Annotated in this window: 83 protein-coding genes, 3 tRNA genes and 1 riboswitch; of the genes, 62 read left to right on the top strand and 24 right to left on the bottom strand. The window is 32.8% G+C overall.

Translation table 11 applies throughout. The features are described from left to right. Nucleotides 1-48: 48 nt before the first annotated feature. The 23 genes from N4T77_RS16595 to N4T77_RS16485 all read left to right on the top strand — a co-directional run bounded on the left by N4T77_RS16595 (nt 49) and on the right by N4T77_RS16485 (nt 22,206). Nucleotides 49-123, top strand: a tRNA-Gly gene (locus N4T77_RS16595). Between the two features lie 7 nt (nt 124-130). Further along, nucleotides 131-204 (top strand) — tRNA-Gly (locus N4T77_RS16590). Nucleotides 205-282: 78 nt separating this feature from the next. Further along, nucleotides 283-359, top strand: a tRNA-Arg gene (locus tag N4T77_RS16585). Nucleotides 360-917: 558 nt separating this feature from the next. Beyond that, on the top strand, nt 918-2,132 hold the full coding sequence (gene ilvA, locus N4T77_RS16580; protein ID WP_261672964.1) for a threonine ammonia-lyase: 1,215 nt from the start codon (nt 918-920) through the stop codon (nt 2,130-2,132). Between the two features lie 208 nt (nt 2,133-2,340). Beyond that, complete coding sequence (locus N4T77_RS16575) at nt 2,341-3,600, top strand: double-cubane-cluster-containing anaerobic reductase (protein ID WP_261672963.1); 1,260 nt, start codon at nt 2,341-2,343, stop codon at nt 3,598-3,600. 90 nt (nt 3,601-3,690) lie between these two features. Next, nucleotides 3,691-3,945 (top strand): DUF3343 domain-containing protein, encoded by a 255-nt coding sequence (locus tag N4T77_RS16570; RefSeq protein ID WP_261672962.1) that lies wholly within the window; start codon nt 3,691-3,693, stop codon nt 3,943-3,945. Nucleotides 3,946-3,960: 15 nt separating this feature from the next. Beyond that, nucleotides 3,961-4,719, top strand: coding sequence for an acyl-CoA dehydratase activase (locus tag N4T77_RS16565; protein WP_261672961.1), 759 nt, complete (start codon nt 3,961-3,963; stop codon nt 4,717-4,719). Nucleotides 4,720-4,935: 216 nt separating this feature from the next. Next, the gene (pyrB, locus tag N4T77_RS16560) at nt 4,936-5,856 is read left to right on the top strand and encodes an aspartate carbamoyltransferase (RefSeq protein WP_261672960.1); all 921 of its coding nucleotides are present in this window, start codon (nt 4,936-4,938) and stop codon (nt 5,854-5,856) included. 21 nt (nt 5,857-5,877) lie between these two features. Further along, entirely contained in the window at nt 5,878-6,306 is a 429-nt protein-coding gene (locus N4T77_RS16555; RefSeq protein ID WP_261672959.1) for an aspartate carbamoyltransferase regulatory subunit, read from the top strand. 29 nt (nt 6,307-6,335) lie between these two features. Continuing rightward, a complete protein-coding gene (locus N4T77_RS16550; protein ID WP_261672958.1) occupies nt 6,336-7,520 on the top strand; it encodes a dihydroorotase in 1,185 nt (394 codons plus the stop codon). 47 nt (nt 7,521-7,567) lie between these two features. After that, nucleotides 7,568-8,437, top strand: a complete 870-nt coding sequence (gene pyrF / locus N4T77_RS16545) for an orotidine-5'-phosphate decarboxylase (protein ID WP_261672966.1) — start codon at nt 7,568-7,570, stop codon at nt 8,435-8,437. Nucleotides 8,438-8,471: 34 nt separating this feature from the next. After that, on the top strand, nt 8,472-9,218 hold the full coding sequence (locus N4T77_RS16540) for a dihydroorotate dehydrogenase electron transfer subunit (protein WP_261672957.1): 747 nt from the start codon (nt 8,472-8,474) through the stop codon (nt 9,216-9,218). Between the two features lie 71 nt (nt 9,219-9,289). Further along, nucleotides 9,290-10,186: a dihydroorotate dehydrogenase gene (locus tag N4T77_RS16535; protein ID WP_261672956.1), complete on the top strand. Its 897-nt coding sequence runs from the start codon at nt 9,290-9,292 to the stop codon at nt 10,184-10,186. An 80-nt stretch (nt 10,187-10,266) separates the two neighbouring features. Continuing rightward, nucleotides 10,267-10,848, top strand: a complete 582-nt coding sequence (pyrE, locus tag N4T77_RS16530) for an orotate phosphoribosyltransferase (RefSeq protein ID WP_261672955.1) — start codon at nt 10,267-10,269, stop codon at nt 10,846-10,848. Nucleotides 10,849-11,192: 344 nt separating this feature from the next. Beyond that, nucleotides 11,193-11,987 (top strand): hypothetical protein, encoded by a 795-nt coding sequence (locus N4T77_RS16525; protein WP_261672954.1) that lies wholly within the window; start codon nt 11,193-11,195, stop codon nt 11,985-11,987. A 33-nt stretch (nt 11,988-12,020) separates the two neighbouring features. Then, nucleotides 12,021-12,809 (top strand): sugar phosphate isomerase/epimerase, encoded by a 789-nt coding sequence (locus N4T77_RS16520; RefSeq protein ID WP_261672965.1) that lies wholly within the window; start codon nt 12,021-12,023, stop codon nt 12,807-12,809. A gap of 183 nt (nt 12,810-12,992) precedes the next feature. After that, nucleotides 12,993-14,285 carry a trigger factor gene (gene tig, locus N4T77_RS16515; protein ID WP_261672953.1) on the top strand — a complete coding sequence of 431 codons (1,293 nt, stop codon included), beginning with the start codon at nt 12,993-12,995 and terminating at the stop codon, nt 14,283-14,285. A gap of 151 nt (nt 14,286-14,436) precedes the next feature. Continuing rightward, nucleotides 14,437-15,021: an ATP-dependent Clp endopeptidase proteolytic subunit ClpP gene (gene clpP / locus N4T77_RS16510; protein WP_261672952.1), complete on the top strand. Its 585-nt coding sequence runs from the start codon at nt 14,437-14,439 to the stop codon at nt 15,019-15,021. A 19-nt stretch (nt 15,022-15,040) separates the two neighbouring features. After that, the gene (clpX, locus tag N4T77_RS16505; RefSeq protein ID WP_261672951.1) at nt 15,041-16,330 is read left to right on the top strand and encodes an ATP-dependent Clp protease ATP-binding subunit ClpX; all 1,290 of its coding nucleotides are present in this window, start codon (nt 15,041-15,043) and stop codon (nt 16,328-16,330) included. Nucleotides 16,331-16,512: 182 nt separating this feature from the next. Further along, the gene (lonB, locus tag N4T77_RS16500; RefSeq protein WP_261672950.1) at nt 16,513-18,192 is read left to right on the top strand and encodes an ATP-dependent protease LonB; all 1,680 of its coding nucleotides are present in this window, start codon (nt 16,513-16,515) and stop codon (nt 18,190-18,192) included. Nucleotides 18,193-18,377: 185 nt separating this feature from the next. Beyond that, on the top strand, nt 18,378-20,699 hold the full coding sequence (gene lon / locus N4T77_RS16495; protein ID WP_261672949.1) for an endopeptidase La: 2,322 nt from the start codon (nt 18,378-18,380) through the stop codon (nt 20,697-20,699). Between the two features lie 57 nt (nt 20,700-20,756). Then, nucleotides 20,757-21,353, top strand: coding sequence for a ribosome biogenesis GTP-binding protein YihA/YsxC (gene yihA, locus N4T77_RS16490; protein ID WP_261672948.1), 597 nt, complete (start codon nt 20,757-20,759; stop codon nt 21,351-21,353). 52 nt (nt 21,354-21,405) lie between these two features. Next, the gene (locus N4T77_RS16485; protein ID WP_261672947.1) at nt 21,406-22,206 is read left to right on the top strand and encodes a CPBP family intramembrane glutamic endopeptidase; all 801 of its coding nucleotides are present in this window, start codon (nt 21,406-21,408) and stop codon (nt 22,204-22,206) included. 80 nt (nt 22,207-22,286) lie between these two features. Here the strand turns inward: N4T77_RS16485 and N4T77_RS16480 are convergent, their stop codons facing one another. The 4 genes from N4T77_RS16480 to N4T77_RS16465 form a co-directional block, all read right to left on the bottom strand. Next, on the bottom strand, nt 22,287-22,715 hold the full coding sequence (locus N4T77_RS16480; protein ID WP_261672946.1) for a hypothetical protein: 429 nt from the start codon (nt 22,713-22,715) through the stop codon (nt 22,287-22,289). A 57-nt stretch (nt 22,716-22,772) separates the two neighbouring features. Next, the gene (locus tag N4T77_RS16475) at nt 22,773-22,922 is read right to left on the bottom strand and encodes a hypothetical protein (RefSeq protein ID WP_261672945.1); all 150 of its coding nucleotides are present in this window, start codon (nt 22,920-22,922) and stop codon (nt 22,773-22,775) included. 116 nt (nt 22,923-23,038) lie between these two features. Then, nucleotides 23,039-23,197, bottom strand: a complete 159-nt coding sequence (locus N4T77_RS16470) for a hypothetical protein (protein ID WP_261672944.1) — start codon at nt 23,195-23,197, stop codon at nt 23,039-23,041. 320 nt (nt 23,198-23,517) lie between these two features. After that, on the bottom strand, nt 23,518-23,658 hold the full coding sequence (locus tag N4T77_RS16465) for a hypothetical protein (protein ID WP_261672942.1): 141 nt from the start codon (nt 23,656-23,658) through the stop codon (nt 23,518-23,520). Between the two features lie 344 nt (nt 23,659-24,002). On the opposite strand from N4T77_RS16465, the gene N4T77_RS16460 reads away from it, so the two are divergent. Then, on the top strand, nt 24,003-24,956 hold the full coding sequence (locus N4T77_RS16460) for a YafY family protein (RefSeq protein WP_261672941.1): 954 nt from the start codon (nt 24,003-24,005) through the stop codon (nt 24,954-24,956). 162 nt (nt 24,957-25,118) lie between these two features. Here the strand turns inward: N4T77_RS16460 and N4T77_RS16455 are convergent, their stop codons facing one another. Further along, entirely contained in the window at nt 25,119-26,057 is a 939-nt protein-coding gene (locus N4T77_RS16455; RefSeq protein WP_261672940.1) for a VCBS repeat-containing protein, read from the bottom strand. Between the two features lie 132 nt (nt 26,058-26,189). On the opposite strand from N4T77_RS16455, the gene N4T77_RS16450 reads away from it, so the two are divergent. Next, on the top strand, nt 26,190-27,422 hold the full coding sequence (locus tag N4T77_RS16450; protein WP_261672939.1) for an ABC transporter substrate-binding protein: 1,233 nt from the start codon (nt 26,190-26,192) through the stop codon (nt 27,420-27,422). A gap of 47 nt (nt 27,423-27,469) precedes the next feature. Here N4T77_RS16450 and N4T77_RS16445 read toward each other — a convergent pair whose 3' ends face one another. Next, on the bottom strand, nt 27,470-27,895 hold the full coding sequence (locus N4T77_RS16445) for a Fur family transcriptional regulator (RefSeq protein ID WP_261672938.1): 426 nt from the start codon (nt 27,893-27,895) through the stop codon (nt 27,470-27,472). A gap of 172 nt (nt 27,896-28,067) precedes the next feature. Between N4T77_RS16445 and N4T77_RS16440 the strand changes: the two genes are divergently transcribed. Both N4T77_RS16440 and N4T77_RS16435 read left to right on the top strand, forming a co-directional pair. Continuing rightward, nucleotides 28,068-29,027 (top strand): DUF523 and DUF1722 domain-containing protein, encoded by a 960-nt coding sequence (locus N4T77_RS16440; RefSeq protein ID WP_261672937.1) that lies wholly within the window; start codon nt 28,068-28,070, stop codon nt 29,025-29,027. A 601-nt stretch (nt 29,028-29,628) separates the two neighbouring features. Further along, on the top strand, nt 29,629-30,966 hold the full coding sequence (locus N4T77_RS16435) for an APC family permease (protein ID WP_261672936.1): 1,338 nt from the start codon (nt 29,629-29,631) through the stop codon (nt 30,964-30,966). Between the two features lie 74 nt (nt 30,967-31,040). Here the strand turns inward: N4T77_RS16435 and pfkA are convergent, their stop codons facing one another. Together pfkA and N4T77_RS16425 are read right to left on the bottom strand one after the other, a co-directional pair. Further along, complete coding sequence (gene pfkA, locus N4T77_RS16430) at nt 31,041-32,003, bottom strand: 6-phosphofructokinase (protein WP_261672934.1); 963 nt, start codon at nt 32,001-32,003, stop codon at nt 31,041-31,043. 94 nt (nt 32,004-32,097) lie between these two features. Further along, complete coding sequence (locus tag N4T77_RS16425; RefSeq protein WP_261672933.1) at nt 32,098-34,440, bottom strand: AraC family transcriptional regulator; 2,343 nt, start codon at nt 34,438-34,440, stop codon at nt 32,098-32,100. Between the two features lie 450 nt (nt 34,441-34,890). On the opposite strand from N4T77_RS16425, the gene N4T77_RS16420 reads away from it, so the two are divergent. The 16 genes from N4T77_RS16420 to cobU all read left to right on the top strand — a co-directional run bounded on the left by N4T77_RS16420 (nt 34,891) and on the right by cobU (nt 52,499). Next, nucleotides 34,891-35,880 carry a sugar ABC transporter substrate-binding protein gene (locus tag N4T77_RS16420; protein WP_261672932.1) on the top strand — a complete coding sequence of 330 codons (990 nt, stop codon included), beginning with the start codon at nt 34,891-34,893 and terminating at the stop codon, nt 35,878-35,880. Nucleotides 35,881-36,048: 168 nt separating this feature from the next. Next, nucleotides 36,049-37,545 (top strand): sugar ABC transporter ATP-binding protein, encoded by a 1,497-nt coding sequence (locus tag N4T77_RS16415; protein ID WP_261672928.1) that lies wholly within the window; start codon nt 36,049-36,051, stop codon nt 37,543-37,545. A gap of 3 nt (nt 37,546-37,548) precedes the next feature. Beyond that, complete coding sequence (locus N4T77_RS16410; protein ID WP_261672927.1) at nt 37,549-38,595, top strand: ABC transporter permease; 1,047 nt, start codon at nt 37,549-37,551, stop codon at nt 38,593-38,595. 74 nt (nt 38,596-38,669) lie between these two features. After that, the gene (locus N4T77_RS16405) at nt 38,670-39,905 is read left to right on the top strand and encodes an NADP-dependent malic enzyme (RefSeq protein WP_261672926.1); all 1,236 of its coding nucleotides are present in this window, start codon (nt 38,670-38,672) and stop codon (nt 39,903-39,905) included. A gap of 58 nt (nt 39,906-39,963) precedes the next feature. After that, on the top strand, nt 39,964-40,992 hold the full coding sequence (locus tag N4T77_RS16400; protein ID WP_261672925.1) for a type II glyceraldehyde-3-phosphate dehydrogenase: 1,029 nt from the start codon (nt 39,964-39,966) through the stop codon (nt 40,990-40,992). Continuing rightward, a complete protein-coding gene (locus N4T77_RS16395; protein WP_261672924.1) occupies nt 40,977-42,245 on the top strand; it encodes a phosphoglycerate kinase in 1,269 nt (422 codons plus the stop codon). The genes N4T77_RS16400 and N4T77_RS16395 overlap by 16 nt, the downstream gene beginning before the upstream one ends. A 1-nt stretch (nt 42,246) precedes the next feature. Next, entirely contained in the window at nt 42,247-43,092 is an 846-nt protein-coding gene (locus N4T77_RS16390; RefSeq protein WP_261672923.1) for a transketolase, read from the top strand. A 44-nt stretch (nt 43,093-43,136) separates the two neighbouring features. After that, entirely contained in the window at nt 43,137-44,066 is a 930-nt protein-coding gene (locus N4T77_RS16385) for a transketolase family protein (protein ID WP_396125150.1), read from the top strand. A gap of 34 nt (nt 44,067-44,100) precedes the next feature. After that, nucleotides 44,101-44,895, top strand: coding sequence for a 5-deoxy-glucuronate isomerase (locus N4T77_RS16380; RefSeq protein ID WP_261672921.1), 795 nt, complete (start codon nt 44,101-44,103; stop codon nt 44,893-44,895). A gap of 81 nt (nt 44,896-44,976) precedes the next feature. Further along, the gene (gene iolD / locus N4T77_RS16375; protein WP_261672920.1) at nt 44,977-46,911 is read left to right on the top strand and encodes a 3D-(3,5/4)-trihydroxycyclohexane-1,2-dione acylhydrolase (decyclizing); all 1,935 of its coding nucleotides are present in this window, start codon (nt 44,977-44,979) and stop codon (nt 46,909-46,911) included. Between the two features lie 21 nt (nt 46,912-46,932). After that, nucleotides 46,933-47,829, top strand: coding sequence for a myo-inosose-2 dehydratase (gene iolE, locus N4T77_RS16370; protein ID WP_261672919.1), 897 nt, complete (start codon nt 46,933-46,935; stop codon nt 47,827-47,829). 74 nt (nt 47,830-47,903) lie between these two features. Then, a complete protein-coding gene (iolG, locus tag N4T77_RS16365) occupies nt 47,904-48,914 on the top strand; it encodes an inositol 2-dehydrogenase (protein WP_261672918.1) in 1,011 nt (336 codons plus the stop codon). Between the two features lie 88 nt (nt 48,915-49,002). Further along, nucleotides 49,003-50,250: a nickel-dependent lactate racemase gene (gene larA, locus N4T77_RS16360; protein WP_261672917.1), complete on the top strand. Its 1,248-nt coding sequence runs from the start codon at nt 49,003-49,005 to the stop codon at nt 50,248-50,250. Nucleotides 50,251-50,465: 215 nt separating this feature from the next. Continuing rightward, a complete protein-coding gene (gene cobC / locus N4T77_RS16355; protein ID WP_261672916.1) occupies nt 50,466-51,053 on the top strand; it encodes an alpha-ribazole phosphatase in 588 nt (195 codons plus the stop codon). Between the two features lie 49 nt (nt 51,054-51,102). After that, on the top strand, nt 51,103-51,852 hold the full coding sequence (gene cobS / locus N4T77_RS16350; RefSeq protein WP_261672915.1) for an adenosylcobinamide-GDP ribazoletransferase: 750 nt from the start codon (nt 51,103-51,105) through the stop codon (nt 51,850-51,852). Nucleotides 51,853-51,950: 98 nt separating this feature from the next. Beyond that, on the top strand, nt 51,951-52,499 hold the full coding sequence (gene cobU, locus N4T77_RS16345; RefSeq protein WP_261672914.1) for a bifunctional adenosylcobinamide kinase/adenosylcobinamide-phosphate guanylyltransferase: 549 nt from the start codon (nt 51,951-51,953) through the stop codon (nt 52,497-52,499). A gap of 15 nt (nt 52,500-52,514) precedes the next feature. On the opposite strand, the gene N4T77_RS16340 is transcribed toward cobU, so the two are convergent. The 3 genes from N4T77_RS16340 to N4T77_RS16330 are packed head-to-tail and all read right to left on the bottom strand — an operon-like array spanning nt 52,515 to nt 55,378. Continuing rightward, nucleotides 52,515-53,336, bottom strand: a complete 822-nt coding sequence (locus N4T77_RS16340) for a heme ABC transporter ATP-binding protein (RefSeq protein WP_261672913.1) — start codon at nt 53,334-53,336, stop codon at nt 52,515-52,517. Nucleotides 53,337-53,339: 3 nt separating this feature from the next. Further along, nucleotides 53,340-54,389: an iron ABC transporter permease gene (locus N4T77_RS16335; RefSeq protein ID WP_261672912.1), complete on the bottom strand. Its 1,050-nt coding sequence runs from the start codon at nt 54,387-54,389 to the stop codon at nt 53,340-53,342. Nucleotides 54,390-54,412: 23 nt separating this feature from the next. Next, complete coding sequence (locus N4T77_RS16330; protein WP_261672911.1) at nt 54,413-55,378, bottom strand: ABC transporter substrate-binding protein; 966 nt, start codon at nt 55,376-55,378, stop codon at nt 54,413-54,415. A 144-nt stretch (nt 55,379-55,522) separates the two neighbouring features. Then, nucleotides 55,523-55,708, bottom strand: a riboswitch (cobalamin riboswitch). Between the two features lie 318 nt (nt 55,709-56,026). On the opposite strand from N4T77_RS16330, the gene N4T77_RS16325 reads away from it, so the two are divergent. The 3 genes from N4T77_RS16325 to nifJ all read left to right on the top strand — a co-directional run bounded on the left by N4T77_RS16325 (nt 56,027) and on the right by nifJ (nt 61,313). Then, the gene (locus N4T77_RS16325) at nt 56,027-56,218 is read left to right on the top strand and encodes a DUF1858 domain-containing protein (protein WP_261672910.1); all 192 of its coding nucleotides are present in this window, start codon (nt 56,027-56,029) and stop codon (nt 56,216-56,218) included. 225 nt (nt 56,219-56,443) lie between these two features. Further along, nucleotides 56,444-57,565, top strand: coding sequence for a DUF362 domain-containing protein (locus N4T77_RS16320; protein ID WP_261672909.1), 1,122 nt, complete (start codon nt 56,444-56,446; stop codon nt 57,563-57,565). 220 nt (nt 57,566-57,785) lie between these two features. Beyond that, nucleotides 57,786-61,313 (top strand): pyruvate:ferredoxin (flavodoxin) oxidoreductase, encoded by a 3,528-nt coding sequence (gene nifJ, locus N4T77_RS16315; RefSeq protein WP_261672908.1) that lies wholly within the window; start codon nt 57,786-57,788, stop codon nt 61,311-61,313. A 173-nt stretch (nt 61,314-61,486) separates the two neighbouring features. On the opposite strand, the gene N4T77_RS16310 is transcribed toward nifJ, so the two are convergent. Continuing rightward, nucleotides 61,487-61,654 carry a DUF3787 domain-containing protein gene (locus tag N4T77_RS16310; protein ID WP_261672907.1) on the bottom strand — a complete coding sequence of 56 codons (168 nt, stop codon included), beginning with the start codon at nt 61,652-61,654 and terminating at the stop codon, nt 61,487-61,489. Between the two features lie 171 nt (nt 61,655-61,825). Here N4T77_RS16310 and N4T77_RS16305 point away from each other — a divergent pair, with 171 nt between their 5' ends. After that, nucleotides 61,826-62,287 carry a DUF3189 family protein gene (locus tag N4T77_RS16305; protein ID WP_261672906.1) on the top strand — a complete coding sequence of 154 codons (462 nt, stop codon included), beginning with the start codon at nt 61,826-61,828 and terminating at the stop codon, nt 62,285-62,287. A gap of 69 nt (nt 62,288-62,356) precedes the next feature. On the opposite strand, the gene N4T77_RS16300 is transcribed toward N4T77_RS16305, so the two are convergent. Continuing rightward, complete coding sequence (locus tag N4T77_RS16300) at nt 62,357-63,001, bottom strand: undecaprenyl diphosphate synthase family protein (RefSeq protein ID WP_261672905.1); 645 nt, start codon at nt 62,999-63,001, stop codon at nt 62,357-62,359. Between the two features lie 174 nt (nt 63,002-63,175). On the opposite strand from N4T77_RS16300, the gene N4T77_RS16295 reads away from it, so the two are divergent. Then, entirely contained in the window at nt 63,176-63,850 is a 675-nt protein-coding gene (locus N4T77_RS16295) for a manganese catalase family protein (RefSeq protein WP_261672904.1), read from the top strand. A gap of 99 nt (nt 63,851-63,949) precedes the next feature. Beyond that, complete coding sequence (rd, locus tag N4T77_RS16290) at nt 63,950-64,111, top strand: rubredoxin (protein WP_261672903.1); 162 nt, start codon at nt 63,950-63,952, stop codon at nt 64,109-64,111. Between the two features lie 130 nt (nt 64,112-64,241). On the opposite strand, the gene N4T77_RS16285 is transcribed toward rd, so the two are convergent. After that, complete coding sequence (locus tag N4T77_RS16285; RefSeq protein WP_261672902.1) at nt 64,242-65,141, bottom strand: alpha/beta fold hydrolase; 900 nt, start codon at nt 65,139-65,141, stop codon at nt 64,242-64,244. Nucleotides 65,142-65,314: 173 nt separating this feature from the next. Here N4T77_RS16285 and N4T77_RS16280 point away from each other — a divergent pair, with 173 nt between their 5' ends. Continuing rightward, nucleotides 65,315-65,878, top strand: coding sequence for a hemerythrin domain-containing protein (locus N4T77_RS16280; RefSeq protein WP_261672901.1), 564 nt, complete (start codon nt 65,315-65,317; stop codon nt 65,876-65,878). 113 nt (nt 65,879-65,991) lie between these two features. Here N4T77_RS16280 and N4T77_RS16275 read toward each other — a convergent pair whose 3' ends face one another. Continuing rightward, on the bottom strand, nt 65,992-66,636 hold the full coding sequence (locus N4T77_RS16275; RefSeq protein ID WP_261672900.1) for a hypothetical protein: 645 nt from the start codon (nt 66,634-66,636) through the stop codon (nt 65,992-65,994). A 326-nt stretch (nt 66,637-66,962) separates the two neighbouring features. Between N4T77_RS16275 and N4T77_RS16270 the strand changes: the two genes are divergently transcribed. Together N4T77_RS16270 and N4T77_RS16265 are read left to right on the top strand one after the other, a co-directional pair. Beyond that, nucleotides 66,963-67,163, top strand: a complete 201-nt coding sequence (locus N4T77_RS16270) for a DUF1858 domain-containing protein (protein ID WP_261672899.1) — start codon at nt 66,963-66,965, stop codon at nt 67,161-67,163. Nucleotides 67,164-67,360: 197 nt separating this feature from the next. After that, on the top strand, nt 67,361-67,912 hold the full coding sequence (locus N4T77_RS16265; protein ID WP_261672898.1) for a nitroreductase family protein: 552 nt from the start codon (nt 67,361-67,363) through the stop codon (nt 67,910-67,912). A gap of 77 nt (nt 67,913-67,989) precedes the next feature. Here the strand turns inward: N4T77_RS16265 and N4T77_RS16260 are convergent, their stop codons facing one another. The 4 genes from N4T77_RS16260 to N4T77_RS16245 form a co-directional block, all read right to left on the bottom strand. Continuing rightward, a complete protein-coding gene (locus N4T77_RS16260; protein WP_261672896.1) occupies nt 67,990-68,838 on the bottom strand; it encodes a YitT family protein in 849 nt (282 codons plus the stop codon). 249 nt (nt 68,839-69,087) lie between these two features. Continuing rightward, the gene (gene greA, locus N4T77_RS16255; protein ID WP_261672895.1) at nt 69,088-69,555 is read right to left on the bottom strand and encodes a transcription elongation factor GreA; all 468 of its coding nucleotides are present in this window, start codon (nt 69,553-69,555) and stop codon (nt 69,088-69,090) included. Nucleotides 69,556-69,899: 344 nt separating this feature from the next. Then, entirely contained in the window at nt 69,900-71,147 is a 1,248-nt protein-coding gene (locus N4T77_RS16250; protein ID WP_396125149.1) for a sialidase, read from the bottom strand. A 385-nt stretch (nt 71,148-71,532) separates the two neighbouring features. Beyond that, complete coding sequence (locus N4T77_RS16245) at nt 71,533-72,126, bottom strand: flavin reductase family protein (RefSeq protein WP_261672893.1); 594 nt, start codon at nt 72,124-72,126, stop codon at nt 71,533-71,535. 146 nt (nt 72,127-72,272) lie between these two features. Between N4T77_RS16245 and N4T77_RS16240 the strand changes: the two genes are divergently transcribed. Further along, entirely contained in the window at nt 72,273-72,785 is a 513-nt protein-coding gene (locus N4T77_RS16240) for a DUF4912 domain-containing protein (protein WP_261672892.1), read from the top strand. Nucleotides 72,786-72,934: 149 nt separating this feature from the next. Next, nucleotides 72,935-74,524, top strand: coding sequence for a glycoside hydrolase family 57 protein (locus tag N4T77_RS16235; RefSeq protein ID WP_261672891.1), 1,590 nt, complete (start codon nt 72,935-72,937; stop codon nt 74,522-74,524). A 101-nt stretch (nt 74,525-74,625) separates the two neighbouring features. Here the strand turns inward: N4T77_RS16235 and N4T77_RS16230 are convergent, their stop codons facing one another. Further along, nucleotides 74,626-76,194: a DEAD/DEAH box helicase gene (locus N4T77_RS16230; RefSeq protein WP_261672890.1), complete on the bottom strand. Its 1,569-nt coding sequence runs from the start codon at nt 76,192-76,194 to the stop codon at nt 74,626-74,628. 247 nt (nt 76,195-76,441) lie between these two features. Here N4T77_RS16230 and N4T77_RS16225 point away from each other — a divergent pair, with 247 nt between their 5' ends. The 3 genes from N4T77_RS16225 (at nt 76,442) to N4T77_RS16215 (ending at nt 79,756) form a co-directional block, all read left to right on the top strand. Further along, a complete protein-coding gene (locus N4T77_RS16225) occupies nt 76,442-77,671 on the top strand; it encodes a pitrilysin family protein (RefSeq protein WP_261672889.1) in 1,230 nt (409 codons plus the stop codon). An 18-nt stretch (nt 77,672-77,689) separates the two neighbouring features. Beyond that, nucleotides 77,690-78,538: a recombination regulator RecX gene (gene recX / locus N4T77_RS16220; RefSeq protein ID WP_261672888.1), complete on the top strand. Its 849-nt coding sequence runs from the start codon at nt 77,690-77,692 to the stop codon at nt 78,536-78,538. A 66-nt stretch (nt 78,539-78,604) separates the two neighbouring features. Beyond that, nucleotides 78,605-79,756 (top strand): transglutaminase-like domain-containing protein, encoded by a 1,152-nt coding sequence (locus N4T77_RS16215; protein ID WP_261672887.1) that lies wholly within the window; start codon nt 78,605-78,607, stop codon nt 79,754-79,756. Nucleotides 79,757-79,794: 38 nt separating this feature from the next. On the opposite strand, the gene N4T77_RS16210 is transcribed toward N4T77_RS16215, so the two are convergent. The 3 genes from N4T77_RS16210 to N4T77_RS16200 all read right to left on the bottom strand — a co-directional run bounded on the left by N4T77_RS16210 (nt 79,795) and on the right by N4T77_RS16200 (nt 81,918). Further along, on the bottom strand, nt 79,795-80,154 hold the full coding sequence (locus tag N4T77_RS16210; protein ID WP_261672886.1) for a tetratricopeptide repeat protein: 360 nt from the start codon (nt 80,152-80,154) through the stop codon (nt 79,795-79,797). A gap of 202 nt (nt 80,155-80,356) precedes the next feature. Then, a complete protein-coding gene (locus N4T77_RS16205; protein ID WP_261672885.1) occupies nt 80,357-81,160 on the bottom strand; it encodes an ABC transporter permease in 804 nt (267 codons plus the stop codon). Then, a complete protein-coding gene (locus N4T77_RS16200) occupies nt 81,160-81,918 on the bottom strand; it encodes an ABC transporter ATP-binding protein (protein ID WP_261672884.1) in 759 nt (252 codons plus the stop codon). Before N4T77_RS16200 ends, N4T77_RS16205 begins: the two co-directional genes overlap by 1 nt. A gap of 422 nt (nt 81,919-82,340) precedes the next feature. Between N4T77_RS16200 and N4T77_RS16195 the strand changes: the two genes are divergently transcribed. Continuing rightward, nucleotides 82,341-86,627, top strand: coding sequence for a 2-hydroxyacyl-CoA dehydratase (locus N4T77_RS16195; protein ID WP_261672883.1), 4,287 nt, complete (start codon nt 82,341-82,343; stop codon nt 86,625-86,627). Nucleotides 86,628-86,802: 175 nt separating this feature from the next. Here N4T77_RS16195 and N4T77_RS16190 read toward each other — a convergent pair whose 3' ends face one another. Next, entirely contained in the window at nt 86,803-87,246 is a 444-nt protein-coding gene (locus N4T77_RS16190) for a MarR family winged helix-turn-helix transcriptional regulator (protein ID WP_261672882.1), read from the bottom strand. A 388-nt stretch (nt 87,247-87,634) separates the two neighbouring features. Here N4T77_RS16190 and N4T77_RS16185 point away from each other — a divergent pair, with 388 nt between their 5' ends. From N4T77_RS16185 to N4T77_RS16170, 4 genes are all read left to right on the top strand, one after another. After that, nucleotides 87,635-88,675 (top strand): HlyD family secretion protein, encoded by a 1,041-nt coding sequence (locus N4T77_RS16185; RefSeq protein ID WP_261672881.1) that lies wholly within the window; start codon nt 87,635-87,637, stop codon nt 88,673-88,675. Nucleotides 88,676-88,688: 13 nt separating this feature from the next. Beyond that, on the top strand, nt 88,689-89,840 hold the full coding sequence (locus N4T77_RS16180) for an ABC transporter permease (RefSeq protein WP_261672880.1): 1,152 nt from the start codon (nt 88,689-88,691) through the stop codon (nt 89,838-89,840). Next, nucleotides 89,837-91,039, top strand: a complete 1,203-nt coding sequence (locus N4T77_RS16175) for an ABC transporter permease (protein WP_261672879.1) — start codon at nt 89,837-89,839, stop codon at nt 91,037-91,039. Before N4T77_RS16180 ends, N4T77_RS16175 begins: the two co-directional genes overlap by 4 nt. Nucleotides 91,040-91,235: 196 nt before the next feature. Next, nucleotides 91,236-92,168: a DUF2935 domain-containing protein gene (locus N4T77_RS16170; RefSeq protein WP_261672878.1), complete on the top strand. Its 933-nt coding sequence runs from the start codon at nt 91,236-91,238 to the stop codon at nt 92,166-92,168. Nucleotides 92,169-92,223: the final 55 nt, after the last annotated feature.

Here is a 92,223-nt window from a genome sequence, read left to right as displayed (position 1 = left end):
CTGATAGATATTTAGTCTATCATTACATATATAGATAGTAGTAAATAAGCGGGAGTGGCTCAGTGGTAGAGCGTCACCTTGCCAAGGTGAACGTCGTGGGTTCGAATCCCATCTTCCGCTCCAATAACATGCGGGTGTAACTCAATGGTAGAGTGCTAGCCTTCCAAGCTAGTTACGAGGGTTCGATTCCCTTCACCCGCTCCATTTATATTTTTAAAAGTATTTTATACAGTATTAGTTGCAGAATAGTTCGAAGTATAGAAATGTACTAGTATCCTGTGAGCGCCCATAGCTCAGTTGGATAGAGTGATGGACTTCGAATCCAGAGGCCGCAGGTTCGACTCCTGCTGGGCGCACCAAAATTAATTTAAAATGTTGCTATATAATTGTTTGGAGAGGTAAACAGTTTTTGGATTTTCTAAAAGCTGTTTTTTTATGCGCGTAGGTACTTTCTGTATAGTTTTATTATATTTTAATTAATGGTTACTGTACTGATAATATACATATTGGTATCAAAGAAAATAGCCTTTTATAATTTTATTCTGCAATAATTATTGCGAAAAGTGAATGTAATACGTCAATATACCCGAAAAAGTGTTAAAAAAACAACAAATTCAGCACAAAATTGAATTGTATAAATTTTATATATGTGCTAAAATGTAATCGAAAGTTGAAGAAATTATATAATATTATTATATAATTTGGTATAAATTGTGGGTTTAATGTATTATTATGTATGAATTTAATTGTGAATTTTTTTTCATCACCTGTAAACGTTTCTTTATGTCGAAATTTATCAGCGTATAAGTATTGGCAGCTTTTAGGTGTGTAATGTTAAATTCATGATGTTTTAAATAAACACATTAATAAGGTCAAATAATGTATATAATTATAAATATGAGTAGGGGGAAACAATTATGGAATTAAATTTAGAAAGAATTAAGAAAGCGCAAGAAAACATCAAAGGAGTGGCAAGAAAAACACCTTTATTCTATACAAGTACTTTCTCAAATCAATGTGATTGTAATTTATACTTAAAGTGCGAAAATAAGCAAAAAACTGGAGCGTTCAAATTAAGAGGTGCTTACAATAAACTAGTTAACTTAACAGAGGAAGAAAAGCAAAAAGGAGTTATAGCTTCTTCAGCAGGAAACCATGCACAAGGAGTTGCTTATGCTGCAACAGCATTTGGTGTTAAGGCTACAATTGTTATGCCAGTTACAGCTCCACAAGCTAAAGTAACCGCTACTAAAGGATATGGCGCTGAAGTAGTACAAGCTGGACAAGTATATGATGAGTGCTATGCAAAAGCTGTAGAATTACAAAAAGAGACAGGAGCAACTTTCTTACATCCTTTCAATGATTTAGATGTAATGGCTGGTCAAGGAACAGCAGGTCTTGAAATGTTAGAAGAATTACCAGAAGCAGATGTTATAGTAGTTCCAATAGGCGGGGGCGGATTAATAGCTGGTATTGCAACTGCTGTTAAATCTATAAAGCCTTCAATTAGAGTAGTAGGTGTTCAGCCAGAAATAGTAGCATCAACTAAAGCTTCTTTAGAAAAAGGACAGGTTGTAACATTACCAGGAGCTAAATCATTAGCAGATGGTATATCTGTTAGTACACCAGGAAATGAGTGCTTCAAGTATATACAAAAATACGTAGATGAGGTTGTTACTGTAAGTGAAGATGAAATTGCTTTAGGTATGTTCTCATTAATGGAAAGAAATAAATTAATAGCAGAGGGAGCAGGAGCTTCAACTATGGCAGCTTTATTAGCTGGTAAAATAGATGGAATTAAAGGCAAAAATGTAGTTGCTTTAATTAGTGGTGGAAATGTAGATATAGCTACTGTTTCTAAAATAATAGAAAGAGAATTAGTTCTTTTAAATAGAAGAATAAGATTTACAGTTGAGCTTCAAGATAAAGCAGGAACATTAGGTGCTTTAATATCTGAAGTAGGAAACATGGGCGGAAACGTTGTTACTGCAAGACAAAACAACAACTGGAATAAAAAGGGATTAGACTTTGCAGATGTATGTTTCGAGGTTACTGTACAGTCTCAAGAACATGGCGAAGAAATAATTAAGAATTTAAAAGAAAATGGATACCTAGTTGAGGTTCATAAGTAATTTTTACATGTATCTTCCTATATAGATTAAATAGTTTATATAGAATGATAAAATTATTGGATAGATGCCAGTGCTTTTGCACTGGCATCTATCTTTTTTCGTTATTTGTTTAAGTTATAGATGAACTTCAAAGAATAATATATTAAAATAACCTGTTCAGTTCCTCTTATGTTAAAATTATACTGTACAAAACAATGGAGGGATAACAATGGGAGATTATAGAAAGTTATGGTCAGATTTAGGAATGGACTTAGAAAAACATGATCAGTTATGTGCAGTTTTACCAGGACTATTTTCAGATACATATTTAAATCAAGAAAATAGACCAGATGGAATGAACTATTTTAATTTTGTGTTTTCAGAGGTACATGGTTTAAGAATTCAAGAATTAGATGAACATAAGAAAAAGGGTGGTAAGGTAATAGGTACCTTCTGCGTATTTGTTCCAGATGAAGTTATATTTGCTGTAAATGCTATTGCAGTGGGACTTTGTGCTGGTTCACAGTTTTGGGTTGAAGATGGAGAAAAGGTTCTTCCAAGAAATTTATGTCCACTGATAAAAGCATTTATGGGTGCTAAGTTAAGTGGTACATGCCCTTATTTCGAATCCTGTGATATGGTTATTGGAGAAACAACCTGTGATGGTAAGAAAAAGGCTTGGGAAATTCTAGATGAATATGTACCAGTTCATGTTATGGACCTTCCACAAATGAAGAGAGAAAAAGACTATAAAATGTGGATGGATGAAATAAAGATTTTCATTAGCAAGATGGAAGAGTTAACAGGAAACAAAGTTACTGTAGAATCATTAAAAGAAGGAATAAAAATTGCAAATGCTAAGAGAAGAGCATTAAAAAGGTTATCTGATTTAAGAAAACATAAACCATCACCAATAAGTGGACTAGATGTTCTTTTAATATCACAAATTGCCTTTAATGATGATCCTATTAGATTTACAGAGAAGCTAAATGAACTTTGCGATGAATTAGATGAAAGAGTAAAAAATTCAAGTACTAGTGATAAAAAGAGAATATTAATAACAGGAACTCCGATGGCAATACCTAATTGGAAGCTTCATTCAATAATTGAAAGCTTAAATGCAGATGTAGTTGTTGAAGAGACATGTACTGGAACAAGATATTTTGAAAATGAAGTGTCTGAAGAGGGAGATACTATCGAAGATTTAATTAAAAATCTTGCAGATAGATATTTAAATATAAACTGTGCTTGTTTTACACCAAATCACGGAAGAACAGATGATATAATTAGATATTCTAAGGAATATGATGCAGATGGAGTAATAGATTGCAATCTATCTTTCTGTCATACTTATGCTATTGAACATAATGAAGTTGAAAAGGCACTTAGGGAAAAAAATATACCTAATATTCATATAGAAACAGACTACTCAACAGAGGATTCAGGGCAGATTAAGACAAGAGTAGAAGCATTTTTAGAAATGATTTAAAGTGAAAAGGCTGCAATTATTAAGCTGTGCTTAGTAAGCAGCCTTATTTTATGGGACTGTTTAATAAAATAAGGAATAAGGGTGAGTAGAATGGAACAGGTCAGACACTATGTACTTTTTCCTTCTCATACAGAAGGTATGAAGTTAGAAGGGTTGCTTAAAAAGGGAAAAATAAAATATACAATAGTACCAACTCCAAGAGAGCTCTCAGCATCCTGTGGCATATCAATAATGTATGATATTCAAGATGAAGAAAAAATAAAGTGTATAATAAATAATAACAGTGTGAATACTTTGGGACTTCACTCTGTGAATAAAAAAATTACTAATCCATATTTAGGTTAACAAGGTGGTGTTATTATGTTTTACGTAGGAATAGATATAGGTTCCACTGCTTCAAAGGTATGCATTTTGGAAAATGATGAAATAACAGATACTTTCGTGCTGCCTACAGGATGGAGTAGTGTAAAAACATCAGAGGAAATAAAAGAAAGATTAGAGGAACTCGGTATAAATGTGTCAAATTCTAAGGTTGTTGCTACGGGATACGGTAGGGTATCCGTTCCTTATGCTGATAAAACTCTAACAGAGATAACCTGTCATGGGAAGGGTGCATATTACCTTTTTGGCAAGGACTGCACAATCATAGATATAGGAGGGCAGGACACAAAAGTTATTACTGTGCAGAATGGTAACGTAACTAATTTTACAATGAATGATAAGTGCGCGGCAGGCACTGGAAGGTTTTTGGAATTAATGGCTAATACTCTAGGACTAGACATAACTGAACTTTGTAGGATGGCAACAGAAGGGAAAGAAACCACTATAAGCTCTATGTGTACTGTATTCGCAGAATCAGAGGTGATAAGCTTAATTGGAAAGGGTAAAAAACGAGAAGATATAGCTTATGGAGTAGTAGACTCTATAACAAGTAAGGTGAAAACCTTATGTCAAAAACATTCAGATAGCTTTGGATATTTTCTAACTGGCGGTTTAAGTGAGAATGACTATATAATTGAAAAGCTATCTGAAAAGCTTGGCACCACGGTAAAAACCAGTCCATTAGGCAGATATGCAGGAGCTATGGGTGCAGCAATTATGGCAAAAGGGGTAAGATAATTATTGACTTATTACAAAACTCATGGTATGATTAAAACAATAAAAATCAAATAAATTTGTATTGTACCTTTAAAATAGTCCTGTGAGACTAAGAAGGCAGTGAGAGTTAGTATATATTTTATACTATTTATTAGTGTATTCATGCCTTCCTTTTTAAGGAAGGCATTTTTTATACCTTTAAATTTAGCCCAGAGAGGCTAAGAAGGAGGAAGCTATATGTTAAAAGGAACACATTTAATAGATCCTATGGACTACTCCATAGAAGAACTTGATGAAATTTTTCAGTTATCAAATCAAATTATTGCAAACCCAGAAGAGTTTTCAAATCTGTGCCATGGCAAAATACTAGCCACACTATTTTATGAACCTAGCACTAGGACAAGACTTAGCTTTGAAGCTGCGATGCTAAGACTTGGAGGACAGGTCATAGGTTTTTCAGAAGCAAATTCCAGTTCAGTTTCAAAAGGAGAAAGTGTAGCAGATACTGTAAGAACAGTAGCGTGCTATGCAGATATAATAGCTATGAGACACCCAAAGGAGGGTGCTCCAAAGGTTGCTTCAATATATTCTTCCATACCGATAATAAATGCAGGAGATGGTGGACATCAACATCCCACTCAAACCCTTACGGATCTTCTGACAATTAAAAGAATAAAGGGAAGGTTATCTAATCTAAAAGTGGGTTTCTGTGGAGACTTAAAGTTTGGAAGAACTGTACATTCACTTATAAAAGCTTTATCTAGATATGAAGATAACAAATTCATTTTGGTATCGCCGGATGAATTGAGAGTACCAGAATATACAAGGAAAGATCTTGTAAAAAGTAACTCTGAGTTTATGGAATGTGAAAAGTTGGAAGAAGTTATAGGGCAACTGGATATACTATATATGACAAGAGTTCAAAGAGAAAGATTTTTTAATGAGGAAGACTATATAAGACTTAAGGATAGCTATATATTAGATAAAAATAAAATAAATAAGGGAACTAGTGAACTAGTGATTCTTCACCCTCTGCCAAGGGTTAATGAAATATCTTACGAAATTGATGAGGATCCGAGAGCATGTTATTTTAAACAGGCTAAGTATGGAATGTACGTAAGGATGGCGTTAATTGCTAAGCTTTTAGGACTTAGATAATAGGTTAAGGGGGAAGAACTAGTGTTAACAATAAATAGTATTAAGAATGGCATAGTAATAGATCATATAAAAGCAGGACAGGGTATTAAGCTCTTTAATTACTTAGGACTTCATGAGGTAGGGTATTCCGTTGCACTTATCATGAATGTGGAAAGTAAAAAGATGGGAAGAAAAGACATAATAAAGATAGATAACATTTTAGATTTAGAGTTTAATGTATTAGGGTTTATAGATCCTAATATAACTATAAATTTAATAGAAAATGAAAATATAAAGAAGAAGATTAAGTTAGAATTACCTGATAAGGTTGAAAATATTATAAAGTGCAAAAATCCAAGATGTATTACCTCTATGGAAAGGGATATATCCCATATATTCTATCTTGTAGATGACAAAAATGGAGAATATAGGTGCATATACTGTGATGAAATATATAAAGTTTCATTATAAGCCTACAAGAAGAGAGGGGAAATATATTTATGGAATTACTAATAAAAAATGGAAGAATAGTTGATTGGTCACAGGACTTTAATGGTGATATTTATATAAATAACGGTAGAATAGTTGAAATTGGAGAAAATTTAGATAAAAGTTGCAGCACTATAGATGCTAAAGGTTCCATAGTGTTACCATCCTTCCTAGACCTCCATAGTCATTTTAGAGAACCTGGTTTTACTAATAAAGAAGATATATATAGTGGAAGTCGAGCAGCAGTTCGAGGTGGATATACCATGGTAAACTTGATGGCAAATACTGATCCTGTATGCAGTGATATGGATACTATAAATTATGTTTTAGACAAAGTTAAAGAAGTAGGTCTTATAGATGCTCATCAGGTTGCCTCTATTACCAATAACCTTGCTGGAGATGATTTAACACACTTGGATAAGCTAGATTCAAAGGTGAAAATGATATCTGATGACGGACGAGATATTATGAACAGCAAAGTAATGCTTGAAGCTATGGTAAAGGCAGGAAAAAGCGGGAGAATAGTAATCTGTCACTCTGAAGAGCATTCTCTTACGAGTGTAGATACTAGATTAGCAGAGAATACAATGGCATGGAGAAATATTACTCTAGCGCAGTTTACAGGCTGTGCGGTTCATATGGCACATGTTAGTACAAAAGAGACTATGGAATATATTATACAGGCTAAGAATAAGGGACATAACTTAAGCTGTGAAGTTACTCCCCATCATATAGCACTTGTAGACAGTGACTACAGTGTTAACCCGCCAATTAGAACAGAAAGTGATGTTGATTTTTTAATAAAGTCAATAAAAGAAGGCTGGGTAGATGCAATAGCTACAGATCATGCACCACACACAATAGAGGATAAAAAAAGAGGAGCTCCTGGTATATCAGGAATAGAAACAGCTTTTGCTGTATGCTATACAAGTTTAGTGAAAAAAGGACATATAACACTAAGTAAACTTTCGGAATTAATGTCGAGAAATCCAGCTTATATAATGGGAGTTAACAAAGGACAAATAAAAATTGGCTATGATGGAGATATAGTTCTTGTAGACACAGATAAAGGCTACACTATATGTTCTAGTGAATTTAAATCAAAAGGAAAAAATACTCCTTTCGATGGAGCATCTGTTTATGGAAGAATTAAAAAAACAATTAAGGGTGGGAAAGTTGTTTTTTCACAGGAGTAAACTTGTAACAGGACTTGAAAATAAATAAGAATGGAGCTGCCTTGATTATGATTATAGATAAGTTATTTGAAAGTGTGCAAGAAAAAGGGCATGTCTGTGTTGGTTTGGATACTGCTTTAGATTATATACCCAATGAATTTTTAAATAAATATACTTCAATTGAGGATGGAGTATTTGAATATAATAGAACAATAGTAGATGCTACCTTAGATGTAGCAGCCTGCTATAAAATTCAAATAGCATATTATGAAGCATTAGGGCTTGAAGGTCTAAGAGCCTATAAAAAAACTCTAGATTACTTAAAGAGTAGGAAAGGCATCGTTATAGCAGACATAAAAAGAGGAGATATAGCTAAAACAGCTGAAATGTATGCAAAGGCACATTTTGAAGGAGACTTTGAAAGCGACTTTGTAACGCTAAATCCCTATATGGGGCTTGACGGACTAGAACCATATTTACCTTATGTTAATAATAAAGAAAAGGGATTATTTGTCTTAGTAAGAACATCAAATGAAGGGGCAAAGGATATACAGTATTTAGACACTAATAAAAACAAAAAGTTATACACTGTAGTCGGTGAAAAGATTCAGCAATTAGGAGATAAGTATATGGGAAGCTGCGGGTTCAGCTCCTTAGGTGGAGTAGTAGGTTGTACCAATACTGAAGAGGCAATTGAGTTAAGGAATAAATTAAATAAGATGTTTTTCTTAATACCTGGTTATGGAGCTCAAGGAGGAAAAGCAGAAGATGTAGCACTCTATTTAAAAGATGGAAATGGTGGCGTAGTTAACTCATCTAGGGGAATACTACTTGCCTATAGAGATAAGGATAATGGAGAAAGAGATTTTGGAGACTACGCAAGAAAAGAAGTTATAAGGATGAAGGATGATATACTAAAAAGTCTTACTAAGTATTAATAAAATCTCTCAATATAAGGGTGGATAGGAGTTTATGAAGAAACTTAAGATTGATTATATAGATGGAATAGTTTATGAAAATGTCCAAATAACTGATGGAATATATAGATTAGTAGTGAAGGGAAACTTTAACGGAAATCCAGGTCAATTTTATATGTTAAGAAGCTGGGGAAATGAACCGCTTCTAGGTAGGCCAATAAGTATAAATGAAATTAGTGAAGAAAAGATAACATTCTTATATCAGGTTTATGGCGAAGGTACCAAACTTTTAAGTGAAGTAACAGAGGGGAATAAGATACAGTTAATGGGGCCTTTAGGAAATGGATTTGATATAGAAAAGATAAAGGGGAAAGTTGCAATTGTTACAGGAGGCATAGGAGTTGCACCTATGTTATATGCAGCGGAGAGATTAGAGGATTGTGAAATAGACCTTTATGCTGGTTTTAGAGAAGAGACCTATGGTCTACAGGAATTTAAGAAATACGTGAAAAGCATACAGGTATCTACTGAGAATGGAAAAGAAGGACATAGGGGGTATATAACAGAAGTATTTTCCCCAGGAAATTATGATATGGTGCTATGTTGTGGACCAGAAATTATGATGAATAAAGTGGTGAGGGTCTGTAATGAAGCAAATGTAACCTCGTATGTTTCCATGGAAAAACATATGGCTTGTGGTATTGGAGCCTGCCTTGTTTGTACCTGTAAGACTAGAAATGGAAATAAGAGAACATGCAAGGATGGACCAGTATTCTTAGGAAGCGATTTAGAAATAGATTAATATTTTATATTAAAGTTTGATAATTATAGAATTATTTTCATTATTCAGCACATAAGAAGGAGGCATATTTAATGCTTGAAGTTGATATATGTGGTGTAAAGTTTAAAAATCCAGTTATTGCTGCTTCTGGCACATTTGGATTTGGACAAGAGTACAGGGAGTTATATGACGTATCCAAGCTTGGGGGAATAAGCTCAAAGGGACTTACTTTAAATCCAAAGGAAGGAAATGAGGGCATTAGAGTTTACGAAACAAGAGGTGGAATGTTAAATAGCGTAGGACTTCAAAACCCAGGGATAGACTATTTTATACAAAATGAACTCCCAAAAATGAAGGAACTGGATACTGTTGTTATAGCTAACTTAGGTGGAGGAACTATTGAGGATTACATAAAAGGGGCAGAAAAGTTAAGTTCTTCAGAGGTTGATGTAATAGAGCTTAATATATCTTGTCCAAATGTAAAATCAGGAGGGGTAGCCTTTGGAATAAAATCTGAAGTTGCCTATAAAGTTACAGAAGAAGTAAAAAAGTTTTGTAGGAAGCCGCTAATTGTTAAGTTATCACCTAATGCGGAGGATATTGTAGATATGGCTTATAGCTGTTGCGAGGCAGGAGCAGATGGAATATCTCTTATAAACACTTTTAAGGGAATGGCCATAGATATAAAAAGAAGACAACCTATATTTAATAATATAACAGCAGGACTTTCAGGGCCCGCAATAAAACCTATTGCACTTAGAATGGTTTATGAAGTATCAAAGGTTGTAAATATTCCTGTAATAGGTCTAGGGGGAATATGTTCTTGGCAGGATGCAATAGAATTTATAATGGCAGGTGCCCATGCAGTTCAAGTTGGTACTGCAAACTTTATTAAGCCAGACATATGTGTAGATATAATCCAGGGAATAGAGAGATACATGGAAAAGGAAGGCGTAAGCAACATAAGTGAAATTAGAGGGATAATTTAAGCTAACTTGTACACTTTTAGTAGAAATACAAGGAAAAGGCCTAAATAAGTCGTTAACTGAAAAATTCGGAGGTAAGTATTATGGAAAATAATCAAAAGTTTATTATAGATATTTTTAAAGAATGTGAGGCATTATTAGAAGGTCACTTTCTACTGTCCTCAGGAAGACACAGCGATATGTACTGCCAATGTGCAAAGCTTTTACAGTATCCTGACAAGGCTGAAAAAGTTTTAAATATAGTTGCACAAAAGCTTAAAAATATAGATTTTGACATAATAGTTGGCCCTGCTATGGGTGGGGTAGTTGTTTCCTATGAATTAGCAAGACAAACAGGAAAGCCTGGAATATTTGCTGAAAGACAGGATAACATAATGACTATAAGAAGAGGTTTTGAAATTAAAAAAGGACAAAAGGTTATAATATCAGAGGATGTTATAACTACAGGAAAGTCTTCTCTAGAGGTTGCTAAGGTTATAGAAGCTCAGGGAGGAGAAGTAGTTGGGATCTGTTGTTTGGTTGATAGAAGAGGAGAGGGAAATGAACTTCCTTATCCTGTATATGATGCAATGAAGCTTCATATAAAGAGCTATGATAAAGAAGATTGTCCTCTATGTAAAGAGGGAATACCATACGTTAAGCCAGGCAGCAGAAAAATTAATTAATGTTAGCTACAAATTTTATATAGATTTATAGCTGAGTATTTTTCTTAAAGTTTTATTTGTGTTTTATTTGTGTTTTATTTGTATTTTATTTTATTTTTATTTTGGTCTCAAGTCTTAGGACTTGAGACATTTTTTTATGTTTTTGAAATAACAACTTTTACTTAATCACTAAATGAGTAAAAAGCTGAATTTAGAAAAATTTATTATTATTTTTCATTTTTTTGAGTTATAATAAATAATGAATTATTGGAAATAGTGTTAATATAGAGAAGTTAGAGAAGTAAATTCTTATATAGAACTTATGTTGAATTAATATATTTAAATGTATATAGGAGGAATTAGTTGTGGTGAAGCCAAGTATATTTAGTAAAGATTATGAAAAGCAGATGAAAAGAAGGAAAAGAAGAATAGTTTTTATAGGCTGTCTATCTATTATTATAATTGTTTTTGCTGTTATGTCTGTGAAGGGCATATTTGAAGAGGTAAGAAAAGATATGACAAAGAACTTAACCACAACGGATAAAAAGGATGTAAAAACTATAGACCCTAAGAATTCCGAAAAGGAAGAGCCTAAAAAAACAGAGACAAAGGAAAATGGTAAAGATAAGAAGCCAGAGGGCTATGATATACAGCTAAGTGATGGGAAGACTATAACTGCAGTATATGAGGTTAAAGATAATAACAAGCTATTTAAAGAAATAGCACCAGCAGAGAATAATGTTAGTTACAGTATGAGTCCCTCAAAACAAAGGATGGTTGTGTTCGATAACAAGGTTCAAAGTATTATTTTAATAGATGTAAATGGTAATAAGCAGGATGTAGCGAATCCACAATATACTTCAACTAGTGGAACGGTAATATCAAAGGATTCTCAGTTATCTAGTCAACCAGATTACATTTGGTGTTCTTCGCCCAAATTCATAGACGAAGATAACATTGCATATATAAGTCAACTGCCTTGGTTAGGAAAGACTACTAAATATATTTGGATTGAAAATTTAAAGGATAAAAGTCATATTCTTGTACAGGGGATAGAGGGCGAGGATATCACTCTAGGTGATTTGACAGATAAGGGAGTAACAGTTACTTCAGATGGGAGAACAGTTTTCTTAGATGCATCTGGGAATATAAGTGAATAAATGACTAAATATTTAGGGGACTTGGAGGATTTAATGGAGATAGGTTTATCATCAGCTAGTTTTTATCCAAATGTTAAAACTGAAGATAGTATACATTTAATGAAGGACTTAGGTTTTCATTGTGGGGAAATATTTTTAAATAGTCCTAGTGAGTATGAAGAGGACTTTATAAAGCAGCTTTTGCAAGAAAAGAATGAACAAAATTTTAATATTCATTCTGTACATGGATTTTCATCTTCTTTTGAACCTTACCTCTTTGATAGTTATAAAAGAAGGCGAGATGACATGTTTGTATACTTTAAGAAGATATGTAAGGCAGCAAGGCTTTTAGGTGCAGAATGTTATACCTTCCACGGCATGAGACTGCAAAAGTTTGATTTTATAAATAAGGAATTTATATCAGAAGTATATAATAAGCTAGTATACACTGCTAACGAGGAAGGAATTAAGCTTGCACAGGAAAATGTTTCTTGGTGCATGTCTTCAGAATTAGATTTTTTATATAGGATAAAAGAAAGTTGTAAGTATCCGATTCATTTTACTTTAGATATAAAGCAGGCATATAAAGCAGGTAATAATCCTGAAAAATACCTAGAAATTATGGGGGGGAATTTGATTAATTTCCACATAAATGATAGGGATAAAGATAACATTTGTTTGTTGCCTGGAAAAGGGGATGTAGATTACAAAAAAATCTGTTGTAAATTAAAGGAAATAGGTTATAATAGAGTAGGAATTATTGAGGTTTACAGCGATAATTACTCTAGTTATGATGAGCTAATTTCGGCGAAAAATTTTTTGCATCAATCCATTATAAAATAAAAAAATAATTGTAAAAATTATGTTTTTTGGTATATAATTATTAATACAGAAATTTTAATTTACACTGAAAAAAGCCGCATATACTAAAAATTGTATAAGATTAAGTAGCATATGTTAATACTTTTAAATATATGTTATAATAATATGGTTAACATAAGCACGGACGATTAGGAGGAAAGTATAATGAACACTAAAATGGAAAAAATAGAAAATAATATTGTTAAACTAGAAATAACAGTAGGATCAGACAAATTCAATGAGGCTATGAAAAAGGCCTTCGCTAAGAATGGAAAACAATTCAATATACCAGGCTTTAGAAAAGGTAAAGCCCCAATGAACATAATAAAGAAATACTATGGCGAAGGAGTATTTTACGAAGATGCCATAAATTTCTGCTGCGATGATACATATCCAGAAGCATTAAAAGAACATAACATAAAACCAGTTGATTATCCTCAAATTGACATAGTTGAAGTAGGAGAAGGTAAGGACTTTGTTTACACTGCTACAGTTACAGTTCTTCCAGAAGTGCAACTAGGAGAATATAAAGCTGTAGAAGTAAAGAAACCTGTATATGAAGTAAAAGATGAAGAAATAGAAAATGAATTAAAAGCAATGCAAGAAAAGAATGCAAGAGTGGAAACTAAGGAAGAAGGAAGCATAGAAAAAGGCGACATGGCAGTAATAGATTTTAAAGGTTTTGTTGGCGATGTAGCTTTCGAAGGCGGAGAAGGAACTGACTATCAATTAGAAATAGGATCAGGTACTTTCATAGATAACTTTGAAGATCAATTAGTAGGTTTAAATAAAGGTGACGAAAAAGACGTTGTAGTTACTTTCCCACAAGAATATGGTAGAGAAGACTTAAACGGCAAAGAAGCTGTTTTCAAAGTTGCTGTTAAGGATATAAAGAAAAAAGAATTACCAACATTAGATGATGAGTTTGCTAAAGAAGTTTCAGAATTTGATACTTTAGCAGAATTAAAAGCTGATATGAAAAAGAAGATGGAAGAAGCAAATGAATTAAAAGCAAAGAGAGAATATGAAGAAGCAGTTGTTGATGCAGTTTCTTCAAATGCAAAAATTGATATCCCAGCTGTTATGATAGACAAAGAAATAGATAATATGCTTAAGGATTTAGAAATGAGATTACAATATCAAGGATTAGACCTAAAAACATATTATCAATACACAAATAACACTGAGGAAAAAGTTAGAGATTACATGAAAGAAACAGCTGAAAAGAGAGTAAGAACAGATTTAGTACTTGAAGAAATAGCTAAGGTAGAAAATATAGATGCTTCTGAAGAAGAGCTCTTAGCTAAGGCTACAGAAATGGCTAAACAATATGGAAGTAAGGATCTTGAAAAGACTGCTAAGTTAGTTCTTGAATCCCAAAAGAATTACTTAAAGCTAGATGTAGTTAATGAAAAAGTAATAAAAATGTTAGTGGATAATAGCAAAGCAACAGCATAGAATATATTAAGGGTTAATTGCCAGGAGTTTTTCTGGCAATTAATTTTAAAATTAATACTTTATTGGGTTTTCATCCTTATATAGGTTGATATAAATAATTTTCAAATGGGTAAAATCACTTATGTGATCATAAAAAGGAGGAGAGAGATTTATGAGTTTAGTACCAGTAGTCGTTGAACAAACTAACAGGGGAGAGAGATCCTATGATATCTATTCTAGACTTTTAAAGGATAGAATAGTAATGTTAGGCGAGGAAGTTAACGATGTTACTGCGAGTCTTGTAGTAGCTCAGCTGTTATTTTTAGAGGCAGAGGATCCAGATAAGGATATATATTTATACATAAATAGTCCAGGAGGATCTATAACATCTGGAATGGCAATTTATGATACAATGCAGTATATTAAGCCAGATGTATCAACTATATGCATAGGCATGGCTGCTTCTATGGGTGCATTTTTACTTGCAGCAGGTGCAAAAGGAAAGAGATTTGCTCTTCCAAATGCAGAAATAATGATACATCAACCACTTGGTGGATTCCAAGGCCAGGCAACAGATATTGGAATCCATGCAGAAAGAATACTAAAAATAAAGAAAAACTTAAATACTATATTAAGTGAAAGAACAGGGCAACCAATGGAAGTAATTGAGAAAGATACAGATAGAGATAACTTTATGTCAGCAGAGGAAGCTAAAAACTATGGTTTAATTGATGAAGTTGTCATAAAAAAGAAATAACCTTTAGAGAGGTGTAAAGATGGCCAAAATTGATGAAAAAAAACAATTAAAATGTTCATTCTGCGGCAAAACTCAGGATCAGGTTAGAAGACTTATAGCAGGGCCAGGTGTGTATATTTGTGATGAATGTATAGAACTTTGTTCTGAAATAATTACTGATGAATTTGAAGAAGATGTTCAGGTAGATATGAGTTCTCTTCCAAAGCCTATGGAGATAAAAACTTATCTCGACCAATATGTAATAGGTCAAGATGGAGCAAAAAAATCACTAGCTGTAGCAGTTTATAATCATTACAAAAGAATTAATTCTAATGCCAATAGTGATGATGTAGAGCTGCAAAAGAGTAATATTCTTTTACTTGGTCCAACTGGATCAGGAAAGACTTTATTAGCTCAAACTTTAGCTAAGTTCTTAAATGTTCCATTCGCTATTGCAGATGCTACAACTCTTACTGAAGCAGGCTATGTTGGAGAAGATGTTGAAAATATACTTTTAAAATTAATACAAAATGCTGATTACGATATAGAAAGAGCTGAAAGAGGAATAGTATATATAGATGAGATTGATAAAATAGCTAGAAAATCGGAAAATCCATCTATAACAAGAGATGTATCTGGAGAAGGTGTTCAGCAAGCATTGTTAAAAATACTTGAAGGTACAGTAGCTTCAGTGCCACCTCAAGGTGGAAGAAAACATCCTCATCAAGAGTTTATACAAATAAATACAAGTAATATACTATTTATTTGTGGTGGTGCTTTTGATGGAATAGATAAAATAATAGAAAGCAGAACAAGAATAAGCACTTTAGGATTTGGGGCTGAAATTCAGTCTAAAAAAGAAAAAGATGTAGGTAGGCTTTTAAAGGATATAATGCCTGGAGATCTTTTGAAATTTGGTCTTATTCCTGAGTTTGTTGGAAGACTTCCTATAGTAGTTACTCTTGAGGCTTTAGATAGAAAAGCACTTATAAGCATATTAAAGGAGCCAAAAAACGCCCTTGTAAAACAATACAAAAAACTTTTCGAAATTGATAATGTTGAACTTGACTTCTCAGAGGAAGCTCTAGAAGCTATAGCTGATGAGGCATTAAAAAGAAATACAGGTGCAAGAGGACTTAGAGCAATTATTGAAGATACTATGAAAGATATTATGTTCGAAATTCCTTCAAGAGAAGAAATAGCTAAAGTAGTTGTAAATAAAGAAACAATTACTACAAAGGAACCAGAGCTTATTAAGGCTGAAGGTGAAAAGAGAACACCTATAAAAGTAAAAAAGTCTAGAGCTAGAAAAGGCTCAGAATCAGCATAGAAAAAAGGGTACCGGGAAATCGGTACTCTTTTTTACACTTTAATATGAAAATAATTACTGATGCTTAGCCTTAATCCTTAATTCCTAATTCTTAATTGATAACTGGAATATGTTGCCCAGAAGATGTGCATAATACTAAACAGATAAGTGATAAAGGGAATTTTGGAGGGAGGTTTTCAAGCATGATGTATACTTGGATGATTATCCAGTTTGTTGTAACTGTTGTTATGGGACTATACTTTTTTAATGCATTGAAAGGTCAACAATCTAAGAAGATAGTAATAGATAAAGAAAATAAAAAAGAGATGGAGAAACTAAAAAAATTAAGAGAAATAAAGTTAACAGAACCCCTTACAGAAAGAAGCAGACCATCTTCTTTCAGTGAAATAATAGGTCAGGAGAAGGGAATAAAAGCTCTTCAAGCAGCATTGTGCGGTCCTAATCCACAGCATGTTATAATATATGGACCACCTGGAATTGGTAAAACTGCTGCAGCTAGGTTAGTATTAAATTATGCAAAGCAAAAGGACTTTTCACCCTTTAATGATAAATCAAAGTTTATTGAAATTGATGCTACTACTATAAGATTTGATGATAGGGGTATAGCAGACCCACTAATTGGTTCAGTGCACGATCCTATATACCAAGGGGCAGGACCTCTAGGGGTCGCAGGTATCCCACAGCCTAAAGCAGGAGCAGTTACAAAGGCTCATGGAGGAATTCTATTTATTGACGAAATAGGAGAACTTCATCCTATAGAGATGAATAAGTTGTTAAAGGTATTAGAAGATAGAAAGGTTTTTTTAGATAGTTCATACTATAATTCATCTGATGATAACATGCCGGCGTATATAAAAGACATTTTTGATAATGGACTTCCAGCAGATTTTAGGCTTGTTGGTGCTACAACTAGAAATCCAGAAGAAATTACTCCTGCTTTGAGGTCAAGATGTGTTGAAATTTTTTTCAGAGCCCTTCTTCCGGAAGAAATCCAGATTATAGCTAAGAATGCAGTAGATAAAATAGGTTTTACAATAGAAGAAAAAGCAGAAGAATTGGTAGGACGGTACTCGCAAAATGGTAGAGATGTAGTAAATTTAATTCAGTTATCATCAGGAATAGCTCTAAACGATGGTAGAGATGAGATTACACTGAGCGATGTAGAGTGGGTTATCGAAAATGGTCAATACTCGCCAAGGCCTGAAAAGAAAATAATTGAAAAACCAACTATAGGGTATGTAAACGGATTAGCAGTCTATGGCGCTAATATAGGAGCAGTAATGGAAGTAGAGGCTACAGCAAAAAAGGTCAGTTCTAGAAAGGGCAATATAAGGATAACAGGTATAATAGAGGAAGAAGAGATAAGCAATCAGAATAGGAAGATGATAAGAAAAAGTACCGCAAGGTGTTCAGTGGAAAATGTAATAACTGTAATTGAAAAGTTATATAATTTAAATTGTGATGAGTATGACATACATATCAATTTTTCTGGAGGAGTGCCAGTAGATGGTCCTTCAGCAGGAATAAGTATAGCTACTGCAGTATATAGTGCTATAAAAAATATTCCAGTTAACAATGAGGTAGCTATGACTGGAGAACTATCAATACATGGAGATGTTAAACCTGTTGGTGGAGTAAATGCAAAAGTCCAAGCGGCCAAAAAGGCTGGTGCAAAAACTATCTTAATACCAAGTGAAAACTGGCAGGAGAGTTTCTCAAAAATTCAAGATGTGAAAGTTATTCCAGTTAAAACTATTTATGAGGTATTTACTTTAGGAATATTATCAAAAAATAAGGATAGTTCATCAATACAGATAGAAACAAATTTAGATGTTTTAGCTGCTGAATCCTTAGATATATAAATCTTATAGTTATACTTAAAGTAAGCTGTTTTCTATATCGAGAAAATAGCTTGCTTTAAAAAGTTAACATCAATTAATAGAAGAATTGAAAAAAGTCCATTTTATGGTTATAATATATTAGTCTAATTATATCCTGAACATGAATTTACTTTTATTAAATTATTATTTGAAGTGAGGGGAGAAATATGGATAATGTTGAAAAAGTTCTTCCTCTAATTCCGCTAAGAGGTATTACTATATTTCCACATATGGTTTTGCATTTCGATGTAGGTAGAGAGAAATCTATACTTGCCCTTGAGGAAGCAATGCTTAGAGAACAAAAAATATTTCTAGTGGCTCAAAAGCAAGCAAAAATAGAAGAACCTAATGAAGATGATATTTTTAAAATCGGAACCATTTGTAATATAAAGCAGATATTAAAGTTGCCGGGAGACACTGTACGTATATTAGTGGAAGGTGAAAGCAGAGGAAGATTAGCAGAATATATTAAAAAGGAGCCTTTCTTTGAAGCTAAAATTGAAGTTTTAAAAGATGAGTTAATTGTAGAGAATAAAGAGGATGAAGCACTTATTCGAGCAATAAGAAAAAGCTTTGATGAATATGTAAAGCTATCAGGAAATGTACCAGTAGAGACTATAATTACATTGGATGAATTAGAGGACCCTGGAAGAATGGCAGACATAGTCAGTTCTTATTTAATGCTTAAGCAAGAAGCTAAGCAGGAACTTTTAGAAGCATATACTATAAGCGAAAGGCTTAAGATGCTTTTTGATATATTAAATAATGAAGTGGATATTTTAAAGCTAGAGAGAAAGCTAGGACTAAGGGTTAAGACTAAATTAGATAAGGTTCAGAAGGAATATTACTTGAGAGAGCAGCTTAAGGCCATACAAGAAGAACTAGGTGAGGATGACGAGGATAAAAAGGAAATAGCAAAATATAAGAGCAAAATTAATAAGGCAAAGCTTCCAAAACCAGTTAAAGAAAAGGCATTATATGAACTTGATAGGCTAAAGAATAGTGGAACTTATTCTTCAGAAGGCGGAGTTATAAGGACTTATCTAGATTGGATTTTAGATTTACCATGGAATAATACTACTAAAAATAACTTAGACATAAAGGATGCTAGAAAGGTTCTAGAGGAAGAGCATTATGGATTGGAAGATGTAAAAGACAGGATAATTGAATACTTAGCAGTGAAGCAAATGAGTAACTCCTTAAGAGGACCAATACTATGTCTTGTAGGACCGCCAGGAGTAGGTAAGACTTCCATAGCTAAGTCTATAGCACATGCTTTAAATAGAAATTTCGTAAGAATGTCTCTAGGTGGAGTTAGAGATGAAGCTGAGATAAGAGGTCATAGAAAAACTTATGTTGGGGCTATTCCAGGAAGAGTTATTTATGGAATGAAACAAGCCAAGTCTAAAAATCCATTATTTCTATTAGATGAAATAGATAAAATGAGTAGTGACTTTAGAGGCAATCCAGCAGATGCTCTTTTAGAGGTTTTAGATACAGAGCAAAATAGTACTTTTAGGGATCATTATCTTGAACTGGATTTTGACCTGTCTAATGTATTATTTATTACTACAGCTAATAGTTTAGATACTATACCAAGACCTTTACTTGATAGGATGGAAGTTATAGAGGTATCAGGGTATACAAGTGAAGAAAAGTTTCATATATGCAAAAAGCATTTAATACCTAAAAGATTAAAAGAGCATGAAGTAGATGAAAGTAAAATTAAGTTCTCGGATTCATCCATATATCATATTATTGATCGCTACACTAGAGAGTCAGGTGTTAGAACTCTTGAAAGAAAATGTTCTACTGTAATAAGAAAATCCATGGCTGAAATGATAGAAAAAAACAAAGACAATATAATGATTACTATAAATAAGGTTAAGACATATCTTGGACCAGAGATATATAGCTACGATAGGGCAGAGGAAGAGGACAAAATAGGCGTAGTAATGGGTATGGCATGGACAGGATACGGTGGAGATACTTTACCGATAGAAGTATCTGTTATGAAAGGAACGGGAAAGCTAGAGTTAACAGGCCAACTTGGTGATGTAATGAAGGAATCAGCAAGGGCAGGTTATAGTTATGTTAGAGCTAATGGACATAAATATGGAATAGAAGAAGAGTTCTATAAGAGCAAAGATATACATATACATGTTCCAGAGGGAGCTGTTCCTAAAGACGGCCCTTCAGCAGGTGTAACAATGATTACCGCTATGGTATCTGCTCTTGGCGGTAAAAAGGTAAGACATAATGTTGCAATGACTGGTGAGATTACTTTAACAGGTAGAGTACTGGCTATTGGAGGCCTTAAGGAGAAAAGTCTTGCAGCTTATAGAGCTGGAATTGATACTGTAATAGTACCAAAAGACAATGAGAAGGATATACTAAAAGTACCAAAGACTATTAAGAGTAAACTTAAATATATACTTGCAGATAATATTGATATTGTACTAGACAATGCTTTGGTTAAAGATGAATAGGATTTTTATTAAAAACAAGTTAACACTAAAGTAAAACTTGTAGACGGAGATGAATATATGGAGATAAAACAAGCGGAATTTATAACTTCAGCAGTAGTAAGAACTCAATACCCTGAAGATGGTAGAGCGGAGATAGCCTTTGTAGGAAGATCTAATGTTGGGAAGTCTTCACTGATAAATACCTTAACTAATAGAAGAAAATTGGTTAAAGTAAGTGGAACTCCAGGTAAGACAAGATTAGTGAATTTCTTTCTAATAAACAACGAATTTTACTTTGTAGATTTACCAGGCTATGGTTACGCGAAAGTATCTAAGACAGAAAAAGAAAGCTGGGGAAAGGTAATCGAGACATACTTAGTACAGCGAGAACAGCTAAAGAAGATAGTACTTCTTGTGGATTGTAGACACAAACCATCAGCAGACGATATAACAATGTATAAATGGATAAAGTATTATAACTATGATACTATTGTTGTTGCTACAAAGATTGACAAATTAACAAGAACTGAACTACAGAAAAATTTAAGATTAATAAAAGATACATTGGAGTTAAAGGATAATGATCAATTATTAACTTTTTCTTCCCTAAAAAAGCAGGGGAAAGAAGAACTTTTGGAAGTTATTCAAGAGACATTAGATAAAAGTGCAAGATAATATAAAGACTATATTATAATAAGTGTTACAACTTAAGCAGGGAGAAAATAAAATGAATGGAATTAGTTTAGTTAAGGATGCTCTTGTATTTTTGTTTGTTTATATTCCTCCACTTATTCTGTTTATAAGATTTTGGAGAGAGAGACATAGGAGCAAGGTATTAGCAGTACTGTTAAGTCTTTTATATATAATATTTTCATTTTTCACTCAGAACCTGCTTCCATTTATTCTTGTAATTTTTAATATTATGTATTTGAAATCTTCCAATAGAGAGTGGGACGTATTTAGAAATGATTATATGTCCATAAATAATATTCAGTATAGTAGAAGGAGCATAAGCAGCAGAGTTAGAGAAGATTATGAAAGATTCAAGTTTAGTTTAAAGGAGTTTAGACTATTCTCAGCTATAAGACTAACAGCGATTTCATACTTGATAACAATTTTTATATCTATTTTTGAATCAATAATGTTGTCCAATTATAAGGTTGAAGCAGAACAGCAGGAAATAGTTACATGGATGGCAAACATGCCTTTAGGAAAGTTTTTAATTATAGTTCCTATTGTCATAATATTTGCCCCAGTTCTTGAAGAGTTTGTCTTTAGATGGTTATTCTTTGAGAAGATATTTAGACCAAGAATAGGAGTATATTTTGCAGCAATACTAAGCAGCCTAATTTTCGGATTTATTCATTTTAACTTAAAGGCATTTCCACTATTAATATGGATTGGAGTATATAACTGTTATTTAATTCATAAAAAAGGATATTGGTACTCTGTGTTTAACCATTTCGTGTTTAATGCTATAACTACCACGATGCTGTTACTAGAAAAGTTAGGAACAATGAATTTATAAACAGAGTTAAAAAGAGTAAAGACATGTCAATATTATTATGACATGTCTTTAATTTATGGATAAAAACTATAGTGCACTACTTATTTTTTACTTTTCTTATCTCTTTTGTGGTCTTTTTCATCAGAATTATTTCTAGCACTATCTAGGTTAGATTTTAAGAAGTCATATATTGCATCGTTATCATCAGAAGATAACTGTAGGTTTTTAACAGCTTTTAGTAATTCGTCTTGGATGTTTCCATTTTTTCCGCCATCTACTTCATCAAGCTTATCTGCTAAAGCTGAAAGTTGGGATTTGAGTTTATTTTCATCAAATTTATTTCCACCATTTTCATTAGCTATGTCATTTAAATCATAATTACGGAGCATAGAACTTAGTTGATTTACATTCATGTTATTTGCTCCTACCAATGTAGAAACTAATGATATAATTTGATTTATATCTATGCTTTTTAATAGTTCACCAAGATTTAGGTTGTCAACAAAGCTTTTGCTGCGATGTTTTCCCATTTTATCACTCCTTTATATTAAGGAGAGCTATCTAAGCTCTCCTATCAAGTAATTATACTATCTCCATCCAAATCTTCCTGCAGCACCTATTACTATTAAAACAGCAAGAACTATTAAGATAGATAGACGAGCAGCTCTAGTTCTTCTGAAAGCTAATAGTATTATGCCTATTATAGCAACTAATGCTAATAATTGATTTCTACGCATATCCTAACCCCCCTTTCTGGGCATTGGCTTTATTTAAGTCTCTTTACTTTATATCTTCTGTTTTTATTACTCTAGAACCTTTGTTTATATCCATACACTAATTTTATATTTTTAGCCTAACATCTTCTTCTTCTTCTTCCTTCTCCAGTTGTACCTGCAATAATTAAAATAGCAAGAACGATTAATAGAGCAAGATAAGCTCCTCTTCTTCTACCGAATAATAATAGAAGTAATGCTATTAAAGCAGCTAATGCTAGTAATTGTTGATCACGCATACTTTACCCCCCTTTCTGGGCATTGGTTTTATTTGAGTCTCTTTACTTTACATCATAGGTTTGATTAATCTTTTATCTTAGGCTTAGGTACCTGCTTGTCTTTTGTTTGCCTTATACTACATAGTATTCATCATTAAGAAAGTTGACACAGATTCTATGAAATTTTGTGTTAAAACATTTATTGTATCTTTTGTATATAAAATACCTGTACTTTAGTTACTTCACAGTATATATTATGAAGTTTAGTAATACTTGACACAAAAAATGTTTTAAAACTGGTATAAAGTATATTGGTACATTAATTCTTTATTATTGATTAGTTATCTTCTTCCGGTTGTACCAGCTACGATCAAGATAGCAAGAACAATTAATAGAGCAAGATAAGCTCCTTTTCTTCTACAGAATATTAATAGCAATAATGCTATTAAAGCAGCTAATGCTAGTAATTGATGATCATGCATGCTCTAACCCCCCTTTCTGGGCATTGGTTTTATTTAACTCTTTTTACTTTACATCTTAAGTTTTAATTAATTTTTTAGCTTAAGGTACAGGTAATCGCTTGTCCTTTGCTCATAGTACATAATATTCAGTTTTAGGAAATTTGACACATATAATTATGGAATTTGCACTTGAAAATTTTTATCATATTTTCTTCAATTGCTGGAATCAAAAATATCGTCAGGTTATACTTTGAATAACTAGTAAAAAGTGTCTTAAAATTTATACAATAATATACTAAAAAAAACGACAAATAAAACGATATAAATATAGATTAGTATAATAATTACGCTGGGGGTAAAGCATTATGTCTAAGATATCTCATTTGATGGAAATGATAATTACACTTCAATATAAGGGTCTTACAACTGCATCAGAATTAGCAGATACTCTGGAAGTAGATAAAAAGACTATATATAGATATATAAGCAGCTTAAATAAGGCTAATATACCTGTTCATACTAGAAAGGGAAGATACGGTGGCTTCTTCATAGATGAAGAATTTTATATGAAACCGTCAAAACTTAGTGAAGATGAACTGCAAAGTCTATTAATGGCTTCGGAAATACTTACAGAGGAAAATGGGTTTACAGGAGAAAAGCAGTTAAAAAGTGCTGTAGCCAAGATAAAGAATTTGTGTATAAATAAAGATAGTAATTTACAGCATTTAAATAATAGTGGAGATTTTAAGATAAGCGAAATCGGAAGTTTACAGGGCCTTGAGGATAAAATTTCAAAGATTAATTACGCAATGAGTAGAGGACGTACTTTAAGCCTTCAGTATTTGTCCATGAGCAAAAATAATTTAACCATTGAAAAGTTAGATTGTTATAATTTAATATTTAGAGAGGGAGGATGGCATGTAATTGGATATTGCCATAAAAAAGATTCTGTAGAAACTTTTAGACTGTCAAGGATTAAGAGCATAGAAATAACAAATGAAATATATATGAGACCTTACAATTTTTCATTAAAAGACTATTTGAAAGATAACGAAAAATTATTTAAGGGAGAAAAGATAAAGGTAACTGTAAAATTTCACAGGGAAGCTGCAGAATTTATAAAGAATGGAAGCTGGCACGTTAGTGAAGAACTACAGTCCTTAGAAGAGGACGATATACTATTTAATTTATATGTAGATGAAACTGATGAGTTAAAAAAGTGGATAATGGGTTTTGGGAAAAATGCAGAAATTATAGAACCTCAGTATCTTAGAGAGGAAATAAGAGAAGAATTAGAAGAAATGTGCAAAAAATATTAAAATTTTTGTATGAAGGTGAATAATTTTTAAGGAACGGGACAATATAATAAATGTAATTGGAGATAAAATCTCCATAAACATCAAATGATAAAAATCTTCATTTGATGTAATAACCCCCCATCCCCCTTGGGACCGTAAAACGGTCCCTTTTTATTTTCTATATTATTTAAAGTACATGGAAGTAATTTTAAAGTAGAAATTATCTTTGCTATTTTCATCCTTAGTTAGCAGGAGATTTATCGTGTAATTTTTTACTGTGTTACTATTTAGGTTAGAGACACCCTTAAAACTTAGAGTCCAGAGAACTTCAGATACTTCGCCATCTTGATTGCACTTATTTTCTGTAAAAATGCCATCTTGAAATACGTAACTATTGTTATCACCAGCTAACTTATCAATTACAGACAAACTTGACTTATCTAGTGTTGGCACAAATATATCTTTAGGCCTGTAGGATTCATTATGGGGAAGACCTTGTACAAATTTGACAAAGGAACAAATAGTATCTTTACCCATAAATACGTTATTAGTTTCATAGTTATAATTCTTAAATTTATAATTAAGAAATATATAGTTTGATAGTGTTATATCGTCATTTTGGAGTTTTCCAGAGATAACTTTAGGCGTTTTGTTATTTTTACAGTCTATAAAGCCCAGTATGTTATTTGTGTTTGAAAATAAGTTTTCAAATTTACCGTCATTCCAAATAAAAATATGTTGAATGGGAGTATCCTTATTAGACGACTGAATAAAAATTTCAGGAATCTTATCTCTAGAAACATCCATGAGGGTAACTCTCATTGGCCAATAGGTAGAATAGTGACCGATTGGGGGAGAGTTTTTGTCTGTTTTAATAGAAAAACTTTTATCTTTAGTTTTTACCTCAAGGTCATACTTTTCACCAATTTTTTTTACAGATAGTATGTCCTCTTTTCCATCACCGTTAAGATCTGCTTTTATTGCTGTGTCGTTTAAGATTTTATTGAAAGTTGGTGAATAGTTTTTAGAAACTAACAAGATTAATAGCAGTATCAAAATAATCAGTGTTAATAGTAAAAAATAGATATATTTTTTCTTTAGAAAAATTACCCTAAATTTCATATATTTCACCTCCAGTTAATTATATGAAATTATTATATATTTAATTATTATGCACAAAATAAATTTACAATACTTATCAAGATAAAAATAAGTAATTTAATTGACAGTTACTAGAAGCGAAAGGAGGAAAATATGATTGTTAGAAGAAGAGGATTAGCAATGCTTTTACTAATATTATTATTAATCAATATTAGTGGATGTGGTAAGGGAAAAGAGACAGCCAAAGAAAAACAATTGAACATATATATTGATACTAAAGATAAAGGATCCTTAGATATCCTTAAATTCATTACTGAAGAATATAAAAAGGATAATGGAAAGGTGAAAGTAAATGTTAACAACCCTATTGGCGGAAAGATAGAAGAAGATATAAGTAAAGGCGGAGAATCAGATATTGTTTTCACTTCTAGAAATAATATGATGAAGCTAAGTAAAAAGGGTCTTTTAAGTGATATGGATAGCTATTATGATGAAAATAAAATAAGTGAAAGATATTATACTGTTGTAAAGGCATATGGAAGATTCAATGATAAATACTATGGAGTACCATTAATACCTTATACAATTGAAATTCTATATAACCAAAAGGCACTTGATAAGTTAAATATTAAGCCGCCATCAAATATAACTGATTTTGGAAGTATGTTAAAAAAGTTAGGTGAATCAGGAAAAAGAATTCCAGTTATAATACCAGAAGACTTAGATATAAATAATGGGCTCTTTTCTATAATAGTAAATAATAAGGTGAGTATGAGAAAGTTAGAGAGTATATATGATAGTGGAGCATCTGCCTATAAATCCTTAAACGAGATGCAGCAAGCATTTGATACATTAGCAGATTTAAGTAAAGCTGGAGGTATAAATAAGAATACTTTTGAAATTGGAAATGATAGTACTGTAGATAAATTTGTGAAAGGAGATATGCCATTAATAGTAGCTACATCCCACTATGCTAAAAGCTTTAAGGATGAAAATATAAAGGTAATAGGAGAGAATATGGGGGATTCCTCAATAAATTTCAATATACCAGTTGTAACAGAATCAATTATGGCTGTTCCTCTAAACCATAAGAATGGAGAAGAAGTGACTAATTTTATAAAGTTTGCTCTAAGTGATGATACTCAAAAGAAACTGGTGGAAAAGGGGTTTATAACTGGAAATAAGAAGGTTAACAATTCTAAGGGTGGAGGCGTAAAAGGTAGTATCATACAGCACTTACAGGAGAGTACTGAGGATGGTGTTGCATTTGTATATAATATACCAGAAAAGTTAAAGGGCAGCATATCTTCTAAGGTCGATGAAATATTATCAGGAAAACAAAGCAAAAAGGAATGGGAAGAAGCAGTAGATGAAGCTTATAGATAAAGAGCAGTTTATACACTAAACTGCTCTTTATCTATATAAACATATTTTTAGTTTTCTTTAGCATCTTGTTTGCAAGAACTACAAATACCATAAAAATATATTTGATTAGCTATTATATCATAGTCTGTAAGATCTTGAACTTTATCATTTAAGTCAGTAAAGCAAATACCTTCTACATCATTTACTTTTCCGCAATTTAGACATTGTATGTGAGAATGAGGACATACATTTCCATCATATCTAAAGTTACCTTCACCTACATTTAACTCTTGAACCAGGTTTACTTCAACTAAGGTTTTAAGAGCTTTATAAACAGTAGCTAAGCTCATTGTAGGATACTCTGGTTGTAGAGCTTTATATATTGTTTCAGCAGATGGATGTTCATTTGTAGATTGTAAATATTTGTACACAGCGATACGTTGAGGAGTAAGTTTTAACTTTTTTTCTCTAAAGATATTAGCTAGGTTATCCATATACACCATCCTTACTATATAATTAATTATATCATATAATAGAAATTATTAATTGTCAAAAGTATTTTATTGGAATTAATTCATAAACATATTTTTTAGAGTTTTACAGAAAATAATTAGACAGGAGTAACATTCATCAGTTTTATATTAGAAAAGTAAGGAGATGAAATTATTGGAGGTCAAACCCATTGTAGTAGTAAGCAAATGTCTAGGGTTTCAGGCATGTAGATATAACGGACAAATTGAAAATGATGAGTTTGTAAATAAGTTAAATGACTATGTTAGATTCGTACCAGTATGTCCGGAAATAGAAATAGGATTAGAAATACCCAGGAACTCCATAAGAGTAGTAAATATTGATGGAGATTTTAAAATTATTGAAACTAAAACAGGAAGGGACTTATCAGTAATGATGAATGATTTTTCTAACACATTTCTAAATAACCTGGAAGAAGTAGATGGGTTTCTATTAAAAACTAGGTCTCCTTCTTGTGGAATTAAAGACGTAAAAATATATAGCAGTATAGATAAGGGAGCAGCAGTTAGAAAGGGAAAGGGTTTTTTTGGGGGAGAGGTAACAAAAAGATATCCTAATCTAGCTGTTGAAGATGAAGGGAGGTTGAAAGATTATAAAATTAGAGAACACTTTTTAACAAAATTGTATACAATGGCTAGATTTAGAGAACTAAAAAAGACAAATTCCATTGTAGAGTTAAAGAAGTTTCATAAATATAATGAGCTGCTATTCATGTACTACAATAAAAAGGGATTTAGAAAGCTGTCCGATATAATAAAGAAAGAAAGTGAGGAAAGCACAGAAAGAATTATTAAGGAATATGAGTATTATTTGGGACTAGTCTTGGCAAGGGTGCCCAGATATACATCAAATATTAGCTTAATGCTAAGCATTATAAAAGTATTCCAGGATAAAATCTCAGAAAGAGAAACCGTATTTATATTAGATACTTTAGAAAAATATAGAAGTGGAAATATACCTTTTTCAGTTCCTTTATACTTAATAAAAGGATATTTAATAAGATTTGAAGTTTTTAGTTTTATTAATCAAAGTTTTTTTGAACCATACCCTCACAGCCTTGTGGAAATGAGGGATTCTGGGAAAATATTAACATAAAAATTTATAAATAAAAGTTTATTAAAATAAATGAAACTATATTTGACTAAAAAGTCTTCAATATTTTACGCTTATTAAAAAAAATAATTGTGCTGAAAAAAATAGATTGTGATAAATTCAATTTTTAGAAATAAAATTATATTTATATGGCATAACAATAAGGTTATTAGGGAAAGTCTATTAATAGCTAAGCAATATTCTAATAATTTTTTACAAAATCTCAATAAAACCTAATAAAATTATGCTAGCTTTGTTAAAATAATGATTTTCTAAAGAGAAACTTTAATAATCTATATTACAATACAAAAACCGTTGTGAATAATTGAATTCATATTTAAAAATAGTTTTAATAAAAACAATGTTTGGTTTAAATTTTATATTTAAAAAGTTACAATATTCGAGTTTTTTCGCTTCGCAAAACGACTTTATACTTGTAATTTCATACTTATGATATCAGAATTATGATGATTAATACAACAATTAGGTATAAAAATAAAATTATTGCGAAAATTACACTTGATTTAAACTGTAAAACATGTTAAGATTTTATCGAAATAAAATATATTTAATAAAAAATTTTTGTAGGGAGGTAAATCGTATAATGAGCAAAAATGAATTAAAAAAAGAAATCGGTCTCGTACCCGCCCTTGCAATCGTTATCGGTATGGTTATAGGTGGAGGAGTATTCTTTAAGCCTACAGCTGTATTTACTGCGACAGGCGCACCAGGACTAGGTATGATGGCGTGGGTTCTAGGCGGAATAATATCCGTAGCTGGTGGACTTACAGCAGCTGAAGTATCTGCTGCAATTCCAAAAACAGGTGGTATGGTAGCTTACTTAAATGAGACATACGGAGATGTTTGGGGATATCTTTTAGGTTGGGCTCAGACAGTAATATATTTCCCAGCAAATATCGCAGCTCTTGGAATAATATTTGCAACACAAGCAGTTTCATTATTAGCATTAGGCGACGGAATGATAATTCCAATAGCAATTATAACTACTATATTCTTAATATGCATGAACTCATTAGGATCAAAAACAGGTGGAGCTATCCAAACTGTTGCAACTGTTGCTAAGTTAGTACCTTTATTTGCAATAATATTAGTTGGTTTAACAAAAGGTGATGGTGGAGTAGTAAGATTATTCCCAATGACTGCTGCTGATCATCCGATAGGTACAAGTCTTGGATCAGCACTTGTAGCTACAATGTTCGCTTATGATGGATGGATAAACGTTGGAGCTATAGCAGGAGAAATGAAAAACCCAGGTAAAGATTTACCTAAGGCAATCATTGGTGGTATATCAGTAGTTATGGCAATTTACCTATTAATAAACGTTGCTTATCTATTCGTATTACCAGCAACAACACTAGCTGCAACTAAGACACCAGCTGCAGACGTAGCATCAGTAATATTCGGACCAGGTGGTGGAAAGATTATTACTATAGGTATTCTAATCTCAATATTTGGATCATTAAACGGATATATAATGACAGGAATGAGAATTCCATATGCTATGGCAGTTGAAAATAAACTACCATTCAGTAACTGGTTAGGAAAATTACACCCAACTTTCAAAACTCCAATAAACAGTGGTATATTAATAGGTGTTATCTCAATACTATTAATATTCTCAGGTAAGTTTGACCAGTTAACAGACTTATTAATATTCGTAATTTGGATATTCTATGTTATGACATTCTGTGCTGTATTTACTCTTAGAAAGAACAGACCAGAATTACACAGACCATATAAAGTTCCTCTATATCCTGTAATACCAGCTATAGCTATAATAGGAGGTTTATATATAATATTAAACACTCTATTCACTCAACCTATGAATGCAGGATTAGGACTTGTAGCTACTTTAATAGGATACCCAGTTTATAAATCAAGAAAAGATAAGTTTATAAAGTCTGATGAAGATATAGCTTAATTTTAGATAAGTGAGGCTGTAAGAAGATAATCTAGATAGATTTCTTCTTACAGCTTTTTTTACTATTAAAAATCTTAAATTATAGAGAATTCCTTTAAAAGTTCATAGCACTCAACATTTAATTCTTTTTTGGAAGCTATAGCATCATCAATATCTACATCAATCATGAAATTTCCTCTGATACCAATTGCCTTTGAGGTGCTCTCTTTTACTAATAAAGTTATGGATTTTGCACCCATTCTACTAGCAAGTATTCTATCAAAGGCAGAAGGGCTACCACCCCTTTGTATAAAGCCGAGCATTGTAACTCTTGTATTAATTCCTGTTTTTTCCTCTATCTCTTTTTTTAGTTGCAATGGATCATACAAATTTTCAGCTAGTATAATAATATTATTTAGATTTCCCTTAGCTTTATCCTCAAGGAGTTTTTGGCAAACTGAGTTAACTTCTATTCCCTTTTCTGGTATAAGTGTAATTTTAGCGCCTCCTGCTATCCCAGCATATAGGGCTATATCTCCGCAATATCTTCCCATAACTTCAATAATAGTAGCCTTTTCATGGGAGATAGTAGTATCTCGTACTTTACTTATACAGTCTATAACTATATTTAATGTGGTATCAAAACCAATTGAATAGTCTGTATAACCTAAGTCGTTATCTATTGTTGCAGGTATAGCTACTATTTTAACGCCTAATCTGTTTAATTTTGACGCGCCTTTGAAGGAGCCTTCGCCCCCTATAACTATCAAACCTTCTATTCCAAGTATATCTAAAACATTTAGTGCCTTTTTTTGGCCGTCATCTGTCATAAACTCCTGGGACCTTGCCGTTTTGAGGATAGTTCCTCCTTTATCAATAATATCCTCAACTACTGAAGGAGTTAAATGTTTAAATTCCCCATTAATTAATCCCTTATAACCCCTTTCTATACCTATTACCTTAATGTTATTGTAAGCTGCAGCTTTTACAACGGCTCTTATAGCCGCATTCATTCCTGGTGCATCTCCACCACTTGTTAAAACTCCTATAGTTTTCAATTACTATCCCTCCATAGTATAAAAGTTCTATATACCCTTTATTTATTATTAATGAAAAAATAACATATAATAAATGGCTAGTGCGAAAAGTTTTCTAGCCCCGGATTTTGAAGGTGTTTCTATACTGATTAGGCGAAATACCATATTTTTTCTTAAATGCAGTATAAAAATAATTACTATTACTAAAACCAACTTCAGTAGATATTTCAGAAACTGTTAGGCTAGTTGTTTCAAGTAAAACCTTTGCCTTGTTAAATCTCAACTCAGATATATAAGTAGATAAAGATTTATTCTCTGTAGTCTTAAATATTGCTCTTAGATAGCTAGATGAGATATTTACATAGTCGGATATAATATCTACAGATAAATTTGGGTTATTATAATTTTCGTTTATATAAGCTATGGTATTTTTTATAATATCATTTTTTTTGTTTGATTTTTTCTCATCTAATTGAGTAATAGAACTTGTATATAAATCAATAAACCAGCTTTTTACCTCGGTAAAGGTTTCTAGTTTATCTAAATTGTTTAAGAAACTTTTAAGGTTAATGTTTGAACTCTCATTATTAATGTTGTACAAAGTATCAATTAGTTTTTTTGAATGTAATGCTAATTGAGATATTCCAAGGAGCATATTGCTGTAAGAGTAAGAACTTATTTTTTCTAGTATTCTGTCCAGTTCCTTTTCCATGTTTTTTATATTTGCTAGCTTAACTGCACTAAATAAAGCGTTTTCAATCTCATCTGGATACTGATACTCACTATTTAAGTTTAGGATGATTTTATCATAATTTAATATAGAGCCTGAGCCAAATTTTAATGTGTAATTTAAATAGTTCATAGCAACTTCATAAGAAGTAGATATTTTGTATAAATTATCAGCACAACATCCTATAGCAGCAGATAGAGAAATATTATAAAACAACATAACGTAGTTCTGAATTTCTTTTATAAGATTTTCAACTAAGTCTAAATTGTCAAGACTTCCTCTGTCTGATGTGTTTAAAATAAGAGAAATATGTTTTTTACCTATGGATATACATTCACTATTATAAGCCTTTGAAGAAACATCCTGACATATGTTGCATATTCCAAACCTTAGAAGTTTTCTGTCTTCATGGGAATATTTAGAGTAAAACTCAGAAATTTGATCAATCTTAAATAAGATAACTAAATTAGTTCCTTCTGATACTTTAATACTTAATTCATCTAACCTTTCTTTTATGTCTTTGAAATTTGTTAAATTATTTAGTAAGAGACTTTCTATTAACCGATTTCTTAAAAATTTTCTATCCTCAAAGGAAAGTTTTTTTAAGGAAATATTCTCATTAAATACTGAATCTATAGCTAAAGATAAAAAATCGAATTCATTTGATTGTATTTCGCCTATCAGATTATGTTTTATAATTTTATTTTCAACATCTTTTACAATTCTCCCTATAGGCGAATATATTTTTTTAGATATGAAGTAGGAAACTATAATACCTATAAAAAGCAAGCTTATAAAGATTATTAACATTAGATGATTCATTTCCTCCATACTTCCTAGTAACGTATGATATGGAGCTACTGCTATAAGCTTTAAACCAAGTTTATCTGAAGAATTATAAGATATTACACAAGGCTCACCATTTATGTCTGATAAAAAACTACCTTTAGAATTATGTTCATTAAGTATAGTTTTTACGTATTCAAGGGATGAAACATTTTTAAGAAACATACTTGAATTTGAGTGGAAAATTATATTTCCAGTGTTATCAATAGCGAATATATCACACTTATCCTTAGAAATAGTTTTAAAGTATTTTTCAATTTCATCTACAGATAAATTTAAAATTATAGCTCCATCCGGCAAGTTATTTTTAGAATTCTTAGTATTAGAAAATGTGATAGAAAGAATATTTCTATCATATTTCAAGTTGTCCTTAGATAAAAAGCTTACTTTTCTTGGAGTTAAACCTGTACTAAAGCCGTCAGGAGAATCACTGATAAGGGGTAAAAGACCCTTATCATAAAAGTTGTTGATGTCTACAGTTTCACTTATAGAGCTATAGACCTTTCCACTATTATTATTGTAGACATAGACTGAATGAATAGATGGTAAAGGAAAATTCAATTGAAGTATCTTCGAATTTTCGTTGGAACTATAATAATTATTTTTACCGTAATACATTAGGCTATATATATCTTCGTTTAGGTATAACTGATATAAAAACAGCTTGGACCAATTTAATATGTAGTCTGTATAATAAATAGCTTGATTTAGTGTTTTTTCAGAACTTCCTATGGAGTTTTCTATTAGTTGATTTTTATAGCTATTATATAGAACTGTGGTTGTTATAGAAAGTATCAGCGAAGTAAGTATTATGTAAGATAGGATTAGTTTTATAAAGGTACTTTTTAAATTAATCTTTTTATTTATTAAAAAACCTTTCATTATCTCTTTCCTTTCCTAAGTATTATTTATATTTAGGACTAATTTATAGACATACCCTATTCATTTTTAAATAAAAAGTCATAAATAAAAGTAATAGATTTATATCTATGTACATAGTAATTGGGAAAGTTAAAGAATGTCTGTCTCAAAAATAAAAGTAATAATAATAAACTATACATTGATAGAATAATTATATCAGAAAAGTTAAATAATGGAACGGTATTTGTATTATTATTTTATTCAAAAAACAAAGAAAAAATTAAAAGTAAAAGTTTGAAGCTTTAAAAAAATGAATTATTATAAACATGCAGAGGGAAAAAATGGCGTTTTTCTACGGTTGTACTAAATATCTTTCACATAAATTAATATATAGTTTCGATAGGAGGAGGGTAGTACAGCTTATAAATTGCATTTATAAATTGAAACTTAATTAAATAAGGGGGAATTTTAATGAAGAGGTATGGAAAAATTTTAGGAATACTTGCTATTACAGCGGTATTATCATCAACTTTTGCTGGTTGTGGAAATAAGGCAGCAGATAACAGTCAGCAGACATCAGGCAGTAAGGATGGAAAGACTAATGTAGCAGTTGTATTAAAAGCGTTAAATAGTGACTACTGGAAAATAGTTCAGGCTGGAGCAATGGATGCTGGTAAGGCTTTAGGAGTAGAAGTAAAGGTGCTTGGTCCAAATGATGAAACGGATATAGCAGGACAAACATCTATTATGGAAGACCAAATAACTAAAAAAGTATCCGTATTGGTAGTAGCACCATCTCAACCAAGTGCAGCATTAGCTACCTTTGATAAGGCTGATGAGGCTAAAATCCCTGTTGTACTTATAGATACTGACGCAAAGTGGGATAAGAAGAAATCTTTTGTAGGAACAGGAAACTTAGCTGGTGGTAAACTTGGTGGTAAATTCTTAGCTGATAAAATTGGAAAGGGAGCAGAAGTAGTTATTATAAGGGGAGCATTAGGTGATGCAACTCATGATGAACGTGTAAACGGTGCCAAGACAGAACTTGAAGCTGCTGGAGTAAAAGTAGTAGAAGTACAACCTGCAAATAGTGATAGAAACAAAGCTATGTCCGTAATGGAAAACTTATTACAAACTCATCCTAATGTAAAAGGCGTTTTCTGTTCAAATGACGAGATGGCTTTAGGTGCTGAAAGAGCTCTTAAGCAAGCTAATAAAGCTAACGTAGCTGTAGTAGGATTTGACGGTTCTCCAGATGCTTTAAAATCAATAAAAGCAGGAGAACTTACAGCATCAGTTGCACAAAGTCCATACAATATAGGAAAACTAGGTGTTGAAACTGCAGTTAAGGCTGCAAAGGGTGAAAAGGTTGATGTTAGAGTTGATACTGGAACAAGTGTAATATCAAAGGAAAACGTAGACCAAGCTCAAGCAGACTTAGATAAGATTTTGAAAAAATAAGAATAATATAGCCATATTATAGCTTTTATAAAGCAAAGCAATTAAATTGAAAGATGAGCCCAACTAGTAAAAACTCCAACGGAGTTACAAAATGAAATTGCATCAAAATACTATGTTGGGCCCATCAAATAAGTTTTATAGCTTACAAAAATTGAGGTGGTTTGAATAATGGAAAAACCGTTTATTGAGCTAAAAGGTGTTTCTAAGATTTTTCCGGGAGTACGGGCCTTAAATGACATAGACTTAGATGTATATCCAGGAGAGGTACTAGGACTAGTTGGGGAAAATGGTGCAGGTAAATCTACATTAATTAAAATTTTAACAGGAGCTCATAAAAATGATGAAGGACAGATATTAATAGAGGGAAAAGAAACTAAAATTAATGGACCTAAGCATGCCATGGAATTAGGTATAACAGCTATTTATCAAGAATTAAATATTGTTAAACAGCTTACTGTGGCAGAGAACGTATTTCTAGGTAGAGAGTTAAAGAATAATGGTAGATCTGGATTGCTTAATATAAAAGAAATGAGGAAAAGATCCTCAGAATTATTGAGAGAATTAGGTCAGGAGATTGATCCTAGAATAGGTATAGATAGATTGGGAATGGGAAAGCAGCAAATGGTGGAAATTGCTAAAGCCCTTAGTGTTAAAACAAAACTTCTTATAATGGATGAGCCTACCTCCAGTTTAAGTAACAGAGAGGTAAGAGAGTTGTTAAGAACTGTAAAAAATTTAAAAAGTAAAGGTATAGCTATAATATTTATATCCCATAGACTTGATGAAATAATGGAGATATGCGATAGAGTTACCGTAATGAGAGATGGAGAAAAGGTAAAGACTCTTCCTATTGGTGAGGTTACTACTGATGAGTTAATTAAGCTAATGGTTGGAAGAAATTTAGAGCATCAATTTCCAAAGGTGAACACAACCTTAGGAGAAGAAGTTTTAAGAGTTGAAAATTTGAAAAGTACAGGAGTATTTGAGAGCATAAGCTTTAGTGTTAGAAGAGGGGAAATTTTAGGTCTAGCAGGACTTGTAGGGGCAGGAAGAACAGAGGTTGCTAGAGCAATATTTGGTGCAGACCGGATAAACTCAGGTGACGTATATATTCATGGTAGAAAAGTAAGAATAAAGTCTCCTGAGGATGCTATGAAATCAGGAATTGCATTTCTTACGGAGGACAGAAAGGGACAAGGTTTGATTCTTGGCAATACTGTTTCCTTCAATATGAACATTTCTTCATACGATAAAATAAAATCTAGGTTTCTATTGAACATGAAAAAGTCTAAAGAAAGATGTAAAGAAAATATCAAAAAGCTAAATATAAATCCTCCGTCAGAAAAGTTTATAGTAAGACAGTTAAGTGGAGGAAACCAGCAAAAGGTTGTTATAGCAAAGTGGCTGAATACAAAGGCAGACATATTTATCTTTGATGAGCCTACTAGAGGAATAGATGTAGGGGCAAAGGTAGAGGTTTACAACGTTATGAATGAGCTAGTCTCTAATGGTGCAGCAATAATAATGATATCTTCTGAAATGCCAGAGATACTAGGCATGAGTGATAGAGTTATTGTTATGCATGAGGGAAGGATTACTGGAGAATTTGCTAGAGAAAATGCAAACCAAGAAAATATTATGAAAGCAGCTTCAGGGGGGGTGTAAGTAATGGAACAAGAGAGAAAAAAGGATAGGTTTAACGTATCAGAAGATAAATCCTTAAGAGCAATTTTATCTAAATTTGGGTCTTTACTAGGATTACTATTGCTCTGTGTTATTTTAACTTTTGCTTCAGATCAATTTTTAACTTTTAAAAATATCATGAACATAGCAAATCAATCAGCACTAAATAGTTTAATCTCAGTAGGTATGCTGTTAACTATATTAACAGCAGGGATAGACTTGTCTGTTGGTTCTGTATTAGCTTTATCTATTTGCGTAATGGCAGTAGCAATAACAAAATGGCACCTTAATGCTATGATGGCAATTATACTATGTCTAGTAGTTGGCTCTTTTCTAGGGTTTATCAATGGGATACTGCTTACAAAATTGAAATTACCTCATCCATTTATATCTACATTAGCTATGAAAAATGTGGCAGCAGGCTTGGCACTTATAGTTACAGGAGCATCACCGATATCAGGTTTTTCTAAATCTGTTCAATTCTTAGGTTCAGAGAAAATAGGTCTAATTCCAGTTAGTTTTATATTAGTTATAGCTGTATACGCTATATTTCACATATTTTTGAATAGAACTGCTCAAGGAAGATATATATATGCAGTTGGAGGTAATCCAGAAGCTGCAAAGTTATCAGGAGTTAATGTATCAAAAACTCTAGTTCTAGTCTATTCTCTAAGCGGTTTTATGGCAGCCCTTTGTGGAATAGTTTTAGTAGGAAGAGTTAACGCTGCTTTTCCGCTGGCAGGATTAAACTATGATGCGGATGCTATTGCAGCCTGTATCATAGGAGGGGCTTCCTTCATGGGTGGTTCCGGTACAGTATGGGGTACACTAATAGGTTCTATGATTATGGCTGTACTTAGAAATGGACTGAATCTTCTAGGAGTACCAGCAGACGTACAGACTGTTGCTATAGGATTAGTTATAATTGGTGCTGTTTATGTGGATGTTTTAAGAACTCAGGCTCAAAAGAAGGCTAAGACAAATTCAAATAGCAACACAAATACTAATACACCGGTTAATGTAAAAGCATAAAAATTGGAATATTATTCATACAATAAAGAGTTTCTATCTAAAATTGAAAATAGCAAGGACGGGAGGAAAAAACATTGGAATTAAGAGAAAGAGCATTAAAATTTCATAAAGATAACAAAGGAAAAATTGCCTTAAGGTGCAAGGTGCCGGTAAAGAATAAGGAGGACTTAACTCTTGCATATACTCCAGGGGTAGCAGAACCCTGCTTAGAGATTGAGAAAAACTATGATTGTATATATGACTATACAGCAAAGGGAAATTGGGTAGCTGTTGTTACTAATGGAACAGCTGTACTGGGACTTGGAGATATTGGTGCAGCAGCAGGGCTTCCAGTTATGGAGGGTAAAGCTGTTTTATTTAAATCCTTTGGAGGAGTGGATGCTTTTCCAATATGCTTAGAAACTAAAGACATAAATAAGATTGTAGAGACGGTAAAACTTATGGAATCTGCTTTTGGCGGCATAAACTTAGAGGATATTAAGGCACCGGAGTGTTTTGAAATAGAAGATAAATTAAAGGAAATATGTAATATACCAATATTTCATGACGATCAGCATGGAACTGCAGTGGTGTCTTCTGCCTGCCTAATTAATGCCCTAAAAATTACTAATAAAAAATTTGAAGATTTAAAAGTGGTTATTAATGGTGCTGGTTCTGCTGGAATTGCTATAACAAAGCTTCTGTTAAAGATGGGAACAAAAAATATAATACTTTGTGATACTAAGGGAGCTATATATAAAAGCAGAACAGAGGGCATGAACAAATATAAAGAGGAAATTGCTCAAATAACAAATCCTGACCAAGAACAAGGTAATCTTGAAAAGGTGCTAAAGGGAGCAGATGTATTTTTAGGAGTTTCAGCAGCAAACTGTGTAACACAGGAAATGGTTAAATCAATGAATAGTGACTCAATAATAATGGCGATGGCAAACCCAAACCCAGAAATACTTCCTAACTTAGCAAAGGAAGCAGGGGCTAGGGTTGTATGCACTGGAAGATCTGATTACCCAAATCAAGTTAACAATGTCTTAGCTTTTCCAGGAATATTTAGAGGGGCATTAGATGTTCGTGCTAGCGAAATTAATGATGAGATGAAGATTGCAGCAGCCTATGCAATAGCAGAACTTATAAATGAGGATCAGTTAAGAGAAGACTATGTTATTCCAGAGGCCTTTGATTTGAGAATAGCACCAAAGGTTGCTTTATATGTGGCGAAGGCTGCTATTGAAACAGGGGTTGCAAGAAGAAAGGATATTACTCCAGAAATGGTTGAAGAGCATACAATTGAACTTCTTAGACAAGGTCTATAAGAGATAGATTTGTCTAAAAAGAGTATAAGTATAATTTGAGTTTTAGGAGGAATTAAGGATGATAAAAGTAGGAGTTGTTGGATACGGCGTTATTGGACAAAGATTGGCAGATGGAGTTGCTCTGCAAGGAGATATGGAGCTTGTAGGGGTTGCTGATGTTTCGCCTACTTTAGCGGTAAGAGCTTTAAAGGAAAAGGGTATGCCTTATAACTTATATAATGCGATGGCTGGAAATGAAGGATTATTCAAGGAAGCTGGAATACCTATAAGTGGAACACTAGAAGATTTGATTCAAAAATGTGATGTAATTCTTGATGCTACCAGTGCTGGTATAGGTGCTAAAAATAAGGAGCTTTATAAAAAATATAATAAAAAAGCAATATTCCAAGGTGGAGAAAATAATGATGTAGCAGATGTGTTTTTCCATGGCTATGCAAACTATGAGAAAGGTATAGGAAAGCAATTTTTAAAGCTAACATCCTGTAATACTACTGGATTAATAAGAGCAGTAGACTGCATAGATAGAAAAGTTGGTGTAGAAAAGGTTGCAATTACCATAATAAGAAGAGTTGCAGATCCAGGAGATTACCACAGAGGGCTTACTAACGCACTTCAGGTAGATAAGGCTCCAAGCCATCAAGCCTTAGATCTTATGACTATAATGCCTCATGTAGATGCTACAGGGATACTTGTTCATACACCAGTAACTCACGGCCATATAATTACTGTTGTAGCTACGCCTAAGGAAGATATATTAAAAGAAGAACTATTAGATATTTTTAGTCAGCATCCAAGAATAAGAAATGTAAGACTTGTTGATGGATTCTTAGGAAATGCGTCTTTATTCAGGTATGCAAGGGACCTTGGAAACCCAAGAGGAGATATGTATGAAATAGCTGTATTTGAGGAGTCTGTTGTTAAGTCTGGTAAGGATATAATGTTTGCTATAAATATTCCACAGGAAGCGGTAGTTATACCAGAAAATATAGATGCGATAAGAGCAGCTATGGAAATGCAAAGGGACAGAATTGAAGCAGTTACAGAAACAAATAAGTATTTGGGGTTGGGAAAATGGATGTCAAAGTAGATGTTGGAATAAGGTCTATGGAGGAGTTTGACTATAAGGATAAAAGAGTTTTATTAAGGCTTGATATAAACTCTCCTATAGACATAGAAACTAAAAAGATTGTAAGTGAAAATAGAATAAATAAGAGTATTCCTACAGTTAAATATCTTATAGACAGGGGAGCAAAAGTAGCTATAATTGCCCACCAGGGAGATACGCTGGACTATCACAATTTAATACCAATGGGAGAACATGCAGAAAAGTTATCACAAAAGCTAGGTAGAGAAGTTAAATATATTGACGATGTTTGTGGTCCTGCAGCACAGGAGGCAGTTAAGAATTTAAAATCAGGAGAAGTAGTTCTCCTAGGAAATCTTAGATATCTAACAGAAGAAATATCAACCTTTGAGGATGCAGTAAAACTTGAGGCTAAGGATATGCTGAATACCTATTTAGTAAGAAGTCTTGCTCCAATAGTAGACTTCTATGTAAATGATGCCTTTGCAGCAGCTCACAGAAATGCTCCTTCAATGGTAGCCTTTCAGGAATTACTTCCTACGGCAGCAGGTTTGCTTATGTTTCAAGAGTTAAGTGCACTTACAAAGGTTATGGAATGCCCGAGCAAACCCTCTGTTTTTGTACTTGGTGGACTTAAGATATCTGATGCCTTTGGAATGATGAAACAAGTATTAGAAAATGGAACTGCAGACAAAATATTATGCTGCGGAGTTACAGGCAATATTATGTTGATGGCTAAGGGCTATAACATAGGAGAGGTTAACGAAAAATTTATTAAGGATAGAAAACTAGATGTATTTATAGGCTCTGCAAAGGAGTATTTAGAAAAGTATAGTGAAAAGATAGTTTATCCTCTAGATTTAGCCTATGAAGAAGGTGGTATGAGAAAAGAGACTTCTATTGATAAACTTCCTTTAAACCATATGTTCATGGATATAGGTTGTGAAACTATAGAGTTGTTTAAGAAAGAACTCTCTAAAGCAGGGACTATATTTGTCAATGGACCAGCAGGAGTTTATGAAAATAAAATTTTTGAAAATGGAACTAAGGGAATATGGACTTCTATAGCAGAAGCAAAAGGATATTCTGTTATAGGTGGAGGAGATACTGTTAGTGCCGCACAGCGTTTTATTGATACGTCAAGGATAAATTATGTTTGTACTGCTGGTGGTGCTATGGTTAGGTTCTTATCTGGAGTAAAATTACCTTTAATTGAAGCAATGAAAAAGGCTTATACACGGGAAGTGGAGGTATAGTATGTTAAGCTTAGAAAAAAAGAAGGAGCTAGAAGCACTGGCTCTTAAAATAAGGATTGAGACTATAAGAACTATTGGCACCTTAGGTTTTGGACATATGGGTGGAGCTATGTCAGTAGTTGATACATTAGCAGTTCTTTATGGTGACGTAATGAATATAGATCCGAAAAACCCAAGCTGGGAGGAAAGAGATTGGCTTGTATGCTCAAAGGGACATGCCGGCCCTGCGGTATACTCTACCTTAGCATTAAAGGGCTATTTTCCTAAAGAAGACCTACTTACCCTAAACAAACCAGCTACTCATTTACCAAGCCATTGTGATAGAAATCTTACTACAGGTATAGATATGACTACAGGCTCTCTAGGTCAAGGTGCATCAACAGCTTTAGGAGTAACAATTGGAAACAGACTAAAAGGAAGAAGCAATTATATTTATCTAATTCTTGGCGATGGAGAAATTCAGGAAGGTCAGGTATGGGAAATGGTTATGTGTGCTGCCCAACAAAAGGCAGATCATCTTATAGCCTTTGTTGACTATAATAAGCAGCAATTAGATGGATTTACAAAGGATATAAATGATTTAGGGGATATAGTGGCTAAATTCCAAAGCTTTGGATGGTTTTCACAAGAGGTTTGTGGCCATGATGTTGAGGAGATATATAATGCAGTTATTAAAGCTAAGGAGAACAAGGGAAAACCTTCGGTTATAGTGCTTAACACTATAAAAAGTAAAGGTTATTGTTTTGGTGAAGGCATTGTAAGTAACCACCATATTACAGTAAGCGAAGAACAGATGAAAGAAGCTATAAGACTTTTAGAAGATAAGCTGAAGGAGGTGGAGAAATAGTGGTTGTAAAATTAGCTGAAAAAAGAGTAAAAGAAGAAAAAGAAATGAGAACTATGTACTGTGAGACTCTTATGGAGTTGGCTGAAAAAGATGAGAATGTAGTTGTACTTGATGCTGATTTAATGAGTTCTATGGGAATGGTGTCTTTCCAGAAGAAATATCCTGAAAGAACCTTTAATGTTGGAATACAGGAAGCTAATATGATGGGAACAGCAGCAGGCATGTCTGCAGTAGGGCTGATTCCCTTTGCCCACAGCTTTGGTCCTTTTGCTACAAGAAGGTGCTTTGATCAAATATTTTTATCCTGTGGTTATGGAAAGTTAAATGTGAAAATAACCGGTAGTGATCCAGGAGTAACTGCTGCTTATAATGGAGGCACTCATATGCCTTTTGAGGATATGGGAATATTAAGAAATGTTCCTAATATAACCATTATTGAACCTGTAGATAGTACCATGCTTAAAGATATAATAGGACAGATTGCTTACAAATATGGTGTGTTTTATACAAGACTTCTAAGGAAAAATGCCACAAAGATTTATGCAGAAGGATCTACCTTTGAAATCGGAAAGGCTATACCACTAAGAGACGGCAAGGATGTAACAGTCTTTGCTACGGGCATAATGGTGGAAGAGGCCCTTAAAGCGGCTGAAGAGTTGGATAAAGAAGGAATTTCTGTAAGAGTTGAAAATGTATTTACCTTAAAGCCTATAGATAAAGAAGCAATAATAAAATGCGCTGAGGAGACAGGAGCAATTGTAACTGCTGAAAATCACAGTATTCTTAACGGATTAGGTTCGGCAGTGGCGGAGGTTGTTGTAGAGAGTGTACCAGTACCTGTTGAAAGGGTAGGTGTAGAAGATAGATTTGGTCAAGTTGGACCGGTAGATTATTTAAAAGAAGAGTATGGACTTACCTACAACCACATAATTACAAAGGTTAAAAGAGTGTTAGAAAGAAAGTGTAGCAAATAGCTTATATTTAAAATTTATGGAGAGGTGACGTAAGGTGTTGAGAATTAGACAAAAGGAAGCTTTTAGTTATGGCTATAACTCTATAGCTGCAATTGATGAAAAAGAGCATAATACTATGATGGACTTTGGCATATTGAGAATTGCTAAAGGGCAGGTGGAAATAGATAAAGACAGTAAAGAAAGGGCATTTCTTTTAATAAAAGGTGAAGTGGTTTTTGAATATGAAGAAAAAAAAGAAATAGCTGCAAGAAAATCTTGTTTTGATGAGGATCCATGGGTGCTTCATGTACCGAAGGATGTAGAGGTAAAAATTACTGGTCTTTCGGAAGATACGGAAATCTCTGTTACGAAGACCACTAATGACAAGGTATTTCAATCTAAATTATATACAAATAAAGAATGTAGAAGTGAAAATCGTGGAGCTGGAACAATGAAGGAGGCATCCACAAGAATTGTAAGAACTGTTTTTGATTATTCAAATGCAGATTATTCAAACCTAGTAGTAGGGGAAGTAGTAGATTATCCAGGAAAATGGTCGAGCTACCCTCCACACTATCATCCACAGCCAGAGATATACTTCTATAAGTTTAACCCTGAAAATGGATATGGCTTCTCTGAACTAGGAGAGGACGTAGTAAAAATAAAAAATAATGATACTGTAAAAATATTAGATAACGCTACTCATCCTCAAACTACAGCACCAGGATATGCAATGTACTACATCTGGGTTATAAGACACTTAGATGGAAATCCATATATAACTCCAACCTTTGTTCCTGAACATTTATGGGTTACAGAAAAGGATGCTAAAATTTGGCCGGATAAATAGAATTCAGTTAATAATATAAAGTGAATTTTAAAAAAATCAGCTTAAGTAATATACTCGTAAGAGTTTTTAAGAGGTGAAAATATGAAAACTATAAGACTTACAATGGCTCAGGCTCTTGTTAAGTTTCTTGATAACCAGTATATAGAGTTTGATGGCACTGTAACTAAATTTGTTAAGGGGATATTTACAGTCTTTGGACATGGAAATGTACTTGGACTAGGTCAAGCCCTAGAAGAAGATTCAGGAGACTTAATAGTTCATCAAGGTAGAAATGAGCAGGGAATGGCTCATGCAGCTATGGGGTTTGCAAAGCAAATGCACAGAAAGCAGATATATGCCTGCACCTCCTCTGTAGGACCAGGGGCAGCTAATATGGTGACAGCAGCAGCAACTGCAACTGCAAACAGAATTCCTGTACTTTTCTTACCAGGAGATGTATATGCAGCAAGGCAGCCAGACCCTGTATTGCAGCAGGTAGAGCATTTTCATAATTTAAATATAAGCACAAATGATGCCTTTAAAGCAGTAAGTAAGTACTGGGATAGAATAAGCAGACCGGAGCAGCTAATGACAGCAGCTATAAATGCTATGAGGGTACTGACAGACCCTGCAGATACAGGAGCTGTTACATTAGCACTTCCACAGGATGTTCAGGGTGAAGCCTATGATTATCCAGAGTATTTCTTTAAAAAGAGAATTCACAGAATAGAAAGAAGGCCTGCAACAAAGGAAATGGTTAAAGAGGCAGCAGAGCTAATTCTTAGGAAGAAAAAGCCTATACTAATCTGCGGTGGTGGGGTAAGGTATTCTGAAGCTGCGGAAGTATTTAAAGGTTTTGCGGAGAGATTTAATATTCCTTTTGGAGAAACACAGGCGGGAAAAAGTGCTGTTTTGTGGAGTCACAAATTAAATTTAGGAGGAATAGGAGCTACAGGAAACTTAGCAGCGAACACTATTGCCAAGGAGGCAGATCTTATAATAGGTGTTGGAACTAGATATACAGATTTTACAACCTCCTCTAAGTGGTTATTTCAAAATCCAGAGGTTGAATTTTTGAATATAAACATAGCTGAATTTGATTCCTATAAACTAGATGCAATTAAAGTTACTGCAGATGCTAAAGCAGCCTTGGAAGCTATAGGTGATGAATTGGAGAAGGTTGGATATAAATCATGCTATAAAGAGGAAATAAAAGAAGCTAAAGATAAGTGGCAGGCTGAATTAGATAGATTATTTAATTTAGAATATACCGGTGAAACTTTTAAGCCGGAAGTGGCTGGTCACTTAGATCATGTACTAGAGGAGTTTGGAAAGAAAACAGGAGCTTATCTTACTCAAACTAAAGTATTAGGGATGCTAGATGAAATGCTGGATGATGACGCAATAGTGGTAGGTTCTTCAGGAAGTCTTCCAGGGGATCTGCAGAGGGGATGGAGACCAAAGACAGTTAACAGCTACCATATGGAATACGGCTATTCCTGTATGGGCTATGAGGTAAATGCAGCTTTAGGAGTTAAGATTGCAGCTCCAGAAAAAGAAGTGTATTCACTATTAGGGGATGGTTCATATATGATGCTTCATTCAGAATTACCAACATCTATTCAGGAGAAAAAGAAAATAAATATTATAGTCTTTGACAACATGTCATTTGGATGTATAAATAATTTGCAAATGGGTAAGGGCATGGGAAGCTTTGGAACTGAGTTTAGATTTAGAAATGAGGAAACAGGCAAGCTGGATGGTGGCTTAGTTCCAATAGATTTTGCTATGAGTGCCGCTGCCTATGGATGTAAAACCTATAGGGTTAAAACTGTAGGAGAACTAAGGACAGCCATTGAAGATTCTAAAAAACAAACTGTATCCACCTTAATTGACATTAAGATACTGCCAAAAACTATGACTCATGATTATGAATCCTGGTGGCGAGTAGGCATTGCAGAGGTATCCAATAAGGAAAGTATAAGGAAAGCCCGTGAAGAATTAGAAGAAGAAATGAAAAAAGCTAGAGAATATTAGGGAGATGGGTGGAGGAATAGTATGTTAGATAAAAATAAAGTAAGACTTGGGATAGCTCCTATAGCATGGACAAATGATGATATGCCTGAGCTTGGGAGAGAAAATACCTTTCAGCAATGTATAAGTGAAATGGCACTTGCAGGATTTACAGGAAGTGAGGTGGGGAATAAGTACCCTAGAGATATTCAAGTATTAAAAAAAGCTTTAGAACTAAGGGGTATAAGTATAGCCAGCGCTTGGTTTAGTTCCTTTTTAACTACTAAACCCTTTGAAGAAACTGCTGAAGCCTTTATAAAGCATAGAGATTTTCTAAAGGAAATGGGAGCAGAGGTGATTGTTGTAGCGGAACAGGGCCACAGCATTCAGGGAATGATAGATATGCCTGTTATAAGTAGGAAGCCTCATTTTTCAGAGGAGGAATGGGTTAAGCTTGCAAGAGGCTTAGAGGAGCTTGGAAAACTTGCTAAAGAGCAAGATATGAACATTGTTTATCACCATCATATGGGGACGGGAGTACAGACTCTAGAGGAAATAGATAAGCTGATGGCAATGACAGACCCAGAGTTAGTTTATTTACTATTTGATACAGGGCATCTTACTTTTTCACAGGTAAACCCAGAGGTGGTTTTAAATAAGTATATAAATAGAATAAAACACGTACATTTAAAGGATATAAGAGAAGAAGTATTAGATAAAGTTTATAAGGAACAGATGAGCTTTCTTAATGCAGTTAAGCATGGAGTCTTTACTGTTCCAGGTGATGGGATGATTAATTATGCCCCTCTTTTCAAAATCTTAGACAAAAATAATTATGAAGGATGGTTTATTGTTGAGGCTGAACAAGACCCAGCCAAAGCGAATCCTTTAGAATATGCAATTAAGGCAAGAAAATTTATAAAAGAGCAAACTGGCTTATAGATAGGAGTACTGGGAGTTAATCCGAAAAAGATCTGATAAAAAATACCAGTAGCATTAGATGGGAGAGGTTAAAAATGTCAAATAACATTGTCCTTGGAATAATCGGTGCAGGAAGAATAGGAAAACTACATGGGGAGAATATAGTCAATAATTTTCCAGATATAAGACTTAAGGCAATTGCCGATATATACGCAGATAAGATAATTGAATGGGCACAGGGAATAGGAATAGAAGAGGTTTATGAAGACTATAGGGATATATTAAAAGATCCTGAGATAAATACAGTTCTCATATGTTCTTCAACCAATACCCATTCAACTATAACTATAGAAGCTGCTGAAGCAGGAAAGCATATTTTTTGTGAAAAGCCTATAGATTTTGATCTTGAAAAGATAGTTGCTGCTCTCGATGCCGTTAAAAAGGCAGGAGTTAAGTTTCAGGTAGGTTTTAACAGGAGATTTGATCACAACTTTAGAAAGGTACATGAGCTTATAAAAGAAGGAAAAATAGGTGACCCTCATATCATTAAGGTTACTTCTAGAGACCCAGAGCCGCCGCCAATTGAGTATGTTAAGGTTTCTGGTGGAATGTTCATGGATATGACTATCCACGATTTTGATATGGTACGATATCTATCTGGAAGTGAGGTAGAAGAGGTATATACAAATGCAGCAGTGCTTGTAGATCCTGCTATTGGAGAAGCTGGAGATGTAGATACAGCCTTAATTACACTAAAATTCAAAAATGGAGCTATAGGTGTTATAGATAACAGCAGGAGAGCTGCCTACGGATATGATCAAAGAGTTGAAGTATTCGGTTCTAAGGGAGGGGTAACGGTAAGTAATGATACTCCATCTTCAGCTGTACTTAGCACTTCAGAAGGAGTGTTTGCTGATAAGCCTAAATATTTCTTCTTAGAAAGATATAAGGATTCCTTTGTGGAGGAACTAAGACAGTTCTTTAATGCAATCAAAAATGATACCAAAACTCCTGTTGAAGGCATAGATGGATTAAAGCCAATTATAATTGCAATGGCTGCAAGAAAGTCCTATGAAGAGAAAAGACCAATAAAAATAATAGAGTAATTCAAAAGTTAAATAAAACAGTAGATTAGCATAAAGTCCTTTATTCTAATTCTACTGTTTTTATTTAAAAATAAGGGGGAAATTGGGGATGGAATATAGTTTTGGATTTGGAAAGGGAAAGATGAACTTTGACATAGATAGTGAAAATATTTTGGGCATATTAGAGCCTAACGAGGTGAAAATAGAGCTAACTGGTGCAGATGAGGTCAGAAGGGCGATGGAAAACCCTATTGCGTCCAGCAGATTAAAGGACATAGTAAAACCAGGAGAGAAAGTAGTAATAGTTACTAGTGATATAACCAGACCTATGCCAAGTAAAATAGTTCTACCTGTAGTAATAGAAGAACTAAATAGTGCTGGAATTAAGGATCAGGATATTACCATAGTATTTGCTCTTGGTAGTCATAGATCTCACACAGAGGAAGAAAAAAAATATTTAGTTGGTAAAGAGATATATGAAAAAATAAACTGCATAGACAGCAGTTCAACAGAGTTTGTGCATCTTGGAGTAACATCAGAGGGAACGCCGGTGGACATTAGTAAAATTGTTGTTAAAGCTGACAGAAGAATTTGCTTAGGAAATATAGAATATCATTATTTTGCAGGATACAGCGGAGGTGCCAAGGCCATAATGCCGGGAGTTTCAACAAGGGCAGCTATTCAGGCAAATCATAGCAAAATGGTGCATGAAAAAGCAACAACGGGGAATGTAAAAGATAATCCTGTAAGAATGGATATAGAAACTGTAGAAAAGTTTGTACCTATAGACTTTATAGTAAATGTAGTACTAGATAGTAACAAACAAATAATTAAAGCGGTAGCCGGTCACTATATAAAAGCTCATAGAGAAGGCTGTAAGTTTTTAGATAGTTTTTATAAGATAAGAATAAAAGAAAAAGCGGATATTGTTATCACAACACCGGGAGGATACCCTAAGGATTTAAACTTATATCAAGCCCAAAAAGCGTTGGACAACTCCAAACATGCGGTAAAAGAAGGTGGGATAATAATATTAGTTGCCTCCTGCAGGGAAGGATTAGGAGAAAAGGTATTTGAGAACTGGATGTTAGAAGCAGAAAAACCTGAAGATATGATAGAACAAGTAAAAAAGAATTTTCAATTAGGAGGTCATAAAGCAGCAGCAATTGCTATGATATTAAAAAGGTGTAAGGTATACCTAGTTTCTGAACTTGAAGAAGGATTTGTAAGAAGTATATTTATGGAGCCTTTTAGCGATGCACAAAGTGCTGTGGAAGCTGCTTTCAAAGAAACTGGGGAAGATTCTAAGGTAATTCTCATGCCTTTCGGAGGCTCAACCTTACCAAATTTAGATTAAGTAGAAAAGGATAGGTTTAAGGAAATTTAAAAGTTACAGACTATAGGTTAGTGTAGTCTGTAACTTTTATTTTAAGAGTATTTATTGTAGAGTAGGATATTTTACACTATAGAGGATTAGGATGAAGTGAAAAATTTTACTAATTGTATTATAATGTAAGGGGTGTAGAAGTAGTATTTAGTTTTAATAAATTAAATAATTGGGGGAGAAATTAAATGAATTTATATTTTGTAAGACATGGGGAAACTAAGGAAAATCAGGGCGGAAGTTACTATGGAAGCCTTGATGTAGAACTTACAGAGCAAGGTATATTACAATCACATAGGGCAGAAGAGATACTAAGAGATATAAACTTTAAAACAGTATATATCAGTGAAAAAAAGAGAGCAGAGCAAACAGCTGATATTTTATTGAAAAATAAACATTGCAATTTAATCAGAGATAGTAGAATAAATGAAACAAACTTTGGAGAGTTTGAAGGAAAAGCTTATGATAAAATAAAAGAGCTGTACCCTGCAGAATGGAGGCTCTGGTGTGAAAATTGGAGGGACTTTGCACCACCAGGGGGAGAGAGTTATTTACAGGTTTATGATAGAGTTAAAAGCTTCATGGATGACATTTTAAAGCTTGATGAAGAAAATATTCTAATCGTAACCCACGGTGGAGTTATAAGGTCTATTTATTGTTACATATTAGGAGGCAACTTAGACTTCTTCTGGAGTTTTGGCTCTAAGAATTGTGATATAACTTTAATAAAATATGAGTATGGAAATCTATTTATAGATAGTATAACTCATGTCTAAGTTTTTTAAATCAAAAGACAAGCTTAAAAAATGATGGGGGAAACAAAAAATGAAAAGAATAATACAAAATCTATTATTAATGGTTCAATTTTTAACCAGAATTCCAGTTAACCTAAATTTACCTTGTGAGAAAGAAGATTTTAAAAGAGGAGCTATATTTCTTCCTGTAGTTGGATTTATAATAGGAGCTATTCAATGGGGTATATATGAGCTTTTTATAAGGATTTTACCATTAGAACCTACTATTGTAATAATACTGTTAGCTGGAATCATAGTAACAGGAGCGCTACATTTAGATGGGTTAGGAGATACCTGTGATGGTTTTTTCGCCTTTAAAGGCAATGATAGAATAATTGAGATAATGAAGGACAGTAGAATAGGAAGCTATGCTTGTATTGCAGTAATATTTGACTTGCTCTTTAAGTATGCTTTATTCTCATCAATAGCTCCAAGTTTTCCTATAGGAATTATAGTTGTACCTATTATATCAAGATTCACCACGGTTTTTATAATTACTATAGGTAAAAATGCTAAAAAGACGGGATCTGGCAACCTTTTTGTGGAGAATGTTGGAAAGCTTCAACTTTTTATCAGCTTTTTATTAACTACAGGAATTTTAATCTTAATGATGAATGCTATACATGTAATAATACTACTATTTGCTGGAGTGGTTTTCACTGCAATATTTAATGAGTTTTCTAAGAGTAAAATTGGGGGAATTACAGGAGATATTTTAGGAGCAAATAACGAATTGGTGGAAATACTAACATTAATTTTAATAGCAGTTATTTTAAGATAGTTACATATTCAATAGAAAATTAAGAGGATAAAAGCAGACTAAGAAATATAATAAAATGGTCTTGCAATTATTAAATAGTATTATAAGGAGATATGGACATGGGAAAGATAATCTTGGTTACTGGCGGCAGCAGAAGTGGAAAAAGTACCTTTGCAGAAAAGTTATTAGAGAACAAAAATGATGTGTTATATATTGCAACGGCTATAGTAACAGACAAGGAAATGGAAAAAAGAATTGAAAAGCACAAAAAACAGAGAAATCAAAAATGGGCAACCTATGAAGGCTTTAAAAATTTAGCGGAAGTTATAAAAAAAGATAGCCATAAATATATAATGATTGAATGTATAGGCACTATGGTAACAAACTTTATGTTTGACAAAGAGTACAACTTTGATACTATGTCACAGGAAGATATATCAGAGCTTAGTAAGAAGATAAAATCAGAGGTAGAAACACTGCTTTTAGCGGCAAAGGACAGTGACAAAGAAGTAGTTATTGTTACTAACGAAGTAGGTTGGAGTTTAGTGCCTGAATATAGACTTGGAAGAATATTTAGTGATATTTTAGGACATGTAAATCAATATATAGGAAGCTTCAGTGATGAAGCGTATTTGGTGGCCTGTGGGTTTCCTTTAAAGTTAAAGTAATAAGAAGGAGTTATACTATGTTGCGTATAACTCCTTCTTATTTTCTAAAGATTTGCTTATTGGGATAATATGTGGTCTTCCATTTGAAGGATTTTTTAATAAATGTACATCCATATTATAAACTTCTTTTATATTTTTTTTAGTTATTACTTCTTCAGGAGACCCTTGAGAAATAATTCTACCTTTGCTCATTAACAGTATTTCATCACTGTATTGAGCAGCTAGATTCAAATCATGAAGTACAGTTATGATGGTAATGTCTCTATTTAGAAACTTGATAGTATCTAGCAATTCTACCTGATGATATAAATCAAGGTGAGAAATTGGTTCATCTAACAGAATTATTTTTGTATCTTGAGCAAGTGCTCTAGCTATTAAAACTCTCTGCTGTTCGCCTCCACTTAGGGAGGAAATATTTTTTTCTCTTAACTGCCAGGTATTGGTCATCTCCATTGCATTTTTTACTAATTCCATATCCTTGTCATTTTCTGATTGAAGTCTGGATATGTATGGTGATCTTCCCATTAAAACTATATCCAAAGCAGAAAAGTCAAAGTCTAAAATAGTATTTTGAGGAACAGTGGAGACTTTTTTAGCTAACTCTTTATTTTTGTAACTTATAATATCTTTGTCCTCAATTAATATAGAATTCTTTTTAGGCTCTAAAATTTTAGATAAGTTCTTTATAAAAGTAGTTTTACCAGAGCCGTTAGGACCTATAATACTATAAAACTTATTTTCTTTAAAATTGATATTTATATCCTGAAGAATTTTCTTGTCTTCATAGCTATAGTCTAGATTTTGAACCTGTACTGAATAAGCTTTAGGTTTAGTCACCTATTACACCTTCCTTTTATTTTTTATTAAAAGATAGATAAAGTAAGGGGCCCCAATTACTGAGGTAATAGCTCCTACGGGGATTTCAGCAGGTGATGCTAAAGTTCTAGCTAAAGTATCTGATAGTATCATAAACAGAGCTCCACCTACAGCTGAAAATGGAATTAGAATTCTATGATCAGGTCCTAAGAGTATTCTTATTATGTGAGGTATTATTAAACCTACAAAGCCTATAACTCCGCTAACAGATACGCAGGCTGCAACAACTAAAGAAGATATAATTAGCGTTATTTTCTTCAAGTTTTCAACTTCAATGCCTAAACTTTTTGCAGTTTCATCGCCAGTGAGCATTATATTTAGGTCTCTTGAAAAAATCATAAAAATTAATAAGCCTATAATTACAAATATAGAGAGCATTATAACTTGATTCCAACTTGCAGTTGAAACACTTCCCATAGTCCAAAATATTATTTTTTCAATGCTTTCACGATTAAATACCATTAGTAAGGATATTAGCGAAGACAAAAGAAAGCTTACAGATATACCAGAAAGCAATAAGGTATTTATAGGAACTTTATTACCAACTTTAGCAATGCTATATACTATTATAGTGGTTATAATTGCACCAGCAAAAGCCAGAAGGGTAGTAATGCCCAGTCCGCTGAAAGAGTTATCCATACCTGTAACTATTGCTAATGCAGCACCAAGAGCAGAGCCTGAGGATACACCTAATACATAAGGATCTGCCATTGGGTTTTTAAACATTGCCTGAAATGCCGCACCTACAATAGATAATCCCATGCCCACAATACCGGATAGTATAATACGGGGCAATCTTATGTTAAGTATTATTACAGTATGAGTAGATGAAAAGCTATCTACTGAAATCAAGTTACTTATAAAGGGAATGTTATGTAAAATAATTTGTAGAGATTCTAAAAAGGATATATTTGCAGTACCTAAGGTACTGCAAAGAATTGAAGAAGCAAAAAGTATAATAATTAATAATGTAAGATAAAGTTTGTAGTGTTTATTATTTGTTGATGATACCATAATAAAGCCTCTCATCGATAAAATTATTTAAATGCTTCTGGATGTATTATCTTAGCTAGCTGCTCGAAGCCTTCTGCCAGTCTAGGACCTTGTCTTTCTAAAATATCAGGGTTAATATCAAATAATTTATTATTTTTTACAGCTGTTAAGTCTTTATATCCGTTAGTATTTTTAATTCCAGTCTTAATATCATCAGGACTTCCTGCGATATAAGTAGAGCAAACTAAAATATCAGGATTTTTTTCTATGAGTTTTTCCAGGCTGTAAGCCCATCCTTCAGCATCATCAGCAGCATTTTTACCGCCAGCCATACTTATCATTTTGCTGATAAAGGTATTTTTTCCTGCAGTAAAATCTCCATCTTTACCATAGGATATAACGTAATATACGCTAGGAGTATTTTTACCAGTAACTTTTTCTTTAACTTCAGCAATCTTCTTTTCCATATTAGTTACAATTTCAGCTGCCTTTTCATTAGCATTTGCGATTTGTCCTACTTTTTTTATTGTAGTATAAGTTCCTTCAAAGCTTTCATCGCCTTGGATTATAACAACCTTAACATTTAAAGCTTCTAATTTTTCTACTGCTTCCTTTGGAAAGATTGATGAAGCGATAAGAATATCTGGCTTTAGCTCTACTATTTTTTCTATATTAGGATTTTGAATTCCTCCGATAGATTGAATACTTTTAGTTTCTTGAGGAAAATTACAAAAATCAGTCCTTCCAACTAGCTTATCCTTTTCACCTAAAGCAAATAATATTTCTGTAATATTAGGTGCGCCTGAAACTATCCTTTGAGGTTCTTTGTCTATTTTTACATCTCTTCCATAGAAGTCTTTGAAGGTTAGTGGGTAAGAGGTAATTTTAGAGTTGTTATTACTAGAACCATTACTATTTTCTGAAGAGGAACTTTTATTTGAACAAGCACTTAGAGATATAACAAAAATGGAGCAAATTAGAAACGTAACAATCTTTTTAAAGTTTATCATATGTCATCCTCCTGAAATAAATTAAAAATTCTATCAGACAGAAATATACTACCTGAATATAATTATCTTAATAATAAAACCGCTATCAGCTAGATAACGGTTTACAAACAAAACTATTTGTTCACCAGCTTATCCACGTAAGCATGCTCAGTGAAAAATTTAGGCAGGTCTCCTGGCTCTGATTCATCGCATATTGATGCCTTCCCTGTTACCAAGTGACATAATATCAATATACTCCTCATTACAGTGGCGGGACCGCACGAGGCTTTAACTCGTTTCCCTTTTAAACTTATGATTTGCTCCATAAGTACCTAAATCCATATTATTTACTTTTAACTGAATTATAACATTGGGTTAAGTAATTATCAATAATATTTTACCAGCACCAATACTTTAATTCCTTGACGAAAGTTATAGAGTAATGTAATATCAAAATTAGGCAATAGAAAATATGGTAATTATAGAAAAAAGTTATAAAGCTTGATATATAAAATAATTAACATTAAACTTATATTAGGTAACAAAAATGTAACTAATAGACTTTAAAGTGCTATCTTGAATTTATTATAAAATAAAAATATAATAAATTTATAGTTAAAGTATATAATAAAAATGTTCTTATAAAAATGGTAAAGAGAGGTATATGCTATGGAAAAAGTAACAAAGGACATGACAATAGGAGAAATAATCAGAATGAACCCTAGATACGCAGAAGTTCTAATGACATTTGGAATGGGATGTGTAGGATGCCCAGCATCTCAAGCTGAAACTTTAGAGCAGGCTGCTCAAGTTCATGGTTTAGAGTTAGATAACTTATTAAGAGCTCTAAATGCACTATAGTAACAGTATTTAATTTCAGAAGAGTACTAACCTCCATTATTATTGATGGAGGTTTTATTTATTTCTATAGTTTTTTGCATTTAAAGTCATACTGGTTTACACATTGTTACTATATTACATAAAAGTAACTACTTGAATATAACTACATTAATATTTAGTATTTTAATTGTGGTATTTTCTAGAAATAAAAGAAGCTATTATAAAATATAAAGGGGATGACTATCTATGACAAGTAATGTATACTTTGCTAATCTTAGAGCTAGAAGTGAAAAAGAAAATAAAATAACTAAAATTCAAAGATTATTTGATAGAGCAGGATTTTCAAAGCTTTTAAATGAAGGGGACTTAACAGCGATTAAAATTCACTTTGGGGAATTAGGAAATGATTCTTTTATAAGTCCTGTTTATGTTAGACAAGTTGTTAACAAAATAAAAGAAAGTAAGGCTAAGCCATACCTTACAGATACAAACACATTATACTCTGGAAGCAGACATAATGCAGTAGACCATTTAGAAACTGCAGTAATGCATGGTTTTGACTACGCTGTGACAGGGGCTCCAGTAGTTATTGCTGATGGAATCTTAGGGGAAGATGTTAAAGAGATAGAAATTAATAAAAAGCATTTTAAAAATGCTAAAATAGCAGGGGGAATAACCGCTGCAGACAGTATGATTGTTATGTCTCACTTTAAAGGACATGAAATGGCTGGTTTTGGCGGTTCAATTAAGAATTTAGCTATGGGTTGTGCTCCAGCGTCAGGAAAAAGAGAACAACACTCTACAAGACCTTTTGTAAATGCTGATAATTGTGTAGGTTGTGAAAAGTGTGCAAAGGTATGCCCTCAAGCAGCTGCAATTATTGAAAATAAAAAATCTTATATAGATAGACAAAAGTGCATAGGCTGTGGTGAGTGTATGACAGTATGTTCTGTAAAAGCTATTGAATTGAACTGGGATGTGGAAATGAAAGAGTTCACAGAGAAACTTACCGAGTATGCTTATGGAGCGGTGAAAGGCAAGGAGGGCAAGGTAGGATATATTAATTTCCTTATAAACATAACACCAGACTGTGATTGCGTTCCATGGAGTGACGCACCTATAGTTTCTGATATAGGGATTCTTGCATCTGAAGATCCTATAGCCCTTGATCAAGCATGCTTAGATTTAGTAAACAAGGCAAAGGCGTTAAATAACTCATTATTAGAAAATGAACATCATCATCATGATGAAAATTGTGAGCATGATAAGTTTAAGTCAATGAGAAGCAATACCTGTGGAGATATTCAACTATCTTATGGAGAAGAATTAGGATTAGGAAGCAGAGAATATAATTTAATAGAAATATAATCTTAGCAAATAAGAATTGGGAGTGAAGTGAACTTTTTACCACTCCCAATTCTTATTTTTATGAAAAGTATTATCAGAAAGCATTTAACCCCAAATTTAATGTTAAGTAATAAAAATAATAAAATTCTAGTTTTTATGTATGATAATTTTTCTATTTCAAATAATAAGTTAGAGAAAAATCTGAACTTTAAATTTAGTAACCGCTAGGAGGGTTAATCTTATGGCTAAAGTTATGAAAACTATGGATGGAAATCAGGCAGCAACCTATGCATCCTATGCATTTACAGATGTTGCAGCCATATTCCCCATTACTCCATCAACCCCAATGGGAGAATTAGCTGATGACTGGTCCGCTCATGGCAAGAAGAATTTGTTTGGGCAGACAGTTAGAGTTTCAGAATTACAGTCAGAAGCAGGTGCTTCTGGAGCAGTGCATGGTTCTATTATAGCAGGAGCTCTAACTACCACTTATACAGCATCACAAGGATTGCTATTAATGATTCCTAATATGTATAAGATGGCTGGAGAACTTCTTCCAGCAGTTTTCCACGTAAGTGCTCGTGCTATTGCAACCCACGCACTATCAATATTTGGAGATCACCAAGACGTAATGGCTACTAGGCAAACTGGTTTTGCATTATTAGCTTCATCAAGTGTGCAGGAGGTTATGGATATTGCCCCTATAGCTCATCTTGCTGCTATTAAATCAAGAGTACCATTTTTACATTTCTTCGATGGATTTAGAACTTCTCATGAATATCAAAAAATAGAGGTTATAGATTATGAGGATTTAGGCAAGTTAGTAGATTATGATGCCATAAAGGAGTTTAGGGATAGAGCATTAAATCCAGAACGCCCAACTGTAGCAGGAACTGCACAAAATCCAGATATATACTTCCAAGGAAGAGAGTCATCAAATAGATTTTTTGATGCTGTTCCTGATGTAGTAGAAAATTATATGAGAGAAATAGAAAAAATTACAGGAAGAGTATATCATCCTTTTGACTACTATGGAGCAGAGAATGCAGAATACATAATTGTAGCAATGGGATCAGTATGTGATACCATAGATGAAACAATAGATTATCTTATGAAAAAGGGAGAGAAAGTAGGACGTATTAAAGTACATTTATACAGACCTTTCTCACCAAAATATTTCTTTGATGTTTTGCCTAAAAGTGTAAAGAAAATATCTGTTTTAGATAGAACAAAGGAGCCGGGATCAGTAGGAGAGCCATTATATCTTGATGTAACCAACCTATTCTATAATAGAGAAGATAAGCCTGTAATTGTAGGCGGAAGATATGGATTAGGTTCTAAGGATACAAGACCATCACAAATACTTTCAGTATTTGATAACTTGAAAAAAGATAACCCTAAGAATGGGTTTACTATTGGTATAGTAGATGATGTTACAAACACTTCACTGAAAGAAGAAGAAATTATAGATACTACACCGGAAGGAACAATAAGCTGTAGATTCTGGGGCTTAGGTTCTGACGGTACAGTAGGGGCTAATAAATCTGCTATTAAGATAATTGGAGATAACACAAATCTCTATGCTCAAGCATATTTTTCCTACGATAGTAAAAAATCAGGAGGAAGTACTGTTTCACATTTAAGATTTGGAAAGCAGCCAATAAAATCTCCTTATTTAGTTTATGATGCAGACTATGTGGCATGCCATAATAAATCTTTTGTATATCAATTCGATTTAGTAAAGGGACTTAAAAAGGGTGGAATATTTGTATTAAACTGTCCATGGACTGAAAAAGAATTAGAGGAAAAGCTTCCAGGAACCTTTAAGAAATATATTGCTGAAAATAATATTAATTTCTATACTGTAGATGCTGTGAAAATTGCTAGTGAAATAGGTTTAGGCGGAAGAATTAATATGATAATGCAAACTGCCTTCTTTAAATTAGCAAATGTAATTCCTATTGAAGATGCTATTAGATATCTAAAGGATTCCATTGAAAAGACCTATGGAAAGAAAGGTCCAAAAATAGTAGATATGAATAAGGCAGCAGTAGATAGGGCAATAGAGGCTCTTGTAAAAGTGAAAGTGCCAGATTCATGGAAAAATGCTGAGGATAGGGAAGTTGTAGGTGAAATCAAAAATGAATTCGTTAGAAATATTCAAAAACCTATGGCTAGAGCTGAAGGTGATGAGCTTCCAGTAAGTGCTTTCAAAGGAATGGAAGATGGAAGACATCCAATGGGAACTACTGCTTATGAAAAGAGAGGTATTGCAGTAATGTTGCCTCAGTGGCAACCGGAAAAATGTATTCAGTGTAACCAATGCGCCTACGTATGTCCACATGCTACTATAAGAGCCTTCTTATTAGATGAGGAAGAAATGAAAAATGCACCGGAAGGATTTGTAACTAAGAAAGCTATAGGAAAGGGGTTAGAGGGCTTAGGCTTCCGTATTCAAGTAGCTCCATTAGATTGTACAGGATGCGGAAACTGTGCAGACGTATGTCCTGCTCCAGGAAAGGCTCTAGTTATGCAGACTGCAGAACAGGAAATAGAAGCTCAGGCAGATAATTGGGAATATGTAAGCAGCAAAGTTACCAATAAAGATAATTTAATGGATAAGAAGACTTTAAAAGGAAGTCAATTTGCTAGACCTCTATTAGAGTTCAACGGAGCATGTCCAGGATGCGGTGAAACACCTTATATAAGATTACTTACTCAGCTATTTGGCGATAGAATGATGATAGCTAATGCTACTGGATGCTCCTCTATCTGGGGTGCAAGTTCTCCATCAATAGCATATACTGTAAATGCTGAAGGAAAGGGACCATCTTGGGCTAACTCTCTATTCGAGGATAATGCCGAGTTTGGATATGGAATGTACTTAGCTGTCGGTCAAATGAGAAATAGAATAGCGGATTTAATGAGGCAGTACATGGATGGCGACGCAAAGGATAACATTAGAGAAGCTTTTGATGAATGGCTTAAGTGTAAGGAAGATGGAGAGGCATCTGCATCAGCTTCTACTAGAGTTATAGAGGCTCTACAATCTGAAAACTACAATGTTAATCCAATATTAAAAGAAATAATGGAGAAAAAGGATTTCTTAATTAAAAAGTCTCACTGGTTAATAGGTGGAGATGGTTGGGCTTACGATATAGGATACGGCGGACTAGACCATGTTCTTGCCTCTGGTGAAGATGTAAATATCTTTGTAATGGATACAGAGATATACTCAAATACTGGAGGACAGTCATCTAAGGCTACTCCAACTGCAGCAGTGGCAAAATTTGCAGCTTCAGGTAAAAAGGTAAGAAAGAAAGATTTAGGACTTATGGCTATGACTTATGGATATGTATACGTTGCTCAAATTGCTATGGGAGCAAATATGAATCATACAATGAAGGCAATACTTGAAGCAGAGAAGTACAAAGGACCATCATTAATAATAGCTTATGCTCCATGTATCAGTCACGGTATAAAATCAGGCATGGGAACTAGTCAAAGACAAGAAAAGAAGGCTGTAGAGTCAGGATATTGGCATTTATACAGGTATAATCCAGTACTAAAAGAGGAAGGAAAAAATCCATTTGTCCTTGATTCTAAAGAGCCAACTGCTCCATTTAGAGAGTTTATAAATAGTGAAATAAGATACAGCTCATTAGCAACTGTATTCCCTGATATTGCAGAAGAAATGTTTACAACTGCTGAAAAGCACGCTAAGGATAAGTATCAAACTTATAGAAGATTGGCTGATATGCAGTACTAGTTTTAAAAGTTAATAAAATGTAGAAAAATAAGCATTATGTGAGAAAATAAATCATATAATGCTTATTTTAATTATACCAATACAATTATGTTTCAGTATCTTGTAGGTAATTTAAGCTTAAATATAAAAGTCCTTCAATGAACAGAAGGACTTTTAAAAAATCACTACAAGATTTATTTTTGATTATCATCAACATAGTCTTTTGCATTTCTCACTTCGTTATCACTAGGTATGGTAACATTTGAAACAGGCTTTGTTTCTTCAATATTTGCCCAAGAAGCAGTTTCATGTCTTTCTATAGGTGTTTCAAAAGAACAACTTTTAATTGTTTTTTTAGTCATTTATAACACTCCTTATTATCATTATTTTTACTTATCTTTCATCTAATAGTATTTTCAAAGTTTGCTAAAGCTATAAGTAAAATAATTAATAATATTTAATAGTTGTATGAGATATACAGTTGATTTTTGTAAAATAATATTACTAAATCTTAGTTAAGGGGGTCATTGTAAATGATAGTAATTTACCATGATGTTGGAGGAACACATTCTACTGCCACGGCAGCAAATATTCATATAAACAACTTACCTGTAGATAGAATACCAAATAAGAGTGAACTATTAGCATTACCGACCTTTGATAAAATACATAAGAATCAGCTAGGACACATGATATATATCGGAAAGGATGAATTTGGGAGCAAGGTATATACTGTAGGCCGTAAATATAGTCCTGAGCTATTGATACCAGCTATAAAAGATATTTTTAATATAGCAGGAGGAGAAGAAGAACTAAAAATAGTTGATACCCACCCAACGGTAAACATGTGGATGAAGATTGGAGGTTTTACTTCTAGGAAATTGGGTATAGTAAGCATAGGAAGGCCTATAGTAACCTACGGAACATTAAAAGCCTATAACAGTATTGCTGAAATAGTTAAGGGAGTAAAGAGCTCGATAAAAAAGGGCAAATAGTATAGGATAGAAAAAGCAGGTATGGTTTTGATTCTACCTGCTGAAAACTTACTTTAATTATGTAAGGGATTAACCCCCTAATGTAACATCCTGTTTATCATACCATTTCAGAGCGTCATATATATGTGAAGGCTTAAAGTCTGGCCAATAATCATCTATTATGTAGAAATCAGAGTACACAGACTGTACTGGTAGAAAACCACTAAGTCTTCTTCTTCCTCCCCATCTTACTATCAAGTCTACTCTGGTTATATCCGACGATTTTAAGGTGCCCATTATATATTTTCTATTGGTAGTCTCTAAATCCATCACATCACTTAAATCCCACTCCCAGCCATAGTTAACTAAAAAGTTTACTTTCATAGATCCGTCTCCAAAAGTCTTTCTTTCGGTGAAAGGCAGTAGTTCTTTAGGAAACATAGGTGAGTCAGTATTTCCAACAACTAAGAGAGAAGCATCCTCTTTTGCAAGTATTTTAACTGCCTCTATACATGCTATTGTAAAGGCTCTAGTTTGGACTGAGGGACGCTTAGTATTGTCAGTAGTAAAACCATAATAGGTTAACTCCTTTACGCCGAGTCCTTTACAAATTTTAAAAAGTTCTAATCCGGGGTTTAATCCAGGGCCATAACCCTGTTCTTTATTTAAGCCATTTTTTACGGCCCAACGTCTATTTCCGTCTGGTATAATTCCAATATGATTTGGAATTCTCATATCAAGACACCTCCTCTAAATACAGCACTAATCACAGTATTACCATTAGTTAGAAAAATTATTCCAGTAATCACCAAGAGATAAATAGATAAGACTAATTAGGTTTAGGAAATCTTTACTAGCTATAATTAAGGTGACTTATTTAAATAATATTTGTATGGAGGTGTTATATTAATGTTTAAACACGATAAAAGCTTATTGCAAGATGTTAAAGTTGAAAGAGTAAACCCACAATATGCAGTATTACTGCAGGAACAACTAGGCGGTGCCAATGGTGAATTAAAGGCTGCCCTTCAATATATGTCTCAAAGCTTTAGAATAAAAGACCCAGCTATAAAGGATTTATTCTTAGATATAGCTGCAGAGGAAATGAGCCACATGGAGATGGTAGCACAAACTATTAATCTTCTTAATGGGCATGAAGTAAATGCTAGCCAAGTATCCGCAGGTAATATTGAAGCTCATGTACTTAGTGGCTTATCACCTATGTTAATAAACTCATCCGGTGATCCATGGACAGCACATTACGTAAATGTAACTGGAGATATCACGGCAGACTTACTATCAGATATTGCAGCAGAACAAAGAGCAAAGGTGGTTTACGAGTACTTATACCGTCAGATAAATGATAAGGAAGTAAGAAAAACTATAGATTTCTTACTAAATCGTGAAGAAGCACATAATGCTTTATTTAGAGAAGCTTTAAATAAAATGAAAAATGAAGCATCAAATAAGGATTTTGGAGTAACAGAAGATTCAAGACTATACTTTGATTTATCAACACCAGGAAAATTCTTTGAAAATCCAAATCCAACACCACCAAGCTTTGCAGAGCCAAGGAGGAATTAAGGGTTTATTTTAATCTCTGAATAATATAAATGGCGATTACATAAACTTTTACAGTATTACTTTTAGATCAAAATAACTATGTTAAAAGGAGAGATTTTTATGACAAAATATTTATGTATTGCATGTGGATATATTTATGATCCAGAAGTAGGAGACCCAGATAACGGTGTAGAACCAGGCACATCCTTTGAAGATGTACCAGATGATTGGGTATGTCCATTATGTGGAGTAGGTAAGGATCAGTTTGAGCCAACAGATTAGAATTGCTATTTTAAAAAAGTAAATAAAAAATATAATATTAATTATTTAAAGGCTCTTTATAATCTAAAGTAAAGAGCCTTTAAGCAGTTTTTTATAAGTATAGGTAGAATTAATGAATATCTTGATGATACTAGAGATATTTTTGTAAAGAGGATATAAAAGGTTCCAGTTTCTCTACAAAGGGTATGTGCCCGCAGTTGTCTATAACTAGCAATTTACTGTTTTTAATCTTTCTATTTAATGATTCACCTTGTTTTAAAGGGACTATTCTATCATCCCTACCCCAAATTATAAGGGTATCTGTGTCTATAAGCGGAATTTTATCTTTTATCAGCATTCTATCTCCTTGTATACCGAACTTATATAAGGTTTTAATAGGTATCCGAAGAAGGATGGAATATATTCTATCAAATAATTTTTTATCAAAGTTTTTTTGGTCATAGAAGCCTAGCCTAAAGCAGAATTTTAAAAAATAATAGTTTCTAAAGGAAATTTTCAATAGAAAAATCCCCAAAAAGCTGAACTTTTTCATAAAGTTAGGAAGCTTAAGTATGTCTGTACAACCAGTAGCATCTATTAAAATTAATTTAGTTATATTTTCAGGGTGATAGTATGACATATTTAAGGCAACTTCGCCTCCCATTGAATGACCCATTAAAGCAAATTTATCAAAGCCCTGGGATACCATGAATTTCACTGCTAGTTCTGCCATGTTTTTTCTAGTATAGGTCAAGTTTAGATGTTTATCGGAAAATCCGAAGCCAATCAGATCTAGAGCAAAGATAGTATAGTCTTTTGAGAGAATATTAATTAACTTATCAAACATTAATAAGGAATTAATAAAGCCGTGTACAAGAAGTAAAGGCTTACCTTTACCTTTTTTAACATAGTTTATTCTTATTCCATTAATGTAAATATAATTAATCTGCTGTATCTCATCCGCATGCTGCCCTAGGAATTGGTTATTAGTGGTAATGACCATGATAATATAGGATACAAGGGCTATAACTATTAGTAAAACCAATAACATATATTGAGCCAAATATATCACCATCTTTTAATATAATATAAGTCTAGTTGACCCAAAACTAAGGATAAATATTCGTTAACTTTAGATTAAAGTAATTAATCTACTTACAGTAGAGATTTATTTTATAGCATATAAGAGAAAAAAAAGGAAAAACTATAGTGGGAGGGATTAATATGGATGCTATAGATTTAATGAAAGAAGAACATAAAAATATAAAAAGAGGATTAGCTGTTATTAGAAAAATGTGTATATCTATAATAGAGACTGGTGAAGTAGCTGAGGATGATTTCTATGAAATGATTGATTTTATAAGAAACTATGCTGACAAACACCATCATAATAAAGAAGAATCTATTCTTTTTAAGAGAATGGAAGAGGTAATAGGAGATATGGTAAAGGCACCTCTTTCAGGGATGCTCGTTGAGCATGATTTAGGAAGACTTTTTACCACCAACCTTGAAGAGGCCTTAAAGAGAGTTAAAGAAGGAGATAAGGATTCAAGGGTAGATGTTATTGCAAATGCAGTAGGCTATACAGACTTACTTAATAGACATATAGAGAAAGAAGATAAAGCAATATATTCCTTTGCAAGAAGAGCTTTAAGTCCAGAAATACTGGAGGAAGTAAATAGTGAAGCAGGTGAAGTGGAGAAAATAGGGGAGGGAAAAAATACACAAGGCAATTACATGAGGATATTAGATGAGTTAGAATCTAAGTGGAGTAAAAAAGGCTCCTAAAGACAATGAGGTTTTTTAACACTGAAGAAATTGTACCATAAAGAATAGAAGTTTAATTCACTTATTAAGGCATAATTTAAAGCCGGAAGGGTAATACCCATCCGGCTTAGTAATTACTTTCTTACAATTTCAAAAGTAGATTCATTACGATTTGCATTATAAACAAAGTTATCATTAGCATCTTCTACGAAGGATTTAATCCAAGCATCTCTTAATTCATAGAAAAAGCTTATATCTCCACTTACAGCATCCCAATAACCTCTATGAAGACACATTTCATTTTTCCATTCTAACTTGTCTTCAGTATTTACAGTTGTAACGTTAACTCTGTCACAAGGCATTCCTTCTAAGATATAGTTATTTAAGGCCTGGTAAAGTTCAGGAGCACTATTAACTTCATATTTTGCAGCTGCATCCCTGCCGCATTCACTACCCTGGCTAGAATAATGGTTAAGGGCTATATTTTTAACCTCTTCACCATGCTTATTTGTTAACTCAGTAAGTAATGCTGCCTGTCTTGTTTCAGCAATAGATATCTTGTTTTGAAGCCATCCATGAATATTTGAAACATCAATTAACTCTTCAATAGGCTTATCTTCTAAAGGGTGACCATGTCTTTCTTGTATCTGATTATATAAAGCTTCTACATCCTTGCCGTATTTTTCTGTATAGTTTTTTACTAAACCTGCCTCTAAGTTTTCATATAATCTTATTTTGTTAAATAACCAAGTATGAATTGGTGCTAAAAATCTACTCATAATTATGTTCTCCTCTCTTTTTTGCTTAACTATAAGCTTTGTTTTTCTTATTTTATGAAATTCATTATACTATTAAACATTTATTTTTTCTGTAACAGAAGTTACCGATTATTTAATTTATTTCTAATAAAATTAAGACATGGATAAAAACTTTAGGTTTTAGATGGTTATTATTTTCTAGTTTTAACTATTAAAAAATATTTTACATTGGTAACACAGGTTACAGAAAATAAGAATCAAATCAATTAAAATAAACCTATAAGTAGTACATAAGAGAAATTAAAAATTATGATATAAGATGTTTTTAAATATAAGGAGGGTTATAAATGAAAATAACAGGTAGTACATTAATAGGTGAAGTTTTAAGAATGAGCGATAAAGCAGCTGAAATATTAATGAATCATGGAATGGGATGTGTAGGATGCCCATCTTCACAAGCAGAATCAATTGAACAAGCAGTAGCAATTCATGGGATAAGCTTAGATGCTTTATTGGCAGATTTAAACAAGGAAATCTTAGGAGAGTAACCATAGGAAAATTTAAAATAAATGTTTAATAAAACCCTGTTGGGGATATATCTAAATAGGATATATCCCCAACAGGGTTTTAATTTATGATGCAGCTTAGGTGTAAGTAATAGAATTATGGTTATTGATATAATGGAATGATTAGGTTATACTTTTAAAAGTATATTAAGGTTATAGAATAGAGGAGGCTTTTGTAAATGAACGCAATAGTTGAAAACATCAAAAATAGAAGAAGTATTAGAAGATATCTACCAGAGCAGATAAGGGATGAGGAGCTAAATACCATAATAGAGGCAGGTATCTATGCACCTACTGCTCATAACGAACAGCCATGGCATTTTACTGTTATACAGAATAAAGAATTGCTTGATCATATCAGTATAACAACTAAAGGCTTTATGACTAATTGTGGTGTAGATTGGATAGAGAAAATGGGAACCAATGAAAAGCTTCACCTTTTTTACAATGCACCTACAGTTATCATTGTTTCAGGAAAAAAGGAGGCCTATTCGTCATTAACAGATTGCTCAGCAGCAATTGAAAACATGATGCTTGCAGCTGAAAGTTTAAATATTGGTTCCTGCTGGATTGGTCTTGTAAGCTTCTTTTTTGAACAGGAAGAAGAAATGAAAAAGTTAAACATACCGGAAGGATACACTCCTTATTATGCTGTTACCTTTGGATATAAGCAGGTGAGACCAACTAGAATTCCAGAAAGAAATAGAGAGGTAGTAACCTACATAAAATAGACTTAAAATTATATATAAAACCTTTTTAACAATAAAAAAGGAGCAGAATAAAAACTGCTCCTTTAAGTTTATAAAAACTAAGCCATTTCAGCAAAACCTTCACCAAGGACTTCATTTACTTCATTTACTGTAATAAAAGCTCTGCTATCAATGTTTCCTATATAATCCTTTAACTTTAGAAATTGCTTTCTATCAACTACGGTAGTTATAACTTCGCTCTCATCATTTTTATAAGCACCTTTTGCGTAGTATATAGTAGCACTTCTATCTAACTCCTGCATTATATAATTTTTGATAACTTCTCCTTCTTTGCTGATTATTGCTACCTGTTTATAAGTGTTAAGGCTTGCAATAACCTTGTCTATAACTGTAGAAGTAACAATAACACCTAATATTGCATAAAGACCTTTATCTACTCCCAATATTGCTGTAGCAGCCATAGTGATGACAATATCCGCAGCTAAAAGGGATTTACCTATGCTTACTTTAAAGTATTTATTTATTATTTTAGCAATTATGTCTGTTCCGCCTGTTGAAGCATTTTGATTAAATACAATAGCCATACCTAAGCCACATATCAATATGCCAAAGATTAGCTGAACTAAAATATCATTACTTAATGGTTTAACATTAGGATGTACCTTTTCTAATAGTAAAACCATTCCAGAGATTGAAAAACTACAAAAAATAGTTCTTCCGCCGAAAACAGGACCAATTACTATAATTCCAATTGTAAATAATATAACCTCCATAACCATCATTAATCCACCTATTGGTAATTGAGGGAAGATGCTATTAATAATTATTGCAGCTCCACTTATTCCACCAGCAGCAATTTTGTTTGGAGCAAGAAAGAAATAGGTACCAATTGCAACTAATAATCCACCAAGTAAAATTAAAAAATAACTCCTTAAGTTTTTCATCATATAACATTCCTCCTTATTATATTTATTCATTAAAAAAGAGCATATGAATCCAAGAGAATAATCTCATCAGATTTATATGCTCTCATTACACACACAATAATAGGCCATTATGTGTGAATGTCTTTTCAAAAATTAAATATAACTTCATATATAAATATGTTACCACATGGAATATTTACCTGTCAATAGCTTTAATTCTATTATGTTTCATTATTAATTTTTATCAGACTACTTGTATCAAATTATGTACTAGTCTAATATCTTTATAACTTCTACATCGTACTCTCCGTCTGGTGAAGCTACTGTTCTCTTTTGACCTACCTTTAATTTGTATAGTGTACTTCCTAAAGGAGACTCGATGCTTATTTTCATGTTTTTAGCGTCTGCTTCAACAGAACTTACTAATGTAACTTCTTCTTCATCATCCATATCATAAAATTTAACTACTGCAGTTTTGTTTATACCAAATACATCTGCTTCCTCTGAGTCCTCTATTATGACTGCATTTTTTAACTGCTCTTCTAACTCCATTATTCTAGTTTCATTCATAGACTGATCATCCTTAGCAGCAGAATAATCGGCATTCTCACTTAAGTCGCCTTGAGCACGAGCATGTTTTAAAGCAGTTTTAATTTCTACCCTTTTAACTGTTTTTAAGTATTCTAACTCTTCTTCTAGTTTTTTCTTGCCAGCTTCTGTTAACATTACATTTTTCATAAAAACCACCTACAATCTTATATTTTAAACTTTTATAGTATATGTCATTTTTCGCTACTACATAATTATAATATTACTAAGCAAATAACACAACAAAATAGCTAAAAGTTGTATCTTTTAGCAGGTTAGTTTTAAGTAGTAATTTATTATTATATAAATTAATTATAGACAGTTTATGCCAAATTAATACTTTAAGTTAATATGTAAGTAATTTTAAATAGCTATATTTTAGTAAGCCTATAAAAATATAGCTGTAATACTCAGAAGCCTATAGTATATATTAAACTCTATAGGCTTCATATTATTTTATAAAATAAAGGCTAGTTACTTGTTGTTAGTGAGTACTACCTAAAAGTTCGCCAACTATGAATTAATTGATCATTTTGTCCACGGGCAAATACATCTATACGGTTAGATGACCAAGAAACTGAAGCAGGTTCTGAGTTTAGGTTTCCACCAAGGTTTTCCCAATTGCTCCACCTGGTTCCGTTCCAACTCTTGTATATCAATTGATTGTTTCTGCCTCTAGCAAAACAGTCTATTCTATTAGCTCCTCTAGAAGAGGCCGCTGGATCAGAAGTTAAGTTGCCGCCAAGATCTTCCCAGTTGCTCCATCTTGAACCATCCCACCAAATATGCCACATTGCATTATTTTGACCACGAGCAAATACATCTATACGATTAGGTCCCCAAGATACTGCTGCCGGAGCAGATGTTAGGACTCCACCTAATGCTTCCCAGTTGCTCCACTTAGAACCGTCCCACCATTTGTGGTATAGTTGATTGTCAGTTCCTCTGACAAAAGTGTCTAGCCTATTAGAAGCCCAAGATGCTACAGCCGGAGCAGAAGTTAGAACACCGCCTAGGCTTTCCCATTGACTCCACCTTGAACCATCCCACCAAATGTGCCACATTGCGTTATCAGTTCCTCTGGCAAATACATCTATTCTATTTCTTCCCCAGGATACAGCATCTGGTGATGAGGTTAAAACGCCGCCAAGGTTTTCGAAATCACTCCATCTTGAGCCATCCCACCACTTATGATATAAAGCATTGTCAGTTCCTCTAACAAATACATCTAATCTATTAGCCTGCCAGGAGGCAGCGCCAGGACCAGAAGTTAATTTTCCACCAAGATTTTCCCATCTGCTCCAACCATCTGTTGGAGTTGGTCTAGGAGTTGGTCTAGGAGTAGGACGAGTACCTGGTCTTAGGTTATTTAACGAAAATCTTATAACAGTTCTTAGAATATTATTTAAACTATTGCGAGGTACTCCTCTAGCAATATAAGTTGCTAGAACTGCTCTATATCTTCGCTCGAAGTCTGTTAAAAGAGTATCTACCTTTTGATTCTGATTTCCTGTTAAATTTGCTTCATTATCTAATACATAACCTATAACTAACCTAAATAAGAAGGTTGAGGTTCTTCGGTCTATACCATACCTGTTTAACTCGTTAAAGACATTAGGCTGTCTGGCAGCTAATAAACCTAGTATTCTATTTATTTCTCCCTGAGGAGCTCGAACTCCATCTAAGTAATATTCTTCTTCAATATAATCTATCTCATCTTCTGGTAATATTTCTTCAGGAATATAGGGTAGATCATCATATAAATCATCATATAGATCTTCCGTAGTGTTCCTAAATTGATTTTTTAAAGGGTAATTATGTTGTGGATAGCCGAAGGCACAGTATTCACCGCATAGACGATGCATAGAGAAGGGGCAGCGATAACATTGGTTACATAACATTATTATACCTCCAAACATTGATAATTTTATATTATTCAAGAGATTACGAAATGTTACTGTTGTTTCTGTTATAGCACAAGAGGTTATTCAAGCTATTTTATATCTTATGTATATTAAAATAATCTCAATAATTAGTATAAACATTAAGGTGAACAATAGCTTTTTAAAAGTTGACATAAAATATCCCTCCTAACATAAGTCTATGTAGGAGGGACATGTTACAGGATTATTTTTTCAACTTGCTCTTGCTTTTTTTTCTTTTTTGAACAGAGTAACCGAACTTGCCTAAAGGTTTAGAAGGTAATGAAAAATACTCTCCATGAGAATAAGCTATTAAATCTGCTTTTTCCAGGCGAATTTTACCGCTGTCATCGATTAAGGTATCTTCTACATTAACTGCTAATACCTCCGCCAGGAAAAGATCATGACTTCCTAGTGGAGTTATATTTTTAACCCTGCATTCTATTGTTACAGGACATTCCTTTATACCAGGAACCTGAACCTTTTCACTGTCCTCTAATGTTAAATCACATTCCTTAATTTTGTCTATATTCTTACCAGATCTAACTCCACAAAAATCAACAGTTTTAACTAGGTCTTTTGAAGGGAGATTTATTACGAATTCACCAAGTTCTTTAATATAAGCATAGGATAACCTTTCTGGTCTTATAGCCACTGTCACCATAGGAGGTCTTGTACAGGCAGTTCCAACCCAGCCTACAGTAAAAACATTTACTTTGCCTTCACTGTTTTTAGAAGTTATAAGTACGGCAGGTACAGGGTTTAACATAGCACTACCCTTAAAGTTTATTTTTGTCATTTGTTTTCTTCCTTTCCCTAGTTTTTTAATCAAATATATTATACCAAAGAAGGTTGGAAAGTGTTATATAAAAGTTTTATATCAATCAAGTGACATATATTGTATTTTAAGTTATAATATGTTTATTATGTTTTTGGGGGGAGTTTATGCTAGTTAACGAGAAATCTAAGTTGATTTTAATGGTTCAAAGCGCAAAGAAGGTATTTTGTTATTTTAACGTTTCACCTATGACTGTAAAAGAATTTGAAGATAGATATGGAGAGAATTCATGGAAAAATTCTAAACCTGTTCTTAAGGTTTATTCTGTGGAAAATGGTATTCCTAGAGAAATAAAAACAATTTTTATAGATGCCTTTGCAAACAACTGGTACATAGATATGGACAAAGGTGATTTAGATATATTTATAAAGATGGGGAGGGTGCTTCCAGACAATACTTTTGCAGCTTTCGCAGTATCTAATACTGTCACAACTCCTAGAGATTTAGAATCTGCAGATACCTCTGTATATTTCGTTGATCTTTCTCAAAAGGTTAACTTTAATTCAGAAGTAGCTCTTCCAAGATATGAAGAAGATAAAATAGATCATATTGAACATAAGGAACCTAAACCTTATCCATTTTCAAATATAAAAAAAAACACTTCTACTATCCTGAAATAATAATAGGAGAGAGGAACTACAAGAATAGTTTCTTCGATGATTACTTTGATGAAATGATGAAAAAGTATAAATTAAATTCTTCAGGAAACAAATAGTATATGTTCTTTGAGAAAATATAGACAAATTGTATAATGATATGGGGGTAAAATATGGTTAAAGGATATGTTTCAATAGTGCTTCACAGTCATATGCCTTTTGTAAGGCATCCAGAAATAGATGATGCCATGGAAGAAAGGTGGCTTTTTGAAGCTATCAATGAGTGTTATATACCTTTAATAGATGTATATGATAACTTAATAAAAGACAATATTAAATTTCAAATTACTATGTCTATAACTCCGACTCTTATGAGCATGCTGCAGGATGAATATCTTCAGAGGAGGTATTTAGAATATCTAAATAAATCTATAGAACTCTCAGAAAAAGAGATAGTCAGAACTAATAGTAATAGTGAACTAAATAGATTGTCTTTGTTTTATAATGATAGGTTTAATAAATTGCTAACTATATATAAACAGTATGATTATAATTTAATGAATGCATTTAAAAAGTTTGATAATTTAGGGTATCTAGAAATAATAACTTGTGCCGCTACCCACGGATTATTACCATTGTTGACAATTAATCAAGAAACGGTTAAAGCACAGATAGCTACAGGTGTGCAATCCTACATAGATTGTATAGGCCATGCTCCTAAAGGGATATGGTTACCAGAATGTGCATATAGTTATTCTTTAGACTCTATACTTAAGGAATTTGGAATACAGTATTTCATATCGGAAAACAAAGCAGTACTTAATGGATCTCCTAAACCTAAGTATGGAACACATGCACCAATTTCTACCCCTAATGGAATTTGTGCTTTTGCAAGGGACATGGAATCTTCTTATCAAGTGTGGAGTAATTTTACAGGGTATCCAGGTGACTTTAACTATAGAGAATTTTATAGGGACATAGGGTATGAACTACCAAATGAATATATTAAGCCATATATAAACAAGAGTGGTATAAGACTAGATACTGGCATAAAGTATTATAAGATTACTGGAAAAACCGATGATAAGGAATACTACAATAGGGAGAATGCTTTAGTTAAAGCTAAAGAGCATGCAGATCATTTTGCATCCAGCAGACATAACCAAATTGACTATATTAGTAAACATATGGAGCAGCCTCCAATAATAACATGTCCTTATGATACAGAACTTTTTGGACATTGGTGGTTTGAGGGACCAGATTTCATAGACAATTTCATAAGAAGGTCTTCAGAAAATTGGACTAACTATAGCCTGATAACTCCATCACAGTATCTAGATAAATATCCAATAGTACAGTGCAGCAGTCCCAATCCCTCCAGTTGGGGAGAGAATGGAGATTTTTCTGTATGGATAAATCCATCTAATCACTGGATATATAGGGAACTCCACAAATGTGCAGAGGCAATGATAAGACTTGCAAACACTTATTCTAGTCCTACGGACACTCAAAGAAGAGCACTTAACCAGGCTGCCAGAGAATTGATGTTAGCGGAATCATCTGACTGGCCATTTATTATTAAAAATAATACAACTGTAGAGTATGCAGTAAAAAGAGTTAATACTCATTTAGAGAGATTTAATAAGTTATATGAAGACATAACTAAAGATAGTATTGACATTAAATACGTTGCTAGTTTAGAGGAATTAGATAACATATTTAAAAATATAGACTATGAGGTTTATAGGGGAAATATTTATTAACATTATTACAAAAGGCATGCAGACCGTAGTCTGTATGCCTTTTGTAAGTTTGAATTGATTTATATTTAGTGTTTGAATTGAGAATACTTCATCATAATTATTTATTTTTTACTTTTTGCTACTTCGATATTTAATTTTCTTCCTTGGAATCTCTTTCCACTAACCTTATCTATAATAGGAGTTACAAATTTTTCAGGAACGTCCATGAATGTAAATTTATCGAATATATCTATATCACCTATTTCTCCAACATCTAAACCGGAATTGGTTCTCATGAATTGTAATAAAGTCTTAGGTGAAATTCTATCTATTCTACCTACAGATAAGAATAGTCTAACATTGCCATTAGTAGATGCTAAAGCATTCTCGCTATAGTCAAAGCTGAGTTCTTTTTCAAACATCATCTTCATAAGAGCTGCAGCTACATCAACTAAATTATACTCCTCATCTAGCTCAGTTGCTACTGGAATAAAATTCTTGTAGTCATCTTCTTCTAGAGTTTGCTTAATATTTTTTATTATATTTTTATACTTTGTTTCAAAAATTTCATCGACAGTTGGTATTTCTTTTCTCTTTATCTTGCTCTTAGTAGCTTTTTCTATTTGTTTTAAGAACATATACTCTCTAGGAGTAACAAGAGAATAAGCAGTACCTTCCTTATTTGCTCTTCCAGTTCTTCCTATTCTATGAACATAGGATTCTATATCCTGAGGCAGTTCATAGTTTATTACATGAGATACATCATCTACATCAATACCTCTTGCGGCAACATCTGTAGCTACTAAATAGTCTAAAGTACCTTCTTTGAATTTTCTAAGAGTGTTAAGTCTTTGATTTTGGTTCATATCTCCATGCATACCTTCAACATTATATCCTCTTGATTGCATAGATTCAACTAACTCATCTACACCTTTTTTTGTTTTACAGAAGACTATAGCACTGGAAGGTTCATCTACATCTAAGATTCTGCAAAGAGATTCAAATCTGTCTTTAGCTTTTACTTCATAATAATGTTGTTTTATTTTTTCAACAGTTAAAGCACTTTTTACTATTTTAATATGCTTTACATCTTTTTTCATATATTTAGAAGCTAATCTCTTTATCTGATCTGGCATAGTAGCTGAGAAAAGTAAGGTCTGTCTTTCACTATTTGAAGCCTTGATAATTTCTTCTATATCATCTATGAAACCCATGTTAAGCATTTCATCTGCCTCATCAAGTATTAAAAATTTTATTTCTGATAAATCTATGGTGTTTCTTTTGATATGATCCAATATTCTGCCAGGTGTTCCTACAACTATTTCTACACCTCTTCTTAAGGCTTTAATTTGTCTTTCAATTGGTTGACCGCCGTAGACAGGAAGAAGTTGAAGCCTTTTAAACTTTGCAATACGTGATAATTCGTCATTTACTTGAATTGCTAATTCACGAGTTGGAGTAAGAACTAAAGCTGATGTTTTATTATCTTTTTCTATTCCACTTACTACTGGAGCACCAAAGGCTAAAGTTTTTCCCGTACCAGTTTGAGCCTGACCTATCATATCATGACCTTCTAGCACTACTGGAATCGCTTCAGCTTGAATTTGGGAAGGTTCTTCGAATCCCATAGCATCTATAGCCTGTAGTACTTTAGTATGAAGCTGTAATTCATTAAATTTTATATTTTCCATTAAAATTCCTCTTTCTTTTTTATAATACAAAAACAAATTCTATCATAACATAGTATGTATATATTAGCAAATTTTATTTAAAAATCTTTAAGAAATTTTTGAGATTTATTGTAAGCTTTAGATATCTTTTTATTTTTAATGATATAAATTATAATAATGATATACTATCTATAAGGTAAGTGATTTGAAAAGTTCTCAAATAACATTAATATAGATTTTTATAATACATTTTGAAGGAGATAATTATATGTTTGATGCTAGACAGAAGGTTCTGCCTAATGGAATAAAATTAGTTACTATAAAGAAGGATACTCAATTAGCAGCTATACATGCAGGTATAAAAATTGGGTCTATTTATGAAGATATAAATTTAAAAGGAATTTCTCATTTTATTGAGCATATGCTTTTCAAGGGAACTAAAAATAGAACTAATGAAAAACTTAACGAAGAGCTTGAGGCTTTAGGAGGAGAGTATAATGCCTATACTGATAACACATCTACAGTATATAGTATAACAGCTTTAAATGAAGAACTTAAAAAGTCATTGGAACTGTTATCAGACATGCTTATAAATTCTATATTTCCTGAGGAGGAAATTGAGAAGGAGAGAGATGTCATACTAGCGGAGATTAGAACAAGCAGAGATGATGTGGAAGACTACAGCTTTAAGAGAATAAATGAAATAGCTTTCAATAAAAGCCCTTTAAGATATGAAACTATAGGAGATGAAAAGACAGTAAGAAGGTTTAATAAGGAAAAACTTATGAAGTTTTATCATGAAAACTACGCTCCAAACAATTGTTATATATCTGTAGTGTCTTCCTTTGACCATGAAGAGGTATTAGATATTGTTTTAAAGTATTTTAAAGATTGGGAATGGAAGGAATTTAAGAGACAGCAAGTAATTGTTGAAAATAATATACCTTGTAAGAGAATTTCTTATAAAAAGGACATAGAGCAAAGTACCATAATATATCTTTTTACTTTTCATAACGTAAGTAAGGAAGAGGAGTTAGCTCTTAGGATACTGAATCACAAATTTGGCGAGAGCGCTAATTCTATATTATTTAGAGAGCTTCGAGAAGAAAGAGGACTTGCCTACGATGTTTATACTGATTTAGATTTAACTAATCAGGTTAAAACCTTATATATTTACACAGCAGTAAGTGAAGAAAATATCGATGAGACCTTAAATACTATTGATGATTGCATTCAAAGAATAAAAAAAGAAGAAATAGTTTTTGATGACAGCACCATAGCACTTATGAAAAAGGTTTTGAGAACGGCAGTGGCATTTACCCTAGAGGACGCTACAGATATAGGTAACTATGTATTGCATCAGATCATAGATGATGAGAATATATATAAGTTTTCAGTGGACATGGAAGATATAGAAAAGATTAAAAAAGAAGACATATATAATGTAGCTAAATTAGTGTTTAAGGATCCTACAATACACATACTTAAAAATGAATAATAAATGGAGATTATAAGTATGAATAAAAAAGTCATTACAAAAATTGAACTACAAAAGAGAGATAAGGAAAGAGTAAATGTTTATATAAACGATGAATTTTCCTTTGCCTGTAGTGCAGAGCTTATTTATGCTCATAACCTTTCAAAAGGAAAAATTGCTGATATGGAATATCTTCAAGAAATAATAGATGAAGATAACTACTTAAAGTGTAAAAATAGTGCACTTAAGAGCATAGAGAGGGCTTATAAAACAGAGCAGCAAGTATATGACAAGCTTATAGAAAAGGGCTATGAGGAGAAGATAGTAAAACGAGCTATGAACTTTTTAAAAGAATATAAGTTTATTGATGATGAAAAGTTTATAAAGATGTATGTAAATGACAAGAGTCATTCCTATGGGAGGAATAGAATAAAGTATGAACTTATAAAGAAAGGAATTAGTGAAAAGTTAATAAATGAAGCGTTGAGTGATTTTGATAAAGATTTGGAAGAAGAGGCAGCCTTAAAACTAGCTGAGAAGAAGTACAAAATACTCATTAAAAGCGAAACTAACTACAAGAAACTTTATAAAAAGGTATGGGATTATTTGTCTAGAAATGGATATAATTTAGAAGTGATTCAAAAGGTAGTAAAAAAGATAGTAAGAGAAGACTTCCAAGAGCAAGATGAATCGGAGAGGTTAAAGGAAAATGATGAATTAAGCTCAATAAGAGAACTAGCAGAAAAAAGATATAGAATAATAACAAAATCAGAGAGTGACCATAAAAAGATCTATAAGAAACTAAGTGATTATCTATTACGTAGAGGATATTCATGGGAAAGTATAAAAACAGTGCTTAAAGACATTTTGACTTATCAAGATCTTTAAATAAAATATCGCTATTAAATTTAAGAGGTGATAACTATAAATACTAATATTAATCCTGTAACGCTAATGTTAGTTTTAATATTTTCATATCCTCTATTAAAGGGATTTCTATTTAAGTTCTCCTCACAGGATTTAAAAGGGGACATTGATGAAGTAAATAGGAATATATCTTTTATAGTATCTATTTTTTTAGGTGTCTATTCTGGGAAAAGAATTTTTATAACCCATGATTATGGCATATATAAAGAAATATATAACAGAATACCGCCAGACATACTTCAATATATAGAAAGTAACAGTTTTATTGTTTACGCTTTAATAATACCGTTAATGGTATTAATATGCTATAAGATAATAAAGCTTGTTTTTGAATTAATTAACTATTTAACTTTCTACCCTATTTTAGATAGCATAGAAAGATATCTAAGCTCAAAAAATAGTCTTTTTAAAAGAATAACAGGGCTATTTTTCGGAGTTCCTAAGGCTATATGCTATATACTTATAGTAACATTTGTACTAAACGTAGTATCTATGTTTAGTACAAATGGCAGATTAAATAAATATTTAGAGAACTCAAAGATATACAGTCGTATTTGCAAAGAGGTAGTTATACCTGTTACCAATTCCAATATAGCTAGACAGCTGCCAGACATAATTAATAATTCATTCAAGATAGTGGTTAGGGAAAATGATTCTAAGGAAACATCTCCAGGTAAAGCTATAAGCAAAGGAAGGACTATAGTTTATTATAATGGAGTTACCTTGGATCAGGGGGTAAAATCTAATAGTCAAGTAGATAAGCTTGCCAGAAGTGTTGTACAAGAAGATGGTGACACTAAAATCAAAGCTAGAGCACTATATAACTGGGTAGGTAGTAATATATCTTATGATCATGACAAGGCCAATAAAGTTTTAAATAATGATTTTGATGTTGAATCCGGTGCAATATCTGCTTTTAACTCTAGAAAAGGGATTTGTTTTGATTATTCTTGTTTATATGTTGCCATGTGCAGAGCCAATGGTATAAAGGTAAGACTTATAACAGGTGAAGGCTTTAATGGAGTAAGTTGGGTAAGTCATGCCTGGAATCAGGTTTATATACCAGAGGAGGATAAGTGGATTAACGTAGATACTACCTTCTATAAAGGAGGAAATTATTTTAATAGTAAGAGATTTGAATTAGATCATAAAGGTGCACAAATAGCAGGAGAATGGTAAAAAAATAAGCATGAAGATGGGAGTCTTCATGCTTATTTCTAATTTGACTTTAGCAAGTAGTTTTTTAATATGATGTTTATAGCTTTCTCACAATCACTGTCGTTATTATCCAAGCACCAGGCTGTATTAAAGTATACCAAAGCTTTTCTGTTATCCTTTAACATAGTATAGCAGTATGCAAGATTAAAAAAATATTTACTATCCATTTTTAAGTTAATAGCTGACTTTAGCAGAGGAATGGCTTTTTTATACTCTTTAAGCTTAATAAAACATACAGCAGAATTATAAAAGGAAGAAGCTTCATTATCCTTATATTTAATAGCTTTTTCATACATATCTATAGCTTTTTTATAATCTTTAGTATTATAGTAATCATTAGCCTTCTGAAAATAGCTCATTTAAATCCTCCTTGAGTGTCTTATATTCTTCTGTTAGATTTCCGTGAAAATCTTATAAAATATAAGATTTAATATTAAGATATTAACCACATATTGGATTTTTATTCAACAAGTAGTAATCTGTTTCTATATAGCTAATATGAATAAATGAGCTAAGAGAGTAAGTTTACAAAGATATATTATCTAGGTTATATACTTAGATTTAATGTTGAGCTTTTACTCTTACCCGTTTTTCAATAAATTCTACAGCTTCATACATTATATAAGCTAGGATAGCTAGTATTATTATACTAAGCATAACTGTGTCCAATTGAGAAATTTGACCTCCAAAGATTATTAGGAAGCCTAGACCATCCTTTGCTACCAAGAATTCTCCCATTATAACTCCGACCCAAGAGAGACCTACATTTATCTTTAATGCTGAAACTAGAGTAGGGATAGAAGCTGGAAGTATAAGATGATTTAAAATTTGTAATTTGGAAGCCCCAAAGGTTTGAAGAAGCTTTATTTTATCTATATCTACTTCCTTAAATCCCGTTAACACAGTTAGAATTGTTACTACTATAGAAATTAATAGAGCTACCAAAATTATAGCTGCAGCACCATTACCAACCCAGAATATAATAATAGGGGCTAGAGCTACTTTTGGAAGAGCGTTAAGGACAACAATATATGGATCTAGAACTTGAGAAACAAAATCAGACCACCATAAGATAATGGCAATTATAGTTCCTAGAATAGTTCCAAGTACAAAGCCAACTATAGTTTCCCAGCAAGTTATCCAAATGTGCTTGAATAAAGCTCCTTCAGCATATAACTTAATGAGAGCCTTCCACATTCTTGACGGAGTACTGGTGAGGAAAGGATCTACCCATCTAAGGTCTCCAGCGATTTCCCAAAGTGCAAAGAATAGTATTAGTATTATAAATCTTGTTGCTATAATCTTTCTTTTTCTTTTAGTTACTCCTTGAATATATAAATCATGTTCTCTAATTTCATCTTTCATTAAGTATTCAACTCCTTCCATATGTCATTAAAGTAAACTCTAAATTCAGGTTCTTCTCTACACTTTAATGGCGAATCGTGATTATTTGCAAACTGGATGTCGAAAATTTTTCGTATTTCTGCAGGTCTCTTAGATAAGACAATTATTCTATTTGACATTGCTATTGCCTCTGAAATATCATGGGTAACCATTATGGCAGTTTTACCCTCTTTTTTTATTATCTTAAATATTTCATCACTTATATTAAGTCTAGTCTGATAGTCTAAAGCGGAGAAAGGTTCATCTAACAATAGTACTTCTGGATTCAGTGCAAGGGTTCTTATCAAAGCCACTTTCTGACGCATTCCACCAGAAAGTTCATCAGGATAATGAGACTTAAAATCCCACAGACCATAGTCTTTAAGAAGTGTGTCTAAATTTTCTTTGTAATCCTTTATAGATTTATGCTGAATTTTAAGCCCTAAAACTATATTGTCCCACACAGTGAGCCATTCAAATAATTGATCTCTTTGGAACATATAACCCATTTTTGTTGAAACAGAGGATAGTTTTTCATTATCAACATGGATTTCACCAAAAGATGGCTTTAAAAGACCAGCAATTATATTTAGAAGCGTTGATTTCCCACAACCAGAAGGACCAACAATAGTTAAAAATTCTCCTTCTTTTACGTCAAAGGATATATTATTTAATGCCTTAGTCCAAGTTTTCAAGGAGTGATAGTTCATATGAATATTGTTAATTGATACCTTGTTCAAAAGATCATCCCCTATCAAATTTTATTTAAAAATATTCTAGTTCATTATATGAATTAGGAGGATATATTGCTAATTTATAATTGTACAGTGTATAACCAAAAATTTGAAATAGACAAAGGCAGATATATGTTATAATATTAATATACAGGGTAATTTTAACAGGTCCTAATAGGAGAAAGCATATAGATTTAAATAAAAATTAATAAAAAGTTAGTTGAATCTTAATTAAAAGTTAATTAAATCTATAGGCTTACATAATAACCGTATATTTAAAAGGTATGGTTATTTTTTTCACTAAAAATTATATATTTAATAGTAAACAAGACATTTAACAAATGGTCTCAGGATTAATATAATGTTGTGATAGGTTTATACTTTCAATCGAACTGTTTTTATTAATTTGTAAAAAGGTGATAAGATTTATGAGAAAGTTATTTCATATAGGACTTGATATTGGGTCAACTACAGTAAAAATCATTGTGTCAGACAATAAAGATAGTATAGTATATAGCAGTTATCAAAGACATTTTTCTGATATAAGAAGCACTATAATCAGCGTTATAAAAGAAGCCTATAAGCATATTAAAGATGCGAATATCACGATAATGGCTACAGGTTCAGGTGGGCTATCTGTATCTAAATGGTTGGATATACCATTTATACAGGAGGTAATAGCATGCACAAATACCATAGAAAGATTTATTCCAATTACTGATGTTGCAATAGAACTTGGTGGTGAGGATGCCAAAATAACCTTTTTTGACGATGGAATAGATCAAAGGATGAATGGAACCTGTGCTGGAGGAACTGGGGCATTTATTGATCAAATGTCATCTCTTCTGCAAACAGATGCTCAGGGTTTAAATGATCTGGCAAAGGGGTATAAGGTGATTTACCCTATTGCTGCAAGGTGTGGAGTTTTTGCTAAAACTGATATTCAACCTTTATTAAATGAAGGGGCGGCCAAAGAAGATATAGCAGCATCAATATTTCAGGCAGTAGTAAATCAAACAATTGGTGGACTTGCTTGTGGCAAATCAATAAAAGGTAATGTAGCTTTTTTAGGGGGGCCTCTTTATTTTTTATCTGAGCTTAGAAAGAGATTTATTGAAACTTTAAAACTAACAGAGAAGCAAGTGATATTTCCTAGGAATTCTCAGTTATTTGTGGCTATGGGAGCAGCACTAGCTTCAAAAAAAGAATCTACTATCTCTTCTAGTGCCTTGGTAGAAAGGCTCCCTAAACTAGAACTTGTTACCACTGGGGAAGTACAGTCCTTAAGACCTCTTTTTAAAGACGAAGAGGAGTTAGCAGAGTTTAGAAAACGTCATAGTAGATATGCTGTTAACAAAAAACGTTTAGAAGATTTTGAAGGAAATTGTTTTTTAGGAATAGATGCAGGATCTACAACTACAAAGGCAGCACTTGTAGATGAGGTGGGAAATCTTCTCTATTCTTTTTACGGAAGCAATGAAGGAAGTCCGTTAAAGTCTGCAATAAATATATTAAAGGACTTATATGGCAGATTAACCTCAAAAGCAAAAATAGTTAACTCAGCAGTTACCGGGTATGGAGAGGGGCTTATAAAATCTGGGCTTTTAGTGGATATAGGGGAAGTTGAAACGGTAGCTCATTACAAGGCAGCAGAGTTTTTTAGGCCAGGAGTAGATTTTATCTTAGATATTGGTGGACAGGATATGAAATGTCTAAAGATTAAAGAAGGTGTTATTGATAGTATCATGTTGAATGAGGCTTGCTCTTCAGGTTGTGGGTCTTTTATAGAAACCTTTGCTCACTCATTAAACATGAATGTTAAGGAATTTGCGGAAACAGCAATAAGCTCAAAAAACCCTGTAGATTTAGGATCTAGATGTACAGTTTTTATGAATTCCAAGGTTAAACAAGCACAAAAGGAAGGAGCTACTGTAGGAGATATATCCGCAGGTCTTTCCTATTCAGTAATTAAAAATGCTCTCTTTAAGGTTATAAAGATAAGAAACCCGAAAGAACTTGGAGGCAAGATAATTGTACAAGGCGGAACTTTTTATAATGATTCTGTTTTAAGGGCCTTTGAACTTATATCAGAAAGAGAGGTAATAAGGCCGGATATAGCAGGTATCATGGGGGCTTTCGGTGCCGGATTAATTGCTAGAGAGAGGTATTTAGAGGGATATAAAAGCACACTGTTAAGTTCTGATGAGTTGGATAAGTTTACTACAGAAGTAGATATGAAGAGATGCGGAAAGTGTGCTAACAACTGTCTTCTTACTATAAATACATTTTCTGACGGAAGAGCCTTTATTTCAGGAAATAGATGCGAAAGGGGAACTGGGTTAGAAAAAGCTGATGTAGATATACCTAATTTATATGATTATAAATATAGGAGAATCTTTAAGTATACTCCTCTTAAAAAGGAGGAGGCTAAAAGAGGCCAAATAGGAATACCAAGGGTACTTAACATGTATGAGAATTACCCTTTCTGGTTTACTTTTTTTACCCAATTAGGATTTAGAGTAGAGTTGTCTCCAAGGTCATCTAAACAAGTATATGAACTTGGAATTGAAACTATACCTTCCGAGTCAGCCTGTTACCCTGCGAAGATAGTACATGGGCATATAGTAAGCTTAGTTAAGAGAGGGGTAAAGTTCATATTCTATCCATGTATTCCTTATGAACAAAAAGAACAGATAGAGGCAGATAATAATTACAACTGTCCTATGGTTACTTCTTACCCTGAGGTAATAAAAAATAATATGGACATTCTAAAGGAAGAAAATATAAAATTTATGAGTCCATTTTTGCCTTTAGATAACAAAAATAGACTGATAAAAAGATTATTTGACGAACTAAGAGAGTTTAATATACCAAAAAGTGAAATCGCTGAAGCTGTTAGGAAGGCTTACGAGGAAGATAGAGCTGTAAAAGAAGATATAAGACAAAAGGGTAAAGAGGTTTTAGAGTATCTTAATGAAACGGGAAAAAGAGGAATAGTACTTGCAGGAAGACCATACCACATAGATCCAGAAATTAACCATGGTATTCCTGATATAATCAGCTCCTATGGAATGGCAGTGCTTACAGAGGACTCTGTAGCGCATTTTGGGGAAATAGAAAGACCTCTAAGGGTTGTAGACCAATGGGTATATCACTCAAGATTATATGCTGCTGCAAGCTTTGTAGCTACTCAGGAAAATTTAGATATAATACAATTAAATTCTTTTGGTTGTGGTTTGGATGCAGTAACTACAGATCAAGTACAGGAAATACTAAATAGTTACGAAAAAATATTTACAGTATTAAAAATAGATGAGGGAAGTAATCTAGGTGCTGTAAAAATAAGAATACGATCCTTAAAGGCAGCTTTAGAAGAAAGAGATGCCAGAGAATTTAAACCACATAAGATTACTTTACTTGATGAAAGAGTTGCTTTTACAAAGGAAATGAAAAAAAATCACACTATTTTATGCCCTCAGATGTCACCAATACATTTTCAATTTTTAGAAGAGGCCTTTAAAGCCTGTGGGTATAATTTAGAAGTGCTTCCTTCAGTAGATAAAAAAGCTGTAGATGAAGGATTGAAATATGTAAATAATGATGCCTGTTATCCGTCAATAATTGTGGTTGGACAATTAATTGAGGCACTTAAATCTAATAAATATGATTTAAATAATATTTCAGTTATGATAAGTCAAACTGGAGGTGGCTGCAGAGCAACAAATTATATAGGCTTTTTAAGGAAGGCATTAAAAGATGCAGGCATGCCTCAAGTTCCGGTAATATCCTTAAACCTTGTAGGTATGGAAAAGAATCCTGGATTTAAAATCACGCCTAGTCTTTTAAATAAAGCAATCATAGGTATTTTATATGGGGACTTATTTATGAAAGTACTTTACAAAATAAGACCATATGAGAAAATTTCAGGATCTGCAAATGTTTTATATGAAAAATGGATTGAAAAATGCAAGGAAAATGTGAGAAACGGAAATCACAAGCAGTTTAAAGAAAATGTTTACTCTATAGTAGAAGATTTTGATACTCTAGAAATTAATAATATAGAAAAGCCAAGGGTTGGAGTAGTAGGAGAAATACTTGTTAAATTCCACCCAACAGCCAATAACAATATAGTTGATATAATTGAAAAAGAAGGTGCTGAAGCGGTAGTACCAGATTTGATGGATTTTTTCCTATACTGCGCTTATGATGCTAAATTTAAATATGAATATTTATCAGGAGACAGAGTAAGTAAGGCTATTCGAGGAGCTGTTATTAAAGTTATCGAGTTCTATAGAAGATATATGAGAGCTGCACTACTAAATAGTCATAGATTTGATCCTCCAGTGGATATAGAAAGATTAGCAGAAGGAGCATCACCTATAGTATCCCTAGGCAACCAGACAGGAGAAGGATGGTTCCTAACTGCAGAAATGGTTGAGCTAATAGAAAGTGGTGCTAAAAATATTATATGTATGCAGCCCTTTGCATGCCTGCCTAATCATGTAACTGGCAAAGGAATGATAAAAGAGCTTAGAAGGAGATATCCAGGAGCTAATATAGCAGCTATAGATTATGATCCAGGAGCTAGTGAAGTTAATCAACTTAATAGAATAAAACTTATGCTTTCAGTGGCATTTAAGGCTATGGAAAGTGAAGCTGCAAGATTGGATAGAGAAGCTAGAGAGCAAATTGCAGCAGAAAAGATAAAAAAATAGGTAGATATAAAATCCATAATGTCTCAAGTATATGGAATATAGTTACATTAGGGCGAGAAAATATAAAATAAGGTTTTGTTAGTTAATAAAAAAAGGCTACAGTAAAGTTTGGGAAATTCCAAAAACTTTATTGTAGTTTTTTTCATTGTAGAAGTATATCAATAAGCTCTTTTATTTAGTCCAAATCCATGTCTTTTGTGGCATTATAAACATTATTAAGTATTTTTTTCAATACCTTTAATACATAAACACTTTCCTCATCTGTAAAACCACTTGAATAAATTGCCATTATTTCTTCGAGAGCTGGGGTGACCAAATGAGCAATTTTTGTACCTTCTTCTGTAAGATACAGTTTATAAAATCTTTTATCCTCTAAATCTTTTTCTCTTCTTACATATCCATTCTTCATAAGAACCTTAACTGCTTTTGCAGTTGTAGCTTTGCCTATTTCTAATCTCTCACTTAATTCCTTTTGACTTATCCCTTGATTTTGTGATATAAGGTAAAAAAATTCATACTGTCCACTTCCAATTTCAATTCCTTCGAGTTTTTTGTTTATCAAACTTTGAGATCTTCTATTAATCGCACCTATGTATTTTCCAAAGGATTCATTTTTCATATCAACATCTCCTTTAAGTTGGTTGCAAAGGAAACTAATTTGAGTATAGCAGATATTAGTTTCCTTTGCAACTATAATGATTTAAATTGTCTTTACTTCTCTATTTATAAAATTCTTAATAAAAAAGTTCAATATTTATATTGACAATATTTCAATATTATATATAATTTTGTATTGTCGCTCTAATTCCAAAAGATATTCATTTTAGTAATTACAGGTTTATCAAATTTTTTCACAATCAACATATCTATCATTAAGTTACAGACTAAATTACTTTAGAACAATAAAATTTCTCTAAATTAATATAATCTCTCATTTAATTTTATAGGAAATCTTATCCTTAATCAAAAAAAGTTTTAAAACTATTATTTTGTTTAGGAGGTTTTTTATGAAAATTAGAAAAGTTACTGCATTATTATCATTAGTAATCATGGCAATTTTTTTTACTTCATGTACAAAGTTAACAGGAGATAAAATAATAAATAATGATAATAAGACTTTGACGGTCCAATCAAATGTATCAATGGAAAGTAACAATGTGAATTCTCAAACCGGAGGCCAAATTGAAACAGTATTTGTAAAAGAAGGTGATACTGTTAAAAAGGGTCAAGTTTTAGTATCAGTAAATAGCGATTCTTTAGCAGCAAGAAAATCTCAGATACAAGCTCAAATAGAAACTGTAACTGCACAGCTCAGTGCATCACAAGCTGCTAGAAATGTTGTGGATTCTCAGCTCCAGGAGGCGCAAAATGGCTCAAGAGAGGAAGAAATTAACCAAGCTAAAATAACTTGTGATCTTGCTGAAACGAATTACAATAGAACAAAACAGTTATTCGATTCAGGATATGCAGCTAAGGAAGTTCTAGATAATGCTCAGTCTCAATTTGAAATTGCAAAAAATAAATATGAGTTACTTAAAAAAGGGACAAGACCTGAGGCTATAGCAAGACTACAGGCACAGGTAGAACAGGCAAGTGCAGCAGTTAATGCTGTAGAAGGACAACTTAAACAGGCTCAAGCTGCATTAGAGGAGCTTAATGTTAACATGAAAAATACTACAATTACAGCTCCGGCAGATGGGGTAATCACTGAGCTTAACGTGAAATCCGGTGATCTTGTGTCCTCAGGAATGCCGCTGATTGTTATCACAAATACTAATGACCCTTCAATAATGTGCAACGTAAGAGAAACTGATATTTCAAAAGTTAAATTGGATCAAAAGGTTTCTATAAAAATTCCTGGCTATAAGGACAAGAAATTTACTGGTAAGGTTGCTAGAATTAACAAAAATGCTGACTTTGCAGTTAAAAGAGCAACAAATGATAACGGGGAATTTGACATATTATCCTATGGGGTTAAAATTCAATTTGATAACTTAGATGTACCTCTTCGTGCGGGAATGACAGCTTTTGTTGACTTTGGAAAGTAAAGAGGTACTTGTTATGAAAGAAAAGATATTTTATGTTTTCAGAAAGTTGGCAGGATTTAAGCATATATTGATCCCTATAATTATGCTTTTAGTAATACCTACTATGTCCAGCTTCATTCTGGGGTACGAATTTAGTGCCCATCAGGTTAGTCGTGTTCCAACTATCATTGTAAATCATGATAACTCTTCAACAACTCAAAACCTTGTAGAGCAAATAAGAACAAATGAAACCTTTAATGTTATAGCATACAGTAATAATGATGATGATATTAAAAGGCTAATAGATGAGGGAAGAGTAGCAGCAGGAATACTTATACCTGAAGGTTTTTCAAGAGACTTATTAAATGGCAAGTCTCCTAAAATTATGACCTTTTATGATGGAGCACAATCTTCATTAGCTAGTTCTGCAAAAGGAAAAATTTCAGAAGTTTTAAGTACTATAAAAACAGGATATTTAATTAGCATAGGCGAAGGAAAACTTGGTCTAAAACCAAACGTAGTTAAGGAAAATATTATTCCGATGACATATACTTCAAGATTTATAGGGAATCCTGCAAAAAATATGCCTAATTTCATGCTGCAGGGAGTTTTATTAGTCATTGCTCAAATGGGAATTGCTTTAGTAGGTGTTATGATAATGGAAAAGGAGAATTATATACGCCTCTTTTTTAAAGGAATCCTTTGTGCTTTAGTAGGAGCGGTTTCTATTTCGCTAACTATTGGGATTCAATATAAATATTTTGCTTTTCCTTATCGAGGCTCTATTATTGCAGCGGTTATATTAACTATACTTTTCAGTATTGGTATGACAAACTTTGGAATACTCATGAATTTGCTTAAAAAAGGGGATAAATTAGCAGCAACGTCCTCCTGCGGCATAATAGGAACAACGCTTATGCTTTCAGGTTATACATACCCATTAATAGCTATGCCCAATGTTTTTTCAACTATAGCAAAGTATATTCCGTTTACATACTTTGCTATACCTATGAGAGATTTATCACTTATAGGGGGCAACATACAAGATGTTTTACCTAGTATTTACTGGCTTTCTAAATTTGTAATTATTATGTGGGGCATTACATTTTTAATATTTATGCTTCAAAGATTACCTAGACGTAAAAAAGCTGAAAAGCCAGAATACAGTGAGGTGGTAGAAATATGAAGTTACTAAAGTTGCTAAAGGAAGAGAAAAATAATGTTATTAGCTTTATTATGACTCCTATAATCGGAATACTTCTTGTAAGTTTTGTTTATAGTAAGGTTTTCGTAGAAAATATTCCTTTCGGAGTCGTAGATCTTGACAATTCGTCCTTGTCAAGAAGCATTGTTCAACAACTTAAAAATCACCCTGGGCTAAAGGTTAACTATTACACAGATTCTCAGGCTGAACTAGAAAATGCAATTAAGAAAAAGCAAGTAAATGGAGGCATTATAATACCTGAAGATTTTAGTAAAAATTTAAGCTTAAAGAAAGCACCTAATGCACTCATATTAGTAGATGGAACTAATATGATTATTGGAGGTAATGCATTAGGATATAGCAGTGCAGTTCTAGGTACGCTAAGCGCAGGTATACAACTAAATGTTTTACAAGGAAATAATCTGTTGCCCTACATAGCGAAAAGTACTCTTGGGACTTTTTCATATGTGGAACGTACACTTTATGATCCTCAATCTAGTTATATTAGAAATTTAGCTTATACTGTTGTACCATTTTCAATACAAATGGTTTTTTTAACGCAATTTATAATGCCGCTTCTAATAGAAAAGAAAAAGGTTTTTTCTTCTATTAAATTACGGTCAAAAGAAGGTATAGAAAACATTTTTAATATTTTAGGAAGAATATTATTGATTTCTATTGTATCTATTATATCGAGCTTTACTGCATTATGTATTATTGGAAAAATGTATAGGCTTCCTCTTCGGGGGGACATAGTGATATATATTGTATTGATGAGTTTGTTTTTTATTAATCTTACAGCTGTAGGATTAGTATTTTCATCCTTTATTAATAATAATGTTTACTTTTTTCAATTTTATCTTATGTCTAACTTGGTTATGATTATGACCTGTGGGGTTACATATCCTGAATATATGATGCCGGGTAGATTTTCACAGGTTGTTAGAGCTTTATGGCCATTTATACATGTTGCAATACCATTGAAGTATTTAAATCTAAAAGGAGTAGGATGGGAGGTTATACTTCCTTATATAAATAGTGGACTTAAATATACTTTATTCTGGCTTCCTATAGGATTGGTTTTATACTCCGTTAGCGTAATTCGCAATAAGAAGGGCAAATTGATGGATATTAATGAAAATGACAATGATGTTGATAATGAAGTTAACATAGCTGTGTAATATAGCGTTAAAAGAACCAAGCGTACTATTTATGCTTGGTTCTTTTAACGCTATATTTTATTGTAAACTGGTACTATAATTTAAAAAATGACATGAAAGGGCTGCTAAGAAGAATGCTAATTATTTTACTATATAGTAGTAAAGTAATTCTATTACTCATATTATGTTATGATGAGTAAATATATGGAGGTCTAATATGTTATCAAATAGCGAATTTGTAAGACAATCCCTGGAGTTAAACCTATTCTTTATGAGAATTGCTAAAGAACACTCTATATTTTTAGAGGCAGCATTTACTACAAGAGATCAACAGTACATTGAACAGTCAGAGGCACTAAAAAATATATTCAGCCAGCTTCTTGTAGAAACTATTAGAATGTCTGAGGGTATAATCAGTCCTGAAGTTGCAAACTCTGGTGAATTAGTAACTGACCTAACTTTAGATGCAGAAAGAGAAACTCAATTCTATACTAATATTAAAGTTAATCCGAACATAACGAGAATGGAAGCATCTCTTGCTATGAGTAGTCCAGGACAGATTTCTATGAATACTGTAAGAATGGTAGAAAATCTAAACAATAGGGCTATAAGAGCGGCACAGCAAATCGCAGGTTTCAAAAGTAATATACTTCAGAATGTTTTATGCTGCAGGATGTTTACAACAAACTATCCACTACTTCTTGACCATATTCTAAGAGAGGCTAAATTTTACCTAAGAATGCTTACCATGCTTCAGAGAAGGGAAGAGTTTAACATAGCAAGAGAAGCCGCATATCAGGAGACCTTCTGGAACAGGATTATGGCTGAACACTCTAAGTTTATCAGAGGACTTTTAGATCCTACTGAGGAAAAATTGTTTGATACTGCAAATAACTTTGGGAAAAAGTTTGATGAGCTTACTCAAGAGGCTAGGAGCCTGTCTCAAGACATGGCACTGCTACCAGAAGTAACTAATAGAAGCCTTAAGAATGCAATAGATATTAGAGATTTTAAAAAACAAGGTACAGAAGGACTAGTACAATGTAAGATTAAGTCTATTGCGTATCCACTTTTAGGTGATCATGTAGTTAGAGAAGCAAATCATTATATAAGAATGTTGAAAAGTTTTAAAAAAGGTAAGATAGAATAAATCCTATATAAAATTTAAATATTAGATTATGTAATGGTCTTCTTAAAAGGCGAAG

Source organism: Clostridium sp. CX1, assembly GCF_025398335.1.
In the GTDB taxonomy this organism is placed as follows: Bacteria; Bacillota; Clostridia; order Clostridiales; family Clostridiaceae; genus Clostridium_AM; species Clostridium_AM tanneri.
Note: the sequence above shows the minus strand (reverse complement) of the source record. Positions and strands in the feature narration are given on the sequence as shown.

What these genes read in the sequence shown, in the direction of transcription:
- N4T77_RS16390 (WP_261672923.1), top strand. Translation starts at nt 42,247, where the DNA reads ATGTTAAGCTTAGAAAAAAAGAAGGAGCTAGAAGCACTGGCTCTTAAA.
- N4T77_RS16205 (WP_261672885.1), bottom strand. Translation starts at nt 81,160, where the DNA reads ATGAAAGATGAAATTAGAGAACATGATTTATATATTCAAGGAGTAACT.
- rd (WP_261672903.1), top strand. Translation starts at nt 63,950, where the DNA reads ATGACAAAATATTTATGTATTGCATGTGGATATATTTATGATCCAGAA.
- iolE (WP_261672919.1), top strand. Translation starts at nt 46,933, where the DNA reads ATGTTAGATAAAAATAAAGTAAGACTTGGGATAGCTCCTATAGCATGG.
- N4T77_RS16565 (WP_261672961.1), top strand. Translation starts at nt 3,961, where the DNA reads ATGTTTTACGTAGGAATAGATATAGGTTCCACTGCTTCAAAGGTATGC.
- N4T77_RS16520 (WP_261672965.1), top strand. Translation starts at nt 12,021, where the DNA reads ATGGAGATAGGTTTATCATCAGCTAGTTTTTATCCAAATGTTAAAACT.
- N4T77_RS16400 (WP_261672925.1), top strand. Translation starts at nt 39,964, where the DNA reads ATGATAAAAGTAGGAGTTGTTGGATACGGCGTTATTGGACAAAGATTG.
- N4T77_RS16300 (WP_261672905.1), bottom strand. Translation starts at nt 63,001, where the DNA reads ATGAGAATTCCAAATCATATTGGAATTATACCAGACGGAAATAGACGT.
- N4T77_RS16470 (WP_261672944.1), bottom strand. Translation starts at nt 23,197, where the DNA reads ATGCGTGATCAACAATTACTAGCATTAGCTGCTTTAATAGCATTACTT.
- N4T77_RS16235 (WP_261672891.1), top strand. Translation starts at nt 72,935, where the DNA reads ATGGTTAAAGGATATGTTTCAATAGTGCTTCACAGTCATATGCCTTTT.
- cobS (WP_261672915.1), top strand. Translation starts at nt 51,103, where the DNA reads ATGAAAAGAATAATACAAAATCTATTATTAATGGTTCAATTTTTAACC.
- N4T77_RS16190 (WP_261672882.1), bottom strand. Translation starts at nt 87,246, where the DNA reads ATGAAAAATGAATCCTTTGGAAAATACATAGGTGCGATTAATAGAAGA.
- N4T77_RS16270 (WP_261672899.1), top strand. Translation starts at nt 66,963, where the DNA reads ATGAAAATAACAGGTAGTACATTAATAGGTGAAGTTTTAAGAATGAGC.
- N4T77_RS16310 (WP_261672907.1), bottom strand. Translation starts at nt 61,654, where the DNA reads ATGACTAAAAAAACAATTAAAAGTTGTTCTTTTGAAACACCTATAGAA.
- N4T77_RS16335 (WP_261672912.1), bottom strand. Translation starts at nt 54,389, where the DNA reads ATGGTATCATCAACAAATAATAAACACTACAAACTTTATCTTACATTA.
- N4T77_RS16415 (WP_261672928.1), top strand. Translation starts at nt 36,049, where the DNA reads ATGGAAAAACCGTTTATTGAGCTAAAAGGTGTTTCTAAGATTTTTCCG.
- N4T77_RS16295 (WP_261672904.1), top strand. Translation starts at nt 63,176, where the DNA reads ATGTTTAAACACGATAAAAGCTTATTGCAAGATGTTAAAGTTGAAAGA.
- nifJ (WP_261672908.1), top strand. Translation starts at nt 57,786, where the DNA reads ATGGCTAAAGTTATGAAAACTATGGATGGAAATCAGGCAGCAACCTAT.
- cobC (WP_261672916.1), top strand. Translation starts at nt 50,466, where the DNA reads ATGAATTTATATTTTGTAAGACATGGGGAAACTAAGGAAAATCAGGGC.
- clpP (WP_261672952.1), top strand. Translation starts at nt 14,437, where the DNA reads ATGAGTTTAGTACCAGTAGTCGTTGAACAAACTAACAGGGGAGAGAGA.
- N4T77_RS16465 (WP_261672942.1), bottom strand. Translation starts at nt 23,658, where the DNA reads ATGCATGATCATCAATTACTAGCATTAGCTGCTTTAATAGCATTATTG.
- N4T77_RS16535 (WP_261672956.1), top strand. Translation starts at nt 9,290, where the DNA reads ATGCTTGAAGTTGATATATGTGGTGTAAAGTTTAAAAATCCAGTTATT.
- N4T77_RS16445 (WP_261672938.1), bottom strand. Translation starts at nt 27,895, where the DNA reads ATGGATAACCTAGCTAATATCTTTAGAGAAAAAAAGTTAAAACTTACT.
- N4T77_RS16425 (WP_261672933.1), bottom strand. Translation starts at nt 34,440, where the DNA reads ATGAAAGGTTTTTTAATAAATAAAAAGATTAATTTAAAAAGTACCTTT.
- N4T77_RS16455 (WP_261672940.1), bottom strand. Translation starts at nt 26,057, where the DNA reads ATGAAATTTAGGGTAATTTTTCTAAAGAAAAAATATATCTATTTTTTA.
- pyrF (WP_261672966.1), top strand. Translation starts at nt 7,568, where the DNA reads ATGATTATAGATAAGTTATTTGAAAGTGTGCAAGAAAAAGGGCATGTC.
- N4T77_RS16230 (WP_261672890.1), bottom strand. Translation starts at nt 76,194, where the DNA reads ATGGAAAATATAAAATTTAATGAATTACAGCTTCATACTAAAGTACTA.
- N4T77_RS16180 (WP_261672880.1), top strand. Translation starts at nt 88,689, where the DNA reads ATGAAAGAAAAGATATTTTATGTTTTCAGAAAGTTGGCAGGATTTAAG.
- N4T77_RS16550 (WP_261672958.1), top strand. Translation starts at nt 6,336, where the DNA reads ATGGAATTACTAATAAAAAATGGAAGAATAGTTGATTGGTCACAGGAC.
- N4T77_RS16240 (WP_261672892.1), top strand. Translation starts at nt 72,273, where the DNA reads ATGCTAGTTAACGAGAAATCTAAGTTGATTTTAATGGTTCAAAGCGCA.
- N4T77_RS16485 (WP_261672947.1), top strand. Translation starts at nt 21,406, where the DNA reads ATGAATGGAATTAGTTTAGTTAAGGATGCTCTTGTATTTTTGTTTGTT.
- tig (WP_261672953.1), top strand. Translation starts at nt 12,993, where the DNA reads ATGAACACTAAAATGGAAAAAATAGAAAATAATATTGTTAAACTAGAA.
- N4T77_RS16265 (WP_261672898.1), top strand. Translation starts at nt 67,361, where the DNA reads ATGAACGCAATAGTTGAAAACATCAAAAATAGAAGAAGTATTAGAAGA.
- N4T77_RS16320 (WP_261672909.1), top strand. Translation starts at nt 56,444, where the DNA reads ATGACAAGTAATGTATACTTTGCTAATCTTAGAGCTAGAAGTGAAAAA.
- N4T77_RS16305 (WP_261672906.1), top strand. Translation starts at nt 61,826, where the DNA reads ATGATAGTAATTTACCATGATGTTGGAGGAACACATTCTACTGCCACG.
- ilvA (WP_261672964.1), top strand. Translation starts at nt 918, where the DNA reads ATGGAATTAAATTTAGAAAGAATTAAGAAAGCGCAAGAAAACATCAAA.
- lonB (WP_261672950.1), top strand. Translation starts at nt 16,513, where the DNA reads ATGATGTATACTTGGATGATTATCCAGTTTGTTGTAACTGTTGTTATG.
- N4T77_RS16245 (WP_261672893.1), bottom strand. Translation starts at nt 72,126, where the DNA reads ATGACAAAAATAAACTTTAAGGGTAGTGCTATGTTAAACCCTGTACCT.
- N4T77_RS16570 (WP_261672962.1), top strand. Translation starts at nt 3,691, where the DNA reads ATGGAACAGGTCAGACACTATGTACTTTTTCCTTCTCATACAGAAGGT.
- greA (WP_261672895.1), bottom strand. Translation starts at nt 69,555, where the DNA reads ATGAAAAATGTAATGTTAACAGAAGCTGGCAAGAAAAAACTAGAAGAA.
- N4T77_RS16410 (WP_261672927.1), top strand. Translation starts at nt 37,549, where the DNA reads ATGGAACAAGAGAGAAAAAAGGATAGGTTTAACGTATCAGAAGATAAA.
- iolD (WP_261672920.1), top strand. Translation starts at nt 44,977, where the DNA reads ATGAAAACTATAAGACTTACAATGGCTCAGGCTCTTGTTAAGTTTCTT.
- N4T77_RS16435 (WP_261672936.1), top strand. Translation starts at nt 29,629, where the DNA reads ATGAGCAAAAATGAATTAAAAAAAGAAATCGGTCTCGTACCCGCCCTT.
- iolG (WP_261672918.1), top strand. Translation starts at nt 47,904, where the DNA reads ATGTCAAATAACATTGTCCTTGGAATAATCGGTGCAGGAAGAATAGGA.
- N4T77_RS16395 (WP_261672924.1), top strand. Translation starts at nt 40,977, where the DNA reads ATGGATGTCAAAGTAGATGTTGGAATAAGGTCTATGGAGGAGTTTGAC.
- N4T77_RS16225 (WP_261672889.1), top strand. Translation starts at nt 76,442, where the DNA reads ATGTTTGATGCTAGACAGAAGGTTCTGCCTAATGGAATAAAATTAGTT.
- N4T77_RS16385 (WP_396125150.1), top strand. Translation starts at nt 43,137, where the DNA reads ATGAGAACTATGTACTGTGAGACTCTTATGGAGTTGGCTGAAAAAGAT.
- cobU (WP_261672914.1), top strand. Translation starts at nt 51,951, where the DNA reads ATGGGAAAGATAATCTTGGTTACTGGCGGCAGCAGAAGTGGAAAAAGT.
- N4T77_RS16475 (WP_261672945.1), bottom strand. Translation starts at nt 22,922, where the DNA reads ATGCGTAGAAATCAATTATTAGCATTAGTTGCTATAATAGGCATAATA.
- N4T77_RS16325 (WP_261672910.1), top strand. Translation starts at nt 56,027, where the DNA reads ATGGAAAAAGTAACAAAGGACATGACAATAGGAGAAATAATCAGAATG.
- N4T77_RS16420 (WP_261672932.1), top strand. Translation starts at nt 34,891, where the DNA reads ATGAAGAGGTATGGAAAAATTTTAGGAATACTTGCTATTACAGCGGTA.
- clpX (WP_261672951.1), top strand. Translation starts at nt 15,041, where the DNA reads ATGGCCAAAATTGATGAAAAAAAACAATTAAAATGTTCATTCTGCGGC.
- recX (WP_261672888.1), top strand. Translation starts at nt 77,690, where the DNA reads ATGAATAAAAAAGTCATTACAAAAATTGAACTACAAAAGAGAGATAAG.
- N4T77_RS16460 (WP_261672941.1), top strand. Translation starts at nt 24,003, where the DNA reads ATGTCTAAGATATCTCATTTGATGGAAATGATAATTACACTTCAATAT.
- N4T77_RS16540 (WP_261672957.1), top strand. Translation starts at nt 8,472, where the DNA reads ATGAAGAAACTTAAGATTGATTATATAGATGGAATAGTTTATGAAAAT.
- lon (WP_261672949.1), top strand. Translation starts at nt 18,378, where the DNA reads ATGGATAATGTTGAAAAAGTTCTTCCTCTAATTCCGCTAAGAGGTATT.
- N4T77_RS16285 (WP_261672902.1), bottom strand. Translation starts at nt 65,141, where the DNA reads ATGTTATTGGTTTTACTAATAGTTATAGCCCTTGTATCCTATATTATC.
- N4T77_RS16330 (WP_261672911.1), bottom strand. Translation starts at nt 55,378, where the DNA reads ATGATAAACTTTAAAAAGATTGTTACGTTTCTAATTTGCTCCATTTTT.
- N4T77_RS16175 (WP_261672879.1), top strand. Translation starts at nt 89,837, where the DNA reads ATGAAGTTACTAAAGTTGCTAAAGGAAGAGAAAAATAATGTTATTAGC.
- N4T77_RS16280 (WP_261672901.1), top strand. Translation starts at nt 65,315, where the DNA reads ATGGATGCTATAGATTTAATGAAAGAAGAACATAAAAATATAAAAAGA.
- N4T77_RS16275 (WP_261672900.1), bottom strand. Translation starts at nt 66,636, where the DNA reads ATGAGTAGATTTTTAGCACCAATTCATACTTGGTTATTTAACAAAATA.
- N4T77_RS16450 (WP_261672939.1), top strand. Translation starts at nt 26,190, where the DNA reads ATGATTGTTAGAAGAAGAGGATTAGCAATGCTTTTACTAATATTATTA.
- yihA (WP_261672948.1), top strand. Translation starts at nt 20,757, where the DNA reads ATGGAGATAAAACAAGCGGAATTTATAACTTCAGCAGTAGTAAGAACT.
- pyrE (WP_261672955.1), top strand. Translation starts at nt 10,267, where the DNA reads ATGGAAAATAATCAAAAGTTTATTATAGATATTTTTAAAGAATGTGAG.
- pyrB (WP_261672960.1), top strand. Translation starts at nt 4,936, where the DNA reads ATGTTAAAAGGAACACATTTAATAGATCCTATGGACTACTCCATAGAA.
- larA (WP_261672917.1), top strand. Translation starts at nt 49,003, where the DNA reads ATGGAATATAGTTTTGGATTTGGAAAGGGAAAGATGAACTTTGACATA.
- N4T77_RS16260 (WP_261672896.1), bottom strand. Translation starts at nt 68,838, where the DNA reads ATGATGAAAAACTTAAGGAGTTATTTTTTAATTTTACTTGGTGGATTA.
- N4T77_RS16185 (WP_261672881.1), top strand. Translation starts at nt 87,635, where the DNA reads ATGAAAATTAGAAAAGTTACTGCATTATTATCATTAGTAATCATGGCA.
- N4T77_RS16170 (WP_261672878.1), top strand. Translation starts at nt 91,236, where the DNA reads ATGTTATCAAATAGCGAATTTGTAAGACAATCCCTGGAGTTAAACCTA.
- N4T77_RS16195 (WP_261672883.1), top strand. Translation starts at nt 82,341, where the DNA reads ATGAGAAAGTTATTTCATATAGGACTTGATATTGGGTCAACTACAGTA.
- N4T77_RS16215 (WP_261672887.1), top strand. Translation starts at nt 78,605, where the DNA reads ATGTTAGTTTTAATATTTTCATATCCTCTATTAAAGGGATTTCTATTT.
- N4T77_RS16575 (WP_261672963.1), top strand. Translation starts at nt 2,341, where the DNA reads ATGGGAGATTATAGAAAGTTATGGTCAGATTTAGGAATGGACTTAGAA.
- N4T77_RS16210 (WP_261672886.1), bottom strand. Translation starts at nt 80,154, where the DNA reads ATGAGCTATTTTCAGAAGGCTAATGATTACTATAATACTAAAGATTAT.
- N4T77_RS16480 (WP_261672946.1), bottom strand. Translation starts at nt 22,715, where the DNA reads ATGGGAAAACATCGCAGCAAAAGCTTTGTTGACAACCTAAATCTTGGT.